Raw genomic sequence first — 115343 nt, 5'->3', positions numbered from 1 at the left:
GCTGCGCATTAGGTTTTGATACATCAAGTGTACCGTCATCTTTCATTTCACCATAGTTTGTATCGGTTACTTTCTCCCCGGTGCTCTTCACATAATATGCATCAGCCAGGTCGATAGTACCGTTCATTGCTTCGAGCGGAGTATTCCAATGTGCATTGAATGCCGCACCCTCGCTTTTTCCGGGTCCTTCGTAACGAACTGAGAAGACAATCTCCTGTGATTTCTGTCCGTCCTGAGTAAATAACTTGGCATAGCTGGGGTCTATGGAATAGCCTAATTTCTGGACTTCCCTATAAGCGGCAATGGCATCATCCCATTTTTCGTTATACAACGCCATGCGTCCCAGCAAAGAATAACAGGCTCCACGGGTAATACGTCCCAGCTCGGCTGTAGCAGGCAGACTGGGAGCAATATCTTTCAAGTCGGCCATTACCTCACCTACAATAAATTCACGAGTACTCTTCGCACATTCCGAATTTTCCAATGTAAGCGGTTCTGTCAGATAAGGAACATCCTGATACGTGATAGTCAGGTTGATATACATCAATGCACGTAGTGTGATAGCTTCCGCCTTATAGCAGGCAATGTCTTCCGCACTCATACTGACTCTGTCAATGTTTGCTATAAGCAAGTTACATCTGTTGATAACTTCATAGCAAGCTTTCCAGTACTCACCAACGACTCCCGAACTCGGATTATGAATTCCCATTGCCATTTCATAGCCTTCCATCCAGCCGCTCCAATTGAAGTGACCGCCATTATCGGAAATACAATCCATATACAATGGGCCAAGACTGTATTGGTCTGAATTATAAAGCTGATTGCTTTGCAGTGCATCGTAACAAGCTGTCAATGCCATCATCGCATCATTGGGAGTTTGCCAGAAGGCCGAAGAAGATGATTCGGTCAAAGAGTCTTTCTGAAGAAAACTGTCAGAGCAGGAAGTCATTAATGCTCCTGACAACAGAGCCAAACTAATATATTTATTAATTAATTTCATAATAATCGTTCTGTTTAGAATTTAACATTAATACCAAATGAATAAGTTTTTGTATTCGGATGCACGTCACCTCGCAAGTCAGTGCTTTGCTTTTCCGGGTCATAATCATCCAGTGGCGTGAATGTCAGCAGGTTTGTTCCGGCTACATAAACTCTCAGGCTCTGTACGCCCAACTTAGTCAGCCATGGCGCTTTCTGGAAGTTGTAACCGATTTCTATATTTTTCAAGCGCAGATAATCTCCTTTAGTCAACCAGAAAGATGAGTATCTATTGTTGATTTCTCCTCCCAGGCGCGGCATATTTCCGTTAGGGTTATCCTGCGACCAGCGATTCAGCCAGCGTGCCGTTTTGTTTCCTCCGTTTGATATGGTCGTTTCATCCCAATTGAAGCGTTCGAGTCCTGCAATTCCTTGCCAGAAGGTAGTTACATCCAAATTCTTCCATGAGAAGCCCAGATTGAACGAATATTGCACTTTCGGGAAAGGATTACCTATCACCTGGCGGTCATCGTCTGTAATGTTACCGTTATTATCGTAATCCTCATACATGATATCACCCAGTTGGGGAGTTTGCCCGTTCTGTTTGATTGGCTGTCCTTTGGCATTCACCCGGTTCAAATCCTCTTCCGTACGGTAGATGCCTACTGCCTTTAATCCGTAATAAGAACCGATTGCGTCTCCTTCGCGGTTGATGATGTTGTTGGAAATGCTTTCTACACCTCCCATTTCAAGAATCTCATTCTTTACTCCGGACACAGAGAAGCCTGCCTGCCATGTCCAGTCACCTTTCTGGTCGTAATAATTAACGGCAAGTTCCCATCCGCGGTTACGTACCTTTCCTGCATTCTGGTAGGGAGCCTTCAAATCTCCCAAGAAGATATTCGGCATCGGTAATTGCAGAAGAATGTCTGACGTATTTTTCTCATACCAGTCGAAAACAACATTAATTTTGCCACGCCAAAATGAAGCGTCGAAACCGAAGTCGGTAATAGTGGTAGTTTCCCATTTGATGTTTTCGTTGGCGATTTTCGCACGTTTCATACCGACATATTTCTTATCACCGAAGTAATAACCGCCTTGTGAAGACAATGTTTCCAAATAGGCATAGTTGCCAATCTCCTGATTTCCCAGTTTACCCCAACTGGCACGCAGCTTTAATGAATTGAGGAATTTGACGTTTTGCATGAAAGCCTCATTAGAAAGCAGCCATGCTCCCGAGAAAGAAGGGAAGTTGGCATAACGGTTTTTCTTGGGCATGCGTGAAGAGCCGTCACGGCGCATATTCATCTCAAACAAGTAACGGCCTCCATAGTTGTAGTTGACACGTCCGAAGAATGATTGCAAGGAGGCTTCTTCTGCCGAACCGGTTACTTTGTCATTCTGTGTACCGCCATCCATTTCGTAAATATTATCGGTCGGGAAACCCTGTTTGCTGGATTCGTTCTTGTCCCAACGAGTGGATTGGATAGAGTGACCTAACAATACACTGAACTCATGCAAACCGATTTTATTATTATAGGTCAGGATGTTTTCATTCGTATAGCTTGTTTCCAGATAGTGATAATCTGTCAGCGAGTTTTGAGTTCCCGCCTTAGCAAGTTCTGTCCCTTCTGCGTTATAGCGTGCCAAGTCTCTGGGATTGAAAGTAGTGACATCATTCATATAGAACTTATATGCCAGGCTTGAACGGAATTTCAGTCCTTTAATTATATCAACCTCACCGAAGAAATTGCCGTCGAAACGATAATGCTTATTGTCTTTATAACCATTATTCAAAGCATAAAGCGGATTCTTGGCTACTGACTGGGAGATACTCGGGTTACCGTCCACATAGCCATATTCGCCGTTTGAGTACTTTGCAGGGACAGTAGGACGGGTAAACCAGGTCAGATAGCGCATCAGACCTTCCTTGTCGACACTTGTAGTCGGTTCGTCAATGTTCTGACGACTTCCGGAGAGGTTCAAGCCTAGTTTCACAATGCCTAGTTGGGCATCCAGATTGGAACGGAAGTTGAAACGCTGGTTTGCAGTATTGCGCAGGATTCCTTCTTGTTTGAAGTATTGGGTAGAAATCATATAATGCACATCTTTGCTACCTCCGCTAACAGCCAGGTGATGCTGGTGCATGGGGGCAGTGCGGAACATCTCATCCAACCAGTTTGTATTTGCAAAATGGTCAGGGTCGGAACCGTCCTGCAATTTCTGAAGCATTTCGTCCGTATAGGCAGTGGCAGAATGACATTCGTTATACATTTTTGCCCATTCATAAGAATTCACATAATCGGGCAGTACAGTAGCTTGCTGCAAAGCCATGCTACCGGAATAAGAAATAGTCGGTTTCTGTTCGCCACCACGCTTGGTAGTAATAAGGATTACGCCATTGGCGGCACGGACACCATAGATTGAGGCCGAAGCGGCATCTTTCAAAACGGACACGCTTGCGATATCTTCAGAGGGCAACTGAGAGATTTGGCTTACCGAGCTTTCCACTCCGTCAATCAATACCATCGGATTGTTATTGTTAAGGGTTCCGACACCACGTATACGGATTTCAGGGTCATCGTGTCCGGCCTGCGCACCGTTTCCCGTCAGCATGACACCCGGCAAACGTCCCTGCAACATATTGGCAGTGTTTGCCACCGGCATGGAAGCCACGTCTTTAAAGTTGACAGAGGAGACGGAACCGGTCAGATTTTCTTTCTTCTGCACACCGTAGCCTACCACTACAACTTCGTCAATCATTTCCGTATCTTCTTTCAAGGTTACTTTCAGAGACATATTATCCTTATTTATAATATATTCCTGATTGGCATATCCGATAAAGGAAATAACAACCGTCGCATTAGGAGCTACGGAAAGCCCGAAATTACCATTCAAGTCTGTTATAGTTCCATTGGTAGTGCCCTTTTCGATTATACTGGCACCAATAATTAATTCGCCTGTGGCATCTTTCACGATACCGGAGACTTTAAACTTACCTGATTGCAAGGCTGAGGCACTAACATTCATCACCGGGATGAAGAAATAGAAACACAAGAGTAGACTTAACATCTTAAACGCTCCGGTTTCTGTCAGAGTTTTCACGTTCATAATACTATAATTTTTAAGATATAACAAAAAATGTTTTATTCGTTGGGCGAAGGTAGGAAGAGCCTGATATAAAGAGGGAGAATTATTACCGGAAAAGGGCGACAAACACCTTTAGGGAATATTTCCGATAATAATTCTTCTTTATACGGGCATCTGCCCTGCCCTATTCCTTTATATATAACTCCCAGTTATCTATTTTACCTTTTACGCCATTATCCAGCCAGTTGCAGAATGAGCACGCTCCCTCTACTTCCACTGCGGCAGTAGTCGTAAATTCATATTTGACCGGCATCCATTCGCCGTGGGTATCAGGCACTATTATACTTTTAACATACTGATTATCCAACCCTTCTCCTGTCACATTCCGTAAATCAAACGCAAAAGAAGAAGCATTCGTATTAACCAAAGCCCGAATAACGTATGTAGTATTAGGCTGCCAGTTAACCGTAAACTTTATTTCTCCGACTTTACTGGTTATCTCACCATACTTCCCTACGATTCCGCCTGTCGGATTGGCCACACTTCCCCATGTGCCCTCAAATCCGCCCAGACTTTCCATTGCTCCGTCGGGAACCAGATTATTTTCGTGAAGTTCTCCTTCCGTCGTCGTAACGGTAGCTTCCGACTTACCCGGCAGTGAATAATTTCCGACAGCATCCAGTGCCTGGACATAGTAGGTCGTTTCTTCATTCAGGGCAGCGTCCTTAACAACATAGCCCGTGCCCATAGTGGAAGCTATGAAATTCCCGCTGCCAAGCCCTCCTCTATAAATGTCATATCGCAGCAGTCCGGCTGCACCATTGTCTGTAGAAGAATCCCAATTCAGATAAACAAGGTTTCCTTTCGATTCCGCCGTGAAATTCCCGACCTGAGCGGGTTTCTCGTGATCGACGACCTTCTGGTATACCCTGAAATAATCGACTTCGAATTTGATATTCTGTTCCTCATTGATACTAATACCTCCACCACGGTTTTTCAAAGCCAGATTCAACCACATATACTGTGGATTATGGAATGCGATACTACCATCCGCATTCTTAAAATCTTCTATCTTGACGCTATTCCGCAAATCATCATCAACATATAATTTAATCTCCTTTTCATCCCAGTCCATACGATAGATATGGTACTTCTTAATCCAGTCGGGGTCTTTAGCCTGATAGTAAGACAGCGGCGTGAACTTGTCATTCCAGCGAGCCACCCACTCTGTATTAGTACCGACTGCAAAATTACTGGTTAATGCCGGCGCACCATCTTTCAGGTCATAGAACTCCATAAAATCAATCTCTCCGTTCGACGGCCAGAACTTATTGTATCCACAAGTCCACACAGCCGGAAATGCCCCACTGGAAGGATCTATTTTGGCACGTACTTCGATACGCCCGTATAAAAAATAACGTCTCTGGTCACCGTTCATGCTTGCTGAAGTGTACTCTCCATATTCCCAATTTTCTCTATAATCACTGGAATTCGGATTGTAATTCGGATTCTTGCGATGCTCTTTCTTTGCAGTCAGAAGTAAACGCCCGTCTGCGACAATGGCATTATTAGTACCTTTTACATAGTTCTGAGGTTCCTGCCCCCGCTGGAAGCCTTCTTCAAAAGCCCAAAGCTCTTCATTTACCGGACCGTCTGTATTAAATTCATCGCCCCATGAATAATACAAACCGCCTTTGGTCATCGGAATTGGCCTGGGGTCAGGAATATAGGCAATCTGTTCTTCCAGTCCATCCGAATTTACCGGAATATAAGAAGAACTGACTATATTCCCGCTTCCGGTTTTGGCCGAAACTGAAACGGCTAATGATTTATTTAATAGTTCAAACGGTATGTTCATTTCGACCACGACCACGCCTTCCGTCTCCTCATCGGAAGATACGCCGGATACTGGCAAAGATGCGAGTAAAGGAGAGCGGGTTATCACTTCCGTACAGTCAGCCATCACATTTTTATCATCCGGCGTAGCGGAAGAAGCAGTCCATTCCGCAACGATTTTCGCAGCAGAACTTGCAGGAGAGACTTTAAACTGGGCAGTAATATAGAATTGTCCATCTTCTTCCCGGTATTTTACAGACATCTTACCATCATCATAACGAGGAATAAATGTAAAAGAAGCAATCACATCCGCACCTGTCGGAATCTCGTAAATGGTAGAAGCCGGATCGTTCATTGTAATGACAAGCTTGGAACCATCGGCTGAGAGTTCCACATTTTTAAATAAGGAATCACCATTTGTGCCATCTTCTCCCGTAGCACGATAAAGGGGTTGCCATGTTCCACCATCATCGTATGATATATACCAGTATGGCAAATTACCATCGGTGGCGTTACGTTCGATCTTGAATTGCGGAACAGTTCCTTGCTGCCCCATAGCGACAACCTTATTTCCGGCACTTAGCAGCCATTCACCGTCCAATGTCCAGTAATACACTTCATCGTCGTCTTTCTTTATTCCGATAGAAGGTGTATGTCCGTCTGCACCGGACTTACCATGATAAATCGTGATAGGGTCATTGTTCTTAAAGCTGATTGTATATCCAATCACTGTAGTGCCGTCTTCGGCGTGAATTTCTTTCAGTCCTGTTATGCAGTCTTGTTCATTTACTGCCTCAACAATCGTTTTTAGTGCTGCCATATTGCCGTTAATAGCCTCACACGCAGTTTCCAACTTTTTAAGGCGTACTTCCAAGTCATTCATTCTATCATTCAAGGCAGTATCGTCATAATCGCTACATCCCCAAAACAAGAACAACATACATACAATAAAAAGGAAACGGTTTTCCATTCCCAAAGCCCTGTGCTTTCCCATTTGCATTAATTTTAAGGTTAAACAAAATATTCGTTCGATGGGCAAATGTATGACAAGCGTAAGGCGAAAAGGGATAATTATTACCGGGAAAAGGCTGTCAAGCAGCTTTGTAGCCTATTTCCGGTAATAATCATTCATCATATATTCCTTGGGGGTAAAGCCAAACTTCTTTTTGAAGCATGAGCTGAAATATTTCGGGTCATTAAAACCCACCATATATGCCAGATCGGCTACACGAATTTTCTTTTTTTCATCAAGCAGGCGGCAAGCTGCCTGTAAACGGACATTACAAATAAACATGGAAGGAGTAAGCCCGGTCAACAACTTTAATTTATCAGCCAATGTGGTACGCGCCATACCCATTTCAGCAATGAATTGTGCGTGTTCAAAGTCGCTATCACTTAAATGGGCATTCACACAATCTATCGCTCTTTGAATAAATTCCTTATCCATAGAGGTATAATTCAGCTCTTTCGCTTCAAAAACCAGTTGTTTGCGGAAATCCACTCCGATACGTTTACGCTTTTCAAGCAAATTCTCTATTTTAGCAAGCAGGACAGACAAGCGCAACGGTTTGCAGATATAGCCATCCGCTCCGGACTTGTAACCCTCTACACGATCTTCGTCACTAGTCATGGCTGTCAGTAATATAAATGGTATATGGCAAGTCTCAAACTTACTTTTTACTTTCTGGCACAACTCGGTTCCATCCATTTGAGGCATCATGACATCGGACACTATCAAATTCACCTCTTCCCTTTCGAGAATTTCCAATGCATCGACTCCGTTTCTCGCTTCAAGGATACGATAGCGGTTCTGTAACAATCGCACCATCAATGCCAGTAGCTCATCGTTGTCTTCCACCAACAGAAGAGTCACGGTATCTGTTGTCGTATCCGGAGATTCCATATCCGGAGATTCTCCTTCCTCATCCTCAGGCAGCAAAACAGCAGGTACCGTATTTTGTGTACTCCGGTCTGTTTCTTCTTCCGAATATGCAGCAGGGAGAATGGGAAATTCTACGATAAAGCTATTGCCTTTTTCTTTATCACTGACTACTTGCACCGTTCCGTGATGTAACAATATGAGGTCTTTTACCAGTGAAAGCCCAATACCTGTACCAATAGTGTGAAACTTACGATATTCTCCCTCATAAAACCTTTCAAAAAAATGCTCAATCTTTTCCTTAGGGATCAGTTCGCCCGGATTATTAATGCAGAACTGATAGTTCCCTGATTCTTCATCATAACTTTGGGATACGGTTATAGTTCCCCCTTCATGGGTATATTTGGCTGCATTGGAAAGCAGGTTATATGCAATCTTATCTAATTTGTCAATATCAAAATAGCCTTTATATTCCACTTCGTCACCCTCAAACCGGAGATGCAGTTTCTTTTGGCTCACCAACGGGGCAAATGCAGCTATCGACTGTTTCAGGAACAATGTTATATTGCCTTGTGAAACACGCAGTTTCTGACATCGATTCTCTACCTTTCTAAATTCAAGAATTTGCTGAATCAACCGGATAAGGCGGAGCGTATTCTCTGAAATACCCCGCAACTTTCCTTTCAAATCCGGACTTTGCAGTTTCAACTCTTCAACTGATGCCGATATGATGGATAAAGGAGTGAGCAGTTCGTGTGTTATATTGGTAAAGAATTGCAGTTTGGCATGATTTATCTCTTCCAACTTCTGGCGTTGGATATTGCCAAGTTCAATGGTGTGCTTCATGTTAATGCGGTTTCGCATAGTCCGGTAGAGATACCACAATAGTGCGGCTGTCAGGAAGAAGTATATACAATATGCCCACCAGCAAAGCCATGGCGGCGGCAGAATCGTGATTTTGACAGTACGTATATCGGAAGACCATATTCCGTTCACGTTGGCCCCTCTTACCTTGAACTCATAGTCGCCTGCCGGCAGATTGTTATAGTATGCGAAATGACGGTAGCCACTTGTTGGTACCCATGTATCATCGTAACCCGCCAGTTGATACTCATATTTATTCAGTAAAGGGTTTATATAATTGAGTATGGAGAAATCCAGGCTGAAATTGTTCTGATTGTAAGCCAAAGTTATATGACCGGCATCCTCAAGAGGCTGGTCAAGTATTGCGTCATATTCTTTGCCCTGTATCTTACGTACGGAAGTATTGTATATCTTTAAGTCGGTGATAACTACCGGGTAAGACGTTTCATCATATATGATATCCTTTGGATTGAAAATATTGAGACCACGCACTCCGCCGAAAAAAAGGATACCGTCAGTTCCCTTCACTGCAGCGTTCCGGTTAAAATTATACCCTTGCAAACCATCCTCTACCGTATGGGTGTGTATGACGGGCGAACTGGCGTCAATGGGAATGCTGATATGATACATTTGGGAATTTGTAGTTAACCATAGCATCTTCTGATCGTCTTCGAGCATACTAAGAATCACTTCTCCATCTTTGAAGTATCCATCAAGTACAGGGGCGAAGCAGTCTTGTTCCTTGTCATATAAATCCAGTCCGTTTCCATTGGTTCCTGCCCATATCCGGTTATAGCTGTCCACACATAATGTCACAGCTCCCATGGAAGTACTGTTCTGCCGGGATACGCCATATTGCTTGACTCTGTATTTCCCGGCAGAAGGGGATATTCTCCAGATACCGGTAGTAACTGTTGTCGCCCAAATATCTCCCTCCTTATCTTGTACGATCTTAAATACCGAAGACTGGGGCAGTCTTTGGCTATCATCAGCCACCAATTTGTCCAATGCCCTTAGTTGCCCGGAAGTATCCAACATAAAAATCCCCGAACGTGAGCCAATCCACAAATTTCCGGACGAATCTTCTAATAAGGAGTAAATACAGACGTCTTTCAATTCCGGATTAATCACACTATTGATTACCCTTACTTCTTTTCCGTCAAAGAACCAGATACCGTCATCCCAGGTTGCAAAGCAATATTCTTGTCTCCTCTTGCTAAAAATGATGTCATTGACAGTGGAGACATACGGCAAATGCCTGAACATTGGCAGTTTCTGATATGGAGTGACTTCTTGCGTCAGGGGATCATATAATATGAGTCCGAACCCCATAATACCCATCCACAACTTTCCGTCTTCACATTGAAAAACACTACGTACCGAACTGGTAGGGTAAGACTTCATCAGAGCAGGTAAAGCATCATGAACAAATGGAAGTTTACGGGTATTAACCGTATATACTCCTCCACCGAGCATCCCCACCCACATCAGTCCGTCCCGGCTGCACAACAACGCATCAACTTCATTAAAAGGTAAATCACCCGACTTATCTCCCGGAAGATAATTAGTGAAATATCCTTCATCCTTTTCGGATTCAAGTACACTCAGCCCACTGCGTGAGCCTATCCATATTTTTCCGGTATTACGGTCTTGAGTGATGGCATACACAATATTATCCGCAAGGCTTTTTGGATTTCCTTCTTCATGCATATACCGACGATACGAATAATGCTCCATATCATAAGGATCGATTATCTTCATTAACCCATAACGCCAGGTTCCAACCCAAATGTTTTCATTATCGTCTTGAAACAGGATATTAGCCGACTGACCGGGATTTAATCCTTCATAGGCATAAAAATGTTTTGTTTGAGGATCATAACGGAATAAACCTCGCTCCCAAGTGCCAATCCATATATTTCCCCGTTTATCTTCAATTACAGATTTTACATCTAAACCGCCGGGGAGATTATTCTTCAACGGATCTTGTATTTCAAACGTTTCTTCTCCCGATTTCTTCAAAAAAAGTCCTACCCTGGAGCCAATCCATAAATCTCCGCTAGTCGTATATACGATTGATTCGATAAAACTACTTTGTAAGATTGGAGATACTATTTTCTCTATTTTATCGGTTCTTTTATCCAGTACATACAAACCATTGTGAGTCCCAATCCATAATCGATGTTGATCATCCTCGACCACAATATTAACAAAGCCATCTATTGACTTTCCACTGTTCTCTATATTCGGTTTATAGACAATAGTCGAGTAACCATCATAGCGTACAAGCCCGTTATAGGTCGAAATCCAGATGAATCCTTCGCTATCCTGATATAAATTACGAACTTCATTAGTCGGAAGGGATGAGGTCATATTTATGACTCTAAAATCATATGGTAACTGATTAGAGAAAGCATCCAGTGTTCCAACTATTAATAAAAAGAAGAATATTAGACGTTTTGGTTGTGCCATACCTTTTGTTTATTGTGCATTAGAACTACAAAATTATAAAACACATTGGGTTATACAACAAAAAGTGTTATTAACTTTGAAAAATATTTTCATCTTAGCCTGTAACAGGTATCGTTTCTCTTAATTAAGAAACCTGTTAAGACATTTTGGATGCTTCGACAAGCTCAGTATGACAAATATTCCAATAAGTATAGATTTATACTGATAACAAGCTTAATTTATTAAAAACTAGCCCTAATTGAACGATAATTTGCCCTCCACTCATTAAAATAATCCTTATCTTTGGCTCCCGAAATTCAAACCTAATACAAAAAACCCATGAAGAAACAACTACTCTCTTGCTGCTTGGCTGCATTGGGACTGACAGCGATTCAAGCGCAAAGCTTCAATGAGTGGAAAGACCCGGAAGTGAATTCCGTAAACCGCTCCGCTATGCACACTAACTACTTTGCTTACACATCGGCTGATGAAGCTAAAGCCGGTATCAAAGAAAATTCCGCGAATTTCATGACTCTGAACGGTCTTTGGAAATTCAACTGGGTGAGACATGCCGAAGCACGTCCGACCGACTTTTACCAAACTAATTTCAACGACAAAGGCTGGGACGACCTTCAAGTTCCCGGTGTGTGGGAACTGAACGGCTATGGCGACCCTATCTATGTAAATGTAGGATATGCCTGGAGAAGCCAATTCAAGAACAACCCGCCGTACGTTCCGACAGAGAACAACCACGTAGGCTCTTACCGGAAAGAAATCATCGTTCCTGCCGACTGGAAAGGAAAAGAGATTTTTGCCCATTTCGGTTCGGTCACTTCCAATATGTACCTTTGGGTGAACGGACGCTATGTAGGATATAGCGAAGACAGCAAACTGGAAGCCGAATTCAACCTGACCAACTATCTGAAACCGGGTAAGAACGTGATTGCTTTCCAAGTATTCCGCTGGTGCGACGGCAGTTATCTGGAAGACCAGGACTTCTTCCGCTACTCCGGTGTAGGACGCGACTGCTATCTTTACGCACGCGACAAGAAATATATTCAGGACATTCGTGTAACGCCTGATTTGGACAGTCAGTATAAAGATGCTACGCTGAATATCGCTGTTGACCTGAAAGGAAGCGGCACAGTGGCTTTAGACCTGACAGATGCCCAAGGCAACAGTGTAGCTACCGCTGACCTGAAAGGTTCGGGCAAGCTGAACACCACACTGAATATCTCCAATCCTGCTAAATGGACGGCTGAAACGCCTAACCTTTATACACTGACTGCCACTCTGAAAAACGGCAACAACACAATAGAAGTAATTCCTGTGAAGGTTGGTTTCCGCAAGATTGAATTGAAAGGCGGACAGATACTCGTTAACGGCCAGCCGGTACTCTTCAAGGGAGCAGACCGCCACGAAATGGACCCGGACGGCGGTTATGTAGTTTCCCTCGAACGTATGCTGCAAGATATTAAAGTCATGAAAAAGCTTAATATCAACGCTGTACGTACCTGCCACTACCCGGACGATAACCGTTGGTATGACCTTTGCGACCAATACGGACTCTATGTAGTAGCCGAAGCCAACGTGGAATCTCACGGTATGGGATATGGAGACCAGACACTGGCAAAGAACCCCAGTTACGCCAAAGCTCATATGGAACGCAACCAGCGCAACGTACAACGCAGCTACAACCACCCGTCCATCATCTTCTGGTCACTGGGTAATGAAGCCGGCATGGGACCGAACTTTGAGAAATGTTACACTTGGATTAAAAACGAAGACAAGACACGTGCAGTACAGTATGAACAAGCACGTACCAGTGAATTTACAGACATCTATTGCCCGATGTATCTAGGTTATGAAGGTTGTATCAAATATTGCGAAGGCGATATTCAAAAACCATTAATTCAGTGTGAATATGCACACGCTATGGGTAATTCACAAGGCGGATTCAAAGAATACTGGGACATCATCCGCAAGTATCCGAAATACCAAGGCGGATTTATCTGGGACTTTGTAGACCAGTCCTGCCACTGGAAGAACAAAGACGGAGTAGATATTTACGGCTACGGCGGCGACTTCAACAAATACGACGGTTCGGACAACAACTTCAACGACAACGGCTTAATCAGCCCTGACCGCGTGCCTAATCCGCATGCTTACGAAGTAGCTTATTTCTACCAGGACATCTGGACTACTCCTGCCGACCTCGCTAAAGGTGAAATCAACATCTTCAACGAAAACTTCTTCCGCGACCTGTCTTCATACTACATGGAATGGCAATTACTGGCAAACGGGGAAGTGGTGCAGACAGGCATTGTATCCGACCTGAAAGCAGCGCCTCAACAAACCGTAAAAGTGCAGCTTCCGATTGACACGAAGAATATCTGTCCTTGCAAGGAACTGCTGCTCAACGTCAGCTATAAACTGAAAGCCGCAGAAACATTGTTGCCGGCAGGAACTACCGTCGCTTATGACCAGTTAAGTATCCGCGACTACAAAACACCGGAACTCAAACTGGAAAACGTACAAACCACCAATCTTGCAATCACCGTGCCCAGTATTCTGGACAACGACCGTTACTACTTGATTGTTAAAGGTGAAAACTTCTCCATGGATTTCAACAAGCAAAACGGCTACCTCTGCCGCTATGACGTGAATGGCATGCAGATGATGGAAGATGGCAGCGAACTGACTCCCAACTTTTGGCGTGCGCCGACCGACAACGATTTCGGAGCAGGCTTACAACGCAAATATGCAGTTTGGAAGAACCCGGAACTGAAACTTACGTCTCTGAAACACGGCATCGAAAACGCTCAGGCTGTGGTTCGTGCAGAATACGACATGAAATCGATAGGCGGCAAGCTATTCCTCACTTATACTATCAATAATAAGGGAGCAGTGAAGGTTACCCAGAAAATGGTAGCCGACAAGAGCAAGAAAGTTTCTGAAATGTTCCGTTTTGGCATGCAACTTCGTATGCCTCTTACTTTCAACGAGATAGAATATTACGGACGCGGTCCGGGAGAGAACTACTCCGACCGTAACCACGGCGCCATGATAGGTAAATACCGCCAGACGGTAGAAGAGCAATTCTATCCGTATATCCGTCCGCAGGAAACCGGAACGAAAACTGATATCCGCTGGTGGAGACTGCTGAACATCGGAGGTAACGGTTTGCAGTTCGTTTCTGAAGCTCCGTTCTCTGCTTCTGCACTGAACTACACTATCGAATCACTGGATGACGGTGATGCAAAAGACCAACGTCACTCACCGGAAGTTGAAAAAGTAAACTTTACAAACTTCTGCATTGACAAAGTACAGACAGGATTGGCGTGCGTCAACAGTTGGGGAGCTATACCGTTAGAAAAGTATCGTCTTCCTTATCAGGATTATGAATTCAGTTTCATCATGTCACCCGTATCGCATAAACTGAAGTAATGAAGTAAAAAACATAGTTAAAAAACACGGTATCAAAGTACAAGAATACCGAAATTACTGTACTTTTGCAGCCGGAAACTGATTTCACAGAATTAGTTTCCGGCTTTCATTCCTTAAATCCCCCCTTTATACAAGAGAATGACACACGTGCAACAAAACGCATAATTTTAAAAAACAGATAAATGAGAAGTATGAAAAGTAGAATTGTTTTATTTGCATTTTGCTTGACCCTTCTGTCCAGTTGCGGCAATAAGGGTAATGACACCGGAAAAGTCCCAGAATATGCAGTACAAGAATTACAGAAGTCAACTGCAAATTTAACGACAGCTTATCCAGCTACCATTAAAGGTAAACAAGATGTAGAGATCCGTCCGCAAGTGTCCGGCTTCATCACCAAACTGTGTGTTGACGAAGGAGCAAGTGTACACAAAGGACAAGTTTTGTTCATTGTCGACCCGACTCAATATGAAGCAGCCGTACGTACTGCCAAAGCAGCCGTTGCTACAGCCGAAGCAGCCGTACGTACCCAACAAATCACAGTGGATAACAAACGTGAGCTGAACAAGAAAAACATCATCAGTGACTACGACCTGTCAATGGCCGAAAATACATTGGCACAATCTCAGGCACAATTAGCCCAAGCACAAGCACAGTTGACTTCTGCTCAGCAGAACCTCTCTTTCACACAGGTGAAGAGTCCTTCTGACGGTGTTATCAACAATATCCCTTATCGTTTGGGAGCATTGGTCAGCCCTTCTATCGCTACGCCGATGACTACCGTTTCTGAAATTGATGAAGTATATGTATATTTCTCTATGACAGAAAAAGAGCTGTTGGCTATGACCAAGTCCGGAAGCACTATCAAAGAAGAAATCAGCAAAATACCGGCTATCAAATTACAGTTGATTGACGGTACTGAATATAATATTGAAGGTAAAGTGGATGCAATCACAGGAGTTATCGACCAGACTACCGGTTCTGTAAGTATGCGCGCTATCTTCCCGAACAAAGAACACATCCTACGTAGTGGCGGTACGGCAAACGTGCTGATTCCTTACACGATGGAAAATGTTATCAGCATTCCGCAGTCTGCAACAGTAGAAATCCAGGATAAAAAGTTCGTTTACGTCCTGCAACCGGACAACACCGTGAAATATACGGAAATCGGTATCTTCAACCTGGATAACGGGAAAGAATATCTCGTTACTTCCGGTTTGAACGCAGGAGACAAAATTATCATCGAAGGTGTGCAGAGCCTCAAGAACGGTCAGGTTATACAACCTATCACACCGGCTCAGAAAGAAGCGAACTATCAACAGCACTTGAAAGACCAACGCGAAGGGAATTTAGCTACTGCTTTCAATTAATAACTTAGATAATCGTATGAAATTAGATAAATTTATTAACCGTCCGGTACTATCAACAGTTATTTCTATCTTGATAGTAATCTTGGGTGCTATCGGACTGGCAACACTGCCTATCACCCAGTATCCGGACATCGCGCCCCCTACTGTGTCTGTGAAGGCCACTTATACGGGTGCCAGTGCATCAACCGTATTGAACTCCGTGATTGCTCCGCTAGAGGAACAAATCAATGGTGTGGAAAATATGATGTATATGACCTCTAACGCATCCAACACAGGTGCCGGTGATATATCCATCTATTTTAAACAGGGAACAGACCCGGATATGGCTGCCGTCAACGTGCAGAACCGTGTTTCTATGGCACAGGGATTACTGCCTGCCGAAGTAACTAAAGTCGGTGTGACAACTCAGAAACGCCAGACTTCCATGCTGGTGGTATTCTCTCTTTATGACGAAACCGATACGTATACAGAAGCATTTATCGAGAACTACGCAAAAATCAACCTGATTCCGCAAGTTCAGCGTGTGCCGGGTGTAGGTGACGCCTCTGTGATGGGACAGGACTACTCCATGCGTATCTGGCTGCGTCCGGACGTGATGGCTCAATACAAGCTGGTGCCGGGTGACGTATCCGCAGCATTGGCAGAGCAGAACGTGGAAGCTGCTCCGGGACAATTCGGTGAACGCAGTAACCAGACTTTCCAATATACCATCCGTTACAAAGGACGTCTGCAACAACCGGAAGAGTTCGAAAATATCGTCATCAAATCTTTGCCCGACGGCGAAGTGCTTCGTCTCAATGATATTGCCGAAATCCAACTGGACCGTTTGGGATATAACTTTACCAACCGTGTAAACGGACATAAGGCTGTAACCTGTATCGTTTATCAGATGGCAGGAACAAATGCGACACAAACCATCAGTGACATCCAGGTGTTACTGGATGAAGCGTCCAAATCACTGCCGGCCGGCCTGAAAATAAACGTTTCCATGAATGCCAACGACTTCTTGTTCGCTTCTATCCATGAGGTATTGAAAACATTGTTCGAGGCATTTATCCTGGTATTTATCGTAGTATATATCTTCTTGCAGGACTTACGTTCTACATTGATTCCGACTATTGCCATCCCGGTAGCTCTTATCGGTACTTTCTTCATTCTGTCTCTGGTAGGATTCAGTTTGAACTTGCTGACGTTATGTGCGCTTGTGCTCGCCATCGCGATTGTGGTCGATGATGCCATTGTGGTCGTCGAGGGTGTACACGCCAAGCTAGACCAAGGTTACACATCCGCCCGTCTGGCTTCCATCGACGCGATGAATGAGTTGGGTGGTGCTATCGTATCCATTACGCTGGTCATGATGGCTGTGTTCGTTCCGGTAAGTTTCATGGGAGGAACGGCAGGAACATTCTACCGCCAGTTTGGTATGACAATGGCCATCGCCATCGGTCTGTCCGCCCTGAACGCCTTGACATTAAGTCCCGCCTTGTGTGCCGTTCTTCTGAAACCGCATAAGCAGGAAGGTGAAGGTTCCGAAGAGGTTCCTCCATTGAATGAGCGTATGAAAACAGCCTATAAAGCGGCTCATACAACAATGATAAACAGATATACCGAAGCTATCGGAAAGATGTTGCATCCGGGAATCACACTCACATTCACGCTTGTTGTCATCCTCGGTATGATTTTCGGATTCTTCAATATCAACCCGATAGTTACCGCCATCCTCATACTTCTCAGTATTCTGGCACTAATCGGAATGAGCACGAAGAAATTCAAGAACAGTTTCAATGATACCTATGAATCTATCCTGAAACGGTATAAGAAACGCGTACTGTTCTTCATCCAGAAGAAGTGGCTGTCCATGGGACTGGTCGTTGCTTCCATCGTATTGCTTATGTTCTTCATGAACACTACTCCGACAGGTATGGTGCCAAACGAAGATACCGGTACACTAATGGGAGCTGTAACCTTGCCGCCGGGTACGTCACAAGACCGCTCGGAAGAGATTCTGGCACGTGTAGACAGCCTGATTGCCGCCGACCCTGCCGTATCTTCACGTACACTGATTTCCGGATTCAGTTTCATCGGTGGACAGGGACCGTCCTACGGTTCTTTCATCATCAAACTGAAAGACTGGGACGAGCGTTCGATGATACAGAACTCTGACGTTGTGGTGGGTTCTTTATATATGCGTGCACAGAAAGTCATCAAGGAAGCACAGGTATTGTTCTTTGCTCCGCCGATGATTCCGGGTTATTCGGCATCTACGGATATTGAAGTGAATATGCAGGATAAGACGGGTGGCGACCTGAACAAGTTCTTCGATGTAGTCAACGACTATACCGCCGCACTGGAAGCCCGTCCTGAAATCAATTCGGCAAAAACAACGTTCAACCCGAATTTCCCGCAATATATGATTGATATTGATGCGGCAGCTTGTAAGAAGGCAGGTATCAGCCCAAGTGACATCCTTACTACCATGCAGGGATATTACGGTGGTCTGTATGCGTCCAACTTCAACCGTTTCGGTAAGATGTACCGTGTAATGATTCAGTCGGACCCGTTATCACGCAAGAACCTGGAATCCTTGAAGAATATCAAGGTTCGTAACAGTGCCGGAGAAATGGCTCCTATCTCTCAATTCATCACTGTCGATAAGGTATACGGCCCGGATATCATCAGCCGTTTCAACCTCTACACTTCTATGAAAGTGATGGTGGCTCCTGCCAGTGGTTATACATCAGGTCAGGCATTGACTGCATTGGCGGAAGTAGCCAGCCAGAACCTTCCGACCGGTTACACCTACGAACTGGGTGGTATGGCACGTGAAGAAGCGCAGAGCAGTGGTAGTGCTACCGGATTGATTTTCATCCTCTGCTTCGTATTCGTTTACCTGTTGCTGAGTGCGCAGTACGAAAGTTACATACTTCCGTTGGCCGTGTTGCTATCCGTTCCGTTCGGTCTGTTAGGCAGCTTCCTGTTTGTGAACGGAGTGAGTGCTATCGGTAATATTTCGATGCTGAAGATGATTCTCGGTACGATGTCCAACAATATCTATATGCAGATTGCGTTAATTATGTTGATGGGTCTGTTGGCGAAGAACGCCATCCTGATTGTAGAGTTCGCCCTCGACCGTCGTAAGATGGGTATGAGTATCACATGGGCAGCCGTGTTGGGTGCCGGTGCCCGTCTCCGTCCGATCCTGATGACCTCCCTGGCGATGGTAGTCGGTCTGCTTCCGTTGATGTTTGCCTTCGGTGTAGGTGCTCATGGTAACCGCACACTGGGTACTGCTTCTATCGGCGGTATGTTAATCGGTATGATCTGCCAGATTTTCATCGTTCCTGTCTTGTTTGTTATCTTCCAGTATCTGCAAGAGAAAGTGAAACCGATGGAATGGGAAGATATCGACAATACAGATGCCGTAACAGAGATTGAACAATACGCTAAATAATGAAATTCGATATGAAGAAACAGATTCTATATATGTTGTGCGCAACTGCTCTCCTAAGCAGTTGCCACATCTATAAGTCGTATGACAGACCCGAAGATATTACCACTTCCGGGCTGTATCGCGATCCGGTAGCGGAGAATGATACACTGGCTTCGGATACAACCAACTTCGGTAATCTGCCGTGGAGAGAAGTCTTCACCGACCCACAACTCCAGTCTCTCATTGAAGCGGGACTGAACCAAAATACTGACCTCTTGTCTGCTGCACAGAATGTAAAAGCGGCAGAAGCGTCCTTGATGTCGGCCCGCCTGGCTTATGCTCCGTCACTGGGCTTGTCCCCGCAAGGAACTATCAGCAGTTTCGACAAGAATGCAGCTACAAAAACTTATTCATTGCCCGTCACTGCTAGCTGGCAAGTCGATTTGTTCGGCCAGTTGCTGAACTCCAAACGGAATGCGCAGGTTACACTGAAACAAATGAAGGCTTACCGTCAGGCAGTACAGACGCAGGTTATCTCCAACATCGCCAATATGTATTATACATTAATGATGTTGGACCGCCAACTGGAAATAACCAAAGCTACGGCTGAAATTCTGAAAAAGAATGCCGAAACAATGGAAGCGATGAAAGACGCCGCTATGTACAATATCAACTCAGCAGGAGTTGAACAGAGCAAGGCTGCTTATGCACAAGTACTTGCCACCATCCCGGACATAGAACAGAGTATCCGTGAAACGGAAAATGCCCTGTCTGCCTTCCTGGGAGAAGCTCCTCACGCCATCAAACGCGGCGTACTGGAAGCACAAGTACTCCCGACGGAACTTTCCGCAGGTGTACCTATCCAGTTGTTGTCCAACCGACCGGACGTAAAAGCAGCCGAAATGTCATTGGCAAGCTGCTATTATAATACAAACTCGGCACGTGCCGCTTTCTACCCGCAAATCACGCTCAGTGGTTCGGCAGGATGGACAAACAGCGCCGGAAGCGCAATTGTCAATCCGGGCAAGTTATTGGCTTCCGCCATCGGTTCACTGACCCAGCCGCTATTCTACCGCGGACAAAATATCGCCCGCCTGAAAGCAGCCAAAGCACAGGAAGAACAAGCTAAGCTGTCCTTCCAGCAAACACTTTTAAACGCCGGAAGTGAAGTCAGCAATGCGCTGAGTTTATACCAGAAAAACAGCGAAAAGGTAGAATCCCGCCGGATGCAGGTAGAATCTGCCAAGAAAGCTTCGGAAGATACAAAAGAATTATTTAACTTAGGGACTTCAACCTATCTGGAAGTACTGTCCGCACAACAATCTTACCTGAGCGCACAAATTTCTCAGGTTTCCGATTGCTTTGACCAGATGCAGGCCGTAGTAAGCCTTTATCAAGCACTGGGTGGTGGAAGAGAAGAATAACTTTAAACATATACTATTATGATTAGTCCGTTAGCTTATGTAGACCCCGAAGCCAAATTAGGCAAGAACGTAACTGTCCTGCCGTTTGCCTACATCGAAAAGAATGTGGAAATCGGAGATGACTGTGTCATCATGTCTTATGCCAGCATCCTGCAAGGCACTAAAATGGGAAAAGGAAACAAAATCCATCAGAACGCAGTCCTGGGAGCGGAACCGCAAGATTTCCACTATACGGGAGAAGAAAGCAGTCTGATTATCGGTGACAATAATGATATTCGTGAAAATGTAGTCATCAGCCGCGCTACTTTTGCCGGCAACGCTACTAAAATAGGAAACGGAAATTACTTGATGGATAAAGTGCATCTCTGCCATGATGTGCAGATAAACAATAACTGTGTGGTAGGCATAGGCACCACTATCGCAGGTGAATGTACGCTGGACGACTGCGTTATCCTGAGCGGTAATGTCACCCTGCATCAATATTGCCACATCGGTAGCTGGACGCTGGTACAAAGCGGATGCCGTATCTCCAAAGATGTACCGCCGTATGTTATCATGTCCGGCAATCCGGTAGCATATCACGGAGTGAATGCCGTAGTCCTGTCGCAACATCGCAACACGTCGGAGAGAATCTTGCGCCACATTGCCAACGCTTACCGTTTGATTTATCAAGGTAATTTCAGCGTTCAGGATGCTGTACAGAAGATTATCGACCAAGTGCCGATGAGCGAGGAAATCGAAACCATCGTAAACTTCGTGAAGAACTCGGAAAGAGGTATCGTAAAATAAATATAAAGCAACCACAAGAACTATTAGTAAGAAGGTTGTCTTTATTATCATAAAGTTCTCTCTATCATTGATATGAGAGAACTTTATAGTTTTAGAAGCTACTCTCTGAATACTTTAACTAACACATAAATAAAAACGATGAAACACATTTCTTTTTCTATATTAATCATTGTATTCATATTTTGTTCTTTGCTATCATGCAAACCTTCATCTCCCACCCCCATCAGAGCCCTATTAAATTATGCCGATTCTCTATTAGAGGTTTCCCCCGACACAGCCCTATCTTTTCTCCGTTCGCTACCTGTTGAAGATTATCCCGAAGAGGAACAAATACTTCACAACATCCTCTTAACTTCCGCCATGGATAAAAACTTTCTTTCACTTTTACCTTGTGATTCACTCATTGATGCCGCACTTGATTATTATGATAAAGGAGATGGATTCAATCGTGCCAGAGCTCTATTATATAAAGAACGTATCCAGTTTTCTATGAATATGCCTGAAGAAGCAATGGCTAATTGCTTTGAAGCATTAGAAGAAATCGAGAATCGTAACAATAGGGAGATAAAATTAAAAAGTATGCTTTACGAAGACTTAGGGAATTGGTACCTAGAGCAAATGATGGACAAAAAAGCATTGCAAATGTTCAAATTATCATATTATAATGATTCTCTGATAAGTGATACAAAGGGTATGGCATACTCTTTAAGAGATATAAGAAACGCTTACACTTGTATGGATAAACAAGACTCCGCTGTACAAGTTTTGAAGAAAGCCCAAAACATGTTGGCTAATTTCAAAGATTCTTTATTTGTAGCAGATTTATATCGTGACTTAAGCGATAACACAGATAATAAAGATACGGCATTAGTATATGCTTACAAAGCAATTTCAAATCTTCCGTCTCATGCAGATCCCTCATCCTACTTTTATTCTTTAGGAGAGTTATTTCAAGAGATTCATTACTTGGACTCTGCCGATTTCTATTTGAACAAAGCATTAAATGGGGATATAAAAATACGTACACTAGCTTCTCTATCATTGGCAGAAGTAGCAAAGGAGAAAAAGGACTTCCAGCTTTCTTCTGATTATTATTTAAACTATGTAGACTTAATTGATTCTATATTTGCTTCCAACCAAGCATCAAATATAGAACGATTAGCTTACAAATATGAAGCAAAAACTGACATATTAAAAAAAGAGAAACAGATACAACAATCTATTTTCTTAATTGTATTGTTTTTTATTCTAGCATTTTTTGTAAGTGTCATCATTATCCAGATAATTTTACGTAAGCGTAAAATAGCCCAACTTATTTACGAAAAAGAAGTAATGCGCCTGAATGATGAGCTTATCATTATGCAATCTAACATAGCAAGGACTAAAGTTGAAATTGATGTATTACGCCAAATTCAATCTGATAATGAGGATGAAATTCAAAAGAAAGAACAACTAGTAAGTAAAATGATTAATGAGAAAGCTGAATTACGCTACTTCATATTTTCAAAAACCCCCATCTTCCATCTAATACAAAAACTTAGTGAGCAAAACCGGAAAGATAAAAAGGATATTCATGTATTGAATCTAAAAGAGCAGCGCATTCTAAAAGAAACTATATTTGATATATATAGTGAACACATAGATTACTTGAGGGCGAGTTATACCAAAATGAGTGAAGACGATTACCTATATTGCTGCTTACAGCTTTGCAAATTCGATGACTATACAATCGCCTACTGTTTTGGAAATACCAATAAGCAAATTGTAGTCCAAAGACGTTTCCGTTTAAAAGAAAAAATGGCTATTAAATGATATTTTAAGGGCATACCTCAATATTCGAGGCGTCTTTTATTGTCATTGTTATCAAATACAGCGCTAACTAACTGATTATCAATAATTAAAATACTATTTCATGTTATCAATTTTCTCCTAATAACTCAGCCAGCATTCTTAACTTTGCCATCGTAAACTAAAAATAACTGATATGAAACTAAAGTTTAGAATGATAATTGTATTAAGTAGTTTTTTTATTATTCCACCGACTTATAATACTGCATCCAATTCAGTAAGAAATGGAAGTTTAGAAACAACCTCTCAATATGGCACATATAAGAGAGGGCACAGAGTTCACACCCATATAAAGATTAATTATGGTAAAAAGCGAAGCATAGTATTCTCTTATGGTTATGTCGAAGAAAATACGCTATATTTATATTTCAATTCTCCACTCGAAGACGTATCACTAGAGGTAACAAACGCAGAAACAGGAACACTTATATTCTCCGGAACATTTACAGGCACTTCTCTTATTATTCCCTTACAAGAGGATGGTTACAAATTTAATATAACGATTATTTCGAAATAATAAAATAAATAATTTTACTAACTACAAAATTAAAAAAACATGAGAAAATTTATTCTACCAGTTTTATCTCTGTTAATATTTGGAGCATGTTCAAATGATACGGAAAAAGCAATCGATAGTTCAGAAACGCCGAATGAAGAAACAATCTTTATTACTGACCCAAATGTCAGTATTAAAAAGGGCAAAGACATCTTAGTCTTTAATAGCGAAGAAGACTTTCAAAAAGTGGTTTTCAAACTAAGCTCCATTCAAGACAACAAAGAAGCATCTACAAGATCGACAGAAACTTTTGACAATGGAACATATAACAATATTATCCAAACGCCGGACATTAATTTCAAAGAGAATGGTTTCTACTCACTTTATGATTATTTCATGGATGCAATGAATGAAGCAGAAAGTTATTATGACAGACCTGGTGGCTATGAAGAATTCAAAGCAAAATATTCAATGCTTTATTTCCCAGAACAAGGAGACGATTACTCTGCTTATCTACCAATCAAAAATGAGAATGTCGCAAAGTTAGCAAATGCAAATGGAGAGATATCTATTAATGGTAAGATTATGAATCTCAAAGACATTAGTTCCTATCAACAATTGGTTAACTTAGGGATTACTCCAGCAGAAGAAGGCTACAGCATCCCTACAACAAGAGATTATCCAATCAACGCACTTCCGGAAGTTAAATGCAACAATCGAAGACTTTGGGCAATAGCTCAAGTAAGAAGAGGTTCTTCACCAGGAGTAGCTGAAGAAATCGCCATCTTAGTCAGATTCAGGAAAAAAGGACTTTTTGGAAAATGGTATAATTATGGTTCCACCACGGAGATAAAATTTGAACCTAATGGTAATACATATAGCAAAAGTGGAAATTCGACACACGAATACTTGTGGGCAAGAATTTATCATAATGGCACACCGGCCCCATTCCAAGGGTTAGTCTCTGTAAAGTTCCAGGGATTTGGAGCTAAATGCGGAGGTACTAAATATTACTTTAGAGTTAATCTGTAAACTAATCATGGAAAGGTGGAGATAACCAATAATACAGCTTCTCCACCTTTATTCACTAACTAAACTCAATATAATCATGAAACATCTAATTTTATTCATTACGTTCTGCCTACTCTCACTAGGTGCACAAAGTCAAACAGAATCCGGAATTATAATTGGCGGAGGCATTGGACACATCAAAACAAAACTAGCCCCATCTGTCCTAGAAAAAGCGAATCCTCATGATATTGATTATAAATTCAATATGGAGTTGGCATATCGCTTCCGAATACCTACGACTAAGATACCCTCTCTATTCTACGATTTGGATGCAGGACTAGGATTTAAATCATGGCATTCAGCGTATGGACAGTCCTCCTCGGAACCGGCCATTTATGAAGCAAGCTCAAGGAGCTTTTCTGTTTTTGCCAGTGGCACGTTGAATTACTCCATTTATAAAGGACTCAGTATAGGCGCAGGATTACAGCCTACCTACTATATTCGTCAAGACGGAGAAAATAACAAAAACAACTTTGATATACCGATCATAGCAAAAATAGCATATCGGTTTAAGGTTCTGGAAATAGGTATAAGCTACAAACATGGACTAACAAATGCCATAAAGACTGATTATTTGAAATCAGGGAAGCTTAGAGAATATAGTCTATCCGTCTGGATTCCATTCTAGGAGCTACTTCTTCATTCTTTTACTTCTAAACTTTAATTATATGATGAAAAAAGTAATTGTATTATCATTCTTCTTAGCGGTAACCAGTCTTTCTATTTCAGCACAACAGTTAAAAAGCACAGGTATTATCGTGGGCGCCGGTGGCGGGCATATCACTTCTGATTTACCCAGTTCACTAAATGGACTTACAGTTGATAAATCAAATTCGTATCTGAACCGGAAAGCTGTACTTGAACTCGGCTATCGTTTCCGATTCGAGCCTCGCAAAACTAATTTCTTTTATGACATTGATCTCTTAGGAGGATATAGTTAAAGTGATTATGCAATCCATTACAACTCCACTCCAAACGCTAATTACGGAGGTCCGGAAGGAGATAACTATCATTTATCTGTCGGCGTTGGAGCAACACTTAATTATAAGATAGTAAAAGGATTGAGTGTCGGGCTAGGCGTACAACCCATGATTTATTTATGGGAGACATCCCAAAAAGTATTTGATATACCCATCGTAGCTAAAATAGGTTATGATTTCCGTTACTTTGAATTGGCTTTTGTATACAAGCAGGGACTAAGCAAAACATATCATGTATCTGATTTCAGAGGTTCCCGCCTTTCAAACTGGCAGTTCTCTGTCTACATCCCTCTTTCAAAACGACATTAACCTGATAACCTTTCATAAAAAAGAGGTGACGCCCAATAAAAAGGGGGGCACTGAAAAACCTTTTGTTTTTTTAGATTAGCCGTCGTAATGAGCTAAAAAGTAAAAGTCGCTAAGTCTGAATTTTGGACTTGGCGACTTTTCTATTTTTTTGAATGAGAACTTTAAAACGAGCGATAATAGCCTTGTATGGTCACACAAATTCCCTTTTTTGGTTTGATTATGGAAAAAACAGCTATCTCTTTAGATTAATTTGATGATTCTCTTGATGTTTGCGGCAAAGATAACCATAGCACCTTGCAGTTGCATACAAGAGATTCCGTATGATAAGGCTCTGTCATATCCGAAGACTTGTTTTAGTTCCGCATTTTTAGCTTCAATCTTGTATCTTGTGCGCGACTTGGCTTTAAATTCGTCAGCACCTTAAAAAGTTAACTGTTGTTGGTGTTCATCTGCCGATACTACATCGAGCAAAGCTTTGGTGTAATCAAGTTCATGCTCTAAATTATCATCTTCATTTTGCTAGGCAGATTGTTTTTAATCGACTCGTTGGCGTCATAACGACTCTTTCGAAGTTGTTTTGAGCAAAATAACCTTCCTTATAAAATGAAAAAGTGAAAAACATCTGCCACCTGCAACAAAATTGAGATAATATATTATTTAATAGACAGTTACAGCGTTGCAGATGCTGTTGCAGATGGTTGCAGATACCCAGGTATCTGCAACACTATAAACGAGCCGTATCGGTCATCCCGTCAGTGTCTACTTAAGAAATAACAGTTCCCTACGTTGGAACTCCCGTTCCCAGGCTGGAAACTCTCGTTTCCAAGCATAGAAACGAGAGTTTCTGCATATAGATACTGGAGTTTCCACGTAGGGATACTGAAGTTTCCATGTATAGAAACGGAGGCTAACGTTTAGCTATATGTACTGTTGCCTCGCTCTTAAAAGACAGTTTTCTATCGGCATACAAAGTGTTGCAGATAGCTAGGTATCTGCAACCATCTGCAACGGTATCTGCAACGCTGTAACAATCTATTAATTAATACATTATCTCAATTTTGTTGCAGATGGCAGATGTTTTTCACTGTTTCATTTTATATGAAGAGATATTTAGTTCATTTCCATACCGTTTTGAACCATTATTTTTCTTCTTGCCAACGTATTTCAAAATAAAATCCGTGATAAAAAAGAGATAAGTCTTTTAAAGAACACCCAACACTACCACCTCATATAAACACCTATTAATCAAGAAACTAACACCACTCCAGTACAAATAAGCTAGAGAATTGTACAATAGAGCTAATGCTTTGTATGGTATTTCTAGCACTTTGAACAATACATTCTTCCTCATCTACACATACAATGTACATTTGCTCCAGAATTGTATAACCTATAAAAAATAAGAAAATGAAAAAGATGCTATTTAGCTTGATGATTGCGTATGCAAGCGTAGCTTTCGCAGAAAACTACACAGTGAGCTCTCCGAACAACCACCTCTTGGTAAATGTGGAAACCGGAACTAAGACTATTTATTCTGTCAGTTTCAATGGCAAGATGATTTTAGCCCCCTCTCCTATTTCTATGACGTTTAGTAATGGCATAGTTATCGGTAGAAATATGAAAGTGAATAAAGTGGAACATTTCAGCGAAAACAATGTATTAAAACCAGTAGTACATCAAAAGAGTAATCAGATTGTCGATCATTATAATGAAATGATACTAAAGGCCGACAACTATCAATTACATTTCCGTGTTTATGATGACGGATTAGCATACCGTTTCCACACCGACTTTCCTGATTCACTAAACGTCCTGAGTGAAGAAGTCACTTATTGTTTTCCCGAAGACTATAACACTCTATTTCCGGAAGAGCGTACTATGCTATCTGCACAACAACCGATATTCAAACCAATGAAACTGTCGGAAATCCGCACAGATCAATTCTGTAGTACACCTATATTAATAAAGCTAGATGACAATGCACGTATTTTTATCAGTGAATCTGATTTAGAAAGCTATCCAGGTATGTTTCTACGCAAACAGGGTAAAAACGAACTGGCTGGTAAATTTGCTGCAGTATCACTAGAAGACTATAGAACAGACGACCGTCAAATATTCCCGACCAAACGTGCTGATTATATTGCTAGCGTGAATGGTACACGCAATTATCCTTGGCGTGCTATGATTGTCTCTGCAAATGATGCCGACTTAATGACTAACCAACTGATTTACAAATTAGCTCCCGAATCAAAAGGAGACTTCTCATGGGTACGTCCCGGCAAGATTGCATGGGATTGGTATAATGCATTGATTCTGACCGGCGTGGACTTCAAATGTGGTATCAATAATGAAACTTATAAATATTACATTGATTTTGCTTCTCGATATGGTATTGAATACGTGGTGATTGACGACGGATGGTCTGAAGCATGGGACGTCACCAAAACTATTCCTGAAATAAATATGGAAGAACTGGTGGCTTATGGAAAGAAAAAGAATGTAGATCTTATTTTGTGGGTTTCATGGGCTCCTTTCCGTGAAAAGATGGATGAAGCATTTGATAAATTCAGCGAATGGGGTATTAAAGGTATCAAAATGGACTTTATGAACCGTGACGACCAAGAAATGGTAGACTTCTATTATGAAGTGGCACATAAGGCTGTAGAGCATAAAATGTTGGTGGACTTCCATGGAGCCTACAAACCTACCGGCTGGTTACGCACCTTCCCCAATGTCTTGACATCAGAAGGCGTAGCCGGATTGGAAAATCATAAATGGGGAAGTTTTGTCACTCCAAAACATAACGTAACACTCCCGTTCACCCGTATGGTAGCTGGTCCTATGGACTACACCCCTGGAGCCATGATCAACTTCCATGAAAAAGATCACAAAATTTGGTTTAACCTGCCTGCATCCATAGGTACGCGCTGTCACCAGTTAGGAATGTATGTGGTATATGAAAGCCCGTTGCAAATGCTCGCAGATTCTCCTTCCAATTATTACCGCGAATCGGAATGTATGGAATTCTTATCACAAGTGCCGGTAGTATGGGACGAAACCCGTGTACTGAAAGCTTCTGTAGGTGAGTATGTGGTAGTTGCCCGTCGCAACGGAGACACATGGTATATCGGCGGTATGGCAGGTGAAAAAGGACATCAGTTTGAAATAGAACTCGATTTCATAAAAGGTAATAAGACATTGACATATTGGGAAGATGGAGTAAATGTAGATAAGAATGCCAATGACTTCAGCCGTCGTATGAAAAAAGTAAAAAAAGGAGATAAGATTACTGTTACGATGTATGACGGTGGTGGCTATGCTGCAATTATAAAATAACAATTTCGTTAAACTTAATATTTCTAATCTAAATGAACACTTTAAATTCCAAATCAAGAGCCAAGTATATCCTGTTGGCAGGTATGCTTAGTTTGGGAAACATAACAGTTTCAGCTGTTTCATCCCCAAGGAGTGAAGTTTCGGCTTCATATGCTGTTACTCAGCAAAATCAGACTGTGAAAGGCGTTGTGATTGATAAAAGCACAGGCGAACCTATCATCGGTGCAAACATCATTGTGAAAGGAACCACCCAGGGAGTCATTACGGATTTCGATGGAAATTATGAATTAGAGGCGCCCGTGGGCTCCACACTTGTCATTTCATATATCGGTTATGAACCTGTGGAAATAAAAGCGACTGCCGGTAACCAGCGAATTGAATTAGGCGAAGATTCTCAGGCGTTAGATGAAGTTGTAGTAGTGGGCTATGGGGTGCAGAAGAAAGCAACGGTAACCGGATCGGTATCTACGGTGAAAGGTAGTGACTTGAAAACAACGGGTACAGCCAATATTACTAACACATTTGCCGGTAAGTTGCCGGGAGTTATCGCTACCAACCGTTCGGGTGAACCGGGAAATGACTATTCGGACATTCTAATCCGTGGTAAAGGCTCTTTGAATAACAATTCTCCTTTAATTGTTATTGACGGAGTGGCTAACCGTGGAGGATTAGAACGACTGAACCCCAGCGATATTGAGTCCGTCAATATCCTGAAAGACGCATCAGCTGCCATATATGGTGCACAAGCAGCAAACGGCGTAATTCTCGTAACGACCAAACGCGGTACATCAGATAAACCGGTCATTACTTACAACGGTTCGTTCACTTTGTCACAAAACACTCGTACACCTAATTTGATGAATGCCTACGAGAATATGACTTGGACAGACGAAATCCGCAAAGGAAATGGTCAAGCTCCTCTTTATGAGAATATCAAGGGCGGATATTTGGATGGAACCATCAATCGTGACCAGTATGGTGATACAAATTGGATGGATGTTGTGTTCCGCAAAGCGGCTCCTCAAACCCGTCATTCAGTGAGCATCAGTGGTGGGTCAGAAAAGGTGAAGTTCTATGTATCCGGCGACTACTCTTATCAAGAGCCTAATTACAGAAATACATCAATAGATTTTCAGACAGGACAGGTACGTTCTAATATTGATGCGCAGATTTCGAACAACTTAAAAATCAGCGTGGATTTGGCCGCCCGCAGGGAAAAGCGTAATAATTCGGTTATCGCTACCCAAAATATCTTTTGGGAAGCATTTATGGCATATCCATGGCTGTATGATTATTACCCCAATGGACTTCCGGGTCCGGGTCTGGCAAACGGCAACAATCTGGCTATCTTAGTGAAAGGAGATGAAACCGGCTATAATCGTATAAACGATACTTTTGTTGATTCCAAATTCTCTTTCGACTTAAAATTACCTTGGGTCACAGAAGGACTGTCATTATCAGGTTATGCAGCAATTGACTATCATGCCCGTGAGCAGAAACAATTATGGGATGTATGGGATACGTATGATTACAATGCATCTACCGGAGAATACGTTAAGAAGACTACCAATATGAATGGCAATAACATCAGTCTCCGTCAAGACCATGATGACAATACAAGCAAGACTTTCCACCTGAAACTGGATTATCAACGCGTGTTTGGCGACCACCGTATTGGTGCATTCATTGCTTATGAGCAAAGCAAATATGAAGGAGAAAAGTTCTATGGATGGCGTGGATACTATTTGAGTGATAGACCCGATTATCTGGATTTTGGTGCCGACAAGGAGAAGACAAACGGAGGTAGCGGTTATGTTTCGGCACGCCAGAATTTCTTCGGACGTTTGAATTATACCTATAAAGACAGATACATGTTTGAGTTCACGCTACGTCGTGACGGTTCTATGAACTTTGCTTCCAACAAGCGTTGGGGTACATTCCCGGGATTGTCTGCCGGTTGGCGTTTAAGCGAAGAAAACTTTATCAAAAATAATTTCTCGTTCATCAACGATTTAAAGCTGCGCGCATCTTGGGGAAAACTGGGTAATGACCGTGTAGATGCCTTCCAGTATCTGAGCACTTATAATATGGAAAATGGGGCTATTTTGGGCGAAACACCGAACATCAACAAAGGCTTTATTCCAGGGCGTATCGGTAATCCGGACATCACTTGGGAAAAAGTTGATTCCAAGAACATTGCTATTGATGGTAATTTTTGGAACAGCCTCTTAGGATTCACTGTAGAATACTTCTATCAGAACCGCACAGACATCCTTACCCCGAAACAAGCCTCCATTCCTTCTTACACGGGTTTAGTATTGCCCGATCAAAATATCGGCGAGGTAAGCAATCAGGGTATTGAATTGATGGTTAGTCACAAAAATAGAATCAATGATTTCAACTACTTCCTTTCGGGCAACTTCACCTTCACCAAGAATAAAATTAAATTCTTTGATGAAGCAGCCAATACTCCCGAATGGCAGAAAAGAACAGGACATTCCATTGATTCATGGCTGATGTATAAGACTGATGGCATTTACCAGACTTGGGAAGAAATAAACAGCACTCCCCATTTCGCTAATGCACAGCCGGGTGATATCAAATACGTAGATATTGACGGAGATAAGGCTATTACAGAAAACGACCGTATCCGGAGTGATTATGGTAATGTTCCGCAAATTGTTTACGGTTTGAATCTGGGTATCGGTTGGAAAGGGTTGGAATTCAGTATGCTCTGGACCGGACAAGCTAGAGCGCAACAGATGATTGTTCCTTATTCTTATAACCTGGATAAAGAATTCTACAACAAACGTTGGATCTCGGCAGAAGAAACACCAAACGCCAAATATCCGAGAGCTTTTGATAAGGATGATTATGAAAACACGCGCTGGAGCGATTTCTGGCTCTATGATGCCTCATTCATCCGTCTCAAAAATGTGGAACTGGCTTATAGCTTACCAAAATCAGTTGTTGAGAAACTAAAATTGCAGAATCTGCGTCTGGTATTGACAGGTACCAACTTGCTGACTTTCGACAAAATCAAAGTCCAAGACCCTGAACTGGATGCTACTTCTACCGGTCAGGCATATCCTCAGGCCCGTACTTATACATTCGGAGTGAATATCAGTTTCTAAATTAGTAACCTATAAGATTAAAAATATACATGAAAACAATAATATTGAAAAGTACATGCCTTGCCCTGTTGATAGGGAGTATGTCCGCTTGCGATGTATTGAACGTAGAACCATTGGATTCATATACAGAAGATGGCATTTTTACAGATGCTAAACTGACAGAATCTTATGTAACGATGAACTATACCAAGCCACGTAATGGCTGGAGCCGCAATTCGCTGAGATTCGTATGTGATGAATCAATGGAAAATTTCGATTATGGCAATGCGTGGACCATCAATACCGGTGGCATGACTCCTGACCAAATGGGCGGACTGGATATCTGGTCGGATTATTATAATAACATCAAGAACTGCAATATCTTCTTCAGCAATTTGAGTAAAGTTGAAACGATCGATATGCCGATGAGAGATTGGCTGATTGGTGAAGTTACTTTCTTCAGAGCATACTATTACATGGAACTGGTCAACAATTATGGAGGAGTTCCACTAATTAAAAAAATGTTTGAACTGAATGATCCGGAAATGATGATTCCACGAAACAGCTATGAAGACTGTGTGGAGTTCATTGTATCTGAGTTTCAGAAAGCTTCTGAGTTATTGCCTGAGAAATTTACCGGTGAGAACTTCGGACGCGCTACCAAAGGAGCAGCTCTGGCAATGAAAGCACGTATGTTATTGTATGCTGCCAGCCCATTATGGAATCCAGCCAATGATAAAAGTAAATGGGAAGCTGCCGCTAAAGCTGCGGAAGAAGTAATGACACTGGAATACTCACTAGATCCTGATTACAAAGGTCTGTTCCTCAATCCTAATAGTCCGGAAATCATTTTCCAGCGTTTGTATAACACAGAGTTCGGACACTACTATGACTGGTACAACAGCACCAATGGCTGGGGAGGATATTCGTGTACAGCAATTGTGCAGGAAATGGTAGACAGTTATGAAATGGAAGACGGAACCATGCCTGACCCTGCCATCTATGCCACGGCTACAGAGAACCCTTGGAAAGGTCGTGATCCCCGTTTGTATGCATCAGTTGTATGTGATGGACAGTTGTTCAGAGATACGGAAGCCGAATTCTGGATAAACAATGATGGAAAAACCGGAGGTGTAGACAGCGAATTTGGCCGTGATGCGTGGAATTATTCCAAGACACACTACATTATCCGCAAGTTTATGGATGAAAGTCTGACTAAAAGCTGGTCGGATAAAGGCAAACAGCCATGGATTTATTGCCGTTTGGCAGAAGTGTATCTAAACTATGCAGAAGCGATGTATCATTGTGGAGAAGAAGACGTGGCACGAGAATACGTAAACTATATACGAAAAAGAGCACGTGGAGACAAAGAAGACATCTTACCTGACGTAACCGAAAGCGGTGAGGCACTATTAGCTAAAATACAACACGAACGAAAAGTTGAACTAGCGTTTGAAGAACATCGTTTCTATGACGTTCGTCGTTGGAAAATTGCAGAAAAGACGGATAAGGGTGCTTTTCATGGAATAAATATCACTAAACAGCCGGATGGTACGAAGAAATATGAGCTATTTGAAATACAAAAACGCGATTTTGAGGCACCCAACCATTATTTGCTTCCTATTCCACGTTACGAGATTTTAAAGAATGACTTATTGGAACAGAATCCGGGTTATAAAAAATAGGTAGAGGTACGATTATATGATAAATTTCGGGAACTGACTCTAATAAGTTCCCGGAATTTTACTTTATTTTGTGAATTGCGTAAAAATTATTATGTACAACATGAAAACAACTTTTGTAGCGATTTGTATGCTGTTGTCTGCCCACTCTTTCACGGCATGGGCCAACGAAACATCCCGTTGGCAGATGCAACCGGACGGAAGTATCGAATGGACGGCGAATAAACAGCTTCCGCATAGTGACCATATTGAAATGAGTGGCAAACAAGTATCTGTAGTTTTGCGCTATGGTGTAGATCAGAAAGGGGCATTTATATTAAATAAAAGTATGGTGTGGCCTTTATTACGCACCATTCCCAATAATACTCATGCCAGCCTGATGAGAAGGTTTAACTGGAATCTGCCGGATGCACTTACGGTGAATGGCAGAACCCTAACGAATGAGAAGGTGGAGAATATCCGTTTAAAAGGCATGTTATCCATCGTAAGCTCATTCAATGAAGGCTTTAATGGAGAGTGTAAATTGATACGCGAATATCTGCCTTCTACAGAGCTTCCGGCATTAGTGGAGAACTATGCACTTATCAATACCGGCAAACAATCTATATCTATAGAGATTCCTGCAATGGAATATAAGCAAACAACTAACCCGGAGAAAGGAGTGGACGGCTCATATTCTATAGAGATGACTGTTGACAAAAACGGATACTTCAACGTGCAGCCGGGAGATACCTTATTTTTCAGTGCATTCATTGCAGGATATAAGTCGGGACAATCCAGACCGGTCATGGATGGTCGACAAGAAAAACAAAAACGTTTAGCGCTAGTGAATGAGTGGATGAACAACCTTGTGCTCGAAACTCCCGATCCGGTGATTGACCGAATGTTCGCTTTCTCTAAAATCCGTGCCTGCGAAAGTATTTACGAAACACAGGGTGGGCCGATGCATGGTCCCGGAGGTGAATCTTATTATGCAGCCATTTGGGCTAATGATCAAGCCGAATATATCAATCCCTATTTCCCTTTTACCGGCTATCAATATGGCAATGCTTCAGCATTCAACTCATTCAAGCATTTTGCCCGCTTTATGAATGATGAATGGAAACCTATCCCCAGCTCCATCGTAGCAGAAGGACTGGATATCTGGAACGGAGTAGGAGACCGCGGAGATGCTGCCATGATCGCTTATGGGGCATCACGCTATGCATTAGCTTATGGCAATAGGGCGGAAGCGGAAGAATTATGGCCATTGATAACCTGGTGTCTGGAATATTGTCGTCATAAGTTGAATCCAAACGGTGTAGTAGCCTCAGACACCGACGAACTGGAAAATCGGTTTCCATCCGGAGAAGCAAACTTATGTACTTCCTCCCTATATTATGACGCCCTGATTTCGGCGGCTTACCTATCGCAAGAAATAGGAAAAGGAAATGCCGGAATGTATCGTAAACAGGCCTCCGTTTTACGCAAAAACATAGAGAACTACTTCGGAGCCAATGTAGAAGGATTTGATACGTATGCATATTATAAAGGAAATGACGTCTTACGTTCGTGGATTTGCATACCATTGACTGTGGGAATTGATGAACGTGCGGATGCTACAATCGCTGCTTTATTCTCGCCTAGACTGTGGACGGAAAACGGACTGTTGACACAAGCCGGAGGCGACACTTTTTGGGATCGCTCTACGCTTTATGCGCTAAGAGGAGTCTATGCAGTAGGAGAAACAGAAAAAGCCACTGAATACCTGCACCGTTATTCCGTTGCCCGCCTGCTAGGCAATCATGTTCCTTATGCCATAGAAGCATGGCCGGAAGGAGAGCAAAGACATTTATCTGCCGAAAGCGGATTGTATGGGCGTATCATCACAGAAGGTATGTTCGGCATTCGTCCTACCGGGTTGAAGAGTTTCTCTCTCACTCCACGTCTGCCACAAGAATGGAATGAGATATCATTGAGAAATATCAGGGCATTCGGTACTGACTTCGACATTGAAATCACACGTCTGACTAATGACAAACTTCAAGTCAAGGTGATTAACGGTGGTAAAACACAACATTATTCCATTAAAGCTGGCAACTCACTTTCTATCAAATTTAAATAGGTATATGATAAAACAAATATTAATAGCGGGACTGATAGCGGGATACATGACAGGATGTGATTCTTCATCAAAGGAACATACTGTCAAAAAGCTGTCGTATGAAGAGACTTCGACATTCACCTCTTCGGACAAAGAGTTGGAAAAAGCCTATAATTGGGCGAAAAGAATGGCCTTGTCGTATGCGCACGATGACAATGATCCCGTAGGCTGTTGGTATGAGGCTGCATTGCCGCAACGGGAAGCATTCTGTATGCGTGATGTTTCTCATCAGTCCGTTGGCGCACAGATATTGGGACTTAGTGCTCATAACAAAAATATGTTCCTGCGCTTTGCCGAGAATATCAGCGAAGGAAAAGATTGGTGCACTTATTGGGAAATGAACCGTTATAATAAGCCGGCACCGGCTGATTACGCCAATGATAGTGAGTTTTGGTATAATCTGAATGCTAACTTTGACATGATGCAGGCCTGCCTGAAAATGTATCAATGGACAGGAGACAAAGATTACTTGACGGATGGCCGTTTCACCAATTTCTATGAAAAGTCTGTCAATGAGTATATCCATCGCTGGGCATTAGAACCGGAGAAGATTATGGATCGTCCGCCCTATATGAACAGCCCGGAAAATTTTAATCCGGATAATAATTTTCATACGTGTAGGGGACTTCCTTCTTATGTGGAGAATTTCCGTGGACTAACTGTAGGAGTAGATTTACTAGCTTCCCTATATGCCGGATTTAATGCTTATTCCACGATATCCGAGTTGAATGGGAATCAACAGAAAGCACAAGATGCAAGAAAGAAAGCAGCAGCATATCAGACCCTATTGGAAGATAAATGGTGGAGTACTGACAGCTTGTATTATCATACTTTCTGGACGAAGGACAACGAGTTCTATCGTGGCGAAGGAGTTCCTTTTGTCTTATGGTTTAATGCTACGAGTGATAAGGACCGTATTTGCGCCACAGTGAATGACATCCTGAAAAGAGAATGGAATGTAGAAAATATGTCGGCATTTCCCATGCTCTTCTACCGCTTGGGATACTATGATGAAGCCTATCGTTTCCTGGTGAGCCTGCCAAAAACGAATCGTTCGGAATATCCTGAAGTTTCTTATGGCATTATAGAAGGGACGGTTAGTGGTGTAATGGGTATCACGTCCTCGGCTATAAACAACAGTGTAACTACCTGTTCACGTCTCCCTAAAAAAGCGCAAGAGGCCGAGATTAAAAATGTTCCCATTTTCGATGGATATGTTACTGTAAAACACCAGAACAGAAAGTCCACCAGAATAAAGAATCATACTTCTAAGGAATTAACATGGGAAGTAGCGTTTGTGGGAGAATATACTGAGATTACCGTAGACAAAAAAGCATATCCTGCCATTATATCATGGGATGCACATGGTAATCCTATTACAAAATGCAGTGTAGTATTGCCAGCCGGTTCAACACTGAATGCAGAGGTAACAGCCATTTAGGTTCCCGACCAACATGCGAATTCGCTGTTAACATAAAACTCTAGAAAGAAATGAGGTGAAGAAGGTGTGCGTCTTCATCTCATCTTTATTTTGTCAGATGGGTGAAATAACTAGTTTGAAGGTCGATCTATATCCCAAGAAAGTATTATTTTTGCGAAAACCGTAAATGGAAAACATCCGACTATGAAAAAACTTATAAAATTGTTTTGCTTTTTTTCGGCAATATGCCTGACTTCATTTAGTCAGACAAGAATTGTAAGGTATTATACTATTAATGAGGGATTGGCTAACAATGCCGTATATAGTATTTCTCAAGATAAAAAAGGTCGGATGTGGTTTGGAACAATTGACGGACTTCACAGTTTTGATGGGAATATAATCCGTGTTTGGAGAGATGAACGGGTGAGTTCTTTAGGTTCCAACATCTATACCATAAAGGAAGATGACAGGCAACATCTCTGGATAGGTAGTGATCAAGGGCTGTCTTTATTCAATCTCAAGACTGAGAGCTTTGGTACATTTAACGGTCAGACCGCTATGGGGAGCAAAATAAACTCTCCTGTGAGTCGTATTATAATGGATAATAACAAGAACATGTGGATTGCTACAGTAGGACAGGGAATTTTCCATTATAACTCGCACACAGATGAATTATATCAGTATACAGCATTGGGTAAGATCAACTCGGATTACATTTCTGACATTATAGAAGATAGTTCGGGAGTAATCTGGGTTGCCAGTATGAACGATGGAATCAGCAAATTCATCCCATCAGAAGATCTATTCCAAAAGGTGGCTGCAGGAGGAATCAAAAATACGATTTCCATTTTCGAGGATGCAAGACATAACATTTGGGTGGGTAGTAGTAGAAACGGGCTTTATTGGTTGGACAAAAAAGGGAATAAACTAGTACAAAAATTAGAGCCATCGGACTCCACACGGGTATTCCAGGTACGTAGCATTGTAGAAAGAATACCTGGAGAGTTACTAATAGCTTCTGATGAAGGACTCACGAAATATAATACACAGACCGGAGAAAAACATATTATACACTCGGACCAGAACCAGCCCAATGGTTTGAATGACAACTATTTGCAAACATTGTTCGTTGATAGGGAACAAGCACTTTGGGTAGGTACCTACTTCGGTGGCGTGAATTACATTCCGCCAACAGGAGACAACTTTATACATTACTACAAAGGCAACACCCAGTTGGATGGCAAAATAATCAGCGTTTTTGCTAAAGCTGATGATGGCAATCTGTGGCTAGGCACTGATGACGCAGGCTTTTATCATTGGGACCGCCACAAAAATACATTTAAGTCTTATAAACCTCAACGTACATCTTCCAGCCCTACTTATCACAATATCCATGCCTTGTTGCAAGATGGAGACAAACTCTATATCGGGATGTATATGGGAGGACTGGACATTATGAACCTGAACACTGGAAAATTCAAAAATTATCAGGTTGGAAATTCCGCCCGGTCATTATATGCATCGGGAATCTATGCGCTTTACAAGGATTCCCATCAACAGATATGGATAGGAACCACTTCCGGACTCAACAAATATATACCTGAAACTGATGATTTTGAACGAATCTATGAGGTCCACCCGGCCGATATATCTTATATTATGGAAGATAAGAAAGGGCATTTATGGGTTTGTTCATTAAATAAAGGTATCTTCCAGTTGGACCGGCAAAAGCAAAAATGGGAGCATTTCTATTGGAAAATGGGAGAAAATGAAGCAGCAGCAATTCCCACAAATAAAATCATCACAGCATGTATAGACGGGAAAGAAAATTTGTGGTTGGGAACTGATGGGTGCGGATTACTCAAATACGATGATAAAAGTAATACTTTCGTGAAAGTCGCTCTACCGGAAAACATACGTGTCATTTATAAAATTATAGCCGCAAAGAATGAACTATGGCTGACTACAAGCAATGGAATGTATTGTTATCAACCTACCAATGGGAATATCAAAACTTATAATAAATATGATGGATTGCAAGAGAATCAATTCTTGCCTAATTCAGGTATACAGTTATCAGATGGTACCATTTTTGCCGGAGGAATCAACGGGTTCAATGAATTCCATCCGGAAAAAATGACGCGTAATGCACAAAAGCCAAATGTTATCTTATCCGACTTCCAACTGTTTAACAAATCTGTGAAAGTCAATGATAAAGGTTCTCCTTTATCAACTTCAATAACCTATGCAGAACAATTGGCGTTAGAACACCAACATTCCATATTTAGTCTGTCAGTATCTACATTGAGCTACATAAATCCAACCAAAAACCAGTATAAGTATAAACTGGATGGGTTCGAAAAGAATTGGACGGAGACAAACTCGGCCCCTCATGTGACATACACCAATCTTCCATCCGGAAAATATACTTTCCGTGTCAGTTCATCCAATGGTGACGGAGTATGGAATGAAGATGCAATAGTTCTTCCTATTCAGGTTCTTCCGCCCTGGTGGACTTCTGTTCCACTCATCATACTCTATATATGCTTAGGCATAGGGATATTGGCTTACTTTTATTATCGTATGATTAAGAAGCAAAAGGAAAAAATGGCCATAATGGCTATTGAAAAGGATAAAGAGATTTATCAGAGCAAAATAGAATTCTTTACTCACATGATACATGAGATCAGGACTCCCCTTACCTTGATACTGGCTCCATTGGAGAATGTGATGAGACTGACAGGAAGTATACAAGAAGCAATGCCGCAACTTTTAGTAATTGAACGTAATGGGAAGCGCCTACTGAGTCTGGTCAATCAGTTAATGGATTTTCGTAAAGTAGAATCCGGTGGAATGAACGTAAATCCAGTGAATACAGATGTAAAGGGAATTCTTGCGTCTATCTGCCAACGGTTCTCTCTTTCGGCTGAACTGAAGCACATAAATGTTGTATTGAATATGCCGAAAGACGACTGTTATGCCAAAATAGATCCGGAAGCTTTTACGAAGATTGTAAGCAACTTATTGTCTAATGCTCTGAAGTTCACGGTTTCACATATTTGGATAGATTTGATTTGTGTGAAAGGACGAAAACTGGAACTAAGAATAAAAGATAACGGCCAAGGAATAGCATTGGAAGAACAGGAGAAGATATTCACTCCTTTCTATCAGATTAAAGAGAATAGACCGAGTGACAACATTGGTACTGGCGTTGGCTTACTGTTAGTGAAGAAATTGGTCGATATGATGCATGGTGAATTAAAGCTAGAGAGTGAACCGGGAACAGGATCTACCTTTATTATATGGTTTGAACAAAGTGAACAACAAGAAGTCCCGAAACAAGAAAAGTCTTTAGTTGAAACAACACTTCCGAAAGAAGCTGAAAAGATGGATGAGCAAAAGCCATACCATATTCTGGTAGTAGATGACAATCAGGATTTATTGGATTATTTACGTGCACTTTTATCACCCAACTATAAAATTAGCTGTGCTTCAAATGGGAAAGAGGCTCTCAAGTGGCTGGATGAATGGATACCGGATTTAGTAATTAGCGATGTTATGATGCCTATCATGAATGGCATCGAATTTTGTAAGCAGATGAAACAGAATCTCCGTACAAGTCATGTACCGATAATCCTACTCACAGCCAAGGTGGAAACAAGTGATTACGTAGAAGGACTGGAAAATGGAGCTGATCTCTATATTTCCAAACCCTTCTCTTCGAATATTATAAAGGCCCAGATACACAGTTTGTTCATAAATAGAGAAAAAGTGAAAGGAAACTTTAAGAATGAGCCTATGAGTCATTTAGAAACAGTGGCACATTCACAACTTGATAAAGCTTTTCTGGAAAAGATAGCTAAGATTATAGAAACCAAAATGACTGATTCTGATTTCACTGTAGATATCTTGGCACAGGAAGTCGGCATATCCCGTACGGGACTGTTCCAAAAGATAAAAGCGGTATCGGGCATGACTCCCAATGACCTTATCCGCATTATACGATTAAAGAAGGCTGCAGAATTATTGTCGCAGAACGAAATGCAAGTAGCGGAAGTTTGCTTTCAAATCGGCTTCTCATCCCCTTCGTATTTTACTAAATGTTTTCAGGCACAGTTTGGTATAGGACCTGCGGAATTTAAACGCAAAAAATAAGACGTCATCCTTTCTTATATCAAGATGACGTCTTATCATTTTTACTAATCCTAATCGAATGATTATTCAAACTCCAACGTACCGAAGAAGTCGGGACGATGAAAGTCCGGTTTCTCTATTTCTATCGGGTTCCACGAAAGAAAATGAGGGGTCTGCAATTCATCGCCACATTTATAGAAATTGGCTTTCAGCTCCTTTCCATCGAGTGAATCAATCTGATGTTTGAAGAACACAGCATAAGGGATAATCAGAGCGACTTCCCAGTTTGTCTCTTCAACGCGTTCCTCAAAAGGCGCATTGCCCAGGCTGGACCAGCGTTGCACAAGAGCTGTCACCTCCTTCGGAGCGTGCTCACGACCGTTACGGGTAGGGCCGGCACCAATCAGAATTGTCCCGATGCAGTTGCACTCTATATTATAATAGACTCCGTCACCAGCCGGTATAGAAAAGAATTCTACACAGGAATCAGTCCATACAGAACCGTTATCTTCGCCATACCTGGCACGCACACTCTCTTCTTTTACTTTAAAATGCAACAAAATAGAGTCCTGCGTGTGAGCTATACGAAAATTCACTTTGGGTTTGTAGGGATATTCAGCCCAGTTGACACACTGAATGGCCTGAAAATCTATTTTTTCTTCATCGAATAATTTAGGAAGCGAGCAAGCCTCCACGTTAGCCGCACTAATTTTCTTTACTTTCATATTTCTTTCGTTTGAATGATACAAATATAGTTACTTTCTTCTAATAAGGTTCACAGAAATGAAATAAAAACAATATATTTGCCAATAGTAATACCTTAAAAGAACGAATTAGTGAGAAAAATAACTCTTTTATTTCTACTATTTTTAAGCGTAGCCGCTATCCGTACGCAAAGTCAAAACATTACTTTCAGTCATTTGACCACGGATGACGGACTTTCACAGTTCTCTGTCAACAGCCTGTATATCGATGAACAGGGAATTATATGGATCGGCACACGCGAGGGACTAAACCGGCATAACGGTAACGACATTAAAAGTTTTAAACTCAAGAAGAACGACCCGAACAGCCTGTTCAGCAATACAGTGCTGCGCATCACCGGAAATAAGAACGGGAAAGTGTACCTGCTCTGTACCGACGGTGTGGCCGAATTTGATCTGGCAACCCAAAAGTTCAAGACATTGCTTCAAGGCAATGTAGATGCCATTTACTTTAAGGAGAAATTATATATAGGTAAAAGGGAAGAAGTCTTTGTATATAATGAAAGTACGGGCAATTTCGACCTTTTCTATCATCTTGCCGGAAAGAATATCACTCTGTCCTGCCTGCATCTGGATAAGAACAAGAATCTATGGATGGGAACTACCGGTAATGGCGTTTACTGCCTGTCGGAAAGCAAAACACTTTCGCAGCCTGTCAGCAAAGGTAATATAACCAGTATCTATGAGGATTCTTCCAAGGAGTTATGGATAGGTAGCTGGGAAGAAGGACTTTACCACATAAAAACGGACGGAAGTATTGAAAACCTCCACCATGACTCTATGAATCCGAACAGTCTCTGTTCCAATTTTGTCAGAAGCTGTTGCGAAGATAACTCCGGAGATTTGTGGATAGGAACATTCAACGGGCTGAACCGGTATGACAGACGCACAGGCAAGTTTCATCTCTACACTGCCAACGACAACAGTCCCGACGGACTCACCCACTCTTCTATCTGGTGTATCGTAAAAGACAAACAGGGAACGCTTTGGCTGGGAACTTATTTCGGCGGAGTGAATTACTTCAATCCCGAATATGAAATCTATACCCGCTATAAAGTGGGAGATACAGAGAAGGAAGGTCTGAGTAGCCCTATCGTCGGAAGAATGACGGAAGACAAAGATGGCAATCTGTGGATTTGTACCGAAGGGGGCGGTGTAAACGTTTACGACCGGATAAATAACACATACCGCTGGTACCGTCACGAAGAAGGGAAGAACAGTATTTCGCACAACAATGTGAAGGCTATCTATTACGACCGTGCTAATGAAATTATGTGGATTGGCACGCATCTGGGCGGACTGAACAAACTCGACCTGCGTACCAACCGTTTCACCGTCTACCGGATGAAGGTGGGCGACTCAACTTCATTGCCGTCGGATATTGTACGTGATATTGTGCCGTACAAAGATAAACTGGTGATTGCCACACAGAACGGTATCTGCCTGTTCAGCCCGGCAACAGGTACTTGTGAACAACTCTTCAAGGAAACCAAAGCGGGCAGAAATATCAGTATGGTAGCCAGTCTCTGTTTCGACAAAGACGGTACTCTATGGATTGCAGCTACCGGAGAAGGCGTTTACTCCTATCGGTTCGACACCAACACACTCACCAATTACGCGCATAATCCGGCTGTTCCGAATAGCCTCAGCAACAACAATATCAACAATATCATGCAGGATAGCAACGGAAACCTGTGGTTCTCGACTTCCGGCAGCGGATTAGACCGTTATCGCAAAGAGAGCAATGATTTCGAAAATTTCGATGTACAGAAAGATGGCTTGTCCAGTGACTGTATATACGAAGTATTCGAATCTTCCATTCAGAAAGGAGATTTATTGCTGATAACCAATCAAGGCTTCTCGCAATTCAACTATCCGAGCAAGAAGTTCTATAACTATGGTACGGAAAACGGATTCCCGCTGACTGCTGTCAATGAGAATGCGCTGTTTGTCACGCGTGATGGAGAAGTATTCCTAGGCGGTATTCAGGGAATGATTTCTTTTTGGGAAAAGAAATTCCATTTTACCCCGAAATCCTATAATATCATTCTTTCTCGCCTGCTGGTCAACGGAAGGGAAGTTACCCCCGGAGATGAAACCGGCATACTGAAGCAGTCGCTCTGCCACACACCGGAGATTAGCCTGAAAGCGAATCAGTCGATGTTCACCATCGAATACGCCACCTCCAACTTCATTCCTGCCAACAAAGACGAAATTCTCTATCGTCTGGAAGGTTTCTCCGACGAATGGAATCATACATATCGCAAACAGACGCTCATCACCTATACGAACCTGAATCCGGGCAAGTACACACTCGTCATCAAATCACAGCGGGACGGAATTAAAGAAGCCAAACTTCTTATAATAGTACTTCCTTCCTGGTATGAGACGTGGTGGGCTTACCTGATTTATACCATTGTCACAATCAGTCTGTTGTGGTATCTTATTCAGAACTATAATTCACGAATCAAACTCCGCGAGTCTTTGAAATACGAAAAGAAACACATCGAGGACCTGGAGGCACTGAACCAGTCAAAGCTGCGTTTCTTCACAAACATCTCGCATGAGTTCCGCACGCCGTTAACACTTATCGTGGGACAAGTGGAAACTCTGCTGCAAGTACAAACATTTACCCCAAGTATATATAATAAGGTATTGGGAATCTACAAGAACAGCATCCAACTGCGGGAGCTGATTACCGAGTTGCTAGACTTCCGCAAACAGGAACAAGGGCACATGAAAATTAAGGTAAGCAAACACAACCTGGTAGACTTCCTGTACGAGAATTATCTGCTCTTCCTTGAATATGCCAGCAGCAAGCAGATTAATTTCAAGTTCAACAAGCAGAAAGATGTCATTGAAGTATGGTATGACCAAAAGCAGATGCAGAAAGTAGTCAATAATCTATTATCCAACGCATTAAAACATACGAAAGCGGAAGATACCATTTCCATCAACGTTTCGCAGGAGCAAGACCATGCCATCATTGAAATAAAGGACACCGGTACAGGCATCGCCACCGCAGAAATAGACAAGATTTTCGACCGGTTCTATCAGACCGAACTACTGAATTCACTGAATACCGGTGCCGGAACAGGTATCGGGCTGGCTCTGACAAAAGGTATCGTCGAGCTTCACCACGGCACTATCCGCGTAGAAAGCGAGCCGGGCAAAGGAAGCAGCTTCATCATCACCCTGAAACTAGGCAAGCAGCATTTTGCCGAGGAACAGATAGCACAAAGCGATACGGATACTACTATTCAGGAGACAGAATCTTTCGTGCCTTCAGCAGAAATAGTATCTGAATCGGAATGGAAAGAAGAAGACAACAAGCGGATTGAAGATGCCAAGATGCTGATTGTGGAAGATAATGAGTCTATCAAGCAAATGTTAGTCGGTATTTTTGAGACATTCTATCAAGTCAGTACCGCTTCCGATGGAGAAGAAGCACTGGAAATGGTAAAGAAAGATATGCCGAGCATTATCCTAAGCGATGTTGTGATGCCACGTATGTCCGGCACGGAGCTTTGCAAGCGGATTAAGACGGATTTCGACACGTGCCATATTCCGATTGTGCTGTTAACGGCGCGCACTGCAATAGAGCATAATATTGAAGGATTGAAAATCGGTGCGGACGACTATATCACGAAACCGTTCAATACCAATCTCCTGATTTCCCGTTGCAACAACCTGGTAAATTCCCGCCGGTTGCTACAGGAGAAATTCAGCAAACAGCCCCAGGCTTTCGCACAGATGTTGGCCACCAATCCGATGGATAAGGAAATGCTGGATAGAGCAATGGCTATTATCGAACAGCACCTTGATAATACAGACTTCAACGTCAATATCTTCGCACGGGAAATGGGTATGGCACGCACAAACTTGTTTACCAAGTTAAAAGCGGTGACAGGACAGACACCGAATGACTTTATCCTGAGCATACGTCTCAAGAAAGGAGCTGTCATGTTACGGAATAATCCGGAACTGAATATCACGGAGATTTCCGACCGGATCGGATTCTCCTCTTCACGCTATTTCAGCAAATGCTTCAAGGAGATTTACCATGTCAGTCCGCTGGCTTACCGTAAAGGTGAGGAGAAGGAAGAAGGAGAAGAAGAGGCAGAACAATAATTTTCATTATCAAATAATTATGCATTAAGCAGACACTGCTGTGCCAAAGGAAATATTCTCCAATTGGTACAGCAGTGTACAATTTTGTACTTCACTTGTACGTTACTACTCATTCATATTTCTCCAACCATTTATCTTTGTGCATCTAATATCACCTCTAAAATACAACATTATGAGAAACGTTTCACGTCTACTTCCGTTATTGCCCGGCATCGCGATGCTGACCGGATGCAACCACGCAGCCCAAAAGAGCAATAGACAAAACGGTCAAAAGCCCAACATTATTTATATATTCGCAGACGACCTCGGCATCGGCGACCTGAGCTGCTATGGAGCAACTAAAGTGAGCACTCCTAATATTGACCGACTGGCAGGGCAGGGAGTACAATTCACCAATGCTTATGCCACCTCAGCCACCAGTACCCCCTCCCGTTTCGGGCTCCTGACCGGTATGTATCCCTGGAGACAAGAGAACACCGGTATTGCTCCGGGAAACTCGGAACTTATCATTGACACAGCCTGTGTCACAATGGCCGATATGTTGAAAGATGCCGGTTACGCTACCGGTGCAGTCGGCAAATGGCATCTGGGACTGGGTCCGAAAGGCGGCACCGACTTCAACAGCCCAATCAGTCCGAACACACAAAGCATCGGATTCGACTATGAATTTATCATCCCCGCAACCGTAGACCGCGTCCCCTGTGTATTTGTAGAAAACGGTCGTGTAGTAGGTCTTGACCCTAACGACCCTATCACCGTCAGCTACGACCATAAGGTAGGCGACTGGCCTACGGGAGAAGAAAACCCGGAACTTGTGAAGCTGAAACCCAGCCAAGGGCACAATAATACCATTATCAACGGTATTCCCCGTATCGGCTGGATGACCGGCGGGAAGTCCGCCCTCTGGAAGGATGAGGATATTGCCGACATCATCACTGATAAAGCAAAGAATTTTATAGCTTCCCATCAGGAAGAACCTTTCTTCTTATATATGGGTACACAAGACGTACATGTCCCCCGTATCCCCCACCCGCGCTTCGCCGGAAAGAGCGGGCTCGGAACCCGTGGCGATGTCATCCTGCAACTGGACTGGACCATCGGAGAAATCATGCACACACTGGACAGCCTCAACATCGCCGACAACACGATCCTTATCTTCACCAGCGACAACGGCCCTGTTATTGACGATGGCTATCAGGATCATGCTTACGAACTGCTCAACGGACATACCCCGATGGGAATCTACCGCGGCGGTAAATACAGTGCTTATGAAGCAGGTACACGCATCCCGTTCATCGTACGCTGGCCCGCCAAAGTAAAGCCAAACAAACAACAGGCCCTTTTCTCTCAAATCGACGTATATGCATCGCTTGCCTCTCTCCTAAACCAACCTCTGCGAAAAGGAGCGGCACCCGACAGCCAAGAACACCTGAATGTACTTTTAGGCAAGAGCAATACAGACCGTGACTATATCGTTCAGCAGAACCTGAACAATACGCTTGCTATCATAAAAGGTCAATGGAAGTACATCGAACCGAGCGACGGCCCTGCCATCGAGTTTTGGACGAAAATGGAACTGGGTAATGACAAGCAGCCGCAACTCTATGATTTATCATCCGATCCATCGGAGAAAACGAACGTAGCCGCACAGCATACGGAGGTTGTAAAAGAGCTGTCAGAGCTACTTAATGCAATAAAAGTACAATAAAAAACAAAGAACAGATATGTATTATTTTGTATCAATCTTGAATAATTCTATCCATAGAATAAGTACTAATCAACATATCTTTGCCAACGTAAACTTAATAAAATCACTTAATTTTTAATATATGAAAAAACATCTATCCGACCAAACAAGAAAAAGGATGTTCTCTATGATAGGGATGCTTCTGCTTTCTGTTTCATTCGTACTTGCACAAGTACTCGTTAAAGGTACAGTGAAAGATAACTTAGGAGAAGGTGTTCCCGGAGCCAGTGTTCAAGTTAAGGGCACCTCACAGGGAACAATTACCGACCTTGACGGAAAATTTGCTCTTAACGTACCTAACAAAAATGCAACATTGGTTATTTCCTTTATCGGATATGTCACTGTCGAGCTAAAAGCAGACACACAAAAGCCAATGGTCATCACATTAAAAGAGGACACAAAGACTTTGGACGAAGTAGTAGTTGTCGGCTACCAGGAAGTACGTCGCCGAGACTTAACTGGTTCTGTTGCGAAAGCAAATATGGAGGACATACTAACTGCTCCGGTTGCTTCATTCGATCAAGCATTAGGAGGACGTATTGCTGGCGTAAATGTAACTTCAAGTGAAGGGATGCCCGGTAGCAATATGAATATTGTCATCCGTGGTAATAATTCACTGACACAGGAGAACTCACCGTTATTCGTCATTGACGGCTTCCCCGTTGAAGACTCTTCTGCAGCCAGTACTCTGAATCCTTCCGATATCGAATCTCTGGAAGTATTAAAAGATGCATCCGCCACAGCCATCTATGGCGCACGCGGTGCCAACGGAGTTGTAATCATCACCACGAAGAAAGGTAAAGTGGGACGTGCACAATTGTCTTATGACGGTAGTGTCGGCATACAAAACGTCACACGTACCATTCCGATGATGGACGCTTACGAATTTGTCAAACTACAAAATGAAATGTATCCGACAGTCGCAGCCAGTTCTTACCTCATGAACTATGAGGGCAAGCAATGGACGCTGGAAGATTACCGGAACATTGACCAATACAACTGGCAGGACGAAATCTTCCGTACTGCCTGGCAACACAATCACACCTTGAGACTGACCGGTGGTACGGAAGGTGTACGTTACAATGCTTCCCTTTCTTACTTCGACCAAAACGGTACACTGCTGGAAACAGGTTACGAACGTATGCAAGGACGTATGAATACAGTAGTACGCCGTGGTAAACTGAACATGAGTCTGACAGCCAACTACTCACGCTCGATCCAGACAGGTAGTACACCGTCAGCCACTTCTTATAGTGGTATGAACAACCTTTTCTATAGCGTTTGGGGATACCGTCCGGTAACTTCACCCGACACTCCGCTGAGTGTTTTGATGAACAGTGCGACAGACAACTCTGTAGATGCAAGTAATGACTATCGCTTCAACCCAATTCTGTCATTAAAGAACGAATACCGGAAGAATTACACCAATAACCTTCAGATGAACGGATTTGCAGAATATGAAGTTATGAAAGGATTGAAACTCAAAGTTTCTGCCGGATATACCTACGATTCACGCAAGCAAGACCAGTTCAACAACTCCAATACACGCTACGGTGGACCGACCTCTACAGATAAGGTAAATGCACAAGTTACCCGTTCGGAACGCTTGACATGGTTGAATGAGAACACCCTGACTTATCAGACCAATATACAGAAGAAGCACTTCATCAACGCATTGGCAGGTATCACTTTCCAAAATTCAGACTATGAGATTTACTCTTTCCGTACCACCCATATCCCCAACGAATCTCTCGGAATGGCCGGAATGAGCGAAGGACAGGCAGGTACCACTTCCTCTGCAAAATCGTCATGGGCCATGCTTTCTTACCTTGGACGCCTGACTTATAATTATATGTCCAAGTATTATGCCACAGTTTCATTCCGTGCCGATGGTTCTTCCAAGTTTAACAAAGAAAACCGTTACGGATACTTCCCTTCCGCTTCTCTGGCTTGGACATTCACGGAAGAAGAGTTTATGAAACCGGTGAAAAAGATATTATCCAGCGGTAAGATCCGTGCAAGCTGGGGACTTACAGGAAATAACCGTATTGGTGAATATGATTACTATGCATTACTTGCCGTATTAAAATCAAGAGTAGGTTCTTACTCTTTAACTAATTCAATACCAAGCGGTGTATATCCGTTTGACAATGATGCCACCAATGCGGGCGTAGTTCCGACCTCATTACCAAATAAAGACTTGAAATGGGAAACGACTGAACAATGGAATTTAGGTCTCGACCTCGGATTCTTCAACGAACGCATCGGAGTGACTATGGATATCTATCGTAAAACTACCCACGACTTGTTGCTGAACGCTTCTCTCCCCTATTCTTCCGGCTATTACAGCGCAACCAAAAATATAGGGAAAGTACGAAATGATGGTTTGGAATTAAGTTTGAACACAGTTAATATTCAGACACGTGACTTCAAATGGTCATCCAACTTTAATATATCATTTAATAAGAATAAAGTACTGGCACTATCCGAGAATCAAACAGCACTGTTGACTGCCGCACAGTTCGACCAGAATTATAACGGGCAATCAAGTTACATTGCCAAACTCGGTTTACCAATGGGACTTATGTATGGTTATATCTACGAAGGAACCTATAAATATGAAGACTTCAATAAATCGGGTAATTCATACAGTCTGAAGTCCGGAGTACCTCACTACTCAACGGAGACGAACACACAGCCGGGTATGCCTAAATATGCCGACCTCAACGGTGACGGAGTTGTCGATTCCAACGACCGTACCATTATCGGCCGGGGAATGCCGATACATACAGGAGGTTTCACCAACAACCTCGAATATAAAGGAATCGATTTAAGTATTTTCTTCCAATGGTCGTATGGCAATGACATTATGAATGCCAACCGTCTGTTCTTTGAAAGTTCCAACAACCGCTCACGTGAATTGAACCAGTATGCAACTTATGCAAACCGCTGGACAGCAGATAATCCGACCAGTGATATTCCTGCTGCTACTAACTCCGCTTCCAACCGTGTCATTTCCTCACGCATTATCGAAGACGGTTCATTCCTTCGTCTGAAAAATTTAACTATAGGATATACACTTCCAAACAAAATCGTGAAGAAATGGAAGATAGATAAAGCACGTATTTATGTTGCCGCCCAAAACTTGTGGACATGTACCGGTTACTCCGGCTATGATCCGGAAGTATCCGTACGAAACAGTGCCCTGACTCCCGGCTTGGATTATTCTTCTTATCCGAGAGCCTATTCTATCAGCTTTGGCGTCAGCCTGGGATTCTAAATGGAAGATGATATTAACAGTTAGAAAAAGAAATTGATTATGAAAACATTAAAAATAGCAATCATAACTTTATTGGCAGGTATCACCATGGCATCCTGTGACTTTCTGGAGAAAGAACCTACCAAACTTACGCCGGAGAACTACTTCAATACCCCCGAAGAAGCATCTTCATTCCTCACCGGCATTTATTCGGTACTGTCACAACCGACATTCTACGGCGGTGACTATATGTATCTGGTAGCAGGAGACGATTTGTCCCACTACGGAGGTAGCGGACGCGGTCCAGCCTCCACCGGACTGATTTGTAACAATGCCACTACCAGTGACAATGCCGTGACATCATTCTGGTATGTACTCTACGCAGGTATTAACCGTGCCAATATGTTTCTGGAAAACATTGACCAAGTTGAAGGATTTGCCACAGGCGTAAAGGAACAATATATAGCCGAAGCCCGTTTCTTACGTGCATTCTACTATTTCAACCTCGTAGAATGTTGGGGAGATGTACCTTTTAAGACAGTTTCTACTCAAAGCGTAACCAATCTGAATATTGCGCGTACAGATAAGCAGGTAATCTACGACTTTATCATTTCTGAAATGGTAGATGCCGCAGATACAGGTCTGAAATCGGCCGCCGATCTGGCTTACAAACCGGGACGTATCTCCCAATCTACAGCCTGGGGTATGCTGGCACGTGTATACCTGTTCCGTGCAGGAGAACACTATCGTGAAAAAAGAAACGCCACACAGGCAGAAACAAAAGACTACTTTGAGAAAGCCAGTTTCTATGCACAGAAAGTTAGAGAGGCAGGACACAAACTTGCCCCTCATTACTGGGATTATTTTATTGACCTATGTTCAGATAAATATAATACTACTGCTAATGAAAGTATCTGGGAAGCAGAATTTGCCGGAAACAATACCTCGGATACACAAGCCGAAGGTCGTATCGGTAATATAATCGGACTGGCCGGTCCGGACATGTCTTCCAAGAGCGACATAGTAGGAAGCGCCGACCCGGGATATGCTTATGCCTTCATATACAGCACTCCGAAACTGTACAATCTCTATGTGAACAACGGTGATACCCAACGCTTCAATTGGAGCATTGCTCCGTTCGAATATAAAGAAGCGGGAGGAAAGAATACGGGAGTAACCCATCGTGAATTTGAACAGGGAAAACTTGCGGAAGTAATGGCACAATATGGTCCGCAGTCTTACCAATATGCAGGTGACATCGAGAAAACGACTGCAACAAAGAACTTCAGCCGGATGTGCGCCAAATATCGCCGTGAATACGAAGCGGATAAAAAGGATAAGAACTATACGTCAATCAACTTCCCTATCCTGCGTTATGCAGATGTATTGTTGATGATTGCAGAAGGAGAAAATGAAGCCAATGACGGTCCCACACCTCTAGCTTACGATTGTATGAAAGAAGTGAGAAAACGTGCCGGACTAGATGAACTTCAGAAAGACTTGTCACAAACAGAATTCCGACAGGCTGTAAAAGACGAACGTGCTATGGAGCTTTGCTTCGAATACACGCGCCGTTTTGACTTGATTCGTTGGGGAGAATATGTGAAAAATATGAGAGCACTGGTATCCGAGGCGCAATCCGGTAACAACTGGACCCAAGGACCTACCAATGTATATACATACTTCAACATCTCCGATACATACAATTATTTCCCGATTCCGGATGCAGAAATGGCTGTGAACAGTTATATCACGCAAAATAACCCGAATTGGTAATCAAATTATTCATGAATAAAAGCTTAACAGATTATGAAAACATATAAACTCATAGGCACCTGCATAGCAAGCCTCTTCTTTGCGGCCTGTAACGACGGACTCGATGAAGAAGTAGGTCTGAACATAAAAGTAACGACCAACGAAAACGTAAGTTTCGACGGACAGATTATAACTGCAAAGAAAGGTAGCCCGATAGAGTTCACTCTTTCGGGAGATCCGGACTTCCTGACATTCTTCAGCGGAGAAGCCGGCTGCAAATATCAATATCGCGAACGGGAAACGATTGACCCTTCACAGATAAAATCGTCCACACTAAATTTCTCTATATGGTTTCAATACGGAAATCCAAGTACAATGATAGAGAAACATGTCTATATATCAGACGAATTTACCGGATTATACAAAGACAACTATGAAGCTGACTCTCTGCTAGTGGAACAGTTTGAAAAAGACGGTAAGTGGAAGGAAGTCATTCCACAGTCTGAATATCCTGTAGCATCAGTAGGTAATGCAGATTTGGCCACCTCTTACAGTTATGACATGAGCGAGTATATGGGCAAACGCATGGCTATTGCCATTTGCTATCGCGGCATTGAGAATACTGCCGCACAATCTAAAATGTATTTTGAGAGAATGCATATTACCAATGTCATGAATAACGGGCAAGAAGCCGATTTTTCTGCAGGCTCTTTCGGATTCACTCCTATCAACATGAAAAATAAATGGAATTTGAAAGACCAAACCAGTATGAAAAATGAACGCGAATACGGAACTGTCACCAACAATACAGCCGGTATTTGGAATTTAACAGGCATAGGTGCCGGTTCATTCTTCATTCATAGCACTGATGCCGGCAATCCTTTGAAGTATAGCTGGTTGGTTTCAGATCTGATTACTGTCAATTCTTGCAGTCCTGACCAAGGAACGAAGATAAAGGATATCACTCAACGATTGGATACATACACTTATACCTATAATGAAATCGGTATCTACAATGTTACATTCCTTGCAAGAAATGCTAATATAGATCATTCGTCTACAACTACATACCACATGGTAGTAAACGTAGTAGAATAATAAAAACAGATTAATAAATAACTAATACACATATATCTATGAATTACTTTAAATCATTATTGTTAACCGCATTTGCGTTGCTGGCATTAGCCGCTTGCGACACAGACGATTTGAGAGACGATGTAGACAATCTGAAAGGTCGTGTAGAATCTTTAGAAGCACAGGTCACTTTGCTGAACGACAATATGACGGCTATCAAGCGTCTGCTTGAAGGCGGTCAGACTATTACGGAACTGAGCAATACTAATGGTACATATACACTGAAACTAAGTAACGGTGAAACAATCACACTAACACAGGGTGCTCAAGGAGAAGTGAAATATCCGGAAATAACAGTGAATGATGAAGGACAATGGGTAGTAAACGGTGAAGTACTCAAACAGAACGGTACGCCAGTGCAAGCAGTAGGTACTCCGGGCAATGATGGGGCAACTCCCAAATTCCGACTTACAGAAGAGGGCAGTTTCTGGCAAGTAAGCTATGACGGAGTAATTTGGGAAGATGTACTTGACGTGAATGGTAACAGAGTATCTGCTGTAAGTAACGGTTCTTCCAGTGGAGGAAGCGGTGCCGATTCTTTCTTTGAAGAAGTGGGTATAGATGCTACCGGTGAATTCTTTGTAATCAAATTGAAAGGACAAGCAGAGGCTATTTCTATTCCCATCGTAAAAGAACTATTGTGTGAAATAGTAGAGCCGGAAACCGGAATGAAAAACGGATACTGGGAAATTGGCTACGGTAAAACTGCAACCACCACAGTTAAAGTGAAAGGAGAAAATGTTATAACTACCGCTCCGGCAGGATGGATGGTTACTGTAAGCGAAGTTGATAAAACAACCAATACAGCTACATTGAGCATTACAGCTCCGTCAAAAACTGCCACTGCCAATACTCGCGCCACAGCAGACAATAACTCCGATGTAACTGTACAAGTTAATAAGGGAGCCAATTGGGCAGTAGATAAGATTCAGGTGAAAGCTGTAGAGATGATTGACAGCTATTATGAGCTTTATAACAATGGAGGTATTGTGGAAATCAATGGAGTAAAGATACAAAAAGAAACTTATGGAGAGGCAACATTAATTACTTCCCAATCCGAAAGTAAAGAAATTACCAAGGAAGGAGTTTACTTTATACAACCGGATGCGGAAATAACATACTCATCAACAGCGTCTATCAAGAGTCTTATATTAATAGGAGACAATTCTACACAAAAGTCAACATGTGTATTAAGCAAACCTATTGCCATCAACGGATTGGACAACACAAAAGAGCTGATTGTTATGAACATGAATATTGACGGTAGTAATTTGGAAAACTATATATCTTCTGTTGTAGGTACTCTGTCCAATGTAATATTCACTAACAATGAAATATTTGTCAACGAAGGACGAAATCTGATCAATTGCACACTTTCACCAGATAAAGATAATGTGACCAAACAAATCATGCTTGTTAAAAATATTATAAAGATAAAAGCAGCTACTAACTGGAAAGCAACTCGTATAGTTAGCTTCACCGTTAAACCAACTTGCGAATCAGTAGTATTCGACAACAATATTGTTTACGCGGCATCAACAATTGAAACAAATGCAACCAACGGATGTATATTCTTCGCAGCTAATCAAGATATGCCCAATATTATCACGATCAGCAATAACACATTTATCAATTTCATTTCAAATTCTCAACCGCTTGTAATTGGAAAACTGATTGGCAATATCAGTTATTCAAACTTGTTATTCTATTATAACTATGCCGGCACTGACGATAAAGCACACCCAGCTACACTGATAAACGTTAACGGTGGTGATGGAACTTACTCTTTCGAAAAAATCATTCGCTATGACAAGAAAGACGGAGATACTTATAAAACAACACTCAGACCATTCGCTGGTACAGTTCCAAGTGGACAAAGCAACAGTTTCTTCGCAAATGAAAGTAAGAATCCGTTCGACGGCGGAACTTTCGACCTTGCTAATGGTATCTTCATTCCAAGCGCCGAATATGCCGAATACGGTGCATCACTAAACTAATACCGACTGAAATATGAAAAAAATAATATCATTAATATGTATCACCCTTCTCGTCGCACTTTATTCGTGCGACGAACGGGATGAACTACGCTCCGATATTGACAACCTGAAAGAACGGGTTGCCAATTTGGAAGCAAGCGTAGAACAGATGAACTCGGACATCAGTAACTATCAACAGATGGTTGAAGGCAAAGTTCTGGTAGTGGGATATAGCAAGGACGAACAAGACAACTATACCATAGAGCTTAGTAATGGCGAAACTGTAACAGTGTACAGTGGTAAAGTTGATATGAACGACATGCCTTTATTCAGCGTCAACGCATCAGGCAACTGGGCATACACTATCAACGACATGACTACGGAATTGCTCGTAAACGACAAGCCTGTGAGTGCTATCCCTGAAACAGGAAATGAAGGTATAACTCCTAAACTTAAAGTAGACACAAATGGTTTTTGGCTAATCTCGACAGATAATGGCAACACTTGGACAAAGTTAGGAAATAATCAAATAGCTGACGGAACACAGGCTGTAGCCAATAATGGCTCATTATTCAGTAATGTGACCATTGACGAAGCTACCGGACAGATAACCTTCACCATACGTGCTGATAACAGCGAAGTGAAGGTGCCTATTTACGGTAAAGATTTCCATCTGACAATTAAATATGAAGGAATAGCCACCTTTGGTCTGGGACAGAAACAAATATTCGAAGTAGAACAAGCCAACGTAGAAACCGCTACTATCGAAAACCAGACATGGGGTGTCATCCTGCAGGAGAAACAGTTGATTGTCACTGCTCCCAAAACGAACATACAAGGAAAAGAATACGAAGAGCAGATTTACATCAAAATATTCTCCAAAGAGGGTTATTGCCGGGTAGTAAAACTACCAGTGAAGCTTCTGACCACTGAAATTGATGCGAATGCTACCACTGCTTGGACAGAGTTCCTCAGCGGTGATGCTAAAAATGTATTGCTGGATTTCTCCTACGCAGGATATATGCGGGGAGAGACAGCTCCGCCCGATATGGAAACATTAGTGGCACAAGGATATAAAGTATATGATGTAACCGATCCTAAATATGGAGCAATCCCCAATGACAACAAATCCGATCGGGAAGCTTTCTTAAAAGTGCTGGCAGATATTGCCGGCACTACTTATAACAAAGAGGACGACAACGGTACTATCCGCTTCCTGAAAGAACATGCCAAGGCCATTATCTACTTTCCGGAAGGTAGTTTCATCTTGCAAGATGAAAGCTCCAAGAATAAGACTATTGATATGACTATGGGCGATATCGTACTGAAAGGAGCCGGAAGGGACAAAACGATCATTGAGATGACCGCGGCAAATAACTCTGCAAGTGAAAGTCAAATGTGGAACGCCCCTGTCATGATGGAATTTAAACATTATAGCACTTGGAGTTACATTACTGACATCAACACGGATGCTTCGATCGGTAGCAAAACCGTCTCTGCGAATTCTACAAGTGGATTGAAGGCTAATGATTGGATATGCCTCACAATGATAAACACTGATGACGATGTCATCAACGCAGAACTGGCTCCGTATAAATACACAGACATCAATGTGAACAATGGAGGTGTGCTTGATATCAAAACGAATGGTGTACAAATATATGAATACCATCAAATAGAAAAAATCAGTGGTAATTCAATCACTTTCAAAGAACCCATCATGCATGCTATCAACAAGGAATGGGGTTGGAAAATCAACAAATATCCCCATTATGAAAACGTGGGCGTGGAAGACCTTACATTCAAAGGTGATGCGGTGGAAGAATTTGTCCACCATAAAAACTCCATCCACGACGGTGGATTCAAACCTATTGACTTTGTCCGCCTGACAAACTCATGGATACGCCGCGTCAACTTTGAAAGTGTCAGCGAAGCCATGTCTATCACCAATTCAGCCAACTGTTCAGCGTACGACATCAAAATTGGCGGTAAACGCGGTCATTCTGCCATCCGTTCGCAAGCTTCTTCTCGCATCTTCATTGGAAAAGTGATTGAAAACAGTGACGGATATACCCTCAATAAAGGCGAAGGGGATAAAACATTGGGGACTTACCAAACTAATGTAGGACAATATCACGCTTGTGGTGTCTCCAAGCAAAGCATGGGTGCTGTGATATGGAATGTAAGATGGGGAGATGATTCCTGTTTTGAATCGCATGCAACACAACCACGTGCTACACTGATAGACTGCTGCTCCGGTGGATTCATGCACTGGAGACAAGGCGGTGACTCTGCACAAATGCCTAACCATATGGAGAATTTGACTATCTGGAACTTCTGCTCAACAAATACTCAGACAGATGCAGATATTGATGCCGAAAGTAAATTCAGCTGGTGGGATGCAAAAGGATACTGGTGGAAATTCTTGCCGCCTATTGTAGTAGGTTTCCACGGACAATCCCTTCAATTCAATGAGTCACAAATGAAGCGAAGCGAAAACAATAATAACGGTGCGGTAGAGCCTTTTTCTCTTTACGAAGCACAGTTACGCAATCGCTTGGGATATGTCCCCGGATGGTTGAACGCATTAAAATAAACACACAGTTTTTCTAACCTTTGAAATAAAAACGCATACGAAAATCAGACTTTAATCAATTTAACACCCGAAAGAGAGGGGCCGTGAGGTTCTTCTCTTTTCTTTTTCCGTACCTTTGCAACAAAATTAATTGTTATGCAAGAAACTCTGCCCATCCATTTCGCTCCGTTACAAGGTTATACCGAAGTCTTTTACCGCAATGCCCACGCCGCTTGTTTCGGTGGCGTAGACACTTATTACACCCCATTCGTTCGAATCGAGAAAGGTAGCTTCCGCCATAGAGATGTCCGGGGCATTGAACCGGAGAACAATCATGTACCCCACCTCGTACCTCAGCTAATAGCTCCGACAATGGAGAAGGCAGAAACGGTTCTCTCCCTTTTCATCGAGAAAGGATATAAAGAAGTGGATATAAACTTGGGCTGTCCCTTCCCTCTTTTAGCAAAGCGCCACAACGGTTCCGGTATTCTGCCTTATCCCGAAGAAGTGGAAACACTGCTTAGTCTGGTCCGGAAGTATCCGCAAATCAGCTTCTCTATAAAAATGAGACTAGGATGGGAGAATCCGGATGAATGCCTCAAACTGGTTCCTATTATTAACGACCTGCCATTGCGGCAAGTCACGATGCATCCCCGTTTAGGAAAACAACAATATAAAGGTGAAGTAGACCTTAAAGGATTCGCTGATTTTCAAAATGCCTGCAAACATCCTGTTATTTATAATGGAGACATAAACAGTCTGGAAGATATTCAACAAATTCAGAACAAATTTCCCACATTAGCCGGAATTATGATAGGACGCGGGCTACTCGCCAATCCGGCACTAGCATTAGAGCATAGACACGGACGTGTTCTTGGCTTCGATGAGATGGTGCAAAAATTACAGTCGATGCACAAATGCATATACACGGCATACACAGAACAGCTTGAAGGTGGAGACGCGCAACTCTTAAACAAGATGAAATCCTTTTGGGAATATTTATTGCCAAATGCAGAGAAGAAACTATTGAAAGCGATTCATAAAAGTACAAGTCTGAACAAATATAATCAGGCTGTCAATGCCTTTTTTAATCAATGATAAGCTGATAATCGGAATTTTATGTAATTTTGCGCCCGTTTATAAACAAGCACATTATGAAAAAATACATTCTATTATTTATTTGCCTGATAACAGTTTCGGGCAGTTTTGCACAGATGAAGGATTTCAAGTTCAAATTCTACGGACAGATTCGTACTGACTTTTATTATAACAGTCGTGCCAACGAAGAAACCGTAGACGGGTTGTTCTATATGTATCCCAAAGACAAGGTACGCGATCCGGACGGAAACGATTTGAATTCAACGTCAAACAGTAATTTCTATACGTTATATTCACGTTTGGGAGTAGACGTTGCCGGTCCTAAACTAGGAACAGCCAAAACTTCTGCTAAAGTAGAAATTGACTTCCGCGGCACAGGTACTTCTTATTCAGTAGTACGCCTTCGCCATGCTTATCTCAACTTGGATTGGGGCAAATCAGCTTTATTGCTCGGACAAACCTGGCATCCGTTGTTCGGAGATGTTTCGCCACAGATTCTTAACCTTTCGGTAGGAGCACCTTTCCAACCGTTTAGTCGTGCACCGCAGATTCGTTATCGTTATACAAACCGTAACTTCCAGCTCACGGGAGCTGCCGTATGGCAATCCCAGTATTTGTCTCAAGGACCTGCCGGAAAAAGCCAGGAGTATATAAAGAAAGGCTGTGTTCCTGAAATTTATATTGGGGCAGATTACAAGAAAGATGGTCTATTAGCAGGTGTAGGCGTTGAGTTGTTATCATTAAAGCCACGCACAGTCTCCACAGAAGGATATAAAGTAGACGAACGCATCACGACTCTTTCTTACGAAGCTCATGTGAAATACACGAATAAGAACTGGTTTATTGGCGCAAAGAGTGTATTAGGTTCCAATCTTACACAAGCGTCCGGTCTTGGCGGATTCGGCATTAAATCTATTAATGAACGCACAGGAGAACAGAAATACACTCCAATACGTTTTTCAAGTTCTTGGCTGAATGCCGTTTACGGGCAAAAATGGAAACCGGGAATCTTTGTCGGCTACGCAAAGAATTTAGGAACAAGCGATGCATTGGAATCAGAAAAGCTATATGGTACAGGAACAAACCTTGACCAATTAGTTACAGCAGGAGCTGAATTGACATACAATGTACCTCATTGGAAATTTGGTTTGGAATATACTCTAAGTTCGGCATGGTATGGTTCACTCAAACATTCTAACGGAAAAATTATAGACACTCATGCTGTTTGCAATAACCGTATCGTAGCGGTAGCTATGTTTATGTTCTAAGACGCATCTCTACATAGTTTTTTTGTACATTCCTATTGTCACTTTGGGTAGCTAAACGACACATTATCAAGAAGTAAAAATGGCAATAGATAGCAAATAACAAGGTGACAATAGAATGTCCTTCTCCATTCTATTGCCACCTTTACTTTATTCGCTTCCGTCCTAAAAGTTTCAACCCCATTTGAAACTATTTGTTTCTCTGCGTGAAACACTTTGTTTCAGTGCTTGAAACACTTCGTTTCTCGGTGTGAAACACTTCGTTTCAAACAGTGAAACAAAAAGAACCAATATTTGAAACAATATTTTCTTCTATTTGGAACAACATTTAAGTCCGAGGCTTCACACTCTGTTTATATTGAATCCACCTTATTTCCGTAGTTCCACTCCAAAGCTAGCCCCGTCTTTACAAGTAAAACGGAGAACCGTTTGCTTTTTATCAGACGAAAGAATCTTGCAGAAAGGAGTTTCTTCGACATTCCATCGGCCTTTCAAAGTGACAGTAACAGGAATTTCACCACTTTCATTGCCAATCCACGGACGGGAATAAATACTGCGTTCTATCCGTTTTCCATCTTTATCAAAAGCTTCATCACTTGCACCACGATACAATGCCAAGTCCGGCTGTGCCACTGTCAGCAGAATTTTCTCTGGTGATTCCTTACGAATCATCACTAGGCAGGACGTATCCGTACGCTGTAATAATTCACCAGGAAGAGGTGCTTGCGGAGTTTCAAAGAGTACATAAGAGTATATATTCTCTGCCGATGAATACACGACATGAGCATCGCGATCCTGCTTCAGTACCTTATAAGCAGTTTTCTTGCTAAATGACTTCATAACAGTTTCATTTGTTTGTGGCAGGACAGCATATTCATAACTTCCGCCTTTCGGAGCTTTCCCATGATTCACGACTAATGAAACCCAATCCTCCTTCGTTTCCTTGCCTGTATCCTGCATACGGGAATATTGTGGGAAGGTCTTCTCAAACTTAGCTGCAGCCGGTACATAATATCCGGTTCCCAGATGATCAATCCATGTCTTGCCCTCACCTTGATAATTCTTCCAGTAATCATGTCCTGTCTTATCTGTTACTGCCAACTGGAATATCGTGGTTTCAGTAGGGTATTCCGTGTTGGCATTTTCAATATCCGAGCCTAGACAAACAATCATTCCGCCGATGAAATGGAAAGATTTACGTGCCCGGTGAGTTCCATTGTATTTATCATGCTCGTGCAATTTCATTCCAAAATTTCCATTCTCTTTCTTTTGCGACAATCCACCGGCAAAAGCCTCGTCAGAGTAAAGCATTTCTTCCATGCCGGAGAAAGTATCCACATTCAGAACTTTAGCCTTCAACTGTTCAAGCGGAAGATGTATGGAAGTCACACCTGGGATACGGTTCCAGTCGAAACCTTCCTGCTGCCAGCCGCTTGTGGCAGGAGTAACGTTCTGTCCCGGTGCCGCTGTCAGGATTTGCAGGCTGCCATGTGCCAGATAACGGCCATAAAGATTATGCCCCAGATAATGTTCTGCCGCCCAAAGATAGCGGGAATGTCCGCGGACCACTGCCGACCAGTTGTTACGACGTTGTACAGATACACAACCGTAACCCAGTGCCAGATTTCCTTGCGGATCGGGTTCAGGACGAAAACCTTTTTCCACAAGCAGCTTCGCAATCTTACGTTCCTGTGCGTTAGAGACTTTGGGCATATACTCCGGTTCCTGTTCTTTAGAAGAAATACCTGAGACAAGGCGAAGATAAGCGGATGCCATATCCTTGTCAAACTCGGACTTCCCATCGGGAGTCCCTGCCATAGCCATCATCGCATAATGCATCGGCACTAATTTCCCCTTTCCATCGGGGTGACGACCGGACATTGACAATGGGAAATTCAATTTATTACAGTAGAAACGCATTGCAAATAATACATTTCTCACTGTCTCATGTGCCAATTCCGAGACAGCAAATTCTGTCCGATTGAAAAGATAAATCATATTAGTCGCTCCATCCAAACCACCGACGGCATAAGCAGGGTAATTATTACGGTGATGGAAAGCACCGCCATCTATTTTGAACGAGCCATCCAGCCCCGGAGCGGGACGACAACCGTAATCAATCCAACGGGAGAAAGACTTCAAGTATTGCAACTTTTCCGGTGTATCCTCCATCATCAGGATACTTGCAATGCGACCGGTAGTCTGTGTATTAAATGAGTCCATATCAATTCCATTACCTTCCGGTTTAGGATATACCTCATTCGTAATGGCATACCACCGCAGTGTGCGTTCGGCTTCCTGCAACTTACCGGCTTCACGAAGTACGTCTTTCATCAGGAAATATGCCAGATACAATCCGCGAACACTATATCCGTAATGATGGATATTCCCCCAACAACTGCCATAAGTCACCCCCTGGTCTGTTATATGGTCATACATAGCCAAGAATTTCTGCTTCATTTCTTTCTGAAGTTCCGGTTTTGCAGCACTATTATTATACGCAACAGCAATCCGTTTCATCAAATCAAAATAGGCACGCATTTCTATACCGAGCTTAGTCAGCATATCCTTATCCCAATTCGGTATAATCCGTTCATAAGCTTCGGAAGCGCGCACCATATAAATAGGCACACCCGATACCTGACCGTTTTTATATGTAATCTGATAAAAATCATATTTCTTGCGGATAGTCTCCACTTCTTTGTCCGAGAGCTTGCCTTTTGTATAATTCATATCCCGGAAACGCTTCTCCAGCAGTTGCATTTCTTTCTTTTGCTTGTCGCTGACAGAGGTCAATTCAATATCCGGTTTTAAAAGCGAGTGCTTATAGACAACCAGCCAATGGTTATTGGTTCCGGCATTTACAAAAGGCACCTGTAAATCGGCTGTTTGCTGACGTGCATCAACCTTGGTCGCAGTAATCAAATGATCGATGAAAAGGCTTCCTTTTGCATTTGGGGCAACAATACGGAGTTCATTCATACCTTCTTCCGGCATACCTTGCATATCACGTTCATAACAAACCCATGCGGCACGCCAACCTTTAAAGTTGATTCCGAAAGGAAACGAAGTACATTTCTTACCGTCTTTCAAGAATTCAAAATCGATCGTTGCATTTTGGGGTTCTTCATTATACACCCACACTATAAAAGCTGAAAGATACAGATCCTTGCCGGTCGGATCCTTCTTTTCAAATTTCAAATCTTTCTTGAGTTCTAATACGCCACCAGGTTCAAAGTCCCATTTCATCGAATGTTTTCCATCCTTATAATGTATATCGGAGATGGAAAGCCGGGAGTGGACGCCCGTAATACAGTCTGGAACTTGCAGTTCCTCAAAAGAGAACAGCCGCTCGTCTGTAACTACTTGCGCATGAAGAAATGCTGAACATAAACAGGAAAGTAGAGTGGTTACTCCTAGTCTGGTAAAAGGTTGTTTCATCATGGGTATATTATATATTAGATTTTTTATGTGCAATTTAAAATGTAATCACTTTAAAGCCAGTAAACAAAACGTGATTCTGCAAAAGGCGTAATCCGAAATGGCCGTTCCCCAAGCCATCTGCCACAGAATAACGGAAAAGTTCCTCGCCATTCACTGAATAAGTAGTTATTCCTTTTTTAACCCGGATTTGAATTTGATACCATTGATTGGGAGCAAGCAGATGCGGTGCGTCTGTATACTCACTCAGTAACGGTTTTACTTTATCGTCTGCTATTCCGTAATATTCTCCCCAATAACGACGGAAACGAGTCGTAGAATTGTCATTTCCTCCGTATCCAACGTAGAAAAGGTTCAGTGTATTGTAGTTTTTAAAGACACCGTTCCGCCACTCGCTACGGGCAAAAAGGTTATCAGGATGTTTAGGGTCATTGGCAGCCCAAAAACAATTCAAGTCACTTAAACGATCATATGTTCCGCCTTTCATTACCATACAGATACGATAACTTATCTCATAATCACCTGTCAGACGTTGCCCATACCACATGGTCAAACCTTTAGGAACAATCAGTTCCAATGTATCCGCATGTTCTATCATCTGCAAGGCATGGGATTCATCTTCTATTTTCCATTGTTTGGTAAAGGAGTTTTTGTGTTGCGCAAAGAGCACTACACTATTCAAAAAGAAAAAAGTAATCAAACTGTAGCCAATAAAAAATCGCTTCATCATTACGGGTATTAGTTTAAAGATTGTTTTTCCGGGTACAAAGAAACCCCTCTTTTCGAAAAAAGAGGGGTTCAAATTGTACAAAATATCTCAAATAACGTATTGGCTGAGCTTTTGTATTACCAAGCTTCTACCACTTTTCCCCCTACGGGATGCAAATACCAATCTTTATTATCGGCACCGTTGCTAGTCACCCAACCACGAAACTTAGGATAAGCATCATCAAACAGCACTTGCTCATAAGCATGTTTTGTACCAACAGGAACTTTAATTCCCCAAACAAAACCATTCTTATTACAATATGGAACACCGTCCATCATTTCACCTTTTGAATCAGTGTCATAATTAGTATAAAGATAAGTCGGCCTATAACCTTTCATGTGAATCTCTTTATTGCTGTTTGTCTTAATAAAGAAGTTCTGATTATTTGTATTAGTAATAAGCTCACGATAAGCCTTCAATTGTTCCAAATCCTCTGTAAGACTGGTACGTTCCTTACCACTCAGCGTAATCTCTGCGCGCAACATACCTTGTCCCGGATTTATATATCCTTCTGTAGTCTGGAAGAAATTAGTGTTATCGCCTAAATCAGCCAATCCGTCCATTATGATAACAGGATTACCATTTTTCGTATCTACAGTAACTTTGCAATACTGCGATTTGCCAAACAATGTTCCGCGCATTTCCGCTTCCATTTTTCCCACAGCTAATTCGTCCTCTGTTCCCTGTCCCTTTTTCAATACAATACGGGTTACAGCAGTAGCCTCATTAATATATTTCTTGTCCAAACCACCCAATACTACACCAATCGCTGTAGGATATCTGCCACCTTTCGCACGAATATCCAAAGTCAGCTTCAAGTTCTCTTTATATGCCTGATTTACTAACAATTCCTCATTCTGACATTCAGTAACCTTCAAATCATATTCAAAAACTACATCGTTCAAATCATTGTCCTTATTCGGTTCTATCGGCCAATTGTCTTCAAACATAGCAACCCCTGTATTGTGATAGAAAAGCCATCCGGCATCCTTTTCATTAGTAGGTTGCACTGCATCTTCAGGCACTGTAATTGCTACAACTTCACTTCCACGAGTAACATTGGCAATCGGAAATGCAACATCTTTAGCTGTTGTCGTTGCCGTTGCATATCTTAAATAAAGATTTGTACAGTGAATCGGCACATTTAGCTCTAAACTTTTTTCACCCTTCACAAGCAAATCTCCAACCAATAAATTTTCTTCTTTACAGTCCTTATCCGAATACAAGGATACGACTACAGGTTTAGCTGAAGCCACCTCAACTGCGACTGCACGGCTAGTTGCAAAATCAAACCCAGCAGGAATTACATACTCCGGCGAATTATCACCTCCCTCTTCTCCATTATTCACTCCCCCTTCATTGTCATTATCCGTACAAGCAACAATGGCAAATGCCCCCATAAGGACATACATCATTTTTTTAATCTTCATCATATTCCAGAATTTAAATTATTGTTTGTTTTTGTTTCGCATGAGATTACGCCATATGACTCGCATATACCGGCCTCATTCGTTAACTAATCAAAAATATCTTTAATACTTTATAGCCTTTTAACCGCCACTAATTGTCATTTCAATCCTTTCCATCGAAAATAATCACAAGGTATGAAATACCGTCCAAAAGTCCTGTCCATGAATAATGGCTAATATATACAAGTTATTTAGTATATTTGCATACAGCAGAACATACAATACAACAAATGTACAGCATTTGTTTTAAATATACAAGTTTTTAGATAAATATATCAAGGGAAATGGAGCAAGTTTTATATGGCGTAGATTTCATAGAATACTATTTCTATTGGATATACTATAAGTTCGTAGGATATCCGTTGATCATAAGAATATGCTCAATCGCTGTTATGTTCTGCATTATTGCATACTTGTTCCTACTATTCCATATCATATATGGTATATTCAAAAGACGGAAAGAGAAACGGAAATATAACAAAGCATTCGATAAGTATTATGAAGTAATGAAGACTATCTCACTAGATTCCAATGCATTAAATGAGGAGGAGATAGCAGACAGATTAGCATATAACACGAAAAAACGCCCCAAGCCCGCCGAGCTACGCATCATCACGCAGCTATTAACGGAAATCAAGAGTGTACATGAGAATGAAATCAATGAGGTCAACTACCAATCCATACAAACCGTATTCCAGATAACACGTTTTCTCGAACGCGAACTACAGTTCGGGACTAAAAGAGCTAAGATACAAGCCCTGAAACTTATTCAGTCCATCAACGGATATGCTTCCGAAGCCGTATTAGTACGTTTCCTCTACCATCGCGAGATGGAATTGAGAAATTCGGCACGCTATACTTATATGTGGTTAAGCCAAGGAGACCCGTTTCGTTTCTTCGACGAAGATATCAGCATGAAGTTAAGGCAATGGGACATGATGGAATTGCATGCTATCCTTGAACATCGTAAGAAGGTAGGTTATAACACCCCAAGTTTCATAAAATGGGTAAACACTTCAGCCGAGGAAAATGTTAAGACATTCTTTATCAATGAGATAAGACTATACAATGAAACAGAAAGTGCACCGATTTTAGCAAAACAAATCAACGCGCGCTCTACAGAAATACGGAGCGAAGCGATAAAAACTTTGGGAAAACTAAAATACAAAGAGATAGAACCCAAGCTGATTGAGATGTATCATGTGCAACCGGAAGAAGTCAAACGGCAAATCATCACCGCCATCGCCGACTTGAAGACGGACAAAGCCTTGGGATTTCTTTACAATGCTTACGACGAAGCCGACAATTGGGGAACGAAACGAGTAATCCTGAAAGCCCTATACGATTATAGTGCCATGGGAAGAAAAACCTTCGATCAATTGGAGCGAAAAGCTGATTCTCACTCTGCGATATTGTTCGCCCATACGAAGCATCCGTTAATCAACCAGTTAAATTAGAGAGCATGAAAGATATCATATTTACAATCTTCAATTATTTCGTATTCTTTTATACGAGTATGTTGGCGATAAGCTTTGTCACTTTCGCTTTCCTCTCTTTCATTTCTCTGAAACGGAGAAAAGACTATTATGTGGAGAGTTATATGCGGAAGACAATCAAAGAATCTCCTTATACACCCGGCATCTCGGTGATTGCTCCCGCCTACAATGAAGAAAAGACAATCATCGACAATATCAACTCCATGCTTGCGTTGGAATATCCGCTCTTCGAGGTAATCATTGTAAATGATGGCAGTACGGACAGCACGTTGGAGAAAATTGTCGAGCATTATGAACTGGTAGAAGTGCCATATGCATATATCGAACGAATCAAGACCCAACCGTTCAGAAGGCTTTTGAAGTCGACGAATCCGAAATACAGCCAGCTCATCATCGTCGACAAAGAAAACGGTGGAACCAAGGCTGACGCATCCAATGCAGGCATCAACGTCTCTTCATACCCTTACTTTATCTGCACGGATGTAGATTGTATCCTGGAGAAATACGCTCTTTACCGATGCATCTCACCAATCATCTCTTCGGACAAGCAGGTGATTGCAGTCAGCGGGACAATGCTGATGGCCAACGGATGTGTAGTAAAAGACGGGCAGATTGTGGATGTCAGGACTCCCCGTACCCCGATTCCGCTTTTCCAGAATCTGGAATATATGCGTTCCTACCTGATAGGCAAGATGGGATGGTCTGCCATCAACGGCATGCCGAATGTATCTGGTGGATTCGGTCTTTTTGACCGTTCGGTAGCTATTGAAGCAGGTGGATACGATGCCCCTTCCTTTGCAGAGGACATGGATTTGATTACCCGTATGGTAGGATATATGTGCGACTTCTCGCGCCCTTACAAGATTGTGCAGATTCCGGATACCTGTTGCTGGACGGAAGGGCCGCCTAACCTTGCGATGCTTTATCGCCAACGTACCCGCTGGGCACGCGGATTATTCCAGACACTGAGTATTCATCATAAAATGATATTCAATAAGGACTATAAGCAGATGGGACTGCTCACACTGCCCTATATGTTCATCTTTGAGTTTCTGGCACCCATCATCGAGTTGGCAGGCCTGATAGTATTCATCTACCTGGCTTTCACGGGAGCGGTCAACTGGAATACGGCATGGATGATTTATCTGACAATCTACACGTTCTGCCAGTTCCTCTCCATTGTCGTTATCACCTACGATTATTACGTCGGAATGCTTTATAAAAGAGGGTACGAATACCTGTGGATTATCATTGCGTCCATATTGGAACCGATTTTTTATCACCCCATCATCACTTTCTGCTCTTTGAGAGGATACCTCAGTTATCTCATAAACAGGGACTTCAAGTGGAAGAAGATGGAACGGGCAGGATTCAAGCAGAAAAAAGGAAGCGAAACCGGAACCGACGGCAATGCAACAATAAAACCCGAACCGGCAACGATTTAAGTTAGAAATAAACAACAAGACAGGATGAACAGAGAATTTCTCCATAAGATTACCATATTAGGCTGTCTGCTTTTGCTGATTACCTCTTCCGTAGGTACCGACAAAGGCTTCCAGACACCGGAGCAATATGCCCAGATTGTACAGGAGCATTTTGCCAACGAAGAGTGGGAAGCGGGGAAAGAGATATTGGACGAAGGGCTTCAGAAATACCCGAATGTTTCTGACCTTGAATGGCTTATGGGCAAGTACTGGTTCCACGAAAAGGACTATGACCAGTCGCGCTACCATCTTGTCAAAGCTGTTGATAACAATTACAATAACGTCAATGCCAAGCATTTACTAGTAGACGTAGAAGATATTACGGAGAACTATTCCAGTGCCATTTGTTATGTGAACGAATTATTGGAAGTGAACCCGTATTGGCGAGGCTTATGGCGGAGAAAGATTGAATTGTATCGTAAACAGAACAACGATGTGGAAGCCGACCGCCTGCTGAAACGGATCAACCAGATTTACCCGAACGACACCATTCTGAGAAAAGATTATATCTACAGTATGGAGATAGGCTATCAGCAGATGAAAAAGGGCGGCAACCGGAAAGAAGCAATTGAGAAATTGACGGAACTAATCAAAGTATCTCCTGACAATGAAGAGTATTACCTGGACATTATCAATCTGCACTTGCAGGAAGGGAACCGGGAAGCAGCTTTAGGCTGGTCGTCCAATGGCTTGGCTGCCTTGCCTGGAAGCAGTGCTCTCATCGTAAAAAGAGCTTCTATCCTCGGTGAATTGGCACGTTATCCTGAAGCGCTGGCATTTATGCGTGAACAAATGAGAAGGAACAACAGCCCTGCCATACGCCGTATGTATAACGACTTGCTGATGGAAGCTGCCCGAGCGGAAAAGCAACGGGATCCCTATGTACTGTACGGAATGGCCTATGAAGGGGGAAACAAGAACAAAGAAGCGTTGGAGTATCTGCTGAATACTTCGGTGATAAGGGGATATACCGACGATGCATTGTTCTATATCCGGGAAGCCAAGAAGCAATATGGCAACTCAGATAAAGGTATTTTATATAAAGAGTATATGCTTTATCGCCAGATGAACGAGGACGACCTCGCCTATTCGGCTTTGAAGAAACTGTATGACATGTATCCCGATGACTATGACATCACATTAGCCATGTCTGCACAGCACATGAAGAAAGCGGAAAAGTTAATGGAACTCGGCCTGTATGCAGAAGCATTACCTCATGTGCTGTTTGTTTCCCAAAGGCATCTTGACAACGAAGTCAATGGCGCTGCTTGGGAAAAAACGTTGAGCTGCTACATAAATATGAAACGCTACAACGAAGCACTCGCCACCTTGGACACCATCACCCTTCACTTCCCGGAATATGAAAACGGCACGTTGAAAAGGGCATTTATTCTCGATAAAATGGACAAAACCGAAGAAGCCTTGCAACTTTATCTATCCGCCATCGAGCAAAGTGATGAAGATATGCGCATCTTCTACGTCATCGGATACGAAGAACTAGCCGTTCCTTATATCAAGAAATGCATGGAAGCGGGAGCTACAAAAAAAGCATATAGCGAAGCGGTCAAACTCGTCAGCTTGAATCCATCGAGCGATTTGGGATTACGGTATGCCATCAACTCAGCCGGTTTACTAGGAAAATACGATGAATTCGAGAAATATACGGAACAAGCCATCAACTACTACCCCGAAGAACCGTTCTTCCAAGCCAAAAGAGCGACTATCCTTGAGCGTGACAAGAGATATGAAGCCTCTTTGGAGTTTCTGAAACCGATACTCAACAAGTACCCGAGCAACAAAGAGATTATCGGTGCCTTCTCGCAAAGCAGCAAATACCACGCCTTGCAGTTGACAAAAGCGAAAGCCCCTGAACAAGCTCTCGCCGTACTCGATACAGCCCTGCTTTATGACAGTCAGAACCGTTCGCTGAAATACACCAAGGGAGTAGTATATGAAGCCAACAGACAGGCCGATTCAGCTTACTATTACCAGAAGTTCTACGAACCGTCCATCATGGAATATCGCTCTTTTCAACGGCACTTGTCGGGTCTTAGAAGCATGATGCTCAAAAATGAAATAGCATTGACTTACCTGCGTGCACGTTATGGAGAAGAAGACATCATCACTTCTGTCGCAACTGCCGAATACACCCGGAAGAACCGGAAGAACACCTATACGGGACGTCTCAACTATGCGGGAAGAAGCGGCTCGGCAAGCGACAACATGGAAGCCGAGGAACAGACGCCGGGCGGAGTCGGCATACAGGTACAAGGCGAATGGACACATCATTTCTCCCCTAAATGGAGCGCTACAGTCAACGCAGCCCTCGCCACCGAATACTTTCCGGAAATTTCTGCCGATATTGCCGTAAGGCATTACCTCAAAAACGACTGGGAAATAGGCGCCCACGTAGGATACAGACGTGTAGCCGCCTACAACAAGCATTACGAATGGAATGATGAATTCTTTGCAGGCAGCAACGGGGAGAACGGGTTCTTATTTACCGGCTGGGACGAGTCAAAGACAAACTTGCTGACTCTTGGCGGAGAAGTAGCCAAGACTATCGAAGTAGTCCGGCTGAATACGAAACTGGACTTGCACTTCTTCAACTCCAACTTCTATTACAATGCCCAGATTGGCGCCAAGTATTTCCCTGCCAACGACGGAAAGACAAATATCAACGCCATGGCGAGCATCGGCTCGGCACCGGAGACAGCCGTGCTGGACTATGCCCTGCCCGGTTCTTTCTCGCACACCAATACAATGGTGGGCTTAGGGGGACAATACATGGTCAGCCCCAACATTACCATAGGATTAATGGGCACCTGGAATACCTATTATAACCAGACGAATACGGTGAAAGGAACCAGTCCGCTCAACCGGATAGAATCCATATCGACACGTTATAAAAACTTATATAATATCTATGCACAAATCTATATCTCATTCTGACAAGCTCTGTCCTCTGTTGGCAGGAATGATATGCATTTGCTGCCTTTTGTCCGGTTGCCGCATGCAAGCACGTACGGAGATGTTTCCGTCCAAAGAAGGATACCTCGTCACGATTGGGGAAGACCCGACCAACCGGGACACCCAATGGGCAAAATACCTCTACGAGCATCTCAAGAAACGTGCAAATGACGATGAAATGGTCGCTTTTGGAGTTTCAGAGAAAGAGATGTGGCACGTCATCATACAGATAGACCCTACGGCACAGGAAGGATTCAGAATTTCCCGCAAAGGAGCAGATATAAAATTGACGGCTTCTGACGACCGACAGATGTTATGGCTGCAATATCAGCTCATAAAAAAAATAAGTAAGGAAGACCCGCGTATAGACGGTTCCGACCTGCCGCCGACTCTCGTCAACCTGACGGACACTTGCGGCACTTTTGCTTTCGATTATCAAAGCATCTACTCTCCGGCAGGTCTGAATCCCGACTATACAGGCGTGATGGGGCTTAATAACTTCGACGACAGTTGGGGTATATGGGGACACAACCTGCGAAAAGTACTGGGAGACAATGTAGACAAAGTGTATGCCACCATCCATGGAAAGACAGACGGCTCACAGCTTTGCTTCTCTTCTCCGGAGATGTACCGGCAGATTGAAGGCTATATCGTGAATAACTTCGGTGAAAAGGGGAATTCCCGTTTTGTCATCGCACCGGATGATAATCCTTACGCCTGCACATGCGCAAGCTGTACCGCCATAGGAAATACAGAAAAGAACGCAACACCTGCCGTCACCGAGTTGATACTCCGCCTGGCACAGCGTTTCCCGAAGCATTTCTTCTTTACCACTTCCTATCGGAGCACACAACAGGCCACGGACAAGCCATTACCGGCAAATGCCGGAGTAATGGTCAGCACCATAGACTTCCCGCTCCGCCGGATAGATGGCAAGGACGCACAGGAAAAGAAGTTTGCCCGGCAATTGGAGAACTGGAAAAAAGTAACGAAGAATATCTATATATGGGATTATATCAACAACTTTGATGATTACCTAACTCCTTTCCCCATATTAAAGATAGCCCAGCAACGGCTCCGGTTTTTCAAGCAACACGGAGCCAGCGGCATCTTCTTTAACGGAAGCGGATACAACTACTCTTCTTTCGATGAAATGAGAACTTTTGTATTATCGGCACTCCTTATTAATCCGGAACAGTCCGTAGATGATTTAGTCAGAAACTATTTCAATCAGGAATATCCCGTATCAAAGAAATGGCTGTACGATTATTATATCGACTTGGAGAACAGCACTCAGTCGGGAAAGAAACTGGGGCTTTACGCTGGAATCCGGGAATCAGAGAATTCATTCCTCAATCCGGAGAAATTCACCAGATTCTATGATGAAATGGGGGATTTTGTTTCTGACGCAAAAGGGCAGGAACGTAAAAAGCTTCACGGACTCCAGACAGCCTTGTCTTTCACACGGCTGGAAATGGGGCGTGATCACAGCTATGATATTTACGGATATGCCAAACGAAACGGAAAAGAAATCCAGGCGAATCCTCAGGCACGGAAATGGATAACCCAACTGAAAGAACATAAAGCATTCGCCGGAATGGATTGTTATAATGAGTCGTCCAATGAAATCGACTATTATATAAAGGAATGGGAACAATATATACTTGCTTCCGACATAAAGAAGAATGCATTTCTGGGAATTGCTCCGTCTTCAACTCCCCAAACGAATAAAAACAGCCTGAAAAGACTGACAGACGGCACACACGGTCTGCCCGACAACTATCATTTCGGCTGGCTCATCTTCCCGCAAGAAGAATGTACCATCAACTTGCCTGTGAAAGAAATCAATGAATCAGGAACAGTTTATATCAGTTTCCTGAGTCTTCCCAGACATCGCATATATGCACCGCAACAAATCGAAGTATCGGGAGACGGGACAAGTTATAAGAAAATAAACCTAAACGCAGAAGATTCCGTTGAAAAGGGAGAGATGGTAAAAGCCGTCATCCCCGTTGACCTGAACGGAACGGAGTCGTTAAGTATAAAAATTATCGGTACAAAAAAGCCGGGAGCTCAAATCGGCGTGGATGAAATAGCATTCATTCCATAACGAGTCCTCCCGAAAAAGTGACATACTAAAAAACAATGGCAACTATGAGCAAAACTATCATCTATATTCTCCTCTTGACCGTGCTTCCTTTCTGCTTTGCAGGATGCAGAAAGGAAGTGCGCCCCACGAGCATGACCATAAAGGATTCCGTCAGACATTACTATCCCATCAAACAAGGGCAGCAACTTGACATCATGTTCACTATCACCAATACAGGAGACGCTCCTTTGATTATCTCGGAGATGCAGCCTTCCTGCGGTTGCATCATCCTGGACAAAAGTTCGCATATCATCATCCCGGAAGACGGTATCCGTCAGTTCAAGGCGACCTACAACAGCATTAAGAATGTAGGAGAAGTCATCCACCGTATCCGGATTTACGGCAATATGCTTCCTCACGGAAGAGCCGAACTGAGATTCGACGTCAATGTAGTGCCGGACGCTGATTATACGCGCGATTATGAAGAACTCTACCAGGAGTTCAACACTAAAAACGGTATTGTCAGAGAGATGGTGGACGGAAAAGAATCCGAATTGGGATACTATGTAGGAGAACCGTAAAAAAATAAGCAATCGGTAACAACCGATCACTTATTACCGATTGTACTTTCTAAGGATGTATCTCCTTGAATGCCGCATTCTCTTCTTTCACCTGTTCTATGGTCTGTTTCAACTCTCCAACAGGCAGGTCATAGCCATACCAGCCTGTATAGCAATCCACTACATACCATTTTCCATCAGGCGAAAGTTCGAATTCGACACGTAAGTCAATCTCAGATTCTTCATATCCCGCCTCGAACACCTTATGTTTGGGCTCGTTCACTGTGAACTTGGAGACATAGATACCACCTTCTTCCTGAGAGATACGTTCTTCCTTCATTGTCTCACTATCCAGCAACGGCCATTTTTCCTTGGTAAAAGGGAATGTTTTCTCGGTTTCACCGTCATCTGCCAATAAGGTAATCGGAGTTTTCAACGGAAACTTGATACGGGTATATTGGAATGCCGCACTGGAAGTAAACTTATCCAAAAACGACTTGAAATCCTCACCGGATCCGACAGCCGCTTCACTGTCAGCTTTTGCTTTCGAACTATTACCGCAAGAGATGAACGAAACACCTGCAAACAGCACCATGGCCAACAAGCAGCATATAAACTTTTTAGCTCTCATAACACTATATAAATTAAGAGTTTAATTGACGCTGCAAAGATAATGACAAGTTTGATATCTTAGTTATTTCAGGAGCTAAATCTTTACGTATCCCCAGCCGGATTACTTGTGCCGCAGATACTCATAGCCAAAGCGGCAGAACAGGCATTTCCGTTTATCGCAATACTCCTTCTGCAACTGTATCAACGCCTGGCTGTCCGCCGCAGTGACAACCGGCAGTCCGGCATCACTCCACGCGCGGATAATATGATTATCTTCAGCCTTCAACTCTTCCAGGAAACGCCCGGCACGTTCACACATCCGTTCGTCCGCTTTATGCAACCCGTAGGTATACAGAAAAGGGATCAGCGTATTAATCACAATCAGATTTTGTGACTTCTCTCCCACCGTTTTCTCCTTTTTCGCAGAAAGCCGCCCGAACAGATAATGGTTCTCCCAATAGGAAGAGGTACGCGCGTCCAACAACTTTCTGACTTCCGCCAAAGTCTCCGCTTCCAGCAACCGCGAGAACAACTTATCCCCCTTCTGATAGAGATAGGCCAACTGTGCCAGGCGAATATGGGGAAAGTTCTCCGGACGAAGCCTTAGAAAACGCCACAATGTAGCATCCATCACCTGAGTAATCTCAAACTTCCGTTGCAAATAACGAAACTCTTTGCAAAGACGAAGGCTGTACTCGTCCTCCTGCTCTTTTTTCCGGAACGTATCTTCAAACAATCCCGCCAGACCGTAGAAAAAGGCTTCTATCTGAAACAAATCATTCCGGTGCTTGTCCATCGCACGAAACGGTAGCAATCCCGCCCATGTCTCAAAAGCGTCGCCATTCAAGCCGAAACCGAAATTACGGGCAAGGGTGATAAAGAAAGCGTCTTCCCAGTTGTTGTTACAATGCTCAAGACGCTGTGCTATCAATTGCGCCTTTTGTTCCAGACGTTCCGTCTGTAAGGCTGTCAGCCAGGAATGAACGGTCAGTTTTGGGAGAGAAGCAAGCACAGGATGACAGGCTGGATATTGGTCGGCAACACAAAGTTCGTGGTAATGAGACTGCACATTTTCAGGACAAGCCAGGACCAGTTGCGGAATCTGCCCGCCGTTAGTGCGGGTTATCTCTTCGTCCGCCTCTCCCACTACATGGAGAATCACCGAGTCATAAGCCTTGTCACAGTTGTGTCCGTGGCGGAACCAGTCCGAAGCATGGGTGTGTATTTCAATATTTCCCACCCATAAGGTACCGTCTATTTTTAGTTTAGCATTGAAAAAGTCGGGACCGGCGTTCGGGTTTTGCAGACCGGAATCAATCACTTCTACCGGTAAGCCTTTGGTGGTTTGCAGTACTTTCAGAGGAAATAATTTATGTTTCCACACGTAGTGGAGAAGGTGTTCCATGTTAACAAGACGTTAATGTGCGCTGCAAATGTAATAAAAATCACTATCTTTGCGACTATTATTTTGAATATAAGTCAGAAAACAATGAGAATAGCACTTATCGGTTACGGAAAAATGGGCAAGGAAATAGAAAAGGTTGCCCGTAGTCGCGGACATGAAATCGTCTGCATCATTGACATCAATAATCAGGATGACTTCGAATCGGAAGCGTTCAAATCTGCCGATGTAGCCATTGAATTCACCAATCCGATGGTAGCTTACAATAATTATATAAAAGCTTTCAAAGCCGGAGTGAAACTAGTGTCAGGCAGTACAGGATGGATGGACGAGCATGGCGAAGAAATCAAGAGACTCTGTACGGAAGGCGGGAAAACACTTTTCTGGTCATCTAATTTCAGCCTGGGAGTGACCATATTCTCTGCGCTGAACAAGTACCTTGCCAAGATTATGAACCAATTCCCCGGTTATGACGTCACCATGAGCGAGACACACCATGTCCATAAGCTGGACGCTCCCAGCGGAACAGCCATCACACTGGCGGAAGGTATCCTGCAGAACCTGGACCGCAAAGACAAATGGGTGAAAGGAACCTTTGCAGCACCGGACGGAACCGTCAGCGGAACCAATGAGTGTGCCGCCAACGAACTTCCCATCGGCTCTATCCGTGAAGGAGAAGTTTTCGGGCTTCATTCCGTACGCTATGAATCTGACGTGGACAGCATCACCATCACCCACGATGCCAAAAGCCGTGGCGGATTCGTATTGGGTGCCGTATTGGCAGCCGAATATACAGCCCAACACGAAGGCTATTTGGGCATGAGTGATTTATTCCCATTCTTGAACGATTAAGATTTCAGAACCCAGTTCTAAACAAATATAACATTATGAGACAAGCCACACGCGCACAATGGATCAAATGTGCCATTGCTATCCTACTTTATCTCGCCTTCCTGCTTTGGGTACGGAGTTGGTGGGGATTAATTGTTGTTCCTTTTATTTTCGATATTTATATTACCAAGAAAATACCCTGGTCTTTTTGGAAAAGGTCGAAGAATCCGGCGGTACGCAATATCATGAGCTGGGTAGACGCTATCGTTTTCGCATTGGTTGCCGTCTACTTCGTCAATATCTATATCTTCCAGAACTACCAGATTCCCTCTTCTTCTTTGGAGAAGTCATTGCTGGTAGGCGACTTCCTGTATGTGAGCAAGATGAGCTACGGGCCACGTGTACCGAACACTCCGCTTTCCATGCCGCTGGCACAACATACACTACCGCTCGTCAACACCAAATCGTATATCGAGTGGCCGCAATGGAAATACAAGCGGGTACCGGGATTCGGCAAGGTAAAACTGAATGACATTGTTGTGTTCAACTTCCCGGCAGGCGATACGGTAGCTGTGAATTATCAGCAGACAACTGACTTCTATACACTGGCTTACGGCGAAGGACAACGCATCTACCCGAAACAGGTTGAGATGGACAGCTTGACCCGCGCACAGCAACGTGCCATATATGATTTGTATTATGCCGCCGGACGGCAACAGATTTTGAATAATCCGCGCAGCTACGGAGAAGTCCTCTGGCGTCCGGTAGACCGTCGTGAGAACTACGTAAAACGTTGCGTAGGCCTTCCCGGTGATACACTTCAGATCGTAGACGGCCAAGTGATGATTGACGGCAAAGCCATCAAGAACCCCGAAAACCTGCAATTTAATTATTTCGTACAGACAACGGGACCGTATATCACAGACGATATGTTCCGCGAACTGGGCATCAGCAAAGCCGACCAAATGCTGATAGAAGACTCCGGTTGGGAAATGGGACTGTTGGAAATGGGACTCGACAGCCGGAGCGCACAAGGCAAACTGAACCCTGTCTATCATCTTCCTCTGACCAAGAAGATGTACGAAACCCTCTCCGGCAATAAAAAACTTATCAGCAAAATCGTAATGGAACCGGAAGACTACGCAGGACAGATGTATCCGCTGAATCTCTATACGAAGTGGAACCGCAACAACTACGGTCCTATTTGGATTCCTGCCAAAGGAGCCACCATCACACTGACAGAGGATAATCTTCCTATCTACGAACGTTGCATCGTAGCTTACGAAGGCAACAAACTGGAAATCAAGCCGGACGGCATCTACATCAACGGTGAAAAGACCGACCAATATACCTTTAAGATGGATTATTACTGGATGATGGGTGATAACCGCCACAACTCTGCCGACTCCCGTTACTGGGGTTTCGTTCCCGAAGACCACGTAGTAGGCAAGCCTATTGTTGTATGGCTATCGCTTGACAAAGACCGCGGATGGTTTGACGGTAAGATTCGTTGGAACCGCCTGTTCAAGTGGGTAGACTGATAAGTGCGTACTGGCATAACAGAGTGATAAGGTGATAAGAATTGATGAACATTCGTAAATTCAAATGGATACTAGCATTTGCCGGAGCAGCAGTCGTTGTGCTTCTGCTCCGGGGATTTGCTTTTACGTCCTGCCTTATCCCGTCCACCGGCATGGAGAACTCCATTTTCCAAGGCGAACGCATTTTGGTCAACAAATGGAGCTACGGGCTGCGGCTTCCTCTGATGTCGGTATTCTCCTACCACCGTTGGGGTGAACGTCCCGTACGGCGACAGGACATCCTTCTTTTCAACAATCCTGCCGATATCCGGCAACCGGTTATCGACCGGCGGAAAATCTATATCAGCCGTTGTATCGGCGTTCCGGGTGATACCTTATTCGTAGATTCTTTATTCTCTGCCGTTTCCCCCGAAACGAAGTTCAACCCGGACAAAAAGAGACTTTATGCTTATCCCGTCTCCAAAGAGAGCCTGATTACCTCACTTATGCACACGCTCTCCATTACCGACAACGGATTAATGGGAAGCAATGACAGTACCCACGTACGTAGTTTCAGCCGATATGAATACTACCTGTTGGAACAAGCCATGTACGGGCAAAACTGGCTACAACCTTTATCCCCGAAACAAGACATTGAACGGAAACCTCTGATTGTCCCCGGCAAGGGAAAATATATCCGGGTATATCCCTGGAACATTACCTTGTTGAGGAATACTCTCGTAATGCATGAGGGCAGACAGGCGGAAATTAAAAACGATACCCTATATGTGGACGGAAAACCCACACAACACTGTTATTTCACCAAAGATTACTATTGGATGGGGGCAAACAATACTATCAACCTGTCCGACTCGCGCCTTTTCGGATTTGTACCGCAAGACCATATCATCGGAAAAGCCTCTCTCATCTGGTTCTCCAAAGAGAAAGAGACAGGCTTATTTGACGGATACCGATGGAACCGTTTCTTCCGGACGGTGAAATAAAAACTCCCAAACGTATAAAATGAAAGATATGAAAACAGCTTATTTATCTTCGGCTTACCTCGCTCCCGTCGAGTACTACACCAAATTACTGGCTTACGACAAGATATTTGTAGAGCAACATGATCACTATATCAAGCAGACCTACCGCAACCGTTGTACGATTGCCGGTCCCGGCGGAGAATTAGCCCTTTCCATTCCGACCGTAAAGCCCGATACGCTGAAATGTCCGATGAAGGACATCCGTATCTCCGACCACGGAAACTGGAGACACCTACATTGGAACGCTATTGAATCCGCTTACAACAGTACTCCTTTCTTTGAATACTACAAAGATGATTTCCGCCCTTTCTACGAGAAGAAATATGAGTTTTTGGCCGATTTCAACGAGGAACTTTGTCGATTAGTCTGCGAACTGACAGATATTCATCCTAATATGGAACGTACTTCCGAGTATAAGATGGAGTTCACTTCCGAAGAAGCCGATTTCCGGGAGATTATCCATCCTAAAAAGGATTTCCGGACAGCGGATACGGAGTTTGTACCGCAGCCTTATTATCAGGTCTTCGAGTCCAAACTGGGCTTCCTTCCCAATTTGAGTATTATCGATTTGTTGTTTAATATGGGACCGGAAAGCGTTCTGATATTAAATAAGAAAAGAACATAATCTATTATAACGATATTCGCTGTATGGTACTGTAATGCAACAATTACAAAAACAGACCATACAGCGAACTATCATTTAATTAAAACTCAAAAGCATAAAGTGCCTATTTGAGTTCCAACTGTAGAATTTCTTCCAAGCTTGGATTTTGACTAATAATAACCCCTTGTGGATCAATAACAAATAAAGTCGGCACACTCGTAACCTTATAAGCAGCAGCAATCTCATTGGTGCGGAACGGCTTCAGGTCGCAGGTATTTGCCCAAACAATCCCGTCCTCACGAGTAGCCTTTTCCCATTGTTCCCGCTTCTCGTCCAGACTAATACTACATACGATAATCCCTTTCTTTTGTAGTTTAGGATATACTTCTTTCAACTCCTTCATCTTCGCACGGCAAGGACGACACCAGGAAGCCCAGAAATCAAGCAATAGATATTTTCCTTTAAAATCACTAAGTTTCACCGTGTTACCGGTCATATCCTTCGTGACAAAATCGGGAGCTTTCTTATTTTGAATCCACTTATCCGCCGCTTCCTGGTATTTCTTCTTAAAAGATCGCCAAGGATATGAATAAGCATATTTGACCGTATCCACCAATTCGTAGACTTCCTTTAAGGTTGTATAATCATTTGTCAGCAGTTCGCCTGCCGTTAGCATTGCCACAAAGCTCTTCGGGTATTTTTTTATAAATGAAAGTTTTGCTTCCTGGCTCTTTCCCCAATGAATGCTCATTTGTTTTTGCAGTTGTTCCGCCTCTGCATCCTTTTTTTGTTCTTTCAGTTTAGTATAGCGGTTTGCAAGAGCTTCCGTCTGTTTCTCTATCGGATTTGTCACGGCTAGAAGCTCATTCATCAACAACTGTTCCTTACCGTCTGGTGTCGTAACAACAAAATTACGGCCTTCATTAATATCCACCTGATAATGACCACCGGGTTCTACACAGACATAAGCATCAAAACCATACGGGCGCGCCATTAACCGATATTGATCCGCATGAGAAATGTTTCCCTTGAAAGAAAACGAAGTCCCGTCCACTTGCAAAGAATCCAGTTTGGTAAAGCGGTCTTTCACGCAAGTAAGAAAGACTTTGCCTTTATACGGTTTAGAAAGCTTCACTGAGATCTCGAATGGCTTACTATCCATATATTCACTAACTTTCCGACGCAATTCTTCACCACGCAACTGTCTCGCAAGAATTTTCCCGTCAGGTCCGATCAGAATAATAAAAGGAATTCCATTATAATTATAAAGTTTGCCTGTCGTCATAGACGGGTCCCACAACTGCAAATATTCCAGTTGTTCTTCCTCAATAGCTTTCCGCCATTTGCTCTCATCCTTGTCGATAGACACACCCAGTACCTGCAACCCCTTATTTTTATACTCAGAACAGATCTTCTTCACATTCGGAATCTCCTTCCGGCAAGGTCCGCACCAAGATGCCCAGAAATCAATCAGCACATATTGGCCTCTCAATGAAGACAGTTTCACAAGATTCCCCTGAGCATCTTTCAGTTCAAAATCCGGTGCGACAGAGCCGACTTCACTTCCTTTCATCAAACGCAATCTTTCCTGCAGCTCCTTTGTATAATAATTGCGTTGTATAAAATCCACATCAAATTTCTGCAACACATTCTCGATGGCAGCCTCCGTCTCCATCGGAACAGAAGAATACACTATCAAAAACAGCGCATCGCTCTTTTTATTGGACGGTATCATATCCAGGAACGACTGGGACAGCTTTCCATACAACGTCTGCAAAGAATCTGAAAGATTTTTCAATTTAGCCAGATTCTCTTCGGTTTTCGATACTGTATTATATGCATTGAAAGCCTCATTGTAAAGTGCGCCGACCTCCGATACCTTATCTTGATAAGGATTACTCCGGTACAAAGCATCATATTCATCCATAGCCGCCGAATTCTTCACCGAAACCCTCTTCAGATTCTTATCTTTAATCTCCGCTTTTACTTCCAAGGCATCATTATCGATAAAGAAATAAAAATAAGGTATATTCATGGCAGGTCCCAGCTTCCCCAGCGAAGGAACATAAAGATAGTACACACGCCCATCCCCCTTCACGACATCTGCCCGCATCGAGAACTTATTGCCTTTTCCCTTTACACGCACCACCTCGTTCCTGTCAGCATTCAACAGAGCTACTTCCGCTCCGTTCAAACCTTCAATCTCTCCGGAAAGCTTCACCGGAGATGTCTGGGCATACAAAGCCCAGACAAATAAATTCAAAAATGCAATAATTATAAATCTTTTCATTGTTTACGGTCATTAGGAATTATATTCGAATTTAATGAGAGCACCTGCGGCGGAATAGGAAATACATAAAGCTTTGAATCAGGCTCCAGTTTATAATCCACTTCATTGAGTGTACGAGTCAAGGTTTTAGTATAGCGTCCTTCCTTAGCCAAACGCTTCATATCCAACCAGCGCAGGCCGCTCAAAGCCAGTTCCCGACGTCGTTCGGCCAAAACGATAGAAAGCAAATCCGGTCCGTCAGCTTGTGTAAGTGGTGCATAGTCTTCTGTCTTGAAACGCATGATACGCAGATTATTTAAAATATCTAATGCTTTCGTATCATTCTTACGAGCTAACGCCTCTGCTTCAATCAACATCATCTCAGGAACAGTAAAACTATAATCCAACTCTTGAAGATAACGGTAGCGACCGTCTTCCCAGATGTCCCCTCTACGGTCACGGTTCGTAAACCAGAACTTAAAACGCAAATCCGCTGCTCCATACATAGCTTGCAGATCATCGCTAATACAATAACTGGTAAGCATACTATTGAAACCTGTTTCCTGAAACCATATTTTTTCAGGTGATTCGCGATAATTAAGAGGTTTATTGATTATTCCGACAAAAGGCATCTCTTCACTCATGAAGCTCCAGGTACGCATATCGTTCAATGCACTGTTTTTGCCCAAAGCAAGTTTCGCTTGTTCTGCGGCCTTATCATACTCACACATATAAAAGTAAATGCGAGCTTTCAAAGCATACACCGCCGCTTTATTCGGACGATATCCGTTAGCAGCATCTTCGGGCAGGAATGTTTCGGCATTTTTCAGGTCATCCCATATCGCATTTGTTACCTGTTCAACCGTAGATCGACTATATTTTGCCTCCAAATCCGGAACCTGGGCTAAAGGTACACTCAAATCCGTTGATGCAGTACCAGCCTGATATGCAGGAGCATACAAACTCTGTAAATACCAATTATAATAAGCACGCCAGCATTTCGCCTCTGCCAATATAGCCGCCTTTTCTTCCGGCGTTCCTTCTGTGGAGTCCATCACATATTGAACGACTACGTTCATCTTATACATCTGCTCATAAGGTGTATTCCATGACGGATCCTTTTCATTTTCCTTATAGAAATCTTCCATCCAGTAATAAGCTTTTCCGGCAGACGAATTCCCATTCAAGTTTGAGTTGAAAACATCATCCGAACAGACATTTGCCATTGGATAGGCAACACTGGAAGCTGTCACATCAATAATCATGCTTTTAAAATCATCCATTGTCGTAGGAATTACCTTACCTTTAGGAACAGTATCGATAAAATCATCACATGCAGCCAATAATACCATAGCCACAACAACTATCATCAATTCTATTTTCTTCATATTTCTATTGATATATTTTGTTAGAAATCAACTTTAATACCTGCCGTGAACGAGAATGGCTGACTGAACGACATCGCTCCCGTCTTGGGATTTACCGCTTCCGGATCATACCCTTCCTTATTCTTGGCCCACAACCAGATATTATTAAATTGTGCTGTCAATGATAAACGACGAAGCGGCGTACGTTTCAGCCAACTCTGCGGAAATTCATAATTCAACAATATCTCACGCAAACGAATCATGTTTCCACTACGAATACTATTGGAAGAATACATCACCGCATAAGAACGGTACTGTGTATTTGCCCAGTTAGCTTCCATTGTTGGCAGACAAGCAATATCTGTCTTGTCCTCATCTCCCGGTTCTCTCCAGCGATCTGCAATTTTATCGGTAAGAGAAGGAGAAGTAGCATAAGCATCCATACTCGGATATTCGGCACGGAAAACATGACCGAAATTATAGGTAAATAAGAAGCTGGCTTGCAGGTTCTTGTACTGGAATGAAGTAGAGAAACTTCCGTTATATTTAGGTTGATAAGTACCACTGTATTCCAGGTCATCCGCATCTAATGTAGCAATATCATATGTCTTATTACCATCCTTGTCATAAACCATCGGCTCCCCATTACTATCCAGTCCGGCCCAGCGATAACTCCAAATAGCTTCACGCGCGTATCCCTCTACAAATTCCGTCAAACCAGTGACACGATTCAAGTGAGGACTGCTTTCATTAATGTTATTATTGGTAATCTTGTTGGAGTTATGAGCAAAAATCCAGTTGACATTCCAATTGAAATTACGCAGTTTGAGAACATCAACTCCCAACTGGAGTTCAAATCCTTTGTTTGTCATATCAGCAGCATTAATTCTTGCGCTGGCATAACCCGTGGTCGGGTCAAGCAATGTACTTCCCAACAAATCATAACAAGAATTATTATAGTAAGTAAATGTTGCATTGATCCGGTCAAACAAGCCCAAATCCAACGATACATTTGTTGAACGATTTCGCTCCCAACGAAGTTTGGGATTGGGTGGCGTGCTCAAACGTACTACATAATCCCCGACAGCCGGTATGTATGTTCTTCTACCTACCATCACCGGAGTTGTACCACCTGAACGGTCAAAATTACCAGTCAACCCCCAAGAAGCACGCAACATCAAAGCAGAAATAAAATCGACATCAAAGAACTTCTCATTTTTCACATTCCAGTTGGCTCCCAATGCCCATATAGGGTTACGGCGATATTTATCACTCACACCAAATAAATTCGACTTATCAATACGCATGCTACCACTCAATGTATAGCGGTTATCATATGTATATACTGCTGACAAGAAATATGAGATTTCTTTATTCAGCACATCACTGAAGCCATCGTAACTGGTAGAGTAATATCTATTTTTATCCCCGTTCCACCATGTCACACCATCCTGCAATGAAACAGCGTCAATAGGTTGCCATGACAGAATCTGGTCATCATACCCAAGTTTACGGTATTTCTCCATATAATAATGCCTGCTACGCATTTCAAAACCTGCAACAGCATTTACATAGTGCTGTTTATCCGCTCCGAAACTACGGTTCAAAGTAGCTCCGAATTTCAGAATCCAAGCATCTGTCGTTGCCTGTTGGTGATCAAGTATATCACTGTTAGGAATGTTATAAGTCAGTGTGTTTGTACTGTTCGGAACTGCCATCGAGTTAATCAATGTACGACCGTCATAACTTTTCTTTGAAATAATGTTCTTGTGTGTACTCAACGATTTCTCATATTGATAATCGGCTGAAACGCTTAATCCGCTAATGATCTTGAAATCAGCTCCGACACGTACTTTATAATTCACTCCGTTTGTTTTATCATTCGCCATATCAACCTCATCCAACAAATTCTTTCCCTGATCGTAATAACCATACTGGGAAACCATCGTTTTAGAATATTCGTGGTTAAAGCTACTGTAATCAGCAATACGGTTATTATTTTCATCCAGCAACATCTGGAAAGGATACAAATTATAAATATCACTTGACAAAGAAGAATACCCGTTATCATTCTTCACAAAATTAGCGATTATATCCGAGCGCAGAGTCAGAAAAGGCAATATCTTATAAGATGTCCTTGAGTTGATATTAATAGACTGATTACTATCACCGATATAAGATGAATGCCCACCAATAAAACTACCTGACAAGAAGTAATTAACCTTATCGGTACCACCGGAGATAGAGAGCATATGATGTTGTTGCAAAGCACTGCGCAAGAGATTATCTTCAATCTGTTTACGATTATAATTGGTTGCCAATTTGCCCAGACGGCTGTCCATCGCAGCAAGTTGCTGTGCCGTCAAATCGTTCATATCATCCAGCGTATAGTCATTAATGATTTCCTGAGATAGAGAATATCCACTTTTACTATAACCAAAATAACCGGGGAAATAATAACCTCCTAAGAATGCCGTGCGGTCAAAATCTATTAATTGTTCAGAGTTTACCCGATGCAAATCATCGAAATCGGGTTGTGCGCTTACCTTTACATTGCCCGAATATGAAATGCGGAAATCATTAGCTTTCCCCTTTTTAGTTGTAATCACTACTACTCCGTTGGCTGCACGGGACCCCCAAATGGCTGCTGCCGCCGCATCTTTCAGTACTGTGATACTTTCTACCATATCCATATTTTCGGGAAGCTCTTCCACTTCAAAATCATCTACGATAAAAAGCGGTTTATTGCCCGAATTAAGAGATGCACCACCACGTATCCGATACTCATTATTATATACTGTCAAGCCCGGAACAGCACCTTCCAATATTCCCTGCAAAGAATTACTACTTCGTAACTCGATATCCTTACTATTGATAGTATTTACAGCTCCTGTCACATTATATTTTTTCATCACCTGATAGCCTGTCACCACCACATCATCCAACGAAATACTGTTATTGGAAAGACTGACGTTCATTTTGGAACTGGAACCGGGCATCTTCTGTTTTGTCCCATATCCGATATATGAGAAAATAAGTACATCATTCTCTCCAATCTTTATTGAATAGTTTCCATCAATATCCGTAATAGTAGCAATGTTCTTGTCTTTCACGCGTACATTACATCCTATTAAAGGTTGTCCGTCATTCGCATCCGTCACCTTACCCGTGACCAGATGATGCTTGTCATCCTTTTGAGCTCCGGTAGCCTGACGGCGAATCTGTATCATCTTACCGTTAATTTCATACGTCAGTGGTTGCCCTTTCAATATCACATTCAAAAGTTCGGTAACCGTCCTGTTCTGAAACTTTACTACTACCCTCTTCGTCAAGTCCACATCCTGCACGTTGAACCAGATTGAATATCCCATACGAACTTTGACCTGTTCCAAGGCTTCTTTGACACTCAGGGTTTGCGTATCGGCATTTCCCGAATTTGACTGTGCGGAAATAGTAGTCGTCCCCACCGAAAATAGCAGGAAGAACAACAGTAACACCCCATGGAGACACCTGCATGGGAAATAAATGTTATTTAGGCAAAAAAAGCTCTTTCTTAATAAACTATTTACTTTATATTCCATATTTTTGTAATCTTCTTAATGTATTAATATCCAATTTACATTCTGAATCCGAACCGGTAGTGTTGGCGCATTATCGGTTCATCTTTTTAACATCGGCTCTCTCTTCATTTATCCATAGGCTATTATTTAATTGATATTCTTATTGATTATTATTTTATTATCTCTTATCTCGTAATAGATATCTCCGGAAGATGTGATTACATCCAGAATCTCGTATACACTTTCTTCATTACGGAAATCTCCGTAGTAGATATCCGCCGCAATCTCTTTATCAGCAATTTGAATAGTGACATTGTACGCCCGGCTCAAATCTTTCACAATCTGCGACAATGGTTCTTCATCGAAAAACAAAGTGTTGCGGAAAGTCTGGTTAGGAATCTGCATCTGGGGCAACAGTTTATCCGCCTTGGGTTCAACGGCAGCCAGAACCTCCTTTCTGGTTTCCGTCCACGAAACGTAATTCGCAGCCTTTACCTGACGAACATGAATATCGGAACTTCCCTTCACGATGACTGCCTGCTCATTAGGAACGATAACCTTCTCCCCACTTTTGGTATCATTCACAGCCACACTCAGGCTTCCCTCCAGTAAAGTGATTCGTTTTCTTTCATCCATCGAATAGGCTTTCATATTGAACTGTGTACCCAATACTCGTATGCGAGCCTCTCCCGCATATACTTCAAAAGGTATTTCCTTATTCTTCGTAACGTCGAAAAAGCCTTCTCCGTCCAGATAAATAACACGATTGATTTTCCCGAAATCTCCGGTATAAGTCAACTTAGAACCAGAGTTCAGCCATACAGATGTTCCGTCGGGCAACACTATTTTAGATTTAGAGCCTGCAGGCACTGTGACCTGCATACCGCCTGTGGCAGTATCCGCATCACTCAAAAGCATATGAATACCCATCCCGACCAGCAGAGCAACAACAGCCACCGAGGCATATCTCAAGACAGGCAGCCAAAAGCCGCTAACCCTTCTTTGCTGTATCCGCCTTCTCAGCCGTTTCCAGGAACGCATATTATCTTTCTCAAACAACCGTTTGTCCAACGCAATCGATTGAGCCTTAAGTAATACACAATAATCATTGTATAACTTCTTGTTGTCCTCAGAGGAATTATACCAGTTCAAAAGCTCATCCGCTTCCTTTTCTGTCAGATTGTTACTTAATTGACGAACAATCATTTCTTCAAGATTATCAATAGGCATAAATAGTATCTTTTTATCTAATGACGATAAAAGACTCATTAAAGGGTAGTCAAAAAGGAACTTTTTTTTAATTTATTTTGAGAAAAGTGAAAAGTAGATGCTCAGAATGAGCAGAAGATAAGGTTCCAGTTCTTTACGGAGAGTCGATAAGGCATTCTTTATGTGATACTTAACAGTATTTATAGATACACCCAGCTCTTCTGATATTTCAGCATAACTTTTACTCTCGTATCGGCTCAGATAGAAAACTTTTTGGCATTCTTCAGGAAGCAAGGCTATTTTTTCACTTATCATCACCTCCAATTCTTCCATAACATATCGTTCGAAAATATCCTCCTCGCGCACAAAACAACGGGAAGCAACAGATTCCAAATCCAGAAACAACTCATTTTTCTGCGTACGCAGATAATCTATACTATGATTACGAACAGCCTTCATCAGATAAGCCCTCAATGAAGATACGGGCAAAACTTCATTACGCTTTTCCCAAAGTGTAAAGAATACATCTTCTGCTACTGCCTCACTTATCTGTACATCTTGCACATATTGATAAGAAACAGCACACAAAAGGCTATAATATTCATTAAAAATGATACTAAAAGCTTTTTCGTTTCCCTTTTTCAGTTCTTCTTGCCATTTTTGCATCATAATGCAAAGAAAGTGATTTTTTTCATTTGCTGTGACATCAAATACAAAAAATCACCTTATCATCTGACAAAGAAGTAAAAAAGGCACTATCAAGTAGAAGTCCCAATATGCGGGAACCAGAACCGTATTCAGGCCCATACGTTGCAATTTCGGGAAAATACGTTCGATATCCTCAACAGAGGAAGCCGAAGAGTTACCCAATTCTCCACCAATAACTAGAAACGGTTTGCCATCTACAACAAGTTGCGTGGCACTTCCCCGCTTCTGCGAAAAGGGAGTTTCTGCTGTGCCTGAAGAGGTAAAATAAAAGGTATAGAATCCAAAAGATTGCGTTTTTCATAACAGTTCGTTTTTATCTGATTATCCACAGGCAAAGTTACGACAATAAAAAGAAGGAGCACAAAAGATTGAACTCCTTTTCTATCGGGCAGGTTACAGATATTTTACTTCCCGTTACATTCGGCTTTAATCATAATATCATTTTCCGTTTTATCATCTTTTTCTTCATTAGTTTCTGCTTCCAATCGGCTCAACAGATATAATACATTCTCAAGATGTATATAGTTAGCCCGACTCATTTTCCTAAATTGCCAACTATTTTTGGTTGTATCTATTACGCAATTAATCAAACTACCTACCGCATCGGCACCTTGCTGACGATTAGCATTAGAAATATGAATACTCATCATATACATTCCAAATCCTTTAATCACCTCTTTCACACTTATAGACTTATAGCTATGAATAGCATTAAAAGCCACCACATTGCTACGAAGTACATTAACCAAATCTTCCAATCTTTTCCGGTCGGTGCATTGCACCAAATAACTGTCAGGATTAACAAAACGACTGAATGTCAGATAAAAAGTCATCATTTCTGCGTCTGATGAAAAAATGAAATGCATGAATTGTGTCACGTCCCCCGGGCGAACTTGCTGATTGTTTAAAACCTCTTCCATAAGAATTTAAAATTAAACGGTGAATAAATTAAGTTCAATGGGGCGATACAGAAAGGTAGTTTTAGATAATAAAAGAAGCGGTTCCGCCTGTCCCATTGCATTCCACTATCCACGACAGCAGTAGGTGCATTAACATCCTACATGGGGGTACGAAACCGCCATATAGGACTGATGGGACGGGCATAAAAAAGCCCGCCACATTGGTACGGCAGGTTTCCCTGTCGTGGTCTAAAATGGAATGCACTACAAAGATAGAATATAAAATCAGAAAAGGAGATAGAAAATCCATATAATTTAGAAAGCATAATAATAAACTCAGTACAAAACCTCTAAGATTAACCTATAACTATAATATATGTTCAAAGGGTTCACCAGTTTCACCTTTAGATGAACAACTATGAATCAGCCACTTATGGGTAAAACGGGACATCAAATATAAAGTATTCGTTCTTCACTCCCTTCACATCTCAAAATTTGCCTTACAACGTTTATTGGCCATATAGCCCCAATGTGTTGGGCATATAGTTCCAACGTCTTGGATATATAGCTCCTGCGCCTTGGGCATATATGCCCAACAACTCAGATATTAACACCCTAGGGATAGAGTATTAATACCTGATAGTTCAAATGTTAATACTTAACGGAATATTTGCTATGAGCATATTTCATTTTGCTATAAGCATATTCGTTTTTGCTTATAGCATATTTATTTTAGCTCATAGCATATTTGAAAAAAGCAAGGTGAATGGAGTGAAGAACGAATACTTTATATTAGATGTCCCGTTTCACCCATAAGTCACTGATTTATAACCATTCAATTTAAAGTGAAATCGGTGAACATCCGTATTTAATCATTGTTTGGTCAGAAATATAGCGATAATTGTTTCCTAAATAGGAACGTTTCTTATATCTTTGTTGTTATAAACACAAAGTCATGAAAGAAAATGGGAGATTCTGATATTTGGGAGTTCAGAACTTTGTATGGCGGAATGTCATATCGCTTACTGGCATTTTGGGACACTGATAAGAATACATTAGTTGTCGCCACTAACGGCTTTGTGAAAAAGACTCCCAAAACGCCATCAAAGGAGATTGCGAAAGCAGAAGAATTAAGAAAAATATATTTCAACTCTAAAAAGTAGTGATATGGAAAAATTGAAAGTTTATACTCATGAAGAAATGCTGGATAGGGTAATAGGCGAAAAAAGTACTCCTGCACGTGAAAAATACGAGACTGATATTAATAACTTTCTCATTGGAGAAGCTATTAAACAAGCAAGAGAAGCAAAAAATCTAACTCAGGAACAACTAGGAGAACTTATGGGAGTGAAAAGAGCGCAAATATCAAAGATTGAAAGCGGAAAAAGTATCTCTTTTTCTACGATTGTAAGAGCATTTAAGGCAATGGGAGTAAAAACAGCAAGTTTAGAACTTGGCTCTTTGGGGAAAGTTACCCTTTGGTAAAATTTTATAAGCTTTCTATTAATTAACGCAACCACTGTTACAGTAACCACGGTTGCGTTAATGCAAATATCATCAATATTTTGCTGATTTCCAAGGAGAAACCTTTTTTTCTAACAAGCCTTTATTCATTTCAATGAAAAAAGGAGAATGTTACTCCTATCTTGACAAGACAGTAACATTCTCCCGACAATCCATTTTTACCAACTTTCTACCTATTTCAACTCAAAGGGTACAATCCCCTTAATATCTCTCGATGAACTTCCGATAACCGCCTCAAACTTGCCCGGTTCGGCTATCCACTCGTGTTTTGTGTCATCGAAGAAGCTCAATGCTTTCTTATCAACCGTCAGCGTCACCGCTTTCTCTTCGCCAGGAGACAGTCTCACTTTTTGGAAAGCTTTCAGTTCTTTCACCGGGCGGGGCAGAGAGGATTTCTTATCGCTGATATAAAGCTGGACGACTTCCTGACCTTCACGGGTTCCCGTATTCTTCACATTGACAGTAAACGAAATCGTATCGTCGGCAGTCATTGTTCTCTTATCAGCAGAAGGTTTGCCATAAGCGAAAGTAGTGTAGCTCAATCCATGTCCGAACGGGAACAACGGTTTGATTTTTTCTTTATCCGCCCAACGGTAACCTACAAAAATATCTTCGTGATAAGTTTCGTTAATGGTATCCCCCCTGTGCTTCGACTTTGCCAATTCTTCTTTATTGCCCGGATATTCACCCAGTTTATGAGCACCCACATCATCCAATTTTACAGGGAAAGTGAAAGGAAGTTTTCCGGAAGGGTTTACGTCTCCCACTAAAACCGAAGCAAGAGCCGTGCCGGCTTCCGAGCCCAAGAACCAGCCTTGAACAATGGTGGGAACTTCATCCACCCAAGGCATAGCCACTGCATTGCCGGAGATATTGACAACAATCAGGTTTTTATTCACCTTTGCCAATTCGCTTATCACTCTATCCTGCGCGTAAGGCAAACCTAAAGAAGCACGGTCCGAATCTTCACAATCCTGATGATTACTCTTGTTCAAGCCACCGAAGAAGATAACATAGTCGGCATCTTTAACCACTTGCAAAGCCTCTGCGAGAAGTTCATCTTCCGAACGGTTGTCTTTCAAATCCTGACCGGTTTTCACGCCGTTATACTCTCCTGTCGGATCGCCTACATACCCACGGGCATATACCACTTCCGCTTTTGAGCCCACACGGCTTTTCAGTCCATCCAACGGAGAAATCTCATATTTCACTTTCAAAGAAGAACTACCACCGCCCACAGTCATCATCTTTATCGCATTTTCACCGATCACTGCGATTTTCTTCGCTTTATTCAAATCGATAGGCAATACGTTACCGTTGTTCTGCAACAATACAATTCCTTCTTCAGCTATCTTACGACCGGCTTGTCCGTGTTCGGGAGAGCCTAAAGAGCCGAACGGTTTATGTGGATCCATCGAAGTACGGAAAATCAGACGAAGGATATTGCTGACTTTCTCGTCCAGTTCTTTTGTTCCGACTTTACCCTCTTTTATCAGTTTCAGGTAAGGGAAAGCCATGTAATAATTATCATAAGCATTACGAGTTCCGGCAGACAAGCCGTTTGTCCACGAACCGAATTCCAAATCCAAACCGTTGTAAATGGCTTGTTCGGTATTGTGCACACCACCCCAGTCAGACACTACCACGCCATCGAAGCCCCATTCATCACGAAGGATGTCTTTAAGCAGACGTTTGTTGTGACAGCCGTGCTGTCCCTGATAAAGATTATAGGAACCCATAATCGACCACGCTCCGCCTTCTTGAACGGCAGCCTTGAAAGCAGGCAGGTATATTTCATAGAGGGCACGGTCGCTCAGATGCACATTGGTGGTATGACGTTTGAATTCCTGATTATTCAGCGCGTAATGCTTTACGCAGGCGGCTACGCCGTTCTCCTGCACACCTTTGATATAAGGAACTACCATAGTGGCAGACAGATACGGGTCTTCACCCATATATTCAAAATTACGTCCATTCAAAGGGGTACGGTAGATGTTCACACCGGGACCGAGCAGAATGTCTTTTTTCCGATAACGCGCCTCTTCACCAATACTTTTCCCATAAAGATGAGACATTTCAGGATTCCATGTGGCGGAAAGGCAAGTCAATGCGGGATAAGCGATACAGGAATCGTTTGTCCATCCTGCCTGATTCCATTCATCCCACAATACTTCCGGACGGATACCGTGAGGGCCGTCGGTAGCCCATACTTCCGGGATTCCGAGACGAGGCACGCCTGCCGAACTGAATTTAGACTGTGCATGAAGCATCTTCACCTTTTCTTCAAGGGTCATCCGGTTCAATGCGTCTTTTACCCGCTCTTCGATTGGCTTATTCGTATCCAGATACACCGGTTTCTGTGCTGAGACAGACAGTGTAGCTATAACAGACAAGCCAAGTAACATTGCTTTGAATTTCATGTTTATTTATGATATAAGAAATAATTTATAATCTATATATAAAGACTCCTAAGCTAAAGTTATCTACTAGTTACGAGCAAAATTATTAATATTTATTATATTTATCGACCAATAAGTCTATCTTCGTATAAAACAGATCGAAATTAAAAGTATATCTATATCCTATTCCACCAACTACCGCATATAAAGGCTGGTCACACTTTGCTTATCCTTATAGAACAGTTTCGCTTTCACGATAGCAGATTGGCAAGCTACCGGAGCTTCCCAAAGCGTCGAATCCATCGTCGGCTCCGTTCCGTCCGTCGTATAGCGTATCTGCCCACCTGCAATGGAAGTATTCGCGTACAGCAGACCGTCTTTGACGGAGAGTCCGGGGTGAGGTAAACGGAAATTTACCCCTATCCGGCTCCAGTAAGGCATTTCCTTCACACTGATTTTTTCATAGAACAACGACAAATCGCGGTCAAAGGCTTGCTGCTCTGCCGTGCCGGAAAGGGTTTCCCAATTCGGGTGCGCATTCCAGCCACGCTCTACCAATCCCATCACTTTCGGGAATATATAATATTCTACCCATTGAAATCCTCGGATAGTTTCAGCAAACAGTTGCGCCTGCACGCCTTTTATATTTTTCCTGCCTGATGTGGTCAGTGCGGTCTTCCCTTTTCCCGCCGCACTTACATCGACCGGATTCCCTGCCATATCCGTACGGGAAGAACGGTAGACATCGTACGGAAGCATGGAGAAGGCTTTGGACTCATCCACATATCCTCCCCAGAAATGTCCCGGTTCGTCGGGATGGGCATCATAAGCCAAGTCCAGATAGAAGTTGTTCACATTGCAGAGAATCACCGGATAGCCGTTGTTGGCTATCTGATAAGGGATTTCGTCTTCTTTCCATTCAGGAACCGTTTTCCATGAGTTGATGCCGGCTGCACATTGGGACAGATAAGTGTGAGTCTCCGGTGTATGTCCCAAAGCCACTTCCTGCCAACCGTTAAAAGATAAATTATACCGTTGCAGGCAATCAACTACCCGGGTAATGAAATACTCCGCCAAATCGTGCGCCTTTGTCATTCCCTGTTCTTTCATCAATGCAACACACAAAGGTGAACCTAGCCAAGCACCTCTTGCCACTTCGTCACCACCCAGGTGGATAGTAGTCAGAGGCACACCGGCTTCTTTATACATAGCCACAATTTCCTGAATCACCTTTTCCATAAAACGATAGGTCGATGGCAAGGCTACATTCATCACATTGTCTGTATAGGCTTGAGCGGAAACATAGCGGGAAGTATCCTGCAAATCACATAAAAGGTATTCATAAGCCTTCTCCGGGTCTGTATCTATGTATTTGTTATAACGTGCTTTCATCGCTACGATAGCAGCACGTGCATGGCCGGGGGATTCTATTTCAGGAATGACCTGCACGTGCCTTTCTGCCGCATATCGTAAGAAGTCTATAAATTCATCACGGGTATAATAACCGTTTCCCGATGTTGCGGAAAGTTGGTCATACCCACCGTTATAAGCGGGATATAAACATTCTTTTTCATCAACGGTATATCCACGCCGTGCTCCAACCGTCGTCAGTTCTTCCAAACCCGGAATTTCCAGACGCCAGCCTTCATCATCCGAGAAATGGAAATGAAGTACATTCAACTTATAGGAAGAGAGTACATCTATCAGTTTCTTCAAGTTATCTACCGTTGTGTAATTGCGGGCAATATCCAGCATTTGTCCCCTATAAAGCAAGTCCGGATAATCCTGAATAGACATTGCTTGCAAGCGTAATGGCTCTTTCTGACCTTTTACCCCTTCCTGTTCTTTTTGCTTTAGCTGTCCTTTTTGTCCTTTCAACAATCCCAATAAAGTTTGCGTTCCGTTAAAGATACCGTGAGATGTATTACTACATATTTCCACCTTTTCATCGGTGATATTCAGCTCATAATACTCTTCGTTTACCACTTTCTTTCCGACAGGAAGATAGTCCAGAACAATAGTAACCGGGGCTTCGGGAACAACTTCCAATCCGTATATCTCCGACAGTTTATCTTTCAACAGCTTCCCTTCGTTTGCAAAATTTTCATGAAAAGTCAGAGCAAGCTGTTTTTCCAATAAGATTTCTCCTTTGGCAGGAATTACTTTCTTGACAGATGGAATGATGTCTGTCTGCTGAAATTCCGAAGGGCCTGCTTTCTGCAGACGCAGATTCGTATCATAAGTCTTTTGCGCAGCAGACTTCTGCCATTCTGTAACAGGCAGCGGGACGATATTCAATGCCACAGGAAGCGGTTTTCCTTTCAATGTACCCGACTGGCTTACCCAATAAGAACCTTCGGGCGCATGGGAGTTTTTCGGAACTTCGCCGCCACACCGAAAAATCACTCTCAGTGAGTCTCCCGGAGCCAATGAGGTAAAACCTGCTCCCGGATACATCTTAAAATAGGTGGCATTTACTTGCTCTACCCGAACCGGTGATGAAGCATCCGGCAGGATTTTACGGGGAAATTGTGAATAGAAAATCTCCCAGTCCTTTCCTAAAGGAGCATCGGAAATGTTCTTCAGTACAAATGAATTCTCATAATATTTGCCATTGCTGTCGTAACTTCCCATTTCCCAAGTCAGAGACACCGGAGCTTTCGCATCATTCGCAGGTTTACAACCGCCCGCCACGAGTAAGACACACAGCCATCCCGCTAATAAAGAAAATCTTATATCGTTCATAAATTTCGTCTTAGTGATTAGTCATGCCACCCTTTGCTTCTCAAATAATCGAGCATATAAGCCGGGGAGTCTGTCTGAAGGATTCGTGCTCCTAGTTTGTTTATCAGATAGCCGTAACTTGCGTCCGGGTCTTTCTGCGCAAGTTCGTCGTCGTGCCCTCCTGCCAGGGAAGCCCACAATGTATTATACCAAATCAGACTTTTCCCCGCCAACCTGCGTTCCATTTTGGCAGGTATCGGACTTGAAGCATTCCGGTAGCACAATTCAAAAGCAACCGGATGTAACTGTTCCATATAATCCTCGACAATTTTTACCGACTTTTCATCATCAATCGTTACGACAGGCATATAGATTACCTTATCCAAATAAGAGCCGAACTCCCGTTTTACCGTTTCCACCGGTTGTCCACCTTTCATGATAACTAAATCGGCTGTACCGGTCTTCTCCAATATGGCATATACGTCATCAAAAATGCTGTAAGCCTTATCCAGATTGACCATGATTTGCCCTTTGGCAGCCAACAACGCTTCTTCCAAGGTAGGAACAGTATGTTCCGTCAACCGACCGTCTTTGTCCTTCAAGCGAAGTTGTTTTATTTCAGCCAATGTTTTGTCTTTTACCTTACCGATACCGTTTGTAGTGCGGTCTACCGTATCGTCATGCATCAGGACCAACTGTCCGTCTTTTGTCTTACGGATATCTATCTCCACAATATCTACTTTCATCTGAATAGCGCTATCAATAGCTGCCACAGAGTTTTCGGGGGCAATACTCCAGTTTCCACGATGCGCTACCACCAGCACTTTATCGAGACGTGGGTTCAATACATCTTTCCGGATAGCCTCCGCCCGCTGTGCAGCCAGGAAACCCGGCTGCAAACAGAACAGTAACAAAAGCACAATAAGCTTGCTTTTCTTCATATCTTTCATCAGTTATTAAATCTTCTTACTTTATTATATTCAACGTTCTAGCTTTTTATTGTTGCAGATACTTTAATACTGCAACTACAATCCGGCATCATAAGCTCCGGGCTGCATCTTGTTTACATTACGGGTTGCTCCACGCTGGTCTACTCCGAAACCGTCTTCACCAACCCAATCGACGAATTGCTGTCCCACAGTTGCATCGAAAGACTTCACTGCGTCAATAACAGCCTGTTTCGTTGCAAATTCATCAATAACATTGGTTATTGTCCATTGGTAAACACCGTCAGTTAGCGAAGCAGCAGGAAGCGTTTGAGAAGAATAGTCCGTATCCGTACCGATAGCTCCCCAACCGACATCTGCCGCCTGGAATACGTTATATCCACCGGAAGTTATATTACCTGCATAAATTGTCCTGGTTCCCGCTCCTTTAGCAAACAGGGAGTTGACAACAAGAGAAGCCCTGGCCCCTGCACGGAATACCCCGTTGGGATTGCCCGAATTTCCTACAATCGTGGTATTGGCAAGCATAAAGTAAGCATCTCCGTTGACGGTAACACTATTATTACTTGTGCCCGTAGTACCAAGTACAGTCGTATTATTCATACAAACATATCCATTTCCGGCATGTATAGCAGTACCCCAGGCTGCCGGTGCATGATTCTCATGCAATAGGCAATTGTTCATAAATAATACAGAAGCAGCATTATTCGTCAAAATGGCTCCCCCCCGATTGGCTCCCCTGTTATTCACAAGTTCTACTCGTTCCAGGAAAACACTTCCTTTGGCTAGCTTAATAGCCGGGCCTGCATCCGAAGCACCTTCACGGTTGAAGTTCTTCACAACACAGTTCTTCAACTGCAAAACAGCATTGCCCGATTGACCTGCCGCCACATAGAATCCATTCACGTCTCCTTTATCGCTTTGTTTATATTGTCCGTCGAAAACACAATCTTCGAAAGTTATATTTATCTGATTTCCCAAACAGAACATTCCGTCAGATGTAGCGGACGCATTGCTGCCTGTATTTCTGACAAAAACAGTCGTATATTTGCTAACATCACGCTTAGTCAGGTCAGTTCCCGTACTTGAAGGGTCATATCCACCTTCAACCGTTATTTCCACCTGCTTGCTATAACCGCTATACTCTACCTTTACGCCGGAATTCTCTTTCGCTATTTCATAAGAGCCCGCAGCTACATAAATCTTCTTGCCGTCCAGTTTGACAGCATTGGCGTTGGAAACCGTACTGTTACTGCTCGTTTGCAGCAAGTTGCGCAATGCATCCACGCCCATTGCATTATCCCAGTCCATACCGGTGGCATTTCCGGCAGGTTGTTCTTTCACATAGTATGCAGTCAGTTGCAGTTCTTCCGCATCTCCGCCCGGCAAAGTACCGCTATCCCATGGAGAAACAACCGGTTCACTGACGGATATGACCGAACCTTCCACTTTTAAAGTGAACTCATAGCATTTTCCGGGTTGCAACTCCGGGATACCAAGCATTACCAAATCCTCACCCAAATAGTTCAAAGAGACAAAAGTAGCAGTTGCCCCAACTTTTCCGGGAGTCACAATGGCAGTATAGCTACAACCATTCTGCCCCGCCTTACCACCTTCGGGAACGGTAATGAAAGGCGATACCAAAGAAGTAGCCTCTACCACTTCCCCATTCGTGTATCCTTGATAAGAACCTATTTTCACTCCCTGCACTTTACCTTGTCCGCCTACATCCGCCAACGTCATTATGACTTTCGCCATTTTCCGGTTCATGCCCAGACGGAGAATACGGGAACCGTCATCCGTAGCATTCTCCACAGTACAAGTCATATAATCGGCATTTGCCAGGTTTTCCAGACGTTGCTGGTTGGTGGGAAGAATAAAGTTAGCAATGCCAGCACCATTAATTACCGGATAAAAGGCGGAATAAGTTACAGGTTCCGTTCCCCATCGCAAATAGTAATTATCGGTCGGTGACCATTTGCCACCGGAGAACACATAGTTCAGATAGCCGTCCTCACAGCTCAACTGAATTTCGTCACCCTCATTAAATTGTTTCTGCTGTTCTCCCGTAGCACCGGGATTACTACGGGTGAAGGCAGTATTTATAACAGCCTCAATCTGAATAGCACCGGAATCATTGCCGTATACCGCCACATCCTTGTCTGTATCACAAGCCGCCATGCCCGTCAATAAGCAGGCAGCCATCATCAGTTTTGTTATCTTCTTCATCGTTTATTTCCTCTTTCTTTAATTCCGGTCGATAAGCTGACCGGTTGCCCAACTCCTGGCTTGCATGTGCATGGCAGCCAGCCGCGCAGTTGTATTTACATTGAGAGTCAAAGTATGCTCCACGCCTTTCTCCAGTTCAATAGCTTCCTTGGCAGACCATATATAGAGCTTTCCGTCATAACTGAAATTGATAGAGAAGTCCTCCGCTATCTTTTGCGGCGGCAGGATACATTCGCAATAATCCGTTCCCTTATAGGGAGCCACGGTAGCTACTGCCGCGTCAGCCGCAGGAACAACCACCGGATCCGCTGCCGACAAATCGCAGATACCGTTTACGACAGCACCGTTGATAGACATATCCCCTAACTTATTCATCTCAGCATCGACCGTTCCATTCACAGTGATTTTTATAATCAGCTTGCTCATGGCATGGTTCAGGGAGATTCTCAGTTTTCCGTCAGCAGTCAAATCCTTTTCCGGATCAACTATCGCTTTCATCAGCAGGAAATCGGAAGACATCACATTGGCTTCTGTCGCCTGATTGGTCAATGCATCAACCGCCAACAGAGCATCCGGAGTAGCTTCACTCACATAAGGTGCATAAGCAATCATCGTAACAGGCGTTCTTTCCGCATCCCACAGCATTTGCTGACCGTCCGATGTGCTCCACACATTGCCGGAACCGACCATCTGTTTGTGATAGTTGTAAGCGGCATTCTCAGCGTTGCGAATCATCAATCCGAAACGTTCCAGATTCGTAGCGTCATACCCTGCACGCGACAGCGGCTCATTCACTTCCGTAATGACACTGATTATCCGTGCTTCAGAAGAACCACCCGTCGGCAGCAATTCATCCTCATTATTCGAGCATCCGGTCAGCCCGATGCCCAAGGCTAGTATATAAAATATCTTTTTCATGTTACAGTCTTTTTACAGTTTAATTCGGCAAAACGGCATCATAAGCACCGGCCTGCATCTTGTTGGCATTACGGGTCGCTCCACGCTGGTCTACTCCGAAAGCATCCTCACCAACCCACTCTACAAACACTTCTCCCAGATTGACAATGGGCGAAGCTACCGGATTGAAACTTTTTGCCACTTCTATCACCGCCTGCTTCGTAGCATATCCTTTCACCGAACCAAGCTGGTTGATATCCCATATATAAACACCTTCCTCATTCAGCGTACCGTTCACCGCATTGGGATAAGCCGTATCAAGAGGACTCATCGTGATGCCTGTGACGCGTTGATAAACATTATAGCCTTTTGAGAAGGCTTCAAAGCTGCTTCCGTTCAGATTGAAACTCGGAGCCGAAGGGTTTTCGGCAATCAAAAGGTTATTGATAAACTTCGTATCCCCACCAATTCCTGTCTCGCAACGGACAGCCCCATGGCTATCACTTGCATTTCCTACAATCGTACTATTGACAAGCAGGAAACTTCCCCCACCATTCAAGGCAGCACCCGTACCTTCATTCTCTATAATCGTAGTATTGTTCATGCAGATATGCCCTTCCGACATCTGAATTCCATTGCCCCATGAACCCGAATGGGAATTACCTTTCAGCAAACTGTTATTCATTAATGCCACAGCAGTCTTACTATTACAACGTACAGCTCCTCCACGACCTACCGACGTATTATCCAGAAGCTTTACATTATTCAGCCGGACTTGTCCCGACAGGATGAAGACAGCCGCTCCCCCTTGTTTAAGAGAAGTCGTCACTGTCGATTTACAATCCCTTATCACACAGTTAGTCAGTTCAACGGAAGTATCCCCCGTACTGCCGCTCACATAGATGCCGCTCCCACATTCGGTAGTACTGGCATCCGCTTCGGACACATACCCGTATTGAAAAGTAACCCCCTCAATAGCAATGATTCCTTTCTTAACCAACAGCAAGCCACAGTCTCCCGCATCCGCCTGCTTATTCCCGTTCACGTCGCCACTGATAACCGTTACATACGTGTCTATATTCCGTGCCGAAACGTCCGTTCCCTCACTAAACTGGCTATATCCGCCTTTAATCGCTTTCACATTCTTGCGGACAATCACGCCAAGCCCGCTCTCTTCAGACATCACATATTTGCCCTGGCTCATATAAATTGTACTCTTGGAAAGGTCGACAGACCCGCTCAACAATTTACGGAAACCCGCCGCATCCAACGCCTGTTCCCAGGAACTACCATCCATCTCACCCTCACCGAACTGGGTTACAAAATAACTTTCCAGTCCCTTCTGCATTATGACCTCTTCGTCCAAATCATCATCATAATCGGTCATCATAGGCGGGTCTATCATCTCATAGTTTTCCTGGCATCCCTGTGCCAACAGGATAATGAAAACCAGCATACACAGCTTCGATATTATGAATAAACTATTTCTCATTTTATTTCTTTTTTAACTTGTACATTAGATAAGAATAATCGTAAAAATCACCGATTTCATCGGGCAATATCAGGATAGCCCGGATTCTGTTTCAGGTATTCGTTCTGTTCCAGTTGCGTCTGCGACAAGGGGAACAGTTCATAATGATTGTCCGCATCCCGTGACTTATCCCACCATGCTTCCTGATACCTGCCAAAACGAATCAAGTCTGTACGCCGGCGGCTCTCCGCCAGGAATTCACGTCCCCATTCATCGAGCATTTCTTTCATATCAAGCACCACATTACCTTCCGGCTGGTAAGCGATATTGGCTGTAAAGTTCTCATAATTGCGCTTGCGCACGCTGTTCAGCAACTTGCCCGCTTCGCCTGCCTGTCCGAGACGGAGAAGACATTCCGCTTGCGAATAGATAATCTCCGCCAGACGTATCTCCGTATAGTCCGATTCAATATAATATCCTCCCGTGAACGGGTAGAACGGGTATTTCACACAATAAAGACCTGAGTTGAAGTCACCGTTCCCCAGCTTTGATTCCTTATAAGCCGGATTAGAGATATAACCCGATTCGGCATTTCCCTCGAAACGTCCCACTTGGTCGCGCAGGTAAAGTACATATTGATTATCCGGATTCTTGGCATATCCTCCACTCACAGCGGAGTTCGCAATCTTACCTTCGAGGAAGAACATACCTTCCCGTGTGTTATTGCCCGTATTTACATATTGCTTATAACGGACATCTCCCGGATATTTGGCAAACTTCCGGGTAACCATCCCCAGTTCATAGTCGAACAGCTCGCGGGGTTGCTGATTGTCATAGCTCGGTGAAAGCGCGTATTTTGGGTTCCGTTCGCCATTTCCCTCTATTTTCAGGTAATAGGCACTGCCATAAGGCAAACCACGTCCGTAAACCGTTCTCCTGTCATTTTGCAAATGCCAACTAGTCAGCCCGTAAGAACCGGGGAAACCGAATATCACTTCATTACACATCTCGTTATTCCAGTCGAAAGGCTCATACCAATTGTCGGCAATCGCGTAATAACCGAATTCTCCGCCCGTGATGCGGTTACATATATCAATACATTCCTGCCATTTGGGCTGGCCAATCCATTTTTCCGCATTGAGATAGAGACGTACCAGTAAAGAAGCAGCGGCAGCTTTCGTAAATTGCCCCTGTTGGGCACCATTGCCGGATTGCCCGCTCTTTGAGGGTAAGGCTGTCAAACAGTAGTCTTTCAATTCACTTTCGATGAAATCGAACAATACCTGTGGAGCAACTTGCTTCCGGTTTTCCGGTTGCTCATTCACCGCCTGGTCTGAGGTGGTAGTCAGGATGCAGTTACGATGTGTATTCAACAGACGAAGATACCCCCAGGCACGCATACAGCGCAACTGTGCCTTGAAACTCTCAAATTCACTGTCACTCAAACCAAAGGAAGACGGATTCAACTGGCTCAAATCATCCAGTACCATATTACATTGGGCAATGCCTACATAAAAGTTCTCCCATTCACTCAGCCAATCACCCTGATTAATATCATCATATTGGTGGCGGTGGTACATTTCCCACAGACCGCCATCGTACCACCAGGTGCCACGGGTAGGAGTAATAAACTGGTCGGCCGGCAGTTCTTCGTTCTCATGACGTATCCAGATACAGCAGTACATATGTTCAAAAGGACGAAAAACAGCATTGATGACATCCTGCTTCGTGTTATAGTAGTTTTTAGACATCACCTGGTCGTACACCGTTTCCGACAGGTCGGTACAGGACGGCAAGCCCAGCACCGTGCCCGCCATCAGACCTAATCCTATGATATATTTTGTTATTTTCATAATCGTTCCTTTTTTAAAAACTAACTTGTAAACCTAAAATAAACTGGAAAGCAGACGGATAATAGTTGTATCCTCCCCCGAAAGTACCCGGTGTCAGACCATTGACTTCGTAAGTGGAAGGGTCTACACCCGTGAATTTCGTAAACGTATAGAGATTGTTGGCTGTACCGAACAAACGTATTTTCTCGATATACTTCTTATTCAAGTTCATCGTATATCCCAAAGTGATGTTATCTATCTTCAGGTAATCGCCCGGTTCGATGAAATAGTCGGTTATCACGTTCTTGCCGGTCGTGATATGCGCGTTCTTCGAATAAGCAGTCGTTAGCTGGTTGGTACTCATGCTCTGCAGTCCAAAGTAGAAATCATGTACATTGAAGATATCGAATCCGGCAGCACCACGGAGGGCAACGGTCAAATCAAAGTTCTTGTAAGTGAAATTATGCGTCATGGAGCCGGTGAATTTCGGCAGACCGTTGCCGGTCACTGCCTTGTCTTCTTCCGAACCCTGGGCTATCGGGATGACATTGCCTTTCTTGTCGTAAATCAGCCAGTCGCCTTTCTTGTCTACGCCTGCATAACGGTAGGTGAAGTAATTGCCAATGCGTTCGCCTTCTTCAATCCGTTGCAAGTATCCCGGATTGTTAGGATTCGCCATGTTGCAGGTCGAGTAATATTTCTGTCCCTTATAGACATCGTTAGAGAAACTGACAAACTTATTATTATTGGTAGCGCCCACCAATGTGAAACTATAAGTGAAGTCCTTCGTACGCACGGCATTCACCGTCACATCGAGCTCGAAGCCTGTATTGCGGAGCGTACCTACATTGGCATATATAGTGGTGAACAAGTTGGGTGGCACGGATACGGAGTAACTACCGAGCAAATCGCTTTGTTTACGGTGGAAATAGTTAAATGAACCGGTCACTTTGTGTTTGAAGAGTGAAAAGTCCAGACCGATATTCTGATTGTGTCCCTTTTCCCAGCGAAGTTCTGAGTTGACGTTCTTGCTCGGCCCCCATACATGGAAGTTATTGCCGTTATACTGATACCAGCCATAAGCTCTATATGTAGCTAAAGACTGGTAGTTTCCTATCTCCTGATTACCGGTGACACCGTAGTCATAACGCACCTTCAAGTCGTCAATCCACGAAAGTCCTTTCATAAACTTCTCGTCCGAGATACGCCAGCCTACGGATACCGCAGGGAAATTACCCCATTTGTGATTCTCACCGAAGCGGGAAGAACCTTCGTGGCGCAAAGAGAAAGTGAACAGATAGCGTTCCTTCCAGTCGTAGTTGACACGGCCGAAGAAGCTGATTAGTTTATGGTCATTCTTGTAAGAACTCATCATTGTCTTTCCTTCTTTCGCCGCTTCCAGACCGGAGCCGAGATTGTTGTACATCAAGCCGTCAGAAGAGAAATCCCAGTTTTCCGCTCCCATTCCCGAACTTACGCCATAATTATAGCTGTAACCTACCATCGCACGAATCTGATGTTCCTTGATGCGTGTGGAGAAGTTGGTCACCCATTCCAGATTGTTACTGGTACTCTTGTCAAAATCGCGGCTCGCTTTCCCGGCAACGCTTGAATTGACATTAGGGCCATAGGTGGACGGAGTGAACCATCCATTGAACTTATCTACCTGATATTGGGAAACTGTCACTTGTGATTTCAGCACCATATTCGGGTTCTTCGGATTGAACAGGGGAAGCAGGTTGACGGCAGCCGTAGCGTTCCACTCCAACAGCTTGATTTCCGTTCCGTTCTCCTCCTCATTCAGTTGCTCGACGATATTGGAACTATCCCCGCCGGAAGGGAAACGATAGTAGCCATTGGCAGATTCGGAATCATAAACAGGCATGGTCGGGTTATTCTTGATAACACTGCCGTAAACGCTTGCCGATTTGTTCCGGTCAATTACGCGTGGAGTCATATTGGCGGAGAATGTAAATAAGCCGTCTTTAGTAGTATGGCTGATAGTGGCACGCGCACCGTATTCGCGACGGTCGGAACGCAGGTCGATACCTTGTGCTTTGCGGTAGTCGGCAGTCACGCGGTAATTGGTTCTCGCATTACCACCGGAGAAGGTCAATGTATGCATGTGCGTTACCCCCAGGCGGGTAACGGCATCGAACCAGTCTGTGGTAGCTCCCATATCTGAAAGCGGATTGGATACCGTACGGTAAGCGCGATATTCTTCCGCGTTCATTATATCCAGTTCTTTCTTTGCCTTATTGAAAGTAACAGCAGCGCTATAAGTAGTATGCACCTCTCCGTCTCTCGTCCCTTTTTTCAGATTCACCAGAATAACACCGTTGCTGCCCCGTGTACCGTAGATGGCGGAAGCTGCACCGTCTTTCAATACATCGATAGATTCAATATCGGCAGGATTGATATTTGTCATATCACCACCCGGCACTCCGTCAACGACTATCAACGGTCCCAAGCCTGCATTACGGGAAGAAATACCACGAATCTGAATACTTCCCGTACTGTTCGGGTCGGCCAAAGCCGTATTCGAGACCGACACACTGGATACCTTTCCCTGCAAAAGCATGGAAGCATCGAGACTGGAAATCTGATTCAGGTCTTTCGCGCCGACATGGGAGATAGCCGAAGTCATTTCTTTCCTTTTCATCGTGCCGTAACCTACTACCACCACTTCATTCAGGGCAGTCGATTCTTCTTTCAGTACGATTCGCAAAGACTGGCGGTCTTTGATAGCTATTTCCTGTGTTTCATAGCCGATATAAGATACTTTCAGGCGACCGTTTTGCGGAGCATTTACCTGAAATTTACCGTCTATATTTGTAATGGCACCTTGCTTTGTCTCTACAACCACCACCGAAGCACCGATGACAGGTTCGCCCTTCTCATCGATTACCGTACCGGATATTTTACGTTCCTGCTGTACTTCCAAAGAAGTTCCCCTTGCCTGAATGCCGGAAAACAGCATCAGCAATACAGCCAACAGACAGGTACACGTCTTGCAATGAATATTTCTCATAAATAGATGATTTTTATATTAGATGATAAAGTTAACGTAGTCCTCTCGCTTGCAATGCGGGAATCAACAAGTCCGGCACATCGGTCTGTATCATGCATACCATGGGGTAGATTTGCAGCAGTTCGTCCAGATAGTCCTCGTTCAGCGTCCATTCGGAAACACTGCTGCCACTTGCGGGAAGCATATTCACCGTAGCCAACATACCATCATTGATAGAACTTCCCAAAGGAGTGCTTTTTCCATTTGTCAGGTAGCTGTATTGCACAAAATAATTGCCCGGCAATCCTATCATCGGCTTGTGGTTTCCCGTCCATGTGTAAACATGGGCTTTGGAGGTGATGCCCAGCACTTCTTCCGCTTTCTGCACACTGTTGCAATAAAAGAATACAGACTCCATCATGTCAAGTTTCATCACGATGTCTACTACCTGCTGCGAGGAAGCCGTACGCGGGGAATAGTCAAGATTGAAATAGATTCTGCCACGTCCCGCTTTCAGGAATTCTTCAAGGGTGGGCATCTTTTCATCGGTCACCCGGCCGTTCCGGTCTTTCAAATTATACTGTTGCAGTTCCGCATAGGTCATTTTAGTGATGTCACCTGTGCCGTTAGTAGTGGCATTGATTGTCTGGTCGTGGCATACCACTACTACTCCGTCACTTGTGACGTGTGTATCGCACTCTATCACTTCGGCTCCCGAATCAATGGCATCTTCTACGGAAGACACCGAGTTCTCGGGGACAGTCCTGTCCGTGGTATGTGCACGGTGTGTCATCACCCATACTTTCTTGTTAGACGACTCCCTGAATTGCTTCATCGCTTCCGTCAACGCCAACAGATTGTAAATGCGGATTCTTTTCTGCACCTCATACTGACCTGCCGTGACGTGCAAAATATAGTCACCGCTTTGAGTATAGGCATGAGTGACAGCTTCGGCAGCTTTACCATTCTTCACCGTTCCATCACCAAAATCGACAGTAATATCGGTACTTCCATCAATGTTGATAAACTTGACCTCTACCACCTCTTTCAGCATGGCGCGGGTACTTGTTTGCAGGTAAGGGTTCTTTTTCACGGAATCATCATCAGAGCAAGCGATGCAAACTATTCCACATATACATAGAATAACCCAACACCATAACCAACTCACAGACTGACGTTTCGTTCTTCTTCCTTTTTCCGGTATGGAAAAATGCAATAAATCATTTTTCATGTGTGTTTTTATAAAGGTTAATAAAAAAGAAGTTCCCGGGGCGGAAGAATGTATTACTTCCGCTCGGTTATGACAAAAATAGATGGAAATGACACGATAAAAAATAGCCAATAAGATATAAGTGGACATTCACAACATTCGCAAAGCACCAACATATTGACAAACAACATATTAACACATATCATGCCCGCATCAAAAGGTAGATTTGATACAGACCTATTTACCGGATTTTAGCTACCAAATCTTCAAAATCTTCGCGTGAAACACGTGCTTTGGTCTTCACTCTCGAACGATAATTATAGATAGTATTCACCGAATAATGCAGAAGCTCCGCAATCTGCGAACTGTCCTTGATGCCGAGGCGTATCAAAGCAAAAATCCGCAATTCCGTATTGAGCAATTCGTCCGGCTTCAAGACAATTTGTTCTTCGGGCAGCAATAATTTATTAAGGGATTCCACAAAGTTCGGGAAAAGGTGTAGGAAAGCGGAATCGAAGTTCGCATATAGTTCCTGCACCTCAACGGTCACAATATCATTGCTGAGATGTGTCATTTTCAACAGTTCGGCTACTTGTCCCCGCTGCAACTTCTTATTTACCAGCTTTCTGTATGCCTGCAGACGGTCTACATAAACGGAACATAGTTTGAAGAAACGGGCAATATAGGCTTCTTTGATAAGATTAGATTCGGAAAGGTCTAAATTTGTGGAACGAAGATGCCGGTTGACTTCTTCCAATTCTTCATTCAGTGAGAAGAGTCGTTCGTTCACCTCCTGTAACCCTTTCTTGGCAACGGAAAGGGCTTTCATCTGCCGATAAATGTAGATTAACGCTATCACCAGCAATAGTGCAAGCAGGGCTACACATACGATATAAATCAGCAGTTCCTTGTTTTGTTTCCTGATGATATCCTGATAATTCCCGTTTATCATGGAAAGCGGAGTAATATTCATCCAACTACGCAACCGCGTTTTATAGAATTGCGATATTTCCCAGGAGAAGTTGATATATGCATACGCACGTTTCAAATCTCCTTTTTCGTGCAACTCCTGTGCCAATACCATCAAAGAAGATTGTTCCTTGATAGCGGAACGTACGTCCGAAATAGCTGAAAGAACCAAGTAATATAAATGCTCGTCTTTCTTTCCCATACTCTCGAAAAGACGGAAACGCTGATACGCCACCAATGCATATTGGGGTGTGCCGAACGAAGATTCCGAAAGCCGTCGGTCACTGAATTCAAGGGCTTCATTATACTTCCCTGCTTCTTTCAGTTGAGTTTCGCGCAACCACAGGTAGGTATCCGAAGCGGGTTCCAAAACTACCAGCATGGAATCCCGATAAGCACGGCTCAACTTGAAATAATGCGATGAAAACATCCGGTATCGCGGCTGCGCCGCTCCTGCTTCGGCATATACGTGTTCATAACATGTATAGTAATATCCCAAAAGCGACTGGGGAAGTGACGGACGGTCTATTGAGTTAAGTATGTCCGCCGCTTCCATATACATTCCGATGGATGATAACAGATAGGACAGTTCCAACTGAATTTTAAGTTCACGTTCCCCATCGTTCAACTGCCGTGCCAGTAATCTGTTTTCATTCAGATAGTGAAGTGCGGAATCAGAACTATACGCCTTGTATTCGGAATAAATCCTATTATTCAGATTATATCGTTCGATGGAAACAGGTGGTGTCTTTCCAGCTTCTCTCTTTAGCTCACGAAGCCTGTTCTCCTTAATCTGTACATAAATATCGGCTTCCTTAATGGTTTTATCAAGTACATTCAACAGAGAATCCAGGCTCTCACCAGCAAAGACTGGATGGCAGGAAAAGAAAAGCAGGAAATAGAGTAGACAGTTCTTTTTCATCGGGCGGACAGGCTTTAGTAAGTATAGGATAATAGAGATTAACCGGACAAATGTAGAGAAAATCTTCGTATTTCAACTATAAAAAGTACATAAATTAAGGGAAAGAAATAGCTCATAACCTGCGAAAATGAACAAAACATCTCTTCTTATAAAATGAAAAAGGGTTCTTCGTCAAATTTGGTGGTACTTCTTCTATTGTGAATAAAGAATCTTGGCTCTCAGTAGTTTACTTCCTGCCCTATTGTACATCTGTCTTTTTACTGCTTTAATTTTATTCACTGTCCCCTCCAATAATCCGTTACTGAAGGGGATATCAATAGCTGCCTGTACTGCCTCCCAGTCTTTTTCAATACCATATGCAAAGTTCGTCAGTGCCATATTCCGTGTTGCCTTCGCTTTTTCAATCCACTTTCTAATATCCTTATCATAAGTATTCCCATTAATCATATCTCTGAAATTCTGACACACGCTTAAGAGTTCTTTAATCTGTGGTGAGGATTTATACAGTTCCGCTAGTTTAGGATTATCCGATTTTCCCTTTAGAATGTATTTGCGTATCTGATTCTGTGAAACTCTCTGTGTTTTACTTCCGTTTTCAATGCTCTCATTATGCTCTTTGACTTCCTTCCTCTTTTGTTGATACATTTTTCGCAAGCTGGATGTTATCCTTCCAATAAGTGCGCCACTGATTTTACTCCCCATTTTTTGTGCCAATATTTTTCGGGTAATACAGCCCGCACTAATGATTGTAGCCAGTTCGGATACATATTTAAGAGCTGTCTTCTGTTGCTCATTCAAGTATGCCCCTATTCTCCTGTTGTGAATGAGTTTATAAATGTAGCGACTTTTCTTGCCCAAATGTGTGGCTGTCTGCTCAATGGTCATCCCCTACATTTTTAAGTTCAGGCTTTCCCTGTATATCTTCAATTTTTCTCTGTGTCGGACATCTCCCATGTTAAATATGTCCTGAAGAATTAACGAAGAAGCCGTGTCTCTGTCAGGATATTCGTACTTGAGCTTTTGCTTGGTCTGACGAATCATTTTCTCTATTTCCGGTATCATCGTGTCCGTCATATTCTTGGTTAGATGGAACCGGTCGCAGATTTGTGTAACACCAGGGATTATTCTGTTTATAGCCTCTGTGAAACATCTTCCACGGTCTCTCGTTATATATTGTATCTGAGGATTCCGGGTGAGCCAGTTATCAAGCGCTTCTCCGCTTCTATCCTCTAACAAAGCAATAGGCATGTGTGTCATCTGGTCTACGACCACACTCATATAATCCTTACCTTTTTTATAGGCAAAATCATCAATACCTACATAAATACTTTTATTATGCATAGGATTATGTTGCCCGTACTGTTGTAGGATGCGTAAGCAGGAAGAGCTACTGGCCGTTATATGGAACAGTTGCAAAAGAGAAGAGGCCTTTCGAGAAGTAAGTTCCAAGCTTATCGATCTGATGCGTTCCTCAACAAGATAGCTCCATCTACCATACCGACGAGCCAGAAAAGACAACGGTTCGCAGAATATTTTTTGCGGACAAGAAATATTGTCACAATAATATTTGCCAACCTTTATGACTAACTCCAAACTATGACCGTAAACTTCAAGATCCTGAATATGACGGGAGTAGTAACTGTGCAACCGGTGACTGAAATGTCCGCAATAAGGACAGGAAGCCCCCTTGCCAGCCGTATGTAAAAGACCCTCAATGAGCCAACTGCTTCAGAGATACCATCTTGTTGCAGATTATCGTAGCCAAGACTGAAGCTGAAATCATGGAATAATCCCCTATTTGTAGGAGTATTTTCTTTTTTTGATGTATATTTGTACGTTGTAGATATGGCTTGTTGCATGGTAACTTTTAATGATGTGGTGTCTTTAAAGTTACTAAAAAGCAAACATATCTACAACTTTTTATAGGATTAAGAAAGAAGAAGACCGTTGAAATAAAAAAGAGATTACCACCAAATTTGACGAAGAACCTGAAAAAGTGAAAAACATCTGCCATCTGCAACAAAATTGAGATAATATATTAATTAATAGATGGTTACAGCGTTGCAGATGCTGTTGCAGATGGTTGCAGATACCTGGCTATCTGCAACACTTTGTATGCCGATAGAAAGCTGTATTTTAAGAGCAAGGCAACACATCATATAGCTAAACATTAGCCTCCGTTTCTATACATGGAAACTCCAGTATCCATACGTGGAAACTCCAGTATCTATACGCAGAAACTCTCGTTTCTATGCTTGGAAACGAGAGTTTCCAGCCTGGGAACGGGAGTTCCAACGTAGGGAACTGTTATTTCTTAAGTAGACACTGACGGGATGACCGATACGGCTCGTTTATAGTGTTGCAGATACCTGGGTATCTGCAACCATCTGCAACAGCATCTGCAACGCTGTAACCATCTATTAATTAATATATTATCTCGATTTTGTTGCAGGTGGCAGATGTTACGCACTTTTTATTTTATATGAAAGATTATTTTGCTCAAATCCGTTCTAAAAAGAGCTAATTCCTTTCCCCCACCTGAGACTTTTAGTTTCAGGTGGGGAAACACTTTGTTTCAAAGCATGGTGAAACTCTTTTGAGTAGCAGAGACTCTTATTTCAATATGGAAAAACTATAAGTCTCACCTTTTACAGTAAAAAAGGAGATTAAATCTTTATCAACAGAAGAAACCGTAACTTCTTCTCCCTTGCTATTTTCGACCTTCAACCATCGGACAGCAGGGCAATATATTCGACATTCTCCACCATGACCGGAAGTAACGGCACATTGTGTAAGCCGACCAACATTCCATTCCATTGCAAAGGTGAAGTCTCCCTCCGCACGTAATCCCGTCACACTGCCATTCGCCCAAACAGCAGGTAAAGCAGGCAACAAATGGATAAATCCCTGATGACTCTGTAGCAGCATTTCAGCAATGCCTGCCGTAGCTCCGAAATTACCGTCAATTTGGAAAGGCGGATGCGAATCAAAAAGATTTTCATAAACTCCCCCCTGATCGCTATCCATACTAATAACTGTAAGTGTAGAAAAGTCAAGAGCAGATTTCAGCAAACGGTAAGCATGTTCGCCATCCTGCAAGCGTGCCCAGGTAG

The 115343-nt window shown here is 42.9% G+C and carries 66 protein-coding genes and 3 pseudogenes (2 of these 69 only partly in view); 37 read left to right on the top strand and 32 right to left on the bottom strand.

The window, feature by feature from the left end; all coding sequences use genetic code 11:
* The 4 genes from ACGHVY_RS16395 to ACGHVY_RS16380 all read right to left on the bottom strand — a co-directional run.
* Nucleotides 1-1000, bottom strand: partial view of a RagB/SusD family nutrient uptake outer membrane protein gene (locus ACGHVY_RS16395; protein WP_390599969.1) — the 5' portion only. It extends 596 nt beyond the left edge of the window; the window shows 1000 of its 1596 coding nt (coding positions 1-1000); it begins with the start codon at nucleotides 998-1000; its stop codon lies off the left edge, out of view.
* Between the two features lie 14 nt (nucleotides 1001-1014).
* Entirely contained in the window at nucleotides 1015-4089 is a 3075-nt protein-coding gene (locus ACGHVY_RS16390; protein ID WP_390599967.1) for a SusC/RagA family TonB-linked outer membrane protein, read from the bottom strand.
* A 163-nt stretch (nucleotides 4090-4252) separates the two neighbouring features.
* Nucleotides 4253-6898, bottom strand: coding sequence for a PL29 family lyase N-terminal domain-containing protein (locus ACGHVY_RS16385; RefSeq protein WP_390599966.1), 2646 nt, complete (start codon nucleotides 6896-6898; stop codon nucleotides 4253-4255).
* 114 nt (nucleotides 6899-7012) lie between these two features.
* Nucleotides 7013-11119, bottom strand: coding sequence for a two-component regulator propeller domain-containing protein (locus ACGHVY_RS16380; protein ID WP_390599964.1), 4107 nt, complete (start codon nucleotides 11117-11119; stop codon nucleotides 7013-7015).
* Between the two features lie 318 nt (nucleotides 11120-11437).
* On the opposite strand from ACGHVY_RS16380, the gene ACGHVY_RS16375 reads away from it, so the two are divergent.
* The 11 genes from ACGHVY_RS16375 (at nucleotide 11438) to ACGHVY_RS16325 (ending at nucleotide 26259) form a co-directional block, all read left to right on the top strand.
* Entirely contained in the window at nucleotides 11438-14545 is a 3108-nt protein-coding gene (locus ACGHVY_RS16375; RefSeq protein ID WP_390599962.1) for a glycoside hydrolase family 2 TIM barrel-domain containing protein, read from the top strand.
* A gap of 191 nt (nucleotides 14546-14736) precedes the next feature.
* The gene (locus tag ACGHVY_RS16370) at nucleotides 14737-15912 is read left to right on the top strand and encodes an efflux RND transporter periplasmic adaptor subunit (RefSeq protein ID WP_390600957.1); all 1176 of its coding nucleotides are present in this window, start codon (nucleotides 14737-14739) and stop codon (nucleotides 15910-15912) included.
* Between the two features lie 16 nt (nucleotides 15913-15928).
* Nucleotides 15929-19363 carry an efflux RND transporter permease subunit gene (locus ACGHVY_RS16365; RefSeq protein ID WP_390599960.1) on the top strand — a complete coding sequence of 1145 codons (3435 nt, stop codon included), beginning with the start codon at nucleotides 15929-15931 and terminating at the stop codon, nucleotides 19361-19363.
* Between the two features lie 11 nt (nucleotides 19364-19374).
* Nucleotides 19375-20766 (top strand): efflux transporter outer membrane subunit, encoded by a 1392-nt coding sequence (locus ACGHVY_RS16360; protein WP_390599958.1) that lies wholly within the window; start codon nucleotides 19375-19377, stop codon nucleotides 20764-20766.
* Nucleotides 20767-20784: 18 nt separating this feature from the next.
* Nucleotides 20785-21555, top strand: coding sequence for an acyl-ACP--UDP-N-acetylglucosamine O-acyltransferase (gene lpxA / locus ACGHVY_RS16355; RefSeq protein WP_308743879.1), 771 nt, complete (start codon nucleotides 20785-20787; stop codon nucleotides 21553-21555).
* 138 nt (nucleotides 21556-21693) lie between these two features.
* Complete coding sequence (locus ACGHVY_RS16350) at nucleotides 21694-23367, top strand: tetratricopeptide repeat protein (protein WP_390599956.1); 1674 nt, start codon at nucleotides 21694-21696, stop codon at nucleotides 23365-23367.
* Nucleotides 23368-23539: 172 nt separating this feature from the next.
* Nucleotides 23540-23920, top strand: coding sequence for a hypothetical protein (locus tag ACGHVY_RS16345; protein WP_390599954.1), 381 nt, complete (start codon nucleotides 23540-23542; stop codon nucleotides 23918-23920).
* A 39-nt stretch (nucleotides 23921-23959) separates the two neighbouring features.
* Complete coding sequence (locus ACGHVY_RS16340; RefSeq protein WP_390599952.1) at nucleotides 23960-24931, top strand: hypothetical protein; 972 nt, start codon at nucleotides 23960-23962, stop codon at nucleotides 24929-24931.
* Between the two features lie 76 nt (nucleotides 24932-25007).
* The gene (locus tag ACGHVY_RS16335; protein ID WP_390599951.1) at nucleotides 25008-25598 is read left to right on the top strand and encodes a hypothetical protein; all 591 of its coding nucleotides are present in this window, start codon (nucleotides 25008-25010) and stop codon (nucleotides 25596-25598) included.
* Between the two features lie 40 nt (nucleotides 25599-25638).
* Nucleotides 25639-25911, top strand: a complete 273-nt coding sequence (locus tag ACGHVY_RS16330) for a hypothetical protein (protein WP_390599949.1) — start codon at nucleotides 25639-25641, stop codon at nucleotides 25909-25911.
* A gap of 147 nt (nucleotides 25912-26058) precedes the next feature.
* Nucleotides 26059-26259 (top strand): hypothetical protein, encoded by a 201-nt coding sequence (locus ACGHVY_RS16325; RefSeq protein WP_390599948.1) that lies wholly within the window; start codon nucleotides 26059-26061, stop codon nucleotides 26257-26259.
* A gap of 240 nt (nucleotides 26260-26499) precedes the next feature.
* Here the strand turns inward: ACGHVY_RS16325 and ACGHVY_RS16320 are convergent.
* Nucleotides 26500-26676 (bottom strand): annotated as a pseudogene (locus tag ACGHVY_RS16320) (transposase); the annotation flags it as partial.
* A gap of 990 nt (nucleotides 26677-27666) precedes the next feature.
* On the opposite strand from ACGHVY_RS16320, the gene ACGHVY_RS16315 reads away from it, so the two are divergent.
* The 6 genes from ACGHVY_RS16315 to ACGHVY_RS16290 all read left to right on the top strand — a co-directional run bounded on the left by ACGHVY_RS16315 (nucleotide 27667) and on the right by ACGHVY_RS16290 (nucleotide 42108).
* Entirely contained in the window at nucleotides 27667-29595 is a 1929-nt protein-coding gene (locus ACGHVY_RS16315) for a glycoside hydrolase family 97 protein (protein ID WP_390599946.1), read from the top strand.
* A 32-nt stretch (nucleotides 29596-29627) separates the two neighbouring features.
* Nucleotides 29628-32729 carry a SusC/RagA family TonB-linked outer membrane protein gene (locus tag ACGHVY_RS16310; RefSeq protein WP_390599945.1) on the top strand — a complete coding sequence of 1034 codons (3102 nt, stop codon included), beginning with the start codon at nucleotides 29628-29630 and terminating at the stop codon, nucleotides 32727-32729.
* A 29-nt stretch (nucleotides 32730-32758) separates the two neighbouring features.
* Complete coding sequence (locus tag ACGHVY_RS16305) at nucleotides 32759-34393, top strand: RagB/SusD family nutrient uptake outer membrane protein (protein ID WP_390599943.1); 1635 nt, start codon at nucleotides 32759-32761, stop codon at nucleotides 34391-34393.
* Between the two features lie 127 nt (nucleotides 34394-34520).
* Entirely contained in the window at nucleotides 34521-36494 is a 1974-nt protein-coding gene (locus ACGHVY_RS16300; RefSeq protein ID WP_390600955.1) for a hypothetical protein, read from the top strand.
* Between the two features lie 4 nt (nucleotides 36495-36498).
* Nucleotides 36499-37974, top strand: a complete 1476-nt coding sequence (locus ACGHVY_RS16295) for a hypothetical protein (protein WP_390599941.1) — start codon at nucleotides 36499-36501, stop codon at nucleotides 37972-37974.
* Nucleotides 37975-38157: 183 nt separating this feature from the next.
* Nucleotides 38158-42108, top strand: a complete 3951-nt coding sequence (locus tag ACGHVY_RS16290) for a two-component regulator propeller domain-containing protein (protein WP_390599940.1) — start codon at nucleotides 38158-38160, stop codon at nucleotides 42106-42108.
* 62 nt (nucleotides 42109-42170) lie between these two features.
* On the opposite strand, the gene ACGHVY_RS16285 is transcribed toward ACGHVY_RS16290, so the two are convergent.
* A complete protein-coding gene (locus tag ACGHVY_RS16285; RefSeq protein WP_390599938.1) occupies nucleotides 42171-42812 on the bottom strand; it encodes a carbohydrate-binding family 9-like protein in 642 nt (213 codons plus the stop codon).
* 111 nt (nucleotides 42813-42923) lie between these two features.
* Here ACGHVY_RS16285 and ACGHVY_RS16280 point away from each other — a divergent pair, with 111 nt between their 5' ends.
* The 9 genes from ACGHVY_RS16280 to ACGHVY_RS16240 all read left to right on the top strand — a co-directional run bounded on the left by ACGHVY_RS16280 (nucleotide 42924) and on the right by ACGHVY_RS16240 (nucleotide 61797).
* Complete coding sequence (locus tag ACGHVY_RS16280) at nucleotides 42924-46982, top strand: two-component regulator propeller domain-containing protein (protein WP_390599936.1); 4059 nt, start codon at nucleotides 42924-42926, stop codon at nucleotides 46980-46982.
* Nucleotides 46983-47154: 172 nt separating this feature from the next.
* Entirely contained in the window at nucleotides 47155-48690 is a 1536-nt protein-coding gene (locus ACGHVY_RS16275) for a sulfatase-like hydrolase/transferase (protein WP_390599934.1), read from the top strand.
* A 157-nt stretch (nucleotides 48691-48847) separates the two neighbouring features.
* The gene (locus ACGHVY_RS16270; RefSeq protein ID WP_390600952.1) at nucleotides 48848-52009 is read left to right on the top strand and encodes a SusC/RagA family TonB-linked outer membrane protein; all 3162 of its coding nucleotides are present in this window, start codon (nucleotides 48848-48850) and stop codon (nucleotides 52007-52009) included.
* Nucleotides 52010-52048: 39 nt separating this feature from the next.
* A complete protein-coding gene (locus ACGHVY_RS16265; RefSeq protein WP_390599933.1) occupies nucleotides 52049-53764 on the top strand; it encodes a RagB/SusD family nutrient uptake outer membrane protein in 1716 nt (571 codons plus the stop codon).
* 33 nt (nucleotides 53765-53797) lie between these two features.
* Nucleotides 53798-54841 (top strand): DUF5017 domain-containing protein, encoded by a 1044-nt coding sequence (locus ACGHVY_RS16260; RefSeq protein WP_390599931.1) that lies wholly within the window; start codon nucleotides 53798-53800, stop codon nucleotides 54839-54841.
* Between the two features lie 38 nt (nucleotides 54842-54879).
* The gene (locus tag ACGHVY_RS16255) at nucleotides 54880-56877 is read left to right on the top strand and encodes a PL29 family lyase N-terminal domain-containing protein (RefSeq protein WP_390599929.1); all 1998 of its coding nucleotides are present in this window, start codon (nucleotides 54880-54882) and stop codon (nucleotides 56875-56877) included.
* A gap of 13 nt (nucleotides 56878-56890) precedes the next feature.
* A complete protein-coding gene (locus tag ACGHVY_RS16250) occupies nucleotides 56891-59452 on the top strand; it encodes a DUF4955 domain-containing protein (protein ID WP_390599928.1) in 2562 nt (853 codons plus the stop codon).
* A 135-nt stretch (nucleotides 59453-59587) separates the two neighbouring features.
* The gene (locus tag ACGHVY_RS16245; protein WP_390599926.1) at nucleotides 59588-60529 is read left to right on the top strand and encodes a tRNA-dihydrouridine synthase family protein; all 942 of its coding nucleotides are present in this window, start codon (nucleotides 59588-59590) and stop codon (nucleotides 60527-60529) included.
* A gap of 56 nt (nucleotides 60530-60585) precedes the next feature.
* Nucleotides 60586-61797: a DcaP family trimeric outer membrane transporter gene (locus tag ACGHVY_RS16240; protein WP_390599924.1), complete on the top strand. Its 1212-nt coding sequence runs from the start codon at nucleotides 60586-60588 to the stop codon at nucleotides 61795-61797.
* Between the two features lie 366 nt (nucleotides 61798-62163).
* Here ACGHVY_RS16240 and ACGHVY_RS16235 read toward each other — a convergent pair whose 3' ends face one another.
* The 3 genes from ACGHVY_RS16235 to ACGHVY_RS16225 form a co-directional block, all read right to left on the bottom strand.
* On the bottom strand, nucleotides 62164-65238 hold the full coding sequence (locus ACGHVY_RS16235) for a chondroitinase family polysaccharide lyase (RefSeq protein ID WP_390599922.1): 3075 nt from the start codon (nucleotides 65236-65238) through the stop codon (nucleotides 62164-62166).
* A gap of 34 nt (nucleotides 65239-65272) precedes the next feature.
* Nucleotides 65273-65965: a DUF6250 domain-containing protein gene (locus ACGHVY_RS16230; RefSeq protein ID WP_308743863.1), complete on the bottom strand. Its 693-nt coding sequence runs from the start codon at nucleotides 65963-65965 to the stop codon at nucleotides 65273-65275.
* 116 nt (nucleotides 65966-66081) lie between these two features.
* Nucleotides 66082-67437 carry a DUF4842 domain-containing protein gene (locus ACGHVY_RS16225; RefSeq protein WP_390599920.1) on the bottom strand — a complete coding sequence of 452 codons (1356 nt, stop codon included), beginning with the start codon at nucleotides 67435-67437 and terminating at the stop codon, nucleotides 66082-66084.
* A 320-nt stretch (nucleotides 67438-67757) separates the two neighbouring features.
* On the opposite strand from ACGHVY_RS16225, the gene ACGHVY_RS16220 reads away from it, so the two are divergent.
* From ACGHVY_RS16220 to ACGHVY_RS16200, 5 genes are read left to right on the top strand one after another with little or no spacing between them, the layout of a single operon-like run.
* On the top strand, nucleotides 67758-68930 hold the full coding sequence (locus ACGHVY_RS16220) for a HEAT repeat domain-containing protein (RefSeq protein WP_390599918.1): 1173 nt from the start codon (nucleotides 67758-67760) through the stop codon (nucleotides 68928-68930).
* A gap of 5 nt (nucleotides 68931-68935) precedes the next feature.
* The gene (locus ACGHVY_RS16215) at nucleotides 68936-70414 is read left to right on the top strand and encodes a glycosyltransferase (protein WP_308743861.1); all 1479 of its coding nucleotides are present in this window, start codon (nucleotides 68936-68938) and stop codon (nucleotides 70412-70414) included.
* A 24-nt stretch (nucleotides 70415-70438) separates the two neighbouring features.
* The gene (locus ACGHVY_RS16210) at nucleotides 70439-73405 is read left to right on the top strand and encodes a hypothetical protein (protein WP_390599916.1); all 2967 of its coding nucleotides are present in this window, start codon (nucleotides 70439-70441) and stop codon (nucleotides 73403-73405) included.
* Complete coding sequence (locus ACGHVY_RS16205) at nucleotides 73380-75533, top strand: DUF4838 domain-containing protein (RefSeq protein WP_390599914.1); 2154 nt, start codon at nucleotides 73380-73382, stop codon at nucleotides 75531-75533. The genes ACGHVY_RS16210 and ACGHVY_RS16205 overlap by 26 nt, the downstream gene beginning before the upstream one ends.
* 44 nt (nucleotides 75534-75577) lie before the next feature.
* Nucleotides 75578-76093, top strand: a complete 516-nt coding sequence (locus tag ACGHVY_RS16200; protein ID WP_308743858.1) for a DUF1573 domain-containing protein — start codon at nucleotides 75578-75580, stop codon at nucleotides 76091-76093.
* 49 nt (nucleotides 76094-76142) lie between these two features.
* On the opposite strand, the gene ACGHVY_RS16195 is transcribed toward ACGHVY_RS16200, so the two are convergent.
* Nucleotides 76143-76703, bottom strand: a complete 561-nt coding sequence (locus ACGHVY_RS16195; RefSeq protein WP_308743857.1) for a DUF4348 domain-containing protein — start codon at nucleotides 76701-76703, stop codon at nucleotides 76143-76145.
* 102 nt (nucleotides 76704-76805) lie between these two features.
* A complete protein-coding gene (locus ACGHVY_RS16190) occupies nucleotides 76806-78089 on the bottom strand; it encodes a DUF2851 family protein (protein WP_390599912.1) in 1284 nt (427 codons plus the stop codon).
* A gap of 84 nt (nucleotides 78090-78173) precedes the next feature.
* Here ACGHVY_RS16190 and dapB point away from each other — a divergent pair, with 84 nt between their 5' ends.
* The 4 genes from dapB to ACGHVY_RS16170 are packed head-to-tail and all read left to right on the top strand — an operon-like array spanning nucleotide 78174 to nucleotide 82105.
* The gene (gene dapB, locus ACGHVY_RS16185) at nucleotides 78174-78938 is read left to right on the top strand and encodes a 4-hydroxy-tetrahydrodipicolinate reductase (RefSeq protein WP_390599911.1); all 765 of its coding nucleotides are present in this window, start codon (nucleotides 78174-78176) and stop codon (nucleotides 78936-78938) included.
* A gap of 35 nt (nucleotides 78939-78973) precedes the next feature.
* Entirely contained in the window at nucleotides 78974-80458 is a 1485-nt protein-coding gene (gene lepB, locus ACGHVY_RS16180; protein WP_390599909.1) for a signal peptidase I, read from the top strand.
* Between the two features lie 44 nt (nucleotides 80459-80502).
* Nucleotides 80503-81441 carry a signal peptidase I gene (gene lepB / locus ACGHVY_RS16175; RefSeq protein WP_390599907.1) on the top strand — a complete coding sequence of 313 codons (939 nt, stop codon included), beginning with the start codon at nucleotides 80503-80505 and terminating at the stop codon, nucleotides 81439-81441.
* A gap of 19 nt (nucleotides 81442-81460) precedes the next feature.
* A complete protein-coding gene (locus ACGHVY_RS16170; RefSeq protein ID WP_390599905.1) occupies nucleotides 81461-82105 on the top strand; it encodes a WbqC family protein in 645 nt (214 codons plus the stop codon).
* Nucleotides 82106-82208: 103 nt separating this feature from the next.
* Here ACGHVY_RS16170 and ACGHVY_RS16165 read toward each other — a convergent pair whose 3' ends face one another.
* The 7 genes and pseudogenes from ACGHVY_RS16165 to ACGHVY_RS16135 all read right to left on the bottom strand — a co-directional run bounded on the left by ACGHVY_RS16165 (nucleotide 82209) and on the right by ACGHVY_RS16135 (nucleotide 92117).
* Complete coding sequence (locus ACGHVY_RS16165) at nucleotides 82209-84374, bottom strand: redoxin domain-containing protein (RefSeq protein WP_390599903.1); 2166 nt, start codon at nucleotides 84372-84374, stop codon at nucleotides 82209-82211.
* Nucleotides 84371-85741, bottom strand: a complete 1371-nt coding sequence (locus ACGHVY_RS16160) for a RagB/SusD family nutrient uptake outer membrane protein (RefSeq protein WP_390599901.1) — start codon at nucleotides 85739-85741, stop codon at nucleotides 84371-84373. The genes ACGHVY_RS16165 and ACGHVY_RS16160 overlap by 4 nt, the downstream gene beginning before the upstream one ends.
* 20 nt (nucleotides 85742-85761) lie before the next feature.
* Complete coding sequence (locus ACGHVY_RS16155) at nucleotides 85762-89217, bottom strand: SusC/RagA family TonB-linked outer membrane protein (RefSeq protein ID WP_390599899.1); 3456 nt, start codon at nucleotides 89215-89217, stop codon at nucleotides 85762-85764.
* A 210-nt stretch (nucleotides 89218-89427) separates the two neighbouring features.
* Nucleotides 89428-90510: a FecR family protein gene (locus ACGHVY_RS16150; RefSeq protein WP_390599898.1), complete on the bottom strand. Its 1083-nt coding sequence runs from the start codon at nucleotides 90508-90510 to the stop codon at nucleotides 89428-89430.
* A gap of 72 nt (nucleotides 90511-90582) precedes the next feature.
* Complete coding sequence (locus ACGHVY_RS16145) at nucleotides 90583-91158, bottom strand: RNA polymerase sigma-70 factor (RefSeq protein ID WP_308744141.1); 576 nt, start codon at nucleotides 91156-91158, stop codon at nucleotides 90583-90585.
* Between the two features lie 99 nt (nucleotides 91159-91257).
* A pseudogene (locus ACGHVY_RS16140) lies at nucleotides 91258-91498 on the bottom strand (hypothetical protein); the annotation flags it as partial.
* Between the two features lie 103 nt (nucleotides 91499-91601).
* A complete protein-coding gene (locus tag ACGHVY_RS16135) occupies nucleotides 91602-92117 on the bottom strand; it encodes a hypothetical protein (protein WP_390599896.1) in 516 nt (171 codons plus the stop codon).
* Between the two features lie 938 nt (nucleotides 92118-93055).
* Between ACGHVY_RS16135 and ACGHVY_RS16130 the strand changes: the two are divergent.
* A pseudogene (locus ACGHVY_RS16130) lies at nucleotides 93056-93259 on the top strand (type II toxin-antitoxin system RelE/ParE family toxin); the annotation flags it as partial.
* A 4-nt stretch (nucleotides 93260-93263) separates the two neighbouring features.
* Nucleotides 93264-93581 (top strand): helix-turn-helix domain-containing protein, encoded by a 318-nt coding sequence (locus ACGHVY_RS16125; protein ID WP_390599894.1) that lies wholly within the window; start codon nucleotides 93264-93266, stop codon nucleotides 93579-93581.
* A gap of 212 nt (nucleotides 93582-93793) precedes the next feature.
* Here the strand turns inward: ACGHVY_RS16125 and ACGHVY_RS16120 are convergent, their stop codons facing one another.
* From ACGHVY_RS16120 to ACGHVY_RS16055, 14 genes are all read right to left on the bottom strand, one after another.
* Nucleotides 93794-96040 (bottom strand): glycoside hydrolase family 3 C-terminal domain-containing protein, encoded by a 2247-nt coding sequence (locus tag ACGHVY_RS16120; protein ID WP_390599892.1) that lies wholly within the window; start codon nucleotides 96038-96040, stop codon nucleotides 93794-93796.
* Nucleotides 96041-96214: 174 nt separating this feature from the next.
* Nucleotides 96215-98764: a family 20 glycosylhydrolase gene (locus ACGHVY_RS16115; protein ID WP_390599890.1), complete on the bottom strand. Its 2550-nt coding sequence runs from the start codon at nucleotides 98762-98764 to the stop codon at nucleotides 96215-96217.
* 17 nt (nucleotides 98765-98781) lie between these two features.
* The gene (locus tag ACGHVY_RS16110) at nucleotides 98782-99684 is read right to left on the bottom strand and encodes a glycerophosphodiester phosphodiesterase family protein (RefSeq protein ID WP_390599888.1); all 903 of its coding nucleotides are present in this window, start codon (nucleotides 99682-99684) and stop codon (nucleotides 98782-98784) included.
* A gap of 84 nt (nucleotides 99685-99768) precedes the next feature.
* Nucleotides 99769-101919: a fimbrillin family protein gene (locus ACGHVY_RS16105; protein ID WP_390599886.1), complete on the bottom strand. Its 2151-nt coding sequence runs from the start codon at nucleotides 101917-101919 to the stop codon at nucleotides 99769-99771.
* Between the two features lie 18 nt (nucleotides 101920-101937).
* Nucleotides 101938-102837, bottom strand: coding sequence for a fimbrillin family protein (locus ACGHVY_RS16100; RefSeq protein ID WP_390599884.1), 900 nt, complete (start codon nucleotides 102835-102837; stop codon nucleotides 101938-101940).
* 19 nt (nucleotides 102838-102856) lie between these two features.
* Nucleotides 102857-104308, bottom strand: coding sequence for a right-handed parallel beta-helix repeat-containing protein (locus ACGHVY_RS16095; RefSeq protein WP_390599882.1), 1452 nt, complete (start codon nucleotides 104306-104308; stop codon nucleotides 102857-102859).
* Nucleotides 104309-104364: 56 nt separating this feature from the next.
* Nucleotides 104365-106140, bottom strand: a complete 1776-nt coding sequence (locus tag ACGHVY_RS16090) for a RagB/SusD family nutrient uptake outer membrane protein (RefSeq protein WP_308744110.1) — start codon at nucleotides 106138-106140, stop codon at nucleotides 104365-104367.
* 13 nt (nucleotides 106141-106153) lie between these two features.
* Nucleotides 106154-109150 (bottom strand): SusC/RagA family TonB-linked outer membrane protein, encoded by a 2997-nt coding sequence (locus ACGHVY_RS16085; RefSeq protein WP_390599879.1) that lies wholly within the window; start codon nucleotides 109148-109150, stop codon nucleotides 106154-106156.
* Nucleotides 109151-109181: 31 nt separating this feature from the next.
* Nucleotides 109182-110360: a glycerophosphodiester phosphodiesterase family protein gene (locus ACGHVY_RS16080; RefSeq protein WP_390599877.1), complete on the bottom strand. Its 1179-nt coding sequence runs from the start codon at nucleotides 110358-110360 to the stop codon at nucleotides 109182-109184.
* Nucleotides 110361-110580: 220 nt separating this feature from the next.
* A complete protein-coding gene (locus ACGHVY_RS16075; protein WP_390599875.1) occupies nucleotides 110581-112230 on the bottom strand; it encodes a DUF6377 domain-containing protein in 1650 nt (549 codons plus the stop codon).
* A gap of 192 nt (nucleotides 112231-112422) precedes the next feature.
* The gene (locus ACGHVY_RS16070) at nucleotides 112423-113115 is read right to left on the bottom strand and encodes a transposase (protein ID WP_390599873.1); all 693 of its coding nucleotides are present in this window, start codon (nucleotides 113113-113115) and stop codon (nucleotides 112423-112425) included.
* A gap of 3 nt (nucleotides 113116-113118) precedes the next feature.
* The gene (locus ACGHVY_RS16065; protein WP_390599872.1) at nucleotides 113119-113877 is read right to left on the bottom strand and encodes a transposase; all 759 of its coding nucleotides are present in this window, start codon (nucleotides 113875-113877) and stop codon (nucleotides 113119-113121) included.
* Nucleotides 113814-114089, bottom strand: a complete 276-nt coding sequence (locus ACGHVY_RS16060; RefSeq protein WP_390600994.1) for a hypothetical protein — start codon at nucleotides 114087-114089, stop codon at nucleotides 113814-113816. Before ACGHVY_RS16060 ends, ACGHVY_RS16065 begins: the two co-directional genes overlap by 64 nt.
* 754 nt (nucleotides 114090-114843) lie before the next feature.
* Nucleotides 114844-115343 carry the 3' portion of a glycosyl hydrolase family 95 catalytic domain-containing protein gene (locus tag ACGHVY_RS16055; protein ID WP_390599870.1) on the bottom strand. The gene runs 1840 nt beyond the window's last position, so the window shows 500 of its 2340 coding nt (coding positions 1841-2340); its start codon lies off the right edge, out of view; the stop codon is at nucleotides 114844-114846.

It is taken from the genome of Bacteroides sp. f07 (assembly GCF_042854785.1).
Classification (GTDB): domain Bacteria; phylum Bacteroidota; class Bacteroidia; order Bacteroidales; family Bacteroidaceae; genus Bacteroides.
The sequence above is the reverse complement of the archived record's forward strand: the minus strand, read 5'-3'. Positions and strand labels throughout refer to the sequence as shown.

Excerpts from the sequence above, each read along its gene's own strand:
- ACGHVY_RS16390 (WP_390599967.1), bottom strand. The coding sequence starts at position 4,089 with ATGAACGTGAAAACTCTGACAGAAACCGGAGCGTTTAAGATGTTAAGT.
- ACGHVY_RS16385 (WP_390599966.1), bottom strand. The coding sequence starts at position 6,898 with ATGGGAAAGCACAGGGCTTTGGGAATGGAAAACCGTTTCCTTTTTATT.
- ACGHVY_RS16380 (WP_390599964.1), bottom strand. The coding sequence starts at position 11,119 with ATGGCACAACCAAAACGTCTAATATTCTTCTTTTTATTAATAGTTGGA.
- ACGHVY_RS16375 (WP_390599962.1), top strand. The coding sequence starts at position 11,438 with ATGAAGAAACAACTACTCTCTTGCTGCTTGGCTGCATTGGGACTGACA.
- ACGHVY_RS16370 (WP_390600957.1), top strand. The coding sequence starts at position 14,737 with ATGAAAAGTAGAATTGTTTTATTTGCATTTTGCTTGACCCTTCTGTCC.
- ACGHVY_RS16365 (WP_390599960.1), top strand. The coding sequence starts at position 15,929 with ATGAAATTAGATAAATTTATTAACCGTCCGGTACTATCAACAGTTATT.
- ACGHVY_RS16360 (WP_390599958.1), top strand. The coding sequence starts at position 19,375 with ATGAAGAAACAGATTCTATATATGTTGTGCGCAACTGCTCTCCTAAGC.
- lpxA (WP_308743879.1), top strand. The coding sequence starts at position 20,785 with ATGATTAGTCCGTTAGCTTATGTAGACCCCGAAGCCAAATTAGGCAAG.
- ACGHVY_RS16350 (WP_390599956.1), top strand. The coding sequence starts at position 21,694 with ATGAAACACATTTCTTTTTCTATATTAATCATTGTATTCATATTTTGT.
- ACGHVY_RS16345 (WP_390599954.1), top strand. The coding sequence starts at position 23,540 with ATGAAACTAAAGTTTAGAATGATAATTGTATTAAGTAGTTTTTTTATT.
- ACGHVY_RS16340 (WP_390599952.1), top strand. The coding sequence starts at position 23,960 with ATGAGAAAATTTATTCTACCAGTTTTATCTCTGTTAATATTTGGAGCA.
- ACGHVY_RS16335 (WP_390599951.1), top strand. The coding sequence starts at position 25,008 with ATGAAACATCTAATTTTATTCATTACGTTCTGCCTACTCTCACTAGGT.
- ACGHVY_RS16330 (WP_390599949.1), top strand. The coding sequence starts at position 25,639 with ATGATGAAAAAAGTAATTGTATTATCATTCTTCTTAGCGGTAACCAGT.
- ACGHVY_RS16325 (WP_390599948.1), top strand. The coding sequence starts at position 26,059 with ATGATTTATTTATGGGAGACATCCCAAAAAGTATTTGATATACCCATC.
- ACGHVY_RS16315 (WP_390599946.1), top strand. The coding sequence starts at position 27,667 with ATGAAAAAGATGCTATTTAGCTTGATGATTGCGTATGCAAGCGTAGCT.
- ACGHVY_RS16310 (WP_390599945.1), top strand. The coding sequence starts at position 29,628 with ATGAACACTTTAAATTCCAAATCAAGAGCCAAGTATATCCTGTTGGCA.
- ACGHVY_RS16305 (WP_390599943.1), top strand. The coding sequence starts at position 32,759 with ATGAAAACAATAATATTGAAAAGTACATGCCTTGCCCTGTTGATAGGG.
- ACGHVY_RS16300 (WP_390600955.1), top strand. The coding sequence starts at position 34,521 with ATGCTGTTGTCTGCCCACTCTTTCACGGCATGGGCCAACGAAACATCC.
- ACGHVY_RS16295 (WP_390599941.1), top strand. The coding sequence starts at position 36,499 with ATGATAAAACAAATATTAATAGCGGGACTGATAGCGGGATACATGACA.
- ACGHVY_RS16290 (WP_390599940.1), top strand. The coding sequence starts at position 38,158 with ATGAAAAAACTTATAAAATTGTTTTGCTTTTTTTCGGCAATATGCCTG.
- ACGHVY_RS16285 (WP_390599938.1), bottom strand. The coding sequence starts at position 42,812 with ATGAAAGTAAAGAAAATTAGTGCGGCTAACGTGGAGGCTTGCTCGCTT.
- ACGHVY_RS16275 (WP_390599934.1), top strand. The coding sequence starts at position 47,155 with ATGAGAAACGTTTCACGTCTACTTCCGTTATTGCCCGGCATCGCGATG.
- ACGHVY_RS16270 (WP_390600952.1), top strand. The coding sequence starts at position 48,848 with ATGTTCTCTATGATAGGGATGCTTCTGCTTTCTGTTTCATTCGTACTT.
- ACGHVY_RS16265 (WP_390599933.1), top strand. The coding sequence starts at position 52,049 with ATGAAAACATTAAAAATAGCAATCATAACTTTATTGGCAGGTATCACC.
- ACGHVY_RS16260 (WP_390599931.1), top strand. The coding sequence starts at position 53,798 with ATGAAAACATATAAACTCATAGGCACCTGCATAGCAAGCCTCTTCTTT.
- ACGHVY_RS16255 (WP_390599929.1), top strand. The coding sequence starts at position 54,880 with ATGAATTACTTTAAATCATTATTGTTAACCGCATTTGCGTTGCTGGCA.
- ACGHVY_RS16250 (WP_390599928.1), top strand. The coding sequence starts at position 56,891 with ATGAAAAAAATAATATCATTAATATGTATCACCCTTCTCGTCGCACTT.
- ACGHVY_RS16245 (WP_390599926.1), top strand. The coding sequence starts at position 59,588 with ATGCAAGAAACTCTGCCCATCCATTTCGCTCCGTTACAAGGTTATACC.
- ACGHVY_RS16240 (WP_390599924.1), top strand. The coding sequence starts at position 60,586 with ATGAAAAAATACATTCTATTATTTATTTGCCTGATAACAGTTTCGGGC.
- ACGHVY_RS16235 (WP_390599922.1), bottom strand. The coding sequence starts at position 65,238 with ATGATGAAACAACCTTTTACCAGACTAGGAGTAACCACTCTACTTTCC.
- ACGHVY_RS16230 (WP_308743863.1), bottom strand. The coding sequence starts at position 65,965 with ATGATGAAGCGATTTTTTATTGGCTACAGTTTGATTACTTTTTTCTTT.
- ACGHVY_RS16225 (WP_390599920.1), bottom strand. The coding sequence starts at position 67,437 with ATGATGAAGATTAAAAAAATGATGTATGTCCTTATGGGGGCATTTGCC.
- ACGHVY_RS16220 (WP_390599918.1), top strand. The coding sequence starts at position 67,758 with ATGGAGCAAGTTTTATATGGCGTAGATTTCATAGAATACTATTTCTAT.
- ACGHVY_RS16215 (WP_308743861.1), top strand. The coding sequence starts at position 68,936 with ATGAAAGATATCATATTTACAATCTTCAATTATTTCGTATTCTTTTAT.
- ACGHVY_RS16210 (WP_390599916.1), top strand. The coding sequence starts at position 70,439 with ATGAACAGAGAATTTCTCCATAAGATTACCATATTAGGCTGTCTGCTT.
- ACGHVY_RS16205 (WP_390599914.1), top strand. The coding sequence starts at position 73,380 with ATGCACAAATCTATATCTCATTCTGACAAGCTCTGTCCTCTGTTGGCA.
- ACGHVY_RS16200 (WP_308743858.1), top strand. The coding sequence starts at position 75,578 with ATGAGCAAAACTATCATCTATATTCTCCTCTTGACCGTGCTTCCTTTC.
- ACGHVY_RS16195 (WP_308743857.1), bottom strand. The coding sequence starts at position 76,703 with ATGAGAGCTAAAAAGTTTATATGCTGCTTGTTGGCCATGGTGCTGTTT.
- ACGHVY_RS16190 (WP_390599912.1), bottom strand. The coding sequence starts at position 78,089 with ATGGAACACCTTCTCCACTACGTGTGGAAACATAAATTATTTCCTCTG.
- dapB (WP_390599911.1), top strand. The coding sequence starts at position 78,174 with ATGAGAATAGCACTTATCGGTTACGGAAAAATGGGCAAGGAAATAGAA.
- lepB (WP_390599909.1), top strand. The coding sequence starts at position 78,974 with ATGAGACAAGCCACACGCGCACAATGGATCAAATGTGCCATTGCTATC.
- lepB (WP_390599907.1), top strand. The coding sequence starts at position 80,503 with ATGAACATTCGTAAATTCAAATGGATACTAGCATTTGCCGGAGCAGCA.
- ACGHVY_RS16170 (WP_390599905.1), top strand. The coding sequence starts at position 81,461 with ATGAAAGATATGAAAACAGCTTATTTATCTTCGGCTTACCTCGCTCCC.
- ACGHVY_RS16165 (WP_390599903.1), bottom strand. The coding sequence starts at position 84,374 with ATGAAAAGATTTATAATTATTGCATTTTTGAATTTATTTGTCTGGGCT.
- ACGHVY_RS16160 (WP_390599901.1), bottom strand. The coding sequence starts at position 85,741 with ATGAAGAAAATAGAATTGATGATAGTTGTTGTGGCTATGGTATTATTG.
- ACGHVY_RS16150 (WP_390599898.1), bottom strand. The coding sequence starts at position 90,510 with ATGCCTATTGATAATCTTGAAGAAATGATTGTTCGTCAATTAAGTAAC.
- ACGHVY_RS16145 (WP_308744141.1), bottom strand. The coding sequence starts at position 91,158 with ATGATGCAAAAATGGCAAGAAGAACTGAAAAAGGGAAACGAAAAAGCT.
- ACGHVY_RS16135 (WP_390599896.1), bottom strand. The coding sequence starts at position 92,117 with ATGGAAGAGGTTTTAAACAATCAGCAAGTTCGCCCGGGGGACGTGACA.
- ACGHVY_RS16125 (WP_390599894.1), top strand. The coding sequence starts at position 93,264 with ATGGAAAAATTGAAAGTTTATACTCATGAAGAAATGCTGGATAGGGTA.
- ACGHVY_RS16120 (WP_390599892.1), bottom strand. The coding sequence starts at position 96,040 with ATGAAATTCAAAGCAATGTTACTTGGCTTGTCTGTTATAGCTACACTG.
- ACGHVY_RS16115 (WP_390599890.1), bottom strand. The coding sequence starts at position 98,764 with ATGAACGATATAAGATTTTCTTTATTAGCGGGATGGCTGTGTGTCTTA.
- ACGHVY_RS16110 (WP_390599888.1), bottom strand. The coding sequence starts at position 99,684 with ATGAAGAAAAGCAAGCTTATTGTGCTTTTGTTACTGTTCTGTTTGCAG.
- ACGHVY_RS16105 (WP_390599886.1), bottom strand. The coding sequence starts at position 101,919 with ATGAAGAAGATAACAAAACTGATGATGGCTGCCTGCTTATTGACGGGC.
- ACGHVY_RS16100 (WP_390599884.1), bottom strand. The coding sequence starts at position 102,837 with ATGAAAAAGATATTTTATATACTAGCCTTGGGCATCGGGCTGACCGGA.
- ACGHVY_RS16095 (WP_390599882.1), bottom strand. The coding sequence starts at position 104,308 with ATGAGAAATAGTTTATTCATAATATCGAAGCTGTGTATGCTGGTTTTC.
- ACGHVY_RS16090 (WP_308744110.1), bottom strand. The coding sequence starts at position 106,140 with ATGAAAATAACAAAATATATCATAGGATTAGGTCTGATGGCGGGCACG.
- ACGHVY_RS16085 (WP_390599879.1), bottom strand. The coding sequence starts at position 109,150 with ATGAGAAATATTCATTGCAAGACGTGTACCTGTCTGTTGGCTGTATTG.
- ACGHVY_RS16080 (WP_390599877.1), bottom strand. The coding sequence starts at position 110,360 with ATGAAAAATGATTTATTGCATTTTTCCATACCGGAAAAAGGAAGAAGA.
- ACGHVY_RS16075 (WP_390599875.1), bottom strand. The coding sequence starts at position 112,230 with ATGAAAAAGAACTGTCTACTCTATTTCCTGCTTTTCTTTTCCTGCCAT.
- ACGHVY_RS16070 (WP_390599873.1), bottom strand. The coding sequence starts at position 113,115 with ATGACCATTGAGCAGACAGCCACACATTTGGGCAAGAAAAGTCGCTAC.
- ACGHVY_RS16060 (WP_390600994.1), bottom strand. The coding sequence starts at position 114,089 with ATGCAACAAGCCATATCTACAACGTACAAATATACATCAAAAAAAGAA.